Source organism: Flavobacterium sp. LC2016-12, assembly GCF_015351595.1.
In the GTDB taxonomy this organism is placed as follows: Bacteria; Bacteroidota; Bacteroidia; order Flavobacteriales; family Flavobacteriaceae; genus Flavobacterium.
This window is the reverse complement of record NZ_JADKPT010000007.1, coordinates 1-115343: the sequence shown is the minus strand read 5'-3', so window position 1 is coordinate 115343 and position 115343 is coordinate 1. Positions and strand designations below refer to the sequence as shown.

The following is a 115343-nucleotide window of genomic DNA, read 5'->3' as shown; positions in this document are numbered from 1 at the left end:
CACAAGAAAAATTGGCATCACTTTGCGAAGAAAAAAGTGATTTTATCAAAACACCTTGGTATGATTTTATATTATTTTGGCCAGTATAAAACATTAAATTTATGCCCGTCAGGATCCGAAAATCCAAAGAAATACCCTTTTTCAAAACTTTGAGGTTCAGCAAAAATTCTTCCACCGGCATTTTTAACCGCCAATAACCGCTGATGCACTTCATCTACACTTTCAGCAGAAAGCGAAAATATAATTTCGTTACCCTTTTGTAAATCGGCAGCTTCATCATTTACCGCCCATTTAAATCGTTCTTTTATAAAAAAGTGAATTATAAAATCATCATCTCCAAAACAAAAACTCGTCAATTCTTCGTTTGTACCATTTGGTTTAAAGCCCAATTCGCTATAAAATTTGGTAGTTCGTGCTAAGTCTTCTACTGCCAAATTAGCCCATATTTTTTTAGTTTTCATAAGATTCATTTTAAAAAATTAAAACTTAATTTCCACTATTAAATAATAGTCGTACAATAAATTTACGAATTTTAAATTAAACAGGAGCGTAGACGCACTGCTGTGCTTCTATACGGATTGTGATAGAGGACAATGTTTTACAAAAATGTTGTAGAGATGCACAGAAGTGCGTCTAAAGTACAGTGTGTATTCTAATTTTTATCTGATAAACAATTTCCCAAAATATAATCGAGAGAACGGCATTAGCCAATATCGCGGTTTTTACCTGATAAGGATCGTAATTTAAAAACAGATGTAAATTGGTAAATTTCAAAGCTAAGAATAAGGCTAAAACTGCAATAGCAAGAGAACAGATTATATTAAGTAAAACAGTCCATTTTAAAGCAAAGAAAGCATAAATAAGATTTAATAAAGCAAAACCACAGCCTAAAGTGATAAAGGGATCCGTCTTTAATTTTTCGCCCAACGTTAATAAAAGAGGCGTTGAAGAAAGGTATAAAAAGAAAAGTATAGAGTAGATTAAGATTCGGATTTGTGGTTTCATATGGAATTTTTTTAAGTTCTTTTATTTGGAATTGAATGCGATGAAATGATTATATAAATATACAAAACCTAAAATCAGAAAAAATAAACCCACAAAAAAGAAAAGATATTTTACTAAAAAATCTTTTTTCGAAAAGTAGAATTCAGTTTCAGGATTTTTAGGATCATAGTAAACAACAGTAGTCTCATTAATTTTACAAATAGAATTACTGACACCTTTTACCCGAATTTTATTGTTGAAACTGTCATTAAATTCGAAAACAGGCACGGTAACTTTTACACCATCTGAAGTTTCTTCATCACTAAAACCGACAACTTTTGCAATAGTTTTAATACCTATTTCATGAAGTTTTTTTTCTTTTTTATAAGTGTCAATTCCCAGAACCATAGCTAGAAAACCCATAATGACAAGAAAAAGATCCCAAAAAGAATCGCTGAGAAAGGAAAGGATTTCCAATTTTTGCTTTTTTTAAAATTGTACTAATTGTCTATAGTTTTTAACCATTGACTTTACTTTTCAAATCTCCATTTTTCTAAAACCAATGATATAATTACATCATTCCAGGTTTCATAGTTTACTAAATTTGGAAGTATTGGAATTATATTTGTTGAAAGCCATTTGTCATGTCCAACAATATACATCATTGCATTGTAATTCAATTTCCTGTCAAACGGATTTGTTACTTTCAACATCATTCCCTCAGATTTATTATCCTTGACATTCTGTACAAACTCAATTTGTATCGTTTTTTTGGGATCTACGATTTTTTCTACAACTTTCATTGCGAAGATCGTATCATTTTTAATTTCAACCTGAACATTAATTTTTTCGGTCGGATAAATTTGTAAAATATTTCCTTTTACAAAATATTTAGATTTATCAACATTCATTTGATAAAATTGCTCGTTATCAACTAAAAGTTTAAAGGTAAATGGTTCTCTTTCTCTGACTTCATTTTGTGAGTAAGAAAAACTTGTCGCAAATAGTAAGACTAGATATAATAATTTTTTCATATTTTTTTTGTTTTTCTGAAAGCACAAGCCAAAAGTTAATTCCAAATTGATTTTATTACTTACTGCAAAATCGCATCAATTTTAGCCTCAGATTTTTCTTTAATTGTGCTATCCGGATGAAAACTCCAAATGATCAGGAATTTCCCTTTTGCAAGATATTCTTCCGGATGCTCGTCTGTTGGCTGACCGTCTTTTCCCCATAACAATCCTTGCAGAAACTTATCACCTTTAAATCTGTTTTCAAATTCAATGTACATGATAGAACCGCTATCAGCTTTACTCTTAAAACTTTGAATTTCTTTGCTTTTTACAACACCAATAATATTGCTGTAAGTAGTAATATCAGTATAAAAATTGCAAGCCTGATTCGTCACACAAATCTGACCGTCGCTTAAGAAATAGCTTTTTGGAATTTCTTTGGGTTTTAGTTTTAAATCAGCAATAGTCTGGCTGAATAGAGTAGTAGTAAGTAAAAGAAATAATACCGACAGGGGAATCGTAATTTTCATTGGTTTTTGGTTTTTGATTGGCTAAGTTAAAATAGTTTTTTATTTCTTCTATATTTTGATGGCTCTATGTTAATAAAGTTAGTCCTGTCAGGTTCGCTTTTCCGTTTTTAAGGAATTCATAAGTTATTCGGTCAGCAGTACAGTCAATAAATTGAATGCCTTTTAACTTACCTTTAAAAAAAGTATTGATAAGGGTTGCATTCTTAAAAGTCACTTTTGAAAAAGAGCAGTTATCAAAAGAGCATTCTTCTATTGTACCATTAAAAACCACATTAGAAATACTGGATAATTTAAACGACGACAGGTTCCAAACCGCATTCTCCAGGATACAACTTTTAAAATCGGATGTCTTTAATTCAATTCCTGAAAAATTCGCCTTTGAAAAATTACAGTTTTTAATTTCACTCGACGAAAATTCCGTATCTATGAGTAAACATGCAACAAACTGATTGTTTTGTACGTTAGAAGTCTGAATTTTACTATTTCTCAAATCTGAATTAGAAAAATCGCAACCTACAATATTGTTGGATTTAAGTATTAAGTTCGACAAGTCGGAACCAATAAATTTACAGTTCTTCATATTTGAAGTACTAAATTTATCTTTAAGGTTATTGAGCCCCGAAAAGTCAGCGTCAACCCAGTTTCCTGATGACATATTCCAGCTTAAACCTGAATTAATCTTAACTTTTATTGTTGAAATTTCTTCAGCTTGTTTCTGGGTTGTTTCAAATTGGTTTTCAGAAACATTAGATTTGAATGTTTCCGAAAAATAATTTAGGTCTACACCCAGAATTTCTGCAAGTCGGTTTAATGTAGAAATATCTGGCATTGACTCGCCTCTTTCCCATTTCCCAACTGCTTGAGGACTAATTGATACTTGTTGCGCAAGGTCTGCTTGTGAAAGGTTAACTTTCTTTCTGGCTGTAGCAATTTTATTGCCTACTGATTTTGAATTTAGCATCATAATTATATTTTTTATTTGATACTGCAAAGCTATAGTGCCCCATAGCTTGTTCGCAAATAAAGTTAGCTACCATTAGTTGTTATTACGCTACTTAAAGTTGTTATTGGCAACCTGTGGTAGTTTTTAGTGTCAGGTTGAGGTTTTGCCAAGCTAAAATAAGTTTTTATTTTAAATGTTGTGGTGAATTTTTAGTAGCAGAAGTTTTCATTTTCAAAAGAACGATCCGTCCCGCTGTCCGCTAAATCTTTTTCTGGCTAAAGAAGCCAAAAAAAGGATATCGCTCCCATCGGGGCTAGATTAGAAGTTTATTTTTTCAGAAGTGTAGGCAGATCTTATTATTCTAAAGTGCAGTTTTGAGTATCAATTATCCACAATCTTGTCATTTCGACGAAGGAGAAATCCTCGCAAGAAACTCTACAAAGAGTAGAAATTTTGTACGGTAAAATCACGAAAATAAATCATTTAAAAAATCCAGATTCGGGTTGATAGTCTTTATCAATTCGATCTTCTTTCCCCTGCGCCAGTCTTTTATTTCTTTTTCACGAGCAATTGCTTCCTGAACCCAGGTAAATTTTTCGTAGTATAGTAAGTATGTAGCGTGATACTTTGATGCGAAAGTTTTGTTTCCAGTTGTGTTGTTTTCTTTATGTTGGCTTAAACGAATCTTTAAATTATTCGTAACTCCAGTGTAGAAAACGGTTTTATGTTTGTTTGCTATTATGTAGATGTAGTAAGTGTGATAGCCTTCGTGTAATTGCATTTTTATTTTTTGGCTAAAGTTAAATTTTTTTTAAGATTTTTCTTTCTTTTTTTGTTCTGAATTTGATATGCTTTGTAGAGCTTCTTGCGAGGATTTCTCCTTCGTCGAAATGACAAGATTGCGCAAAAAAAAAATCCCATCTCAATTAAGAAACGGGATTCAATAGATATTCTCTTTTTTTTTATTTTAAACTGTTGCAGCAATTTCTTGTGGCAACGGAATTTGATTTTTAAGCAAATCTTCAAAAGTTTCGTGTTGACGAATTAAGATTCCTTTTCCGTCTTTCCATAAAACTTCAGCTGGTTTGTATCTTGAATTGTAGTTCGAAGACATTGAGAAACAGTAAGCTCCGGCGTTTCTGAAAGCTAGAATATCACCTTCTGTAATTTCCGAAATTTTGCGGTTGTTGGCAAAAGTATCGGTTTCGCAAATGTATCCTACAACAGAGTAAAAACGTTCTTTTCCTTTTGGATTTGATATGTTTTCAATATGGTGTGAAGATCCGTACAACATTGGACGAATTAAGTGGTTGAAACCACTATCAACTCCAGCAAAAACGGTTGAAGTTGTTTGTTTTACTACGTTTACTTTTACCAAGAAATGACCGGCTTCGCTCACCAAAAATTTTCCTGGTTCGAAAATCAACGTTAAATCTCTGCCATATTCTGCACAGAAAGCATTGAATCTTTTTGATAATTTTTTACCTAATTCTTCAATATCTGTTTCGATATCGTCTTTTTTGTAAGGTACTTTAAATCCGCTTCCGAAATCTAGAAATTCTAGATCTTTAAAGTGTTTAGCGGTATCAAACAAGATTTCAGCTGCGTACAAGAATACTTCGATATCTAAAATATCAGATCCTGTGTGCATGTGAATTCCAACAATACTCATTTTTGTATTCTCAACAATTCGCAAAATGTGCGGTATCTGATGTACCGAGATTCCGAATTTACTATCGATATGTCCCACAGAAATATTAGCATTTCCACCCGCCATTACGTGCGGATTGATACGGATACATACCGGAATTTGAGGATATTTTGTCCCGAATTGCTCCAGGATAGATAAGTTATCAATATTGATTTGAACACCCATTGCGGCAACTTCTTCGATTTCTTCTAAAGAAACTCCATTTGGCGTAAAGAAAATTTTGTCAGGATCATAGCCAGCATGAAGTCCTAATAAAACTTCCTGAATTGATACAGTATCTAAGCCAGACCCCATGTTCTTTAATAACTGAAGAATCGCAACGTTAGACAATGCCTTCATGGCGTAATTAACTCTTAAGTTTTCTACCTTAGAGAAAGCTTTAGTTAACCTATTGTACTGTGATTGGATTTTTTCGGCATCATAAACATATAATGGACTTCCAAATTGGTCTGCTAACTGCAGTAAATCTTTTGCTTGCATTTTTATAAACTATTTTGGGCAAAGTTATTACACTTTTGAGTAACGACAAATTTTTTGCAGAAAAATAACAAATTGTAACAAATTGTTTGTTTTTGAACAAAAAGTGCTTTATTTCGAATTTTTATAAATTCTTTTAAGGTTCTGAGGAGCTAAGATTCTAAGGTACTAAGTTTTTGCCACAGATTAAAGGATTAGAGCAGATTTTTTTGCCACTAAGTACACGAATTTTTGCGAATTTTATTTTCAATTTCCGTAAAATGCATAAAACATAACCCGTGGTTGAAACCACGGGTTATGTTTTGAAATAGAAAACAGCCAGAAAAGAAATTAGAATAACTCGTGTACTTCGTGGCGAAAAAAATAATCTGTGGCAAAAAAACAAAACCCCTGAATGTTAATTCAAGGGTTTGTTAGTAGTTATGTTGTTTATGGTAATAAAGACTTTTTAGTTTTAATCTTTAAGTTCTTAAGATGTAGGGTAGAAAGAAATCTTAGTACCTCGGAACCTTAAAAAAATTACAAGCTCGGTAAATCTCCGTTTCCTTTGGTTGGCAAGTTAGTAGAGCCCATTAAGAACAAATCTACTTCTCTTGCTGCTTCGCGACCTTCTGAAATAGCCCATACAATTAACGATTGTCCTCTTCTCATATCACCAGCAGTGAAAATGTGAGGAACATTCGTTTGATAATTTTTTGCTTTATAGTTGCTTCTCATGTCAACTTCAAGACCTAATTGCTCGCTTAAAGTTTTCTCAGGACCTGTAAATCCTAAAGCCAATAAAGCTAAATCGCACGGCCAGATTTTTTCTGAACCTTCTTTTTCGATTAATTCAGGACGTTGACCCGGAGTCATTTTCCATTGTACTTCAACTGTTTTTAATCCAACTAATTCTCCTTTTTCGTTCGCCAGGAATTCTTTAGTATTGATTAACCAGTTTCTGTCGCAGCCTTCTTCGTGAGAAGATGACGTTTTCAACTGTAAAGGCCAGAAAGGCCATGGTGTTGTTTCACTTCTTCCAACTGGAGGTTTTGGTAAAATCTCAAAGTTAGTTACTGATTTTGCACCGTGTCTGTTTGATGTTCCGATACAATCTGAACCTGTATCTCCACCACCAATTACAATTACGTCTTTTCCAGTTGCCATAACCTGGTCTGGAATTGACTCTCCGTATAAAACTTTAGTTTGTTGTGTCAAGAAATCCATTGCCTGAACAACGCCTTTGCTTTCGATTCCTTTCGTTGGCAAACTTCTTCTTTCTGTTGCTCCACCGCATAATACGATAGAATCAAAAGAATTTAGTTCTTCAACGCTAAAGTTAACCCCAACATTTACGTTGGTTTTGAAAGTGATTCCTTCTGCTTCAAGTATTGCTACACGTCTGTCGATGATTCCTTTTTCTAATTTGAAATTCGGAATTCCGTAACGTAATAAACCTCCAATAGCATTGTCTCTTTCAAAAACAGTTACAGTGTGACCCGCTCTGTTTAATTGTTGAGCTGCTGCTAAACCTGCAGGACCAGAACCAATAACGGCAACCGTTTTTCCAGTTCTTGTTTTTGGTGCTTGTGGTTTGATCCATCCTTCAGCAAAACCTCTTTCGATGATATTTTTCTCGATGTTTTCGATAGCAACCGGTTCTTTGATGATTCCTAATACACATGATTTCTCACATGGAGCAGGGCATAAGCGACCTGTAAATTCAGGAAAGTTGTTAGTAGATTGTAAAATCTCTAAAGCACCTTGCCATTCTTCCTGATGCACCATGTCGTTGAAGTCAGGAATTAAATTTCCTAACGGACAAGCACTGTGGCAAAAAGGAATACCACAATCCATACATCTTGAACCTTGTTCTTTTTTCTTTTCTTCAGATAACGGAATAGTAAATTCGTTGTAGTTCGAAACACGTTCTGCAACTGCTACATTACTTTCGTCGGCTCTGTTATATTCTTTAAATCCGCCTATTTTACCCATGACATTTTTAATTAAAATTAAATGATGTGTTTAAATTCCAATTTTAAAAATTCCAAATTTCAATTTTTTAACCGCAAAGAGCGCGAGGCTTTATTTTTGCTTTGCGAGTTTTAAGTTCGCAAAGCTTTGAGGTTAAATTCAGCAATCTAAAATCTAAAATCTGAATTCTAAAATCATTTATCCAGCTATTAATTCTTCTATTTTTTTCTCTTCTGCAATTCGTTGTAATGCTTTTTTGTAATCAGTTGGCATCACTTTTACGAAATGTTTCTGTTCATTTTCCCAGTCTGCTAAAATCCTTTTTGCTAATGGACTGCTGGTGTACAATGAATGGTTTTTGATCAATCGTCTTAGTTTTGTAACATCCTCTTCTTCGATTGGGTCAAATGCAACCATTTCCATGTTACATACAGTTGAATCGAATTTTTTAGCTGGATCATAAACATAAGCAACACCACCGCTCATACCAGCTGCGAAGTTTCTTCCTGTTTTTCCTAAAACAACCACGGTACCACCAGTCATATACTCGCATCCGTGATCTCCAATTCCTTCAACAACTGCAGTTGCTCCAGAATTTCTCACACAAAAACGCTCTCCGGCCATTCCATTAATATAAGCCTCTCCGGTAATAGCTCCGTAAAGGGCAACGTTTCCAATAATGATATTGTCTTCAGGTTTGAAGGTTGCAGTAGGAGGGACTTTTACAATTAGTTTTCCTCCAGAAAGACCTTTTCCTAAATAATCATTACAGTTTCCGTGAATTTTAAATGACAATCCGTTTGTTGCAAAAGCACCAAAACTTTGTCCGGCAGAACCTTCAAAATCAACTAAAATAGTGTCTTCAGGTAAACCTTGTGCGCCATAGATTTTTGAGATTTCATTACTCAAAATAGCACCTACAGAACGGTCTGTATTTTTAATTTTAAAGGTTACTCTTGTTTTTTCTTTTCTATAAATAGACGGAATTGCTTCTTTGATGATATCAAAATCCAATACATTTTCAAGTTGGTGATCCTGTGTAGTTGTATTATGATTTGGCTCTGTTTTCGCTTTTTCCGGTTTGTATAGAATTGATGACAAGTCTAAACCATTTGCTTTATAATGTTTGATGGCTTTGTTCACATTTAATTTTTGTGACTGACCTACCATTTCTTTTAAAGTTCTGAAACCTAACTGCGCCATGATTTCTCTTAACTCTTCAGCAATGAAATACATGAAGTTGATAACGTGCTCTGGAGTTCCTTTGAAATTTTTTCTCAATTCAGGATCCTGAGTTGCAATACCAACCGGACAAGTATTCAAGTGACAAGCTCTCATCATAATACATCCTGAAGCCACAAGCGGAGCAGTAGCGAAACCAAATTCTTCAGCTCCTAACAATGCAGCGATAGCTACGTCACGACCTGTTTTCAATTGTCCGTCGCACTCTAAAACTACACGGCTTCTTAAATCATTTAAGATCAAAGTTTGTTGTGCTTCAGCTAAACCAAGTTCCCACGGAATTCCAGTGTGTTGTAAGGATGTTAATGGTGCAGCACCAGTTCCTCCGTCATAACCTGAAATCAGGATAACGTCAGCTTTTGCTTTGGCAACACCGGCAGCAATTGTTCCAACTCCAACTTCAGAAACTAATTTTACGTTTACACGCGCTTCACGATTCGCATTTTTTAAGTCGAAAATCAATTGAGATAAATCCTCAATAGAGTAAATATCGTGGTGAGGAGGAGGCGAAATCAAACCTACATAAGGTGTAGAGTTTCTTGTTTCAGCAATCCAAGGCACTACTTTTTCTCCAGGAAGCTGACCACCTTCACCAGGTTTTGCTCCTTGAGCCATTTTAATCTGAATCTCTTTAGCGTTTGTTAAATAGTTGATCGAAACACCAAACCGTCCCGAAGCAACTTGTTTGATAGCACTGTTTCTTGAATCTCCGTTAATTTCTTTCTGGAAACGTTTTGGATCTTCTCCACCTTCTCCGGAATTACTTTTTCCGCCAATTCTGTTCATTGCAATCGCTAAATTCTCGTGTGCTTCTCTACTGATAGATCCGTAAGACATTGCACCTGTTTTGAATTTCTTCACAATTTCTGTCCAAGGCTCTACTTCATCAATAGAAATTGGATCTAAATTATTGAATTCAAACATACCTCTAATCGTCATTAGGTTTGAGCTTTGCTCGTTAACCATATTAGAGTATTCTTTATAACTTTCAGGACTGTTTAAACGAACCGCCTGTTGTAATTTAGAAATTGTAGTTGGATTGAACATGTGTTTTTCTCCACCACGTCTCCATCTGTAAATACCTCCAATTTCTAAAGAAAGCAAGTTGGCTACTTTTGAATTTGGAAAGGCTTTTTGGAAACGTTTTTTAACCTCTTTTTCAACTTCCATTAAACCAATTCCTTCAATTCTTGAAGGTGTGTAAGGGAAATATTTAGAAGTAAATGTTTTGTTTAAACCTAAAATCTCGAAAATTTGAGCAGCTCTGTATGAGTGTAAAGTAGAGATACCAATTTTATTCATGATTTTAACGATTCCTTTTGCAATCGCTTTATTGTAGTTTACAACAGCGTAATCTGCTTTTACACCTGTAATAAATCCTTGTGCAACCTGATCATGAATGATTTCATTTACCATGTATGGATTGATCGCACTTGCACCGTATCCGAATAATAAAGCAAAATGATGCGGTTCACGAGGCTCCGCAGACTCGATTATGATTCCGAATTTAGAACGAACCTGTAAAATGTTCAAAGAGTGGTGAATGTAAGAACAAGCCAATAACATAGGAATTGGCGCTAATTCTTCGCTTACACCTCTATCTGATAAGATAATAATGTTGCATCCTTCAGAAACAGCTTTAAAAGTTGCCTGAACACATTTTTCAAGAGCGCGCTCTAAACCGTTAACTCCTTTTTCTATTTTATATAAAGTAGAAATAGTAGCCGATTTGAAATCTGCGTGATCAATATTTCTGATTTTATCCAAATCCTCGTTAGAGATAACCGGATTTTGAATTTTTAGTTTTTTACATTGTTTAGATTCAATTTCAAAAATATTGAAATCTCCACCAACTGCTAAACTGATATCAGTAATGATTTCCTCACGAATACCATCCAAAGGAGGGTTGGTAACCTGAGCAAATAATTGTTTGAAATAGTTATACAACAATTGAGGCTGATCTGACAATACGGCCAAAGGCGTATCGTTACCCATAGAACTGATTGCTTCAGCTCCCTGACCTCCCATTGGGTTGATGATTGTTTTTAAATCTTCAATAGTATAACCAAATAATTTTTGTCTTGTTACGAAATCTAATTTCTCAACCGGAGTTGGATTATTTGTGTAAGGAACTTTAGATAAAGGCAATAAGTTTGCGTCTAACCATTCCTGATAAGGACGTTTTGTAACTATCGCTTTTTTAACTTCTTCGTCTTCGATAATACGACCTTCGTTCATATCAACCAGGAACATTTTTCCTGGCTCTAAACGACCGTGCTGAATTACATCTTCCGGATCGATATCCAATACACCAATTTCTGATGACATGATTACGAAACCGCTTTTTGTTAAGGTATAACGAGAAGGACGTAAACCGTTTCTGTCTAGTAATGCACCAATTACGTTACCATCTGTAAACGGAATAGAAGCAGGACCATCCCAAGGCTCCATGATACAAGCATTAAACTCGTAGAAAGCTCTCTTTTCAGGAGACATTGTCTGGTGTTTTTCCCAAGCTTCAGGAACAACCATCATCATCGCTTCAGGCAATGAACGGCCTGTCATTAATAAAAGTTCAACCACCATATCCATAGAAGCAGAATCTGATTTTCCTTCTAAGATAATTGGGAATAATTTTTTGATATCATCGCCAAAAACTTTGCTTTGCATAAGCTCTTCACGAGCACGCATACGGCTTACGTTTCCACGAAGTGTGTTGATCTCACCATTATGACACATGTATCTAAATGGTTGAGCTAATTCCCAAGAAGGGAAAGTATTGGTAGAGAAACGTTGGTGAACTAACGCCAAACGAGTCACTAAATCTGGATCTTTTAAGTCAACATAATAACGGCTGATGTCTTCCGGCATCAATAGACCTTTATATATTATGGTAGTTGTCGATAAACTAGAGAAATAGAACATATGACTTTCAGAGGTTTTAGATCCTCTAATAGCGTGTTCAGCAATTTTTCTAGCTGCAAAAAGTTTTGCATTAAATTCATTTTCAGTTAAATCATGACCGTTTTTGCTAACAAAAACCTGTTTAACTGTTGGTTCTTTTTCTGCGGCAATCTGCCCTAAATTTTCTACTTCAACAGGTACATCTCTCCAACCTAAGATCTTTAAGTTCTGATCTTTAATAGTTGCTTCAAAAGTGTTAATACAAAAAGAAACCTGGTTTTTGCTTTTTGGTAAAAAAACCATTCCTACTGCATACTCACGTGTTTCAGGGATTTCAAAGTCACATACCTTTTTGAAAAAGTTATGTGGGATGTCGAATAAAATTCCAGCTCCGTCTCCAGTTCTTCCATCAGAACTAACTGCACCACGATGTTCCAATTTTATTAAGATGTCCAATGCTTTGTGAATAATATCGTTAGATTTAATACCATTCAAATTACAAATAAATCCTGCACCACAATTGTCGTGTTCAAATTCAGGCAAATAAAGCCCTTGTTCTTTAACTTTCATTCTTGATATTTTTTCTACAAAAATAAAGATTTCGTTAAACATAATGTAGTGAAATTGTAATTTGGCTTACATTTTTGTTGTAATATTAGAAAAACGATTCTTAAATGATAATAATTTTATTTAAACCATTGCTAAATGATAAAATGGCAATATGTTTTAAATTATATTAGGAAAAATCCGCGGTAAGGTATTGTATTCGTTGGTATTTTTGTTAAATATCAAACGATATAGTGATTTTCTGTTAACATTAACAAAGCAATTGTTTAACTATTTATTTGCTTTCGAAAATAAATATATAGGAATCTCAAATAGACTCATTTTTAATTGAAAAAGATTTTACTATTAAGTTGAATTTTGCTACTTTTGTCGCACTTTTATTCTGAAATAAATTCAGAACCAGACAAATTCTATATTATGAACATACACGAATATCAAGGAAAAGAAATTTTAGCTAGCTACGGAGTACGCATTCAACGCGGAATTGTGGCTAATAATGCGGTTGAAGCTGTGGCTGCTGCAAAACAATTAACTGCCGAAACTGGTACAGGATGGCACGTAATAAAAGCACAAATTCACGCAGGTGGACGTGGAAAAGGTGGTGGAGTTAAGTTGGCTAAAAATCTTCAACAAGTTGAAGAAATTGCAGGACAAATTATCGGAATGCAATTGATCACACCTCAAACTTCTGCTGAAGGTAAAAAAGTAAACAAAGTTTTAGTTGCTGAAGATGTTTACTATCCAGGTGAAAGTGAAACTTCTGAATTTTATGTTTCTGTTTTATTGAATAGAGCTACAGGACGCAACATGATTATGTATTCTACTGAAGGTGGAATGGATATTGAAGAAGTTGCTGAGCACACGCCACACTTAATCTTTACTGAAGAAGTTGATCCAACTGTTGGATTGCAAGGTTTTCAAGCTAGAAGAATTGCCTTTAACTTAGGTCTTTCTGGAAATGCTTTCAAAGAAATGGTTAAATTCATCGATTCATTATACAATGCTTACATTGGTTCTGATGCTTCTATGTTTGAAATCAACCCGGTTTTGAAAACATCTGATAACAAAATTATGGCTGTTGATGCTAAAGTAAATATCGATGATAATGCTTTATACAGACAACCAAAATATGCTGAAATGAGAGATATCCGTGAGGAGAATCCAATCGAAGTTGAAGCTAAAGAAGTAGGTTTGAACTATGTAGATCTTGACGGTACTGTAGGATGTATGGTAAACGGAGCTGGTCTTGCAATGGCAACTATGGATTTAATTAAATATGCTGGTTTTGAGCCTGCTAACTTCTTAGACGTTGGTGGAACTGCTGATGCAAAACGTGTTGAAACTGCTTTCCGTATTATCTTAAAAGATCCTAACGTAAAAGCAATTTTGATCAATATTTTTGGTGGAATCGTTCGTTGTGACCGTGTAGCGCAAGGAGTTGTTGATGCTTACAAAAATATGGGTGATGCTATTAAAGTGCCAATTATCGTTCGTTTGCAAGGAACAAATGCTGAAATTGCAAAAGAATTAATTGACAATTCTGGTATGCCAATTTTATCAGCTGTTCAATTTCAAGAAGCTGCTGATCAAGTTAAAGCTGCACTTTCTTAATTAAATAAGAAATCAAATATATAGAAATCCCTCCGAGAAATTGGAGGGATTTTTTTAGTTTTTAACAGTAAAGAATTTAGATATGAAATCAGTACAAATCAGCCAAATAAATAAAATAATTAGAAATTGTTTTTTCAAATTATTACTCATTGATTTATTTTTATCATTTTTATATTGGTATTTTAGGCCTTTCTGTGAACCTTGCCAAGATATAAATGACTGCCCTCCCTGTATTTCGAAAGAGCAATACTTTATAATTTATTTTGGTTTAGCATTGAATGTGGTCTTTATTATTTATTATCTTTTTAAAAATAAGAAGTAGATGCACTGATGTGCAGTTAAATTCTTCTATTTCAAAACAGTAGACAATTCTACAATTTCGTATTCAGGATTATGCACGACGAATTCTCTAATCATTTCAGTATGGCCAGCACCTAATAAAACCATTATTTTATCGTCTTTACTTTCTGTAAGTTTCAGTATTAAAGCATACATATAAAGATTTCTTCTGTACCATTCCGAAACTAAAAAAGCGCCCACAAAATTGTCTGTTTTACCGCCTTTGATTGCAGTTTGAAGATACCAGCTAAGATCTGGCTTGTTAACGTCTAAAAGTAATTGGGTCAAAGTATACTTTGTGATTTTTGTGTTGAAATCTGTTTCGTAATTTTTCATGATTTCTTCATTTTTCTTGATTAAATCAAACTGATTAGCCTTTTTCATTTCTTTTACCAAGCTATCATATGGAAAATCAGTTTGGTTGTAATCAATTGCATATAACTTTTTATGACCCAATTTTTTCGCCGATCTTAAAGCTACCTGTACTCTTTCGTCTGAATCATTCTTAAGCAAACTATCAGTGTTTTTAGCAAAAAACGTATCTAATTTGGCTTGTTTTTGATAATTCCATTCAACAAAAATTTTATCTGGGCCAAACTTTTTAATTTTATTGGTAATGTTTTCAAGTTCTTTCTGGCTTTTGTCTGTCATAACATCAAACGTATTTACTTTGGCAACGTCAAGTCCTGGATTTTCAAAGTGGAAACTCCCAAATAATAATATTTGTTTCTTTTTGGTTTGACTAGATGTAAGATTAAATGTAATTAGTACTAATAATAGGATAATTTTTTGCATGATGATTTTTTGTTTTAAATTCATTGCAAATGTATCGGATGAATTGAAGTGCTTTTTCGATTTTTGACAAACAGCAAATTCCCTATTATAAATACTCAAAATTCCTGATTGAAAAATTTCATGTATCATTTTTGATACTTCATCACTTAAAACAACTGTTTTATATAAATAAAGCTTTCATGTAAAGTCATAGTTGTATTTTTGAAATAACAACGATATAATTATGAAGCTGAAAATTCCTTTCTACTATCACATTCTTCTTTTTCTAGCCTTATCACTTACCTTTTATTTATGGGATATTGGGGTTAATAATAAAGACCTCAAATTTGTTTTTAGCAGTCGGTATTTTATGTTTAGTACGAGTTTTGTACTCTCTGTTTTTGTTGTTTATCTTTTGAATTTTTATACTTTTTGCGCTTGGTTTTTAAACAATAAGAGACTTGTGTTTTTCTTATTAAGTATTCCAATTTCATTATTTGTATTTGCCGGAGTTCGGTATTTTTTACAGGAAATTATTATTTTCAAAATTACCGGAATTCATAATTATGCTGAAAAAACCCGTGAAGTAGAATATTACATTCGAGATAATTTTTTCTTCGGATTACCTGCTATTACTTTAAGTGTTATAAGTTATTTATTCTGGCAATTTCAGGAAACATTCAAACAGAATCAACAATTACTTTTGGAGAACAAAAAAGCCGAATTTCAAATGCTGAAAGCGCAGGTTAGCCCGCATTTTTTATTCAATACTTTAAATTCTTTTTACAGTCAGTTGATCGTAAAAGAAGATGAAATGGCCGCCGACGTTTTGGTACTATCAGATTTGCTTCGTTATGTGATTACCGAAACAGATAAAGATGAAGCAATACTTTCAAAAGAAATTCAGTTCATTCAAAACTATATCTATTTACAGAAAAAAAGGTTTGAAGATCAGCTGTATTTAGATTTTGTAATCGAGGGGAATTATGGTGCTGAGAAAATGCTATCATCGGTTTTAATTCATTTTATTGAAAATGTTTTTAAACACGGAAAATTGAATAATCCGGAAGAAAAGGCAATTATTAGGATAAATAAGGAAGAGGATTTTTTAGAAATAACAACTTTCAATTTTATCGCCCATGGAGAGAATTATTCGTCAACCGGAATTGGCTATGAAAATTTGACAAAGCGTTTAGAATATACCTATAAAGGCCGATATATTCTTGAAAAAACAGCAGAAAACAATACCTTTAAAACCTACTTACGAATACCACTAAATAAATAATATGAAGTTTAAATGTATCATTGTTGATGATGAACCGCCAGCAACGCGAATTTTAGAAAACTATATCGGGAAAGTTTCTTTTTTAGAAAAAGTGGGTGTTTTTAATGATTCCTTAAAAGCATTGGAATTTTTAAACACACAAGCTGTTGATGTTATTTTTTTAGATATCCAGATGCCGCAATTAACAGGTTTGCAGATTTCAAAAATTATTTCAAAAGATATAAAAGTTATCTTTACAACAGCATATCCGGATTTTGCTTTGGAGGGATTTGAGTTAAATGCGGTTGATTATTTATTAAAACCCATTTCGTTTGAACGTTTTTATCAGGCAGTTTCTAAATTGAATACAGAACCAAAAATAGAGGTTTCATCCAATAGAAATTCGTCTGATTTTATATTCGTTAAAACAGATGGTAAAAATAAATTTCAGAAGTTGGTTTTAGATGAAATACTATATATCGAAAGCCTTCAGAATTACGTTTGTATTCATACTTTAAAACAGCAGATTATAACTCATTCATCCTTAAAAAATGTTGTTGAATCACTGCCTTCAGCAGATTTTATTCAAATACATAAATCGTATGTTATTTCTTTGAAGCATATTGAATCAACAGATAATTTTTCTGTTTTTATAAATGAAAAAGAACTGCCAATTGGAGCTACTTTTAAAAATTATTTCTTTGAAAAAATAGAAGAAAATAAAATTTAGGAGTTTAGTTTAACCGCAAAGTTCGCAATGTTTTTTACTTATAGGATTTTATATCAACGCAAAGTTCGCAAAGCTTTATCGATAGCCTTGCGATTTTTTTTTAGAATATAGCCTGCGATTTCAACCGCAGGAACACAATGTTATATCATATAATATTCTGTGCGTTCCCGTGGTTGAAACCGCGGGCTATATTGAAATTAGATATGTAATTATAATCTTTTTTAAACGCAAAAGTTCGCAAAGCTTTATCAATATAGCCTTGCGAACTTTGCGTAAATCTTAGCGCCTTTTGCGGTTAAACTTTCGAGCTATTAATTATTTCTTATTCTTACCGTTTTTGTACACAACCTTTTCTACAACCTGAATTTTAGGTGTAGCCGGTTTTTTCTTGAAAGGTTTTTTAGCTGCCGGACCCGTTTTAGAAGGTGCTTTATCGCCTCTTCCTCTTTCAGCATCTTTTGGACTTGCTTTAAATTCAGGTCTTTCTTTAGTGCTGTCTTTCTTTGGGATTTCTGCTTTATGTTTCGCTAAAACATCATTAGGGTTTTTAGGATTTTCTTTCGTTCCTCTTAAATGAATTACTAATCCGTTTAGGAAGTTACGCAAAACCTGATCACCGCATTCCATATAATTTTCATGATCTTCGGCTCTGAAAAAAGCTCCTAATTCTGATTTTGAAATTCTAAAATCTACTAATTCTAAAATCTCAACTATTTGATCATCACGGAGCATCAAAGCCACGCGCAGTTTTTTTAGGATATCGTTGTTCGTCATCGTTTAATTTTTTACAAAGGTACGTTTTAAAAGCAATTAGATCGCAATTTAGATTTAGAATTATAATCATTTAAAACAGTTGTTAATTTATCTAAATCTTCCGGCAGATGATTGGCTGTGACTACAATTCTATTTAGATTATCTGCGTTTTGCTTGTATTTAAAACTGGCTATAATGATTTTGTTTTTCTTTAATATATCGATGATATTTTTATCTTTCAAATAAATTAAAGGATAGCTTTTGTCAAAGTTGATAGAATCATGTTTGATAAGTTTTTGGTCAATATAAGCAAGATTTTCAACTAATTTGTGATGTTGTTTTGGATATAATTCAGCAGCATCGGCCAAAGTTTGTACAAACGCGGGATTCATTCCGGCGGCAGAACTGAAGATTTCTGATTTTGTTATTTGATTGATAAAAGAGGCATCACTTGCAATTACGCCTCCCGTTAAGCCAAAAGCTTTTCCTAATGAAGAAACCATGATTTTTCTTTTTATAGGATGATTAATATCAGAATAAATTCCGCAGCCATTTTTGCCTAAAATTCCGAGAGAATGAGATTCATCAATTAGCAATGTAATTTCTTTGTTCTTTAGAATTTCTTTCAAAACATTAAAATCAATAGCATTGGTTTCAAAAGAAGGAACTGCATCGCTCAGGATTGTAATTTTTTCTTGTTTATTATCCAATAATCTGGGATTTATTTTGCCATCAATAAAAATGGGTAAACTATTATCTGCCTGAATCGCTGTGTGAACATCTTCAAAATGAAAAAAGGTATCAGTTTGCTTTTTCAACTCCTCAATTACCAGTTTTCCTGCCAACATTCCAGAAGAAACTGTGACTACGGCTTCTGCTTTAATATAATGGGCTAAAAAAGTTTCGCCGTTTTCATATGCTGTAACTTTTACATTTGCGTTTCTGGAGCTTCCGTATGTAGTTCCCCATTTCAGAATATTTTTTACAATCAATTCCTGAAAAGCTTTGTTTGTTGATAAACCCAAATAAGCCGTTCCGCCAAAATACAAATACTGTTCTTGGTCGATTTCGATAATTCGATCTGGAAATTGATTGACATTCATTTTGATTACAGTAAAGTTACGCCAGTTCCGTTAAGTTCAGAATAGGAGATAACACCATTTTTTATAGTTACACCAGTCGCAATATCTTCGGCTAAAAGTAAAGCGCCGTCCATATCAACATAATCCAATTGTGGTAATAAATGTGCAATGGCGGAAATCCCCACAGTAGATTCAGTCATACAACCAACCATTGTTTTTAAACCTAATTTTTTGGCTTCCTCAATCATACGTTTTCCAGGAGTTAATCCACCGCATTTTACTAATTTCACGTTTACACCATGAAAATGATTGTGGCATCTGGAAACATCTTCTTCAATAATACAGCTTTCATCTGCAATTATAGGTAAAACAGAATGTTTGAAAACTTCTTTATGAGCTTCCCAATTATCGGCTTTCATAGGCTGCTCCAGAAATTCAACGCCTAGTTTCTTTAGTTCAACTGCATTATTGATCGTTTCTTCAACGCCCCAACCACAATTGGCATCAATTCTAAAAATAGCATCAGTGTGTTTGCGAAGTTCTTTTACGATCGCAATGTCTTCTTTGGTTCCTAATTTAATTTTATAGATCGGCCACGGCAGTTCCTGCATTTTTGAAACCATTTTTTCAATGGAAGCAATTCCGATGGTGTAATCAGTAAGCGGATTTCTTTCCGTGGTATAATTCCATAATTCGTATAATTTTTTGCCTTTTTTACGTGCATACAAATCGTTATAAGCCAAATCCAGAGCGCACAAAGCAAACATATCGTGTTTTAAAAACGGGTAAATTTTTCCCCAAAAAACGTCAGGAGTTTCATTTTCAGAAGCTTCAATAGTACTTCTGAATCTTTCCAAATCTTCTATCATCATCGGAACAGTAGTTTTGTAGTACGGATTTGAAGTAGCTTCACCAAAACCCGATAATCCGTCACTTTGTAATTCTACAATCAGTGAAGGCTGAAAATCAATTGATTCTCTTGATATGGTAAAAGTATGTTTGAGTTTTAAATTATACTCTCTTAAGATTAGTTTCATGATTGAATGATGTTTTAATTTTATTCTAATAGCCAAGCCAAAGAACTGCGTTTACAAAATTATCGCGCCAGAGTTTTTCATTATGTTCACCGCCTTTTACAACCTTCGATTTCGTCAGATGCAGACAATAACAGCGATTACGATCTAAAAGTGTTTCCATTTTTTTCATTTCTGCAACCATATCTTCACTTTCTTTGTCTCCACATAAAAAGTAGATTCGGGTTTTGTTTTTTGGAGCTTGTTCGGTATAAGTATAAATATCATTTGAAAACCAAAAAGAAGGCGAAAAAACGCCTGCATTTCCAAAAACTTCCGGATATTTCAGAATGGCGTAGTAAGAAACCAAACCTCCAAGTGAGCTCCCCATTATGGTTGTGTTTTTGGCTTTTGTTTTGGTTCTATAATTTGTGTCGATATAGGGTTTTAATGTTTTTACAATAAAATCAAGGTAATTGTCTGCATTTCCACCGCCATATTTTTCATTTTTAAAAGGCGTCAATTCATCAATTCTTTTGTCATTTCCGTGTTCAATTCCTATGACAATAACAGGAGCTTTTAGACTGTCCAGTTTTTCATCAACATTCCATTCACCAACATAAGAGGTTTTGGCGTCAAATAAATTTTGAGCATCGTGCATATAAATGACGCTGTATTTTTTCTTGGCTGAAGCCGAATATCCTTCTGGTAAATAAACCCAGATTTTCCTGGTGGTTTTGAGTTGAGGAGCTTCTATCGTAAAAGTCGATACATTTTTTGAAGCGGTGCTCTGCGCATTTCCTACAGAGATCATCCACAGAAAAATAAAAAAGAATAATCCTCGAATCATTAGCATTTTTGTGTTTAAATTTGACAGCAATATTTTAGCTAAAAATAATAAATTGATGAATACAGAAGCAGAAAAGAGAAGTTTACTTTTAGAAATGATAACTTTTTCTACCGTTGATGGAAAATTGCACAAAAGAGAGTATGATTTTTTGTGGCTTGTCGCACAGGAATTAAATATTGATTTTGATGTTTTTAATGATTTGTTTCATCAGGATCATACAAAACAAATTATAAAATCAGAATTTCAGCGCATTCAGCAGTTTTACAGACTGGCTTTGATTATGCATTGCGATGGAATTTTGCATGAAAAAGAAGCAAAAGGAATACAACAAATTGCCATTGAAATGGGATTGAATCCCGGTGCGGTAAAACGTGTTTTAGATTTGATGAAAAAAGCACCTAATGCTATGATTGACCCTAAGCTTTTATTGAGAGTTTTTCAGGAACAACATAATTAAGATAATTGTTCCTGTAGTTTTTTAATATCATCACGTAATTTTGCCGCTTGTAAAAAGTCCAATTCTTTGGCAGCTTTTTCCATTGATTTTCGTTTCTCACGAATCATTTTTTCCAATTCCCCTTTAGATAAATACGCTGTTTCCGGTTCTGCAGCAATTGATAAAGTGTGACCTAACTCATATTCCACCAACGGATTTTTGGTAAATGCACTGTCGATTTTCTTGTTTAAAGCTTGAGGGGTAATATTGTTTTCGACGTTGAAATTGATCTGTTTCGTTCTGCGATAATTGGTCTCATCAATCGTTTTCTGCATGCTGCCTGTCATTTTATCAGCGTATAAAATTGCTTTTCCATTAAGATTCCTTGCAGCACGACCAATAGTTTGGGTTAACGATTTGTGATTACGTAAAAAACCTTCTTTATCAGCATCTAAAATAGCCACTAGCGAAACTTCCGGTAAATCCAAACCTTCACGAAGTAAGTTTACCCCAATTAAAACATCAAAAATACCTTTACGCAAATCCTGCATAATTTCTATACGTTCTAATGTATCAACCTCGGAGTGAATATAACGGCAACGAATATTTACTTTGGTTAAATATTTAGCCAGTTCTTCGGCCATTCTTTTGGTTAAAGTCGTTACTAAAACTCTTTCATCTAGTTCACAACGAACCTGAATTTCTTCAATTAAATCATCAATCTGATTTAAACTCGGTCTTACTTCAATAACGGGATCTAATAATCCTGTTGGGCGAATAATTTGTTCCACATAAATACCGTCTGATTTTTGCAATTCATAATCGGCCGGAGTTGCAGATACGTAAATAACCTGATTTTGTAAAGCCTCAAACTCTTCAAACTTTAAAGGTCTATTGTCCATGGCTGCCGGTAAACGGAAACCGTATTCAACCAGATTTTCTTTACGGCTGCGATCACCTCCGTACATAGCGTGAACTTGTGAAACGGTTACGTGACTTTCATCCACAACCATTAAAAAATCGTCTGGAAAATAATCTAATAAACAGAAAGGTCTTGTGCCGGCTTGTCGTCCGTCAAGATAACGCGAATAATTTTCAATTCCGGAGCAGTAACCTAATTCGCGAATCATTTCTAAATCAAAATTAGTACGCTCTTCCAAACGTTTTGCTTCCAGATGTTTTCCTATTTCTTTAAAGTAATCAACTTGCTTAACCAAATCCTGTTGGATTTCCCAAATAGCACCTTGCAGTACTTCAGGAGAAGTTACAAACATGTTGGCAGGATAAATGGTCAGTCTTTTGAATTTTTCAATGACATGCGAAGTCTTGGCATCGAAAGATTCTATTTCTTCAATTTCATCTCCAAAAAAGTGAATTCTAAAAGCATCATCGGCATAACTTGGATATACTTCTACCGTATCGCCTTTAATTCTAAAAGTTCCAGGATTAAAATCAGCCTCCGTTCTGGCGTACAAACTTTGTACTAAACTATGCAATAACTTAGTTCGCGAAATAACTTGATCTCTATATATTTCAATTACGTTTTTCTTAAATTCCACTGGATTTCCAATACCATATAAACAAGAAACTGAAGCTACAACTAAAATATCTCGTCGACCTGAAAGCAGGGAAGAAGTCGTGCTCAAACGCATCTTTTCAAGCTCTTCGTTGATAGATAAATCTTTTTCGATGAAAACACCCGTTACAGGCATAAAAGCTTCAGGCTGATAGTAATCGTAGTAAGAAACAAAATACTCAACCGCATTATTCGGAAAAAACTGTTTGAATTCAGAGTACAATTGTGCTGCCAAAGTTTTATTATGAGCTAAGACCAAAGTAGGTCTTTGAACTTCCTCAATAACATTAGCAACTGTAAATGTTTTTCCGGATCCTGTAACTCCTAATAAAGTTTGATATTTTTCGCCATCCCGAACACCTTGTGCTAGTTTTTCAATTGCTTGTGGCTGATCACCTTTCGGACTATATTCTGAGGATACCTGGAAATTCATTTTTGACTGATGAAAAGTTTAGTTTTGTAAAGATACAAAGATTGAATTCGATTTAAAAGATAAAATAGTTCGTTGCCATTTGCATAAAATTTTATTAATTAATCTAAGAAATCAACCATTGCATTGTTCACGATTTTAGACTGATCAATACTTAAAAAATGACCTGCATCGGTTATTTTTTTAGTTTTACTTTTGATTAAATATTTCTGTGCTCTTTCTAAGCTTTCATCAGAATTGATGACGTCGTGATCTCCAATTAAAACCAAAACAGGATTTGTAATAGATTGCAGTTCGTTATCGGAAAAAGGCATCATTTTCAGCATGCTTGAATTTGATTTTGCATATTTGTTGGCCAGATAAAATTGTCTTTTATAAATTGGGCTAATTTTTTCTGAATGTGTTGAAAATGTTGTTAAGGTTTTAGTGAATTTCTTTTCACTAGGGAAAAGTTTCAGCATTAAGGCATTACTTGTTTTTCCGACCTTATCGATAAATTTAAAGGTTTGCGCCGGACTTAATAATACTATTTTATCAATATTGTTTTCTTTTTGAGTTGCCAGTAAAGTTGCAATCCAGCCTCCTCGGGATGCCCCGACAATGTCAAATTTTTTTAATTTATAATGTTGGAAGATTTCATTGTACCAAATTACCATTTCCTCACGCGAAAGTGGTTTTGCTGTTAAATTAGATTTTCCCGGTTCCATCAAAAAGTCTATGGCGTAAATACGATGATTTTTGGCCAAGGCCTTAATGTTTGGATACCACATTGTAGAACTGGCATCCATTCCGTGAAGTAAAACAAGATCTTTTCCATTTTTTGGACCGGCCATAATAATATGGGCAGTTCCAAAGGAGGTTTTAATATTTTCTTCTGTATACGGAATTTCCCAAAGTTTTAAAGCTTTATCGTAGGAAGTTATGTAAGCTTGTTTTTCTGTTTTTGTTTCAAAAACGTAATCTTCAAATTTTATTTTTTTAGAAGAAGCACAACTTGCAAGTAATAAAAATAGGATAATTCTGAAGCATATTTTTGGTGTATTCATAAAATTCAATTTACTTTAAAGGTACTGAGAATAATACAGATAAAGTATTAGAATTTTATTTTAATGTATCAGAATTACAATCTCTTACTGTCTCTAACTGTTAAATGATAAATCTGCACAACGGCTAAAATCGCATTAGGAATAATAACCGGCAGTAGCCATTGACTAACATCTCGATAATCTTTTAAAAAGATGCCATAAATGACAAAACAAATACATCCAAAGAGATTAATAAATCGGATTGTTCTAAGGTCTTTCAGTAAAAAACCTCCCACAATAAAAACGGAAGCCAGGTAACCAATATAATCTGCCATGTTTTTGATATTAAATGATTTACCATCAAATCTACCAAAAGCAAATAAAAATATCAAGTTTTATGGCTGAAAATCAGTGTTTTGAATTTTCCAGGATTTTTGCTGTGCTTCACTTAAAAAAGTCCACGCTACAATTCGGCTTGTTTTTTGGCCTTGAGCCATATCGATAGTTTTAATTGAAGCGGCATTTACTTTGTTTAATATTTTGTAAATGCTGGCAAGATTTTCTCTTTTAGAAACCAAAGTAGTAAACCATTGGCATTGCATAGCATATTTGGCACTTTCATAAATCATTTGAGTTACAAAACCAATTTCACCACCGTTGCACCATAATTCGTCGCCTTGTCCTCCAAAGTTTAAAACAGGATTGGTGTTTTTCTTTTCCTTTGGATTTAAATTAGAAACTTTTCTCGATGTACTTTTATTCGCTTCTTCAGCTGATGCATGAAAAGGAGGATTGCACATTGTGAAAGTAAAACGATCTTCAGGAGTAATTATGTTTTTGAAAATAAAACGAGATTCTATTTGTAATTGTAAACTTATTGAATCGATTAGTTTTGGATTTCTTTCAATAATCTTACTGCAGTTTTCGATAGCTTTCTTATCGATATCAGTTCCAACAAAACTCCAGTCGTATATTGCATTTCCTAAAATTGGATAAATACAGTTGGAACCGGTTCCAACATCTAAACCCAAAACTTCTGAACCCAAAGGAATTATTCCGTTATTGGTTTCCGCTAATAAGTCAGCTAAATAATGTATGTAGTCAGCTCTTCCAGGAATTGGAGGGCAAAGATAATTTCTGGGAATATCCCAATTTTGAATGTCATAATACGTTTGCAATAAAGCTTTATTAAGAACTTTTACAGAAATAGGATTACTGAAATCAACAGTTTCGATTCCATGCAGATTAATAGCAACATGTGCTTTTAATTCAGGACAATTTGAAATAAGAAGTTTGAAATCATAACGTGAACGATGAAGATTTCGAGGATGTAAATTGGTTTTTTCAGAATTGTCTGTTGCTTTCATTTTGTAAATTTGGTGCAAAGATAGTCATTCCTTTTTTAGAAAAGATTTTGTGAAACTTTCAATTAAACCAAATGCTCAAATCCTTGGAGTAGCTGTTGGGTGATCGTTTTTTTTTATTGCTACCAATCCGGTTTCCAATTTTCTAAATATGCTATAGGGATATTACGTTTTACATAAATTGTTCCTGAATGTCCCGATTGAAGTGTTGTTATGGAGTCTTTATTTATGGTTGCTTTTTTCCTTAATATTTGATGACTACATTGAAAAACTATTGAAAATTTTATTTTCATTTTGTTTCCCTCTATAAAATAATAACCCATTGTAGCTTTGCTTGGGTTAAAATACTCTCTGGTTAATTTCAAAGTGTCAGATTTGGCAATTGAAAATATTCCAACTTTATTATTAGAATAAAATTTTAAGTAGCTTACATATGGATAACTATTGTCATCATTTTTTTCAAAGAAAACATATTCTTTTGTAATACTATTTATAGCAAAATTTATTTTTTCTTTATAGACAGCTAAAGTATCGATGTTATCTATTTTTGTGTTTTTAAGTTTATAGTCATGTATTTTTTTTCTGCAATGACCATTTTTTGAATACAATCCATTATAACAACAACTTGTGAATAAGAAAGACAAAGTAAATAATAAGAAAATGTTTTTATATAATTTGTACTTCATTTGTTGGTATTTATAAGGTCATTATTTTTGCAACCTGTCGCCCAATGTTCTACTACTTAAAAATTGGGTTGGGACTAAATTAAGCCCATTCTTATGATCTGCCAAATCATCCCAATTACAAAACCATCTTTCCATTAAGCCCATCGCCCAAATCCGTTGAGTAGCTTTTAGCAGATGTAGTTTTTACCATTTTCGTTTTTCAACAACTTCTTTGCACAATAAATCCAATTCTTCAGACTTTTCCATTTCTGTTGGATTTTCAGCAATTCTTTTTATTATAGCAATGCTTTTTTCATCTTCAATTAAATTCTTGAAAATATTTATAACATTCCATTTCCAAATATCATCTTTAGTATTTAGTATTGGATATATTTCGTTTTCTATTTCACGAAAATTATCGACTAAATATTCAGCTACTATACCTGAAATCGGCCAATTCATATCTTGAATCCATTCCAACAATTTTGGTATGATTGATTTTAATTCCGCAACAGTATATTTTTTTAGATTTTGTGCAGTTTTATAATCTCCTTTATCTTTAGGAATTAATTCTAATATGTTTTGATTTTCGTTTTTCATACTATATCTGCTAACGTTCTGGCGCTTGTTGAGGTTGGAGAATAAAGATGCGAGATTTTTCGGTTAAAAACTATTTTTCAAATACAAAACCATCTTCAAATTAAGCCAAATACCCAAATTGCTTTGCAGCGTGTGTTAGCGGATGCCTTTTTTTTCGTTTATTATTCTTCTTAATGTGAAAAATACCATAAGAATATAAGTAATGACAGATGGATAGTATTTTTTACAAATTTCTATTATTTCTTGCCAAAATATTTTTGTTTTTTGCCATGTTATTTTCGGTTCATTTTGTTGAGTTTGTTGTGCAAGTGCCCCAGTCTCACAACGAATAATTCGCCCTGAATATTTACTTGTTTTTATGGGTTTTGGATTTGTAACCCAAATATCATTTTTATAAATGAAATAAGCAGTTGCTCCCTCAATTTTCATTATGTCAAGGACGTTAATAAAAGCCCAATATTCAGATTTTTGACCAAAATGAAATTTAATACCTCTTATCGAATCTTTTGAGCTAACTAATTTTTTAATATCACTTTGAGCTTTTTCTATTTTAATTTTATCTGAAACATTGTCACCTGTTAAAGTAACTGTTGTGATTTTTTTTTTATTTAAATATTGTACCGCATCTTTAAAGAAATCCGTTTTTTCCCTTCCGTCCCAAATTTGGCAATCTATAGAATAATAAATTTTATATGCATCATTATATTTTAAAGTTATCAAGCACAAAATGGGAAGCATTATTATGCTAATTAGTCCTGCAGAATAATATATTTTCTTGTGTTTCCTCATTTTTTTCAAGGTATCCGCTAACGTTCTAGCACTACAGCGGGTTTGGGACTAAATTAAGCCCTGTTTTCGGATTTGCCAAATCATCCCAGTAGAAAACCATCTTTCCATTAAGCCAAATGCCCAAATTCGTTGTAGTGGCTGTTAGCGCTCATGCTCTTTGTTAGTACTTAATAGTAAATGTATTCAAAAAAATCTGATGTATATCCCTCGGTCTTTAGTAAAAGTCCTTTTTTGTTATAAAAGTATTTGACAGTTTCCTTTTCCATTTCTGCTTCATATCTCGTGTAACTTTTAACACAACCATTGTCAAATTCATACTTGAATTTATAATCCCATTCACTTTTTATCCCATTCCTGATTTCCCAACCGTAAAATCTCTCTTTGTGAAATTCAGTCAAATACTCCGTAGTACTTTGTTCGGCAAGTTTTCCATTTCTATACCAGTCACGTATTTTTGTCTTTCCATTGTTTTTGATATTGTCCACAATGTAAAGTGAGCCGTCTGGATTGTATTGAATTATTTTAACTAATTGGTCATTGGAATAAGTTAATTCGTATTTTGCTACTTGAACGGATGGTCTATTTTTGTCGCTCTTCATCAACATATTTGGGTCAAGTCCCATTTTTTTCAATTTCTCAATTTGTTTTTCATCAGGCACACCATTTTTTGTTGTGTCGGCTATGGCTATTAGTCGTCCGCTTAAGTCATATAAGTAGTGTGTTGTTCGTTGAGAACCATTCATGAAAGGTTCTAATTGGTACTTTATTAGTCTTCCTTTTTTATCGTAAAATGTTGTTATTCCCAATTTTTTATTTGTACCCGAATACCATAATCTCGCTTTAACGCTGTTCACTTTATAAATGCTGTCATTTTGATATGTACCAGTTTCTTGTCCGAAAGTCAGATTTGTTATAATTGTCATTGCAATTAGAATGATTCTCTTCATTGTAAATTGTAAATATTTTATTGCTTTAGATTCTGTCAGCTTGCATGTGCGCTAACGTTCCCGCGCTACAAGCAGTTTGGGGCTAAATCAGCGTTATCTTTCGGATTTGCCAAACCTTCCAAATACAAAACCATTTAAATTAAGCCTAATACCCAAATTGTTTGTAGCGTGTGTTAGCGGATGTTTTTTATTTATACAGTTTTTCTGTCTTTTATGAACAAACTTAATAAAAAGAAAGTTATAAAAAACATTATTAATTGGATTAAGAAAACGGGATATAATAGATTTGATTCAACATATCTAAAGCCAAAACTCAACAATGATACAGGGAAAGTTATTAATAAACCATAAAGTGACCAATCTCCATAAAATAAATCTTTTGGATATACTGAACAAACAGATAAAGTACCAAGTCCAACGTAAAATAAGGATATTTTAAAAGCTAATTTTCGGTCTTCAATGATTTTTATAAACTTATTCATCTTTCTTATTTGTGTTTATTTTCGTTTTTATTTGATAAGTAGTTTCCCAAAATATTATAGAAAGTAAAGCATTGGTAATTATTGAAGTTAAAATTCCATATGGGTCAAAACTTGGAAACAATCCTAAATTTCCAATTTCTAAAGCCAAAAAAAGGCTTAATGATGCAATAAGAATTGAGCAAAATATATTTAGTAAGGTAGTCCATTTTAATATTAAAAACGAGTAAGCAATATTTATTAATGCAAATCCAAAACCTAATGTTATAAATACTTTATCAATTTTCAAGATTTCGTCTAACGAGATTAAAAAAGAAGTTGAAAACCAATAAATTACTAACATTATTAAATAACTAATAATTCTATTTTCTGATTTCATCTTTATAAATTACTGTTTTTCTGTTGGTTCCGACAAAATATCCGCTAACGTTCTGGTACTACAGCGGGTTTGGGACTAAATTAAGCCCATTCTTCGGATTTGCCAAATCATCCCAAATACAAAACCATTTTTCAATTAAGCCAATTGCCCAAATCCGTTGTAGTAGCTGTTGGGCGTTCGGTGTTTTTTAGAGGTTAGTTTCTTTAATTTTGAAATAACATTTTTCGCAAACTACTTTAAACTTACCTTGTTCCCAACATTTTCCTGCTAAACTATCTTCTTCAGCTCTTATTTTTTCGCATTCGTTACACCAAGCTACAAAGTCATCATCTTCAAATTCAAACTCCATATCTTCAACTGTTTCAAAAGATTCTTCAAATCCATTTTTGGTGCCTTCGTTTAAATGCTGGCAAATAAAGGCTCTTCTTCTTCTGTTATGATTTTCACAATCAACATACTTAGTCTTTTCTCTTTCTGCTAATTCATTATCTATCAATTCAGTTAGTACAATATGAATCTTTAAATGGTCATAAAAAGGTCTGTAAACTCCGATTCCACCAATTAAATTAATGCAAATAGAAGATAATTCCCAACCTATTTCTTCGTAAGAATCAAATTCGCCATTGATTAAATTCTCATACTTATTTGCAATTCCAAAACCTTTAATTATTTCAGCATCGACGACTACATTTTTTGTCGTGTTTTCATTATCCCAAGACCATTTCCAAGTTTTTGATTTGGTTGAATATGTTCCAACTTGATAGTATCTAAAATTAATAATTTTGCCAGGTTTAGAAAGAGTTATTATTCCACTTGCTTGGTCATAATTCCATTTTGTAAATGAATTAATATCATAAATCTTATTTAAATTATCTTGTAACTTTTCTAATTCTTCAAAACAGTTTGTTAAGAAATCTTTATATGTCATATTTTATTATGTTGTGAAGTACTGAATTTCCTCTTCTGCGGTACACTGACGCCCAACGTTTCGGGGCTTTGCGATGGTGGGGCAATCGAAGCACAAAACCTCAATTTTGCACAAAAGTTCAATCGAAGAACTACCGTTGAACTTTGCAGTTTCGCCCCACTATTGCAAAACCCTTGTTGTGCGTTCGTTTTTTTATTCTTTTTTAAACATATTTTCATAGTGTTCAACGTGATGAGGAAATTCCTCCTCGTAAAATGGGTAACTTATTCCAAAAATTGAGATTTCGTATCCTTCATCTTTCATACCCGTAATTGCATTTCCAGCAACTCCTTTTATTTCAAGTCCATCCGGTCTGAATACTTTTAATTCTGATATCACTTGAGTATCAATAAATTCAAATTCTGGGTCGTCAGTATTTATTACAATATTATTTTTCAAGCAGTATTCTTTGAAGAATTCGTATGGCGTTTTAATTCCATTGAATTCAATTAGTCCAAATGCAACTCCCATTGGTGCGTCTGCTTTTTCGAGTTTTGAAGTTCCAATTTCTTTGTCTCCTAATACTACTTTATAGGTTTTACAGTACTTTAGTACCTTTTCGTTGTAAAAATCTAAATAGTAGTCAGAAGCAAGGCATTCGAATGTCTCATCTTTAAAAAAGAATATGAAATGTTTTCTGTCCGAATTATCGTTTTGAATTTTCTTAATTGGATTCGGTAATTTTCTATCTAATCCACTTTTAATTTCATAGAATTCGCCCCATTCTAATTCCGTTGGTTTAATTCTATACTGACCATAGTAAAATCCTTCGTGATTACAGGTATTCAGAGAATATTCAGCACAGTTTTTAAATCGGATTTTAACTTTGTCGCCTTCTTGATATTTGTCGAATTGGAAATGATTGAGATAAATATCCATTATTAAGTCAATTCCGTCCACTTTTAATTCAATTTCAGGTGAAACTGGGTCAGCGTTCCAATCTTTCGTTATTTGGATATAGTCAATTTTTCGAGTTGGTATTTTCTCTACCTTTTTTGTTCCAAATATTTTATTTATCCAACTCAATTTCTTTTGTTTTCGGGTTTTGTTTAAAATGACGTACAACGTTCTGGTACTACAGCGGGTTTGGTACTAAATTAAACTCATTCTTCGGATTTGCCAAATCTTCCAAATACAAAACCAACTTCCCATTAAGCCTATTACCCAAATCCGTTGTAGTAGCTGTTATGTGCAGTATTATTTTGCCGTTTTTATTTTTCTAAATATTCCTCTTTCAGACAATTCTTTTGCAAATATTTTATTTTTTGGAGTTAGAAAACAAGTTCTTCCGTCAATAAGTTCTTTTGTTTTTGGATTTAAACTTCGTTGTTCCACAATAATTTTCTTTATTTCTCCATTATCGTTTTGTTGAAGATAAATTTCGCCTTTTTTAACTTTTAGTTCATCAAGATGAATTCCATCCATACTCTCTACATCATTTAAATTATAGAAAAATAAACTGTCTTTTGTCTCTACGATTTTTTCAAAGACATATCTTTCTAATCCACCATCTTTTTCAGAATAGCCACGATATTGATAAATTATAGTTTCAATATTGATACCATTCGATTCAGATTTTTTAATTTTCATCGGTTTAAAGATCGGTTGAGATTTATAATAATCATCCCCACAAGAATTGTAGCATTCATGTGTTATCCCTTCTATTTTTGTTTTGTTTGGAATATCTGAAAGATTATAGAAAGGCAAATTATTTTGTAAATCAATTTTAAAAGTTTCTGAAGAGTCTAAAATAATAAAACCGTTAGCATTTGAATCGCGCCCTCCCCAAGCATCATATTTATATAATATTTTTGAAGTTCCTTCAATCTTTTGAGCATATAATTCTGAGATTGTCCATTCACCTACTCCTGTTCCACATCCATAAGTAGAAAACATTAAGATTAAAAACAATAATTTAAAAATTCTAATATTCATTTAGTGAACTTGTTTTGAAATATTGCACATAACGTTCTCGTGCTACAGCGGGTTTGGGACTAAATTAAGCCCTATTTTCGGATTTGCCAAATCATCCCAAATACAAAACCAACTTTCCATTAAACCAATTGCCCAAATCCGTTGTAGCGTGTGTTAGCTGACGTACATATTAGTGGTATGTGATTTTTCGGGTTACTATATATTTTGGATGATTGTCAAAGTACTGAATCCGTTCAATATAGTTTTTGCAATCATCGTATTTATATAAATATTTTATTGTTTGGTCTTGCTTTCCATTAACATATATTTTTTCTAAAGAAACATCACCAAAATTATTGTATGAATAAATTATTTTTTTATAATAATTATCATTTTGAGCATACTTTTTATATTCATACCTTACTCTTAATTTGTTTTTATAAGTAATTTTTGTTGATGTTTCTATTTCATTATTTTTGAAGTAATTAGTTTCTACATAATTTTTAGTTTTTGTTTCTTGCCATAATAATTCGTTGATTGAATTATAATAATTCCGTATTTCTCTATCATTAATATGAGTCACAGTTTCATAGTTTAATAATTTTCCATTTTCATATTCATCAATTCTTACCAATTTGCTTTGAGAATCATATTTATATTTTCTTTCAGTTTTCGATTGATTGTTGTTTGATATATGAATCCAATTTTCGAGTTTATTATTTTTATTAAATATTTTGTCATTTATCAAATCTATAGTGTTGTCAGAATTTGAAGAGGTACTTTTAATTTCATTAAAATTTGAATCATAATAATATTTTGATGTTATTATTCTATCAGGATTAAAGTATATTTTTTGCTCTACTACAATTAATCCTTTATTGTTAAAAGTCGACTTTAAGTTAAAATCTGCATAGCTATTTCTGGAGTATTCTCCTTTAATTAATTTATCGTTAGAATCTAAAAGGACTCCAAATGAAATGTCTTCTATTTCCTTAATTATCATTTTTTGTTGATTTTTTTTCTGTGCGCAACTTAACAAAGGAATTAATAAAAATAGTATTTTAAATATTTTCAAAATTGTAAGTTTTTTTTGTTTTCTGGGTTTGTATGTCAGCTAACGTTCTGGCGCTTGGCGAGGTTGGGGAATAAAATTGCGAGATTTTTCGGTTAAACACAAATTTTCCAAATACAAAACCAACTTTCCATTAAGCCTAAAAACCCCAATCTTGCCAAACGTCTGTTAGCGGTCGTACATTTATATTTTAATTTCACTTTCAAAAAAGTCTTTAATGATAATTTCGTATTTATTTTTGCTGTATTCAATTATTTCTTCTCTCATTATCTGATAATCTATGATATGTTTTTTTAGTATGTCGGATTGATTATAAATTTTCCCGTATTTCAGTTTTGCTAATTCCGTCAATTCATCAATTCTATTTACTTTCAAATATATAATCTCTGTCAAATTATAATTTTTTAATTTAAGACACTTTTCAAATTCTTTAAATTGGTCTATATTACCAATCATTGAAGTGAAAACATTAACCTGTCCTTCAATAATTTGAGCAGTCCAAAAGGGATACCAATATTCAATAGGAATTAATTTTCCTTCATTCATAAAATTATTAATTTCATTTGCAATGGCACTTTCTCCCTTTAGAAATTCCTCTCTAATTCTGTCGCCTGTTATGATATTTAGGTGTTTATCAGAAATAATAGTTTGTTCAATAGATTTGAATACAATCTCAGAAATGTTAAAACGGAAAATTACTTTAATCTCTGTCATGCTTTCGTGGTGGTGTTGTATGACCGCTAACGTTCTCGCGCCTCTAGCTGTTTGCAACTTATGGAAACGAGTCTTTTCGGCTAAACGAAAATAGGAATTAAAAACGATAATTCCACTAAACTTGCAAATAGCTAGAGACGTGTGTTGTGCGAGGTTGCGACACGCAAAGTGAGCAAGTTCTGAAAATCGCCAACAGTTCGGTTATGCAGTTTCAATATTATTTTCTGCTTTTAGATTTCGATTTTCCAGGTTCCGATTTTCCGATTTTAGTTTGTCAAAATCCAGCTTTCAAGTTTCTGCTTTTCAGATTTTAAATTTTCAAGTTTCGGTTTATCGAAATCCAATTTTCAAGTTTCTGCTTTTTAGATTCCAATTTTCCTCCTTCCAATTAGTTTTCGGCTTTTTGATTTCCAATTTGGGAGCAATCACGCACAACGTTCTGGCGCTTGGCGAGGTTGGGGAATAAAGATGCGGGATTTTTCGGTTAAACACAAATTTTCCAAATACAAAACCAACTTTAAATTCAACCTAAAACCCCAATCTCGCCAAACGGCTGTTAGCTGTAGTGGCTTTTGTGCGTTCAGTTCTGTATTCACTTTATTATTTCGTCTACATGCGCTTTAACATACTTAATTCTTAATTCACCGTAATGATTCAATTCATAAAACCTGTCATCGAGAATATCAAAATGAGGATTTCGGTCATGTGCATAAAGCTCTTTGTCCCTTAAGTAAATTTCTTTTGATTTAATCGCAAGTTCAAGAAATTCGGTTGCTCCAAATTCACGTAATCCATCAATTGCGTCGTCAATATATTCATCTTCGTTATTCAAGTAAAATTGGTCAAAACCGCCATTGAAAACTTCATTATCAAGAATGTTAGTAGATACAACTCGCTTCTGCATTTGATTAAGAATCTTTTCGTCAAATTTGATTGTCAACAAATAGTCTGCTACTTCAAAGTCAAAATCGTCGCCAGATAGAGTTTTAAGTTTTTCCTTTAGTTGTAATAAATTAATCTTCATATGTTGGTTTTTCTGCGGTGCCATTACAGCTAACTTATTTATATGTGTGACATAATCACACAAAGCCACCAAAATTCAGTTAGATATGTGTGATAATTATTACATATTATTTATTTCAAATATATACATTTTTAGTTATAAATTATCGAAAGGACTTTTAATTTGTTGAATGTTTTTGGTGCTTACATGAGTATATATTTCGGTCGTTTTACTACTGGTGTGTCCTAGTAATTCTTGAATATAACGCAAATCAGTACCGGTTTCCAGTAAATGGGTAGCATAGCTGTGACGCAGCCAATGAAGGGTGACTTGCTTCTTAATACCTGCTTTTTTAAGAGCTTGTTTTAAAACGTTTTGCAAGCTATATTCAGAATATTGTTCTCCTAAATTCTGTCCTTCAAAGAGCCAGGTTTTTGGCCTGCAAATAGTATAATAATCCCGAAGCATTTCTAATATTTTAAGAGACAAAGGCGCAATTCGGTCTTTTTTGCCCTTACCTTGTTTAATAATGACAATTCCTCTTTTAGAGTCAATATCGGCAGGTTTTAAATTTAGAAGCTCGCTTCGACGCAACCCACAACTGTAAATCAACGAAAGCATTGTTTTGTGCTTGATGTTAGAATGTGCGTTCAAAATCAATTTTATTTCTTCTTTACTCAAAACATTAGGCAAAATTTTTGACCGTTTGGGGCGATGAATTTTGTCAATTTCAATTTTGGTTGCTCGTATAGTAGTAAAAAATAATTTTATGGCATTGACAATTTGATTTTGATAAGAAGAAGAAAGATTGTTTTTAAGGATATATTCATTGTTGTAAATAACTACATCTTCATTGGTAATTTCGACAATCTTTTTTTCTCTATAGAATACCAAAAAAGATTTTAAAGCTTCAGAATACGTTTTGATAGTGTTTGGGCTGTATCTCCTAGAAGAAAGCCATTCGATATATCTTCTTATCTGCTCAATACCTTCTTCTGACGGAAAAGAATAAGAAAGGGGAGCCAAATGAAATCGCGCCCTATTTTCAATTGTGTCAGGGAGATGCCAAACTCCTAAAGATTGACTCCACCGAGAGCCTTCCAGTTTTTTTATTCGAACTATTAATTCGGCATTTTTTTCAAAATATACTGCAATTCTTTTTTCTTTTTTATAAGTAATAATTTTGGCTTCCCATCTCATAGCGATACAATTTAATTGCTAAAAATAAGAAAAAAGCCACATATTTTAAATAAAAACAACTATGTCAGCCATTTTGTCTTATTGGAATTAAATTATCAAAAGTATATTGGATTGTCATATTTCCAAAAAAAGACTTCTCTTCAGGCAATTAGAATGCTCATTAAAACAAGTTAATCAAAACATTCCATCAGCAAAAGATCACCTTCACGATGTACTATTGTTACAATCCCATCTTGTTCAACAGCGTTGCTGCTTCCGGTTCTGTACCCCATTGTGAGTGTATCGTTTTGCAGTTCGTATTTTAAGTTATTGGAATAAATTCCATTTACAACGCCAATTGGAATTAAGGAAATTGGTGTTTTTGCAGTGTACCATTTTTCGAATTTTGTTGGTAATAGAAATATTTTGGAGTGATCGTCCAGAATTACAATTTTAAGTAAATCACGATAACGCACAATATTGGTAAGATTGGTAATAGTATGATCGGCGCGTCTTCCTGTGGCCCAAACTACGTTGACGGCAGGGATTTTTCGGTCTATTAAATAATCGAAAGCTTTTTCTAAATCCGTTTTGTCCTGGTCCGGTGTGTGTACAATTTCGATTGGATATTGCGAAGTTTTATAGATTTCGGGGTCAAAGCCACGATCAAAATCGCCCAATAGAACATCGACTTTTATACCTAATTCAATAACGCGTTCGATAGCCGAATCTAAAACAACAACCAGCGGAGACCATTCCAGCAATTGTCCCAATAATTCAGGATTGCAGGCGGCTCCATTGGCAATGATTAAAGCAGGTTCCTGATCGTCGCGAACTATATGATGTGATGACATGCTGTTTTTTTTTGTGATGCAAATGTACGAAGTAAAGATTTAAGATTTTATACTTCAGATTTTGGATTTTGAAGAATCTAAAATCCAAAATTAAATAAGACGTCTGTGATAATTGATTTGACCTAAATGATAGGCTAAATGTGTCGAAAGATGAACTAAAAAGAATTCGGTTGTCATTTCTTTTTCAAAAACGATTTGGGGGTAAATAGCTTGTAAGTCAGATTCAGTCAAAGAATCAAGTGTATTATTTACTACTAAAATTGTCTCGTCAATTTTGCTGATTAATTCTGATCTTGGAATATCTTTTAAAGAAAATTCTAATGGACGATTTCGAACATAACCTGTTTTTCCTAATTCGGTTCCTATATAAGTATTAATATTTCCAATGAGATGTAAACAAAGATTTCCGGCCGAATTAGAGATGTTTTTGTCAATTACCCAAATTTGACTTTCATTTTGATAAGATTCTATTTCGACCTTTAGCTTGTTCAGATCCCGATTAAAAAGTAATTTTAGAGTTTCGGTTAGCATGATGTTTTTTGTTTTTAAGGCCTGTTTTTTATAGGAATCCAAATTTCTTCTTCAGAATCAGGATCGTCTTTTTTATATCTTTCATCCATTACAGCAAAATGCGGTCTGTCATCTACTGTATATTCAGAATTGGGAAGCCATTCTGCAAAAATACAGTGATATGTTTGATGCGCTTCAGTAGCAGGCCCTCTATGTATAAAAACAGCATATACTCCGGTTGGAATTATTAAAGTTTCCATTTCAGATGGAATTGTATCTAAGCTTTTGACTTCAACTGCTGCCCATTTTTGGAATGTTCTATTAGCATCAAAATTATCGAAATAATCTTGTGGGAAAATTTCAAGCGAATATAAATTAGAATCGACCGTATTTTTTATTTCCTTTCGTGTTGGCATAAAACTGTTCCATAATTGAAAGGTTTTATTTTCCATAAACGACATAATGATATGTTTGCCGATTAATTTTTTTTCGGTTAAGATTTTAATTTGGGCCTCCATTTTCGCTGGTTTATTTGATAGTGTATTTTGCTAAATCGGTTTCGCAAAGTGAGAAATAGCCTAAAGGATAATTCTCTTTTTGAGTTACATTGACGATATTGCCTTTTACAGTTGCGGGAGGAGATTGAAAGGGACCTCCAACATTACTACCTGCAATGCTTACCAAAATATTCATATAATTATAATACTGCTTTGAAATTCCGTAATGCGTTATTTCGATTTCATTTCCAACTTTTAATTCGTCATCATCTGAAAGACTAAAAAATTCATTACCATTAAAAAACTTATCCTCGTCTGCATAATAGCTTGATTTGACTTTATTAGAGTACACATATTTGTATAAGTAAAAATTATCTGCATCAGCCGGATCATTATAAAATGCCTTTATTTCGATATCTTTTCCTGTAAAACCACCTTCGTTATTTTGCTCTATTCGGGTAATAGGCGCTACCGATTTTAAAGTTTCATTTGCGATGTATCTATTTCCCCTACTGATTACGGTCAATTTGTATTGTTCGTCGATTACAGGTGTGAAATTACTACATACATATTGGCCAGTTTTTTTAATTTCAATAAAATTAAATTTTTCGTTATGACTGTTTTCGATATAAATAGTTGCACCGGAAACAGTTGGAATTACGTTTTCAAAATAACCAGTTGTCGTAGTTAATTTTATTGTCTGCTCATTTCCTGTTGTTCCTTTTTGCCAGTTTATTGCAGCTTCGATTACTAGTTTTGGTGGTGCAGTGTCCAGATCAACATCAACTACTTCTTCACAACTTGTGAAGAAAATTGATATAAAAAATACGATTAGTAAAGTTACTTTTTTCATGCTATATTTTTTTACTTCTTAGGCAGAAATGATTTTTAAAATTTAAAATTATAACTCACAGCAGGTACAATTCCAAATATGGATGTTTTTACCGCTTCGTTTTGACCAGTGTCTACATTCTGACGAAAATTAATAGAAGCTGCATTTTTGCGATTGTATAAGTTGTAGATACTAAAAACCCATTCGCCTTTCCAGTTTCTGTCTTTGTTTTTTCTTGGTATTAGGGTCGCCGAAACATCTAAATGATGATAAGCAGGAAGACGATTCTCGTTTCTTAAACCGTAACTTGGGACAGTTATTCCTAAATATTCATATTGTCCGTTTGGGTAAGTTACCGGTTGTCCGGACTGTAAAGCAAAGTTAGCACCAAAAGACCATTTTTCGTTAAGATTATAAGCAGAAGTTATAGCTAAATTATGTGTTTTGTCGTACGCAGAACTATACCATTGCCCGTTATTAATTCCTATTTCTTCAGGAGTTCTTCCCGGTGTTTGTTGTTCTGATTTGGATAGAGTGTAGGAAATCCAACCATTGAATCGACCTTCATTTTTTTTGAACATCAATTCTAAGCCATATGCCCGCATTTGTCCATTTAGAATTACTTGTTCGATCGCATTGTTTGCAATCAGATCGGCGCCATCAATATAATCAAGACGATTTTGAATTTCTTTATAATACGTTTCGACTTCTAAAGAATAAGCACCGTTTTTAATATTTCTAAAATAACCCAAAGCAACCTGATCCGCAATTTGTGGTTTAATATAAGTATCACTAGGCATCCAGACATCAAGAGGAGTAGGAGATGAGGTATTTGAAATTAACTGAAGATATTGTGCCATTCGGTTATAACTCGCTTTAATAGCCTGATCATCGTTTAATTGATAAGAAGCTGAAAAACGGGGTTCAAAATTATTATAGCTTTTGATAACCTTATTTTTTCCGTAATATTTAGTGTCTATTGGAGTTCCTTTTTCGTAAATCTGTAAATCAGAGTTGAAGACAACTGCATTGTTATTTTCGTATAAATTAACTGTTGATTCTCCCAAACGATAAAATAAGCTATAGCGTAATCCGTAGGCAATAGTAATTTTTTTTGAAAGCTGATTTTCAGCATCAATATAAAAAGAAGGCTCAAAAGCATATTTTTTGTCTAATTGATCGGGGTTAATTCCAGATTCCGGATCACTAGGTTTAATTGTTCCGGGATTAAATTCGTAATAGATTCCGTTTAAGCCATAATTCAGTTTGAATTTATCCGAAATATAATGTTTGAAATCGTATTTGATATTATAATTTCTGATGCCTGAATCCCATTTGAAACCCACAAAATCCAAATCTAATCCATAGTAATAATCACTGTAAATCAAGGAAAGGTTTGAAAATAATTTTTCAGAAAATAAATGATTCCAACGAAGATTTAAAGTTGAGTTTCCATAGATATTGGTAAAGCTTTTGTTTAAGCTGAAAACATCGCGCCCAAAATATCCTGATAAATACAAATTGTTATTATCGTTTAGTTTGTAGCTCAGTTTAGTATTTAAATCATAAAAGTAAGCTGAATTATCTTTCTGGTCTTCTGATAGTTTAAGGAATAAATGTGCATAAGAAGCTCTTCCCCCAATTAAAAACGAGCCACGATCTTTTACGATAGGACCTTCGGCTAGAATTCGACTTGAAATTAAGCCTATTCCTCCATTTACATGGAAATCTTTGCTGCTGCCATCTTTTTGATAAATATCCAGAACAGAAGAAGCTCTTCCGCCGTAACGTGCCGGAATTCCTCCTTTATATAGTTTTAAATCCTTAATAGCATCCGGATTAAAAACAGAGAAGAAACCAAAAACATGTGAAGAATTAAATATTGTAGCTTCGTCTAATAAAATTAAATTCTGATCAGCGCCACCACCACGAACGTTGAATCCGGAAGCACCTTCACCCGCATTAGTTACACCTGGAAGTAATAAAATTGATTTTAAAACATCGACTTCTCCCAAAACAACCGGCATTTTTTTGATAGTGGTGATTGAGAGTTTGTTCGCACTCATTTCTGGCGACTTGATATTGATTTTTCCTTTATTATCTTTAATAATAACTTCCTGAAGTTCTTCGCCGCCTTCATTCAGTCCGAAATTCATTTTGGTATTCTGATTTAAGTTAACAGTTTTCTCAACCGTTTGGAATCCAATATAGGTAATCTCTATTTGATGTTCACCAGCGGGAGCGGTAAGCGAATAAAAACCGTATTCATTAGTGGTAGTTCCTATCTTTAATGAAGGGATATAAATATTGACACCAATTAAGGTTTCGTTATTTTTAAAGTCAGTAATAGTACCACTTAAAGTGAATTTTTCCTGCGAAAATGAAGTAAAAGCCGTTAAAATTATAATTATAAAAATACTGATTTTTTTTGTAATCATCTTCGTAATTTTGATTTACATAGTTAGGAATTCTTACTAAATATTAGCGGGTTACAATTGTTAAACATTAGTTAAGATAAAAAAAAGACAACCTAATGGTTGTCTTTTAAATATAATTATAACAATATGTTACTTATTTTATTTTAGCAATAATTGCATTGAATGTTTCGCTAGGACGCATCGCTTTACTTACTAAAGCCGGAGTTGGCTGGTAGTAACCACCAAGTGTTTGAGGCTTTCCTTGCGCACCAATTAATTCTGCATCGATTTTAGCTTCGTTAGCTTCAAATTCAGCAGCAATAGGGATGAAGATTGCTTTCAATTCTGCGTCCTTATTTTGAGCAGCCAAAGCCTGAGCCCAATAAAATGCAAGGTAGAAATGAGATCCACGGTTGTCAATCTGACCAACTTTACGAGCTGGAGATTTATCATTTGCTAAGAATTTATCATTAGCTTCATCAAGTGTTTCAGCTAAGATCATAGCTTTAGAATTGTCTAAAGTTTGGCCTAAATGCTCTAATGAAGCACCAAGGGCTAAAAACTCTCCTAATGAATCCCAACGTAAATAACCTTCTTCAGTAAATTGCTCAACGTGTTTAGGAGCAGAACCTCCAGCACCAGTTTCGAACAATCCACCACCATTCATTAATGGAACGATAGATAACATTTTAGCTGAAGTACCTAATTCTAAAATTGGGAATAAGTCAGTTAAATAATCACGTAAAACGTTTCCAGTTACAGAGATAGTGTCTAAACCTTTGATGATTCTGTCTAAAGTAAATTCAGTTGCAGCAATCGGATTTAAGATACGGATATCTAAGTTAACTGTATTGTGATCTTTTAAATATTTTTGAACTTTTGCAATTAATTCTCTGTCGTGTGCTCTGTTTTCGTCTAACCAGAAAACAGCAGGAGTATCAGATAAACGAGCTCTGTTTACAGCCAATTTAACCCAGTCCTGAATAGGAGCGTCTTTTGCCTGACACATTCTGAAAATGTCATTTGTTTCAACGTTTTGTTCCATTAAAACATTTCCGTTTGTATCAACAACACGAACAACTCCGTCTCCTTTCATTTGGAAAGTTTTGTCGTGAGATCCGTATTCTTCCGCTTTTTGAGCCATTAAACCTACGTTAGGAACACTTCCCATTGTTTTAGGATCAAAAGCACCGTGTTTTTTACAGAAATCAATTGTAGCAGTATAAAGTCCAGCGTAAGAACGATCTGGAATGATAGCGATAGTGTCTTGTTGTTTTCCTTCTTTATTGTACATCTGTCCAGAAGTACGGATCATTGCCGGCATAGAAGCATCAACAATTACATCAGAAGGAACGTGTAAGTTTGTAATTCCTTTATCAGAATTAACCATTGCCAAAGCTGGTCCGTTTTCGATCGCTTTAGTAATGTCAGTTTCAACTTCAGCTTGCTCAGGTCTTCCTGCAATTTTTGCATAGATATCGCCTAAACCATTTCTGGTATCAATGTTTAATTCATTGAATAAAGCTTCGTATTTTTTGAAAAGATCAGCAAAATAAACTTCAACGATAGCGCCAAAGATAATTGGATCTGAAACTTTCATCATTGTTGCTTTTAAGTGAACAGAAAGTAATAAACCTTCTTTTTTAGCATCAGCAATTGCTTCAGCAGCAAAAGATTTCAATTTGTTCACACTTAAAACAGAACTGTCGATTATTTCTCCTGCTTTTAAAGGAGTACTTGCTTTAAGAACGGTAGTTGTACCATCTTTAGCAACGAATTCAATTTTTACATCATTAGCTTCAGCAACAGTAAGTGATTTTTCACTTCCGTAGAAATCACCATTTGGCATTGAAGCTACCTTAGTTTTTGAGTCAGCAGACCAGGCACCCATAGAGTGTGGATTTGCTTTTGCAAAGTTTTTAACGGCTCTTGGTGCTCTACGGTCAGAGTTTCCTTCGCGTAAAACAGGGTTTACAGCAGAACCTAAAACTTTAGAATATTTTGCTTTAATTTCCTTTTCTGCATCATTTTGAGGCTCTTCGGGAAAATCAGGAATTTTGTAACCGTGAGACTGTAATTCTGCAATAGCCGCTTTTAATTGCGGTACTGATGCAGATACGTTTGGTAATTTGATGATGTTAGCTTCAGGTTGTGTTGCTAATTGACCAAGTTCAGCTAATGCATCTCCCGTTTTTTGAGCATCTGTTAAAACCTCAGGAAAATTAGATAAAATTCTACCTGCTAACGAAATGTCTCTGGTTTCAATAGCAATCCCAGCCGTAGCAGTAAATGCCTGAACAATTGGTAACAAAGAATAAGTCGCTAATAGAGGCGCCTCATCAGTTAAGGTGTAAAAAATTTTTGAATTCTGTGTCATTTTTTTTTTTTTTTTATAATCGTATCGTCAAAGGATGGCGATGGAAAAGGTATAGTCGGCTCAAAATGAGCGGAGCAAATATAATAAAATCAGTCCGAAAACGGTGTAGTTTTAGAGAGAAATACAGGATTTATCAGATTGTTATTTTGTAATCTTTAAATTGTCAAATCGATGATTTTGATATTAAAATTTTACGGTTTTGATATTTTAAAAATTTGGCATAAAAAAAAACTCGTTTCAAATGATATGAAACGAGTTTTTTATAACAAAGAGATAAATGATTATCTTCTTTTATCTTTAATCTTAGCTTTTTTACCAGTAAGTTCTCTGAAGTAGAAAATTCTAGCTCTACGTACAGCACCTTTCTTGTTGATTTCAATTTTTTGTAAAGCTGGCAAGTTTACTGGGAAGATACGCTCAACTCCAACTGCTCCTGACATTTTACGAATAGTAAAAGTTTCTGTGTTACCAGAACCTCTTCTTTGAATAACAACTCCTTTAAAAAACTGAGTTCTTGTTTTTTCACCCTCTTTAATTTCGTAGAAAACTGTGATAGTATCTCCAGCTCCAAAAACAGGGAAATCTTTTTTAGCAACTAATTCGTTTTGAACGAATTTCATTAAATCTGCCATGATATCTTATAATTATGGTTTTATAATAGAGCAACATTCACGGATCTCGCCAGAGGTTAGTCTAATTCGGGTGCAAATGTAGAAAATAATTATGAATTATAAATTGTAAATTGTAAATTATTTTTTTAAAGTTTGAAATCACTGTAATTTTCTAGTTTTTAATTACATAACTAGTTTTGCGAGCTTTATTTTTCGTTGAATTTGCTTGATATTCTTGTCTGTCTTTTTCTTCACATCAGTGTATTTGTCTATCCCTAAAGAAGATTTCAAATCTTTATCTCTTTTATTAAATAAACCGTCAATTTTGCTGTCGCGGTCATTTTTTGGTAGTGATTTTTTATCCAGATTAAGCACACCGGTTACCAGATTATTGTTGGCTTTTTCGTAGCTGCTTTTTTGTTTAGCATCTAGCGAAACACCTTCAGTTTTGTTTAATTCAGAAACCAAAGATTTTTTACTTAAACCTTGTCCGGCAGCTGCTGTAGAAATTAAAAAGGCAAGACAGAAACTTAATTTTACTATTACTTCTTTCATGAGTTTATTTTTTAAAATTAATATATAAATAAATGAATTTCAATAGTTTAAATATAATAAAAAAAAGATAAATCGAAAAGGGGTAAGTTATTTAGTAGATTTTATACCAGCCTAAAAAAAAATTAATGCCCTTCAAGCAAATCAGGGCGTCTGTTTTTAGTATGCTCGTAGGCCATATCTTCGCGCCATTTGTCGATTTTTGCAAAATGCCCGCTTGTCAAAACTTCTGGTACTTTCCATCCTTTGTAATCAGCAGGTCTTGTATAGATTGGTCCTGAAAGCAAATTGTCCTGAAAACTATCTGTCAAAGCCGAAGTTTCATCACTTAAAACACCCGGAATCAATCGGATCAAAGCATCTGATAAAACCAAAGCACCTAATTCTCCTCCAGATAGAACATAATCTCCAATCGAAATTTCTTTGGTAATAAAATGATCACGAACACGCTGGTCTACACCTTTATAATGTCCGCATAAAATTATAATATTTTCATACATAGACATGGTGTTGGCCATTTTTTGATTTAACGTTTCTCCATCAGGTGACATATATATGATTTCATCATATTCGCGTTGACTTTTCAAATGCGTAATGCAGTCGTCAATTGGTTGCACGGTCATTACCATTCCGGCACCACCTCCAAACGGGTAATCATCGACACTTTTTTGTTTATTGGTAGTGTAATCACGTAAATTATGAAAATGTACTTCGACTAAACCTTTGTCTATTGCACGTTTCATAATCGAAGCCTCAAAAGGACTTCTTAATAATTCTGGTAAAATTGTTATAATGTCAATTCGCATTGTTTTTCTTCAAAAGTTCAAGGTTGCAAAGATACAAAGTAAATAATTGAGAATTTGAAAAAAACAAATGTCAAATGTTTGACCCAATTATTTGTATAAATAGCATGTTATTTAAAATAATATTTTTGCCATTGCAAAGATTTAATTTCAATTTCTTATAGAAATTTCTTTCAGTTTTTACTATATTTAAACTCTTTAATTGTTGATTTGTAGTAATTTAAAAGTAAAGACTAATGAGAAAAGTAAGCGCACTAATAGTTATGGCTTTCATAATTATTTCCTGTAACAATCAAAAGGAGCCAAAAAACCTTGATACTTCAAAAAACGAAAAAATAGTAAAACAATATTTTGAGTATTTCAATAGTCATAATTGGAAAAAAATGGCTGAAATGTATACGGAAACAGCTGATTTTAAAGATCCTTCTTTAGGAAAAGGAATCGTAAAACAAACTCGTAAACAAACAGAAGATAAATATGCCGAGTTAAATGAAATTTTCCCTGATTTGCACGATAAAATTATTCAAATTTATCCTTCCGGAGAAAATCATATCATTGTAGAATTTATTTCAACCGGAACAGCACCAGATAATTCAAAATTAGAATTGCCTATTTGTACTGTTTTTACAATTGAAAATGGATTGATTACCAAAGATTTTACTTATTTCGACAACTTTCAGGCAGATACTACGAAGAAATAAATAATGATGTTATGTATTATATGTCGTCCCTACGGGACATTGTGGGCGAGGCGTCTTTTTTTTTCTAACAACATATAATTCCTAACGGAATATTCTCTTTTAAATTTGTTATTTCTCAATATAGAGAAAGAGCACTTATTAAAATATATAAAAATAAGTTTATTCTTATAAAAATAACAATATCTTTGTTTGTGAAAATCAACTATTAAAAATATCAAAAATGATAATTTGGATGTTTTTACAATGTTCCGCTATGAACAAAATGTTGATAGAAAAAAGAATATTTTTACACGAAATTGTCCCGTAGGGACTACATATTATGGCAAATACATACACTCAAATACATATTCATTTTGTTTTTGCAGTAAAATTTAGACAGGCAATCATAGACAAGGAATGGAGAGAAGAACTCTACAAATATATTGCAGGAATTATTAAAAATAACAATCATAAACTTTTAGCCATAAATGGTGTTTCGGACCATGTCCATATTTTAATTGGAATTAGACCAGCACAATCAATTTCTGATTTGATGAAAAATATCAAACAAGATTCTTCAAAGTGGATTAATATGAGTAAGTTTTCTAAAAGTCATTTTGAATGGCAAGAAGGATATGGAGCATTTTCATATAGTAAATCACAATTAAATGCAGTAGTTAATTATATTCAAAGTCAGGAATTGCATCATAAGAAGAAAACTTTTAAAGAAGAGTATATTGATTTTCTTGAAAAATTTGAAGTTGATTATGATGAAAAGTTTATTTTTAAGGAATTAGTTTAAAAGTTATTTAACAAAAAAAGATAATGCCGAAACTAATAAGAATTTTCGTCACAGATTGGCAGCGCAAGAAAATCAATTTTTTATTGAAATGTAATAGCATTTCAATAAAAAGAGTAGATTTACTTTCGGATTTTTTAAGATAAAAAATGATCACAAGACGAAACTTTATTATAAATACGAGTCTGACTGCAACAGCAGTTTTAGCTTAGCTATCATTTGCCTTTACCATGGATAAAAAAGAAATAGGTTTACAGTTATATACTTTGTGTTATGAACTTCCAGAAGATGTAAAGTCAACTTTAGAGAAAGTTGCAAAAGCAGGATAAAAAAATAATCTAATTTATGAAGAAACTTCTTTTGCTGTTTTTGGTGGTTCTTTGTTCGTGTCAATCAGATAAAAAAGAAAATTCAAGTCCAAAGGCACAACCAAATCCGGAAGAAAATTTACCACCGCAACCTTATTTTACAGACATTCAAATTAATGATGTTAAACTTGAGGAGCCTACTTTTGGTGAATGGCTGGATACTCATATAGAAAAAGGACAGAGTTTTAAGCAGTTCATAAAAACACCACATATTGTTCCATCTAAAGAAGAAAATATTATCTATTTAAAACCTATTGGAAAATTTAATTCGGTGCAATTAAAACAAATTGAATTAGTACGTCAGTATTTGCAGATTTTCTTTCAATTAGAAACAAAGGTTTTAGAAAATGTTTCAAACGATATTATTCCTAATAACGCCAGACGAATTGGCGATGTAGGACAAGAACAATTTTTGGCAGGTTATATTTTAACCGATGTTCTGAAAGAAGAAGAAACGCATAATGGAATTGCTTTAATGGCAATAACAGAAAAGGATTTATATCCCAAACCCGAATGGAATTATGTTTTTGGATTGGCCTCCTACAGAGATAAAATTGCAGTAAGTTCTATTTATAGAATGCAACAAGAAGCTGATTTTAATTTATGTTTAGATCGATTGTTGAAAATTTGTTCACATGAAATCGGACATATGTTTGGGCTACATCATTGTATTAATGCTAATTGCGTGATGAATGGCACCAATAGCATGCCGGAAACAGACAGACACTTTATCAGATTGTGTTCTCTCTGTCAAAGAAAGTTAAATTCAGGATTTAAATACGATAATAAAAAACGATTAGTAGAATTAGAAAAGTTTTTTAAGGAAAACAATTTAGCTGAAGGAATAGAGTTAATGAAGAAAGACCTAAAAAGGATTCAATAAAATAAATAAGGTAATTAAATAGAGTTAATATGCAAAGTTTCGGAACAAGTAAAGAATTTATAAAAGGAGATGATATAGAGTGGGAAGTTGTTGGTGAAGGAATCAAACGTAAAATCCTGGCCTACGATGATCGCGTTATGCTGGTTAATGTTCATTTTGAAAAAGGTGGAATTGGTACTTTACACGAACATTACCACACGCAGGTAACTTATGTTTCAAGTGGTAAATTTGATGTAACGATTTCCGGAGTTACGCAGACATTAAAAGAAGGCGATAGCTTCTATATTCCGCCTCACGCAATTCATGGTGTAGTTTGTTTAGAAGAAGGAATGTTAACCGATGTATTTAGTCCGATTCGTGAAGATTTTATGAAAAAATAAAAGTTTAAAAGGCCATATAATTTCTAAAATACCAGTCTGATTTGATCTTAACCTTGAAAAATTTATACTTTTTTTAAAGTTTTGATTACAATTAGATTGGTATTTTTGCAAAATGAATTTATCCAAAACGAATGTCTTATTTATGGCAGCTTGCACTGGACTTATAGTTGCAAATCTTTATTACTGCCAGCCTTTAATTGTTTTAATTGCCAACGAATTTAAAATTCCTGAAGCCAGCGCGGGAACAATAACCTATCTGACACAAGCCGGATATGCGATTGGATTGTTTTTTATGGTGCCGCTTGGTGATAAACTGGAGCGTAAAAAGCAAATTTTAATAACCACTTTTGCTTCTGTAATTGCTTTAATCTTAGCAGCCACGGCAAAAAGTTTCTTTCTTTTGCAAATTGCTTCTTTATTAATCGGAATTACTTCGATTGTGCCGCAGCTTATTTTGCCTTTAGCTGCTTCCTTAAGTTCTGTTGAACAGCGAGGGAAAGTTATCGGAACAATTATGAGCGGTTTATTGGTTGGGATTTTACTTTCCAGAACTTTAAGTGGTTTTATTGGTCAGGTTTTAGGCTGGAGATCAATGTTTTATATCGCTGCCGGAATTTGTCTTTTGATCTTTTTTGTGATTCAGAATAAATTTCCTGTAAATAAACCTCAGTTTCAGGGAACTTATGGACAATTAATTCAATCTCTTTTTACACTTATAAAAACGCAACCCATATTACGTGAAGCAACAATAATCAACGTATTTAGTTTTGCACAATTTGGTGCTTTCTGGACTACGATGGTTTTATTGCTTTCAGGAAAACCTTTTGATTTTAATAGTGCAACAATTGGTTTATTTGGAATTGTAGGAGCTTCCGGAGCTTTAGCCGCGCCATTAGTTGGAAGATTAGGAGATAAAGGCGGTTCCAGAGTTGCCGTTGGGTATGGCTGTTTATTGATATTATTAAGTTTTATCATTTTCTATTTTTCAATAGAAAGCGTCATCGGAATTGCGATTGGAATTGTTTTTATTGACATAGGAATTCAGGGTGTTCACATTTCAAACCAAACAAGAGTATATTCATTGTTGCCAGAAGCCCGAAACAGATTAAATACGGTATTTATGTCGTTTAGCTTTTTAGGAACAGCTGCAGGATCTGCGTATGGATTATTTTTGTGGAAATTAGGTGGATGGCATGCCGTAGCAATAGGTTGCGTGGTTTTATCATTATTATCATTAACAGTTTACGGATTCACATATAAATCAAAATCTAAAAAAGAGATAAAAAATTAATTCGTAAATTTGCAATCAAAATTAAAAATAACAACATGGAAAACGGAATATACGCTAAATTCAACACAAGCAAAGGTTCGATTTTAGTAAAACTAACACACGATTTAACACCAGGAACCGTAGGGAATTTTGTAGCTCTTGCAGAAGGAAATATGGAAAATAAAGTAAAACCTCAAGGACAAAAATTCTATGATGGATTAAATTTTCACAGAGTTATTCCTGATTTTATGATCCAGGGAGGATGTCCAAAAGGAACAGGAACAGGAGATCCAGGATACAAATTTGATGATGAATTTCACCCAAGTTTGAAACACGATCGTCCGGGAGTTTTAGCAATGGCTAACTCAGGACCTGCAACTAATGGTTCTCAATTTTACATTACACACGTTCCAACTTCTTGGTTAGATGGAAAACATACTGTTTTTGGTCATGTGATCGAAGGTCAGGATGTAGTTGATGCTGTTGCTCAAGGTGATGCTCTTGAAACATTAGAAATCATCAGAGTTGGAGAAGAAGCTCAAAAATGGAATGCAATTGAAGCTTTCGTTGGTTTGAAAGGTGCTCGTCTAAAAAGAGATGCAGCTTTGAAAGCAGAATCTGAAGCAAAAATGGAGCAATTGGCTGCTGGTTTTGATAAAACAGAAAGTGGTTTACGTTACAAAATGATTCAAAAAGGAGACGGTAAAAAAGCGGAAGCTGGAAAAACTGTTGCTGTTCATTACGAAGGGTCATTAGAAAACGGAAAAGTTTTTGATTCTTCTTACCCAAGAAAAAAACCAATCGAATTTAGATTAGGTCAAGGTCAGGTTATCGAAGGATGGGATGAAGGTATCGCTTTATTGCAAGTTGGAGACAAAGCTCGTTTTGTAATTCCATCTGATTTAGCATACGGACCATCAGGTGCTGGAGGAGTTATTCCACCACACGCAACTTTGATTTTCGATGTTGAATTAATGGAAGTAAAATAAGTTTTATAAACAATTTTTATTGTTTTAAATAATATCCCATATGCCCACGGCATGTGGGATTTTTTTATTTTCAAAAGGAAATAAAAAAAAACACCTTCATGATGAGGTGTTTAAAAAATTATGAATTGTCTGAAGTACTATTGTCAACAGCGATTATTTTTAAAGTTTTTATTCCGGCAGGTAATTCCCAATCAACCTGATCGTTTTCTTTAAATCCAATTATAGCAACGCTTAATGGTGCTAAAATGGATATTTTTTTCTCCGTTACATTAGATAGTGAGGGTAAAACAATCTGAATTTTCATTTGCTTGTTTGCCTTTACATCTTCAATGGTAACCTGGGAACCGATTCGGATAACTGAACGGTCTAAAGTATTTTCTTTACTGATAATGGCGCGATCCAATTCTTGCGAAAGCTGACCGACTTCTTTAGCATTTGTTTCGTTCTTACTTTTTAAAATTAGCTCTCTTAAAAGCTGATAATCTGTTTTACAGAAAATAGGCGTTGGTTTCATATTCTAAATATTAATTTATTAAACGTTGATTATAAGTGTGTGTTTTGGTATTCTCAATTTGTGCCGGTGTAAAAATTGAAATTTTAAAATGGTTTGTTTTTGGAAAAATGGGATAAATACAAGTAATTATTTATTTGAAGAAAATGAATCTTTCAAATAGAATAAATAGTAAAATTTGGTAAAAAAATCCTCCGCCTTAAAGAAGAAATGAAATAGACGGAGGCCTAATTAATAAAGGCCTTATTGTGTGAAATAATTATAACAGCAATTGGTTCTCTTTTTAAAGAAAACAACAACAACGGAGCTGTAAATAATATAATAGTCACCACCATGAAAATGTAATAGAATTGTAAAGATAAAGGAAACTAGATTGAAATGCTAGTTTATTTCCATTTGATACTGCATCCAACACTTGGTTTTTGCTGTTCATTCAAACTTCTGTTGTAAATCAAAGCATCAATGGCACTTCGCAGATCGCTTCCGCTTAACGGAATTCCATTGTTGGGTCTGGAATCATCTAATTGGCCGTGATAAAATAAACGATCCTGATTGTCATAGAGAAAAAAATCAGGTGTACAGGCTGCCTCATAAGCTTTAGCAACTTCTTGTGTTTTATCAAACAAATAAGGAAAATCTATCTTGTTTTCAAAAGCAAACTCAGTCATCAATTCTGGAGAATCTTCAGGATATTTGTCAATGTCGTTACTCGAAATAGCAACTACCCCCAATCCCTGAACACGGTAATCATTGGCGATCATTATTATTTCTGGCAGTACATGAAGTACAAAAGGGCAATGGTTGCACATAAAAATGACAAGTGTTCCTTTTAATCCTTTTACATCTTCAAACGAGTATTCATTATTAGAATTGGTGTCTTTTAGATGAAAGTTCGGAGCAATTGTTCCAAGCGGAATAATATTTGAGGGAGTTCGTGCCATTTTTCTTAAAGAATTAGTTATTCAAAAATAACTTTTAATTCTGTAAAAGAAAGACCACAAGGGTAAAAATATATCCAAAGAAGTTTTTCTAGAAAAGTAAACCTCTTTGGATATAAATTAATTTTTTTATGAGTTTAGAAAATTCAATAAATCTTCATTCAAACGATCTTTTGCTGTGTAAAATAAGCCGTGTGGTGCACCTTCATACACAATAAAAGTATTATTGGCTATAGCTTCTGCAGTCTTTTTCGAACTTATTTCAATAGGAACATTTTTGTCCTCATCTCCGTGAATAATTAAGGTAGGAACCTTTATAGTATGAAGCTCATCTCTAAAATCTGTACTGTTTAAAGATTCAGCACATTTTAGTGTTGCTCTTGGCGAAGCAGCCGAACAGAGCTTTGTAAAATATTCAAGTAATGGCGTGCTCAAAGGTTTGTTGATTATAGTAACGCCAAAAAATATTTTGCCAAAATTTTCAAGAAATCCTATTCTGTCCTCTCTAATAGCAGCTGCTGTAGCTTCTCCCTTTTCTTTTGGACGCCCTTCCGGATTGTCATCTGTTTTTGCTAAAAATGGAATTATCGATGAAATTAAAGCGGCTTTTGTGACACCTTTTCCACCATGACGGCTGAAATAACGAACTACCTCTCCACCTCCCATAGAAAAACCTACAAGTGTTGCATTTTCTAATTGAAGTTGCTCAATAATTTCACTCAAATCATCAGCTAAGGTGTCGTAGTCATAACCATCCCAAGGTTGTGATGACTTACCGAAACCACGGCGGTCGTATGCAATAACTCTGTAATTATTTTGAACCAGGAACTCAATTTGATATTCCCACATTTCATTAGAGAGTGGCCAGCCGTGAATTAAAATTACAGGTTTTCCTTTTCCGTAATCTTTCACATAAAGCTGTACATTTTTGGCCGTTCTTATGTATTTATCAGTATTTTGTTCGTGAATATCAAAATCAAAATCTTTTAGAGAGTGGTCGCTATTAAGTATCGTATTTTCCATTTCTGCTTTTTTTAATAGTTAGCTTACAATTTGTTACTCGTAAATTTAAAAGCGCAGTCAAAAAAAACGGTTACAGAATTAACGATATTAATTACAAAATTAATAGGTTTGTAAATCAACTATATTAAAGCAAAATGGATTTAACCTGGAGTGAATTTGAAAGAACTGAAATGCGAGTATGAACCATAATCGATGTGAATGATTTTCCGGAAGCAAGAAAACCGGCTTATCAGCTAACAATTGATTTTGGTAACGAGATTGGTATCCGAAAATCATCGGCACAAATAACGGTTCATTATAAAAAAGAAGATTTAGTACACCGACAAATTATAGCTGTAGTTAATTTCCCTAAGAAACAAATTGGAAAATTCATGAGCGAATGTCTGGTTTTGGGTGCAATAGGCAAGGAGGGAGACGTAATTTTATTGGCTCCTGATTTTAAGATTGAAAATGGGTTGAGAATTGGCTAGTTTCTACTCAATAAATTTTACCGCAAAGTTCGCAAAGTTTTTTTTTCAAATGATATTTTAGAAAAAAGTATAAAGTTCGCAAAGCGTTGTGTTATTATGCTTTGCGAACTTTTGCGTAAAACCTTTGCGAACTTTGCGGTTAAATTATATGTCTATTTTTTCAATTAATTGATGCAATATCAATTGTCCTTCTTCCCAATATTTTAAATCAGAATCAGAGTTAATATGCCCTTTTTGACCAACGTTTACAAAATCACTTCCCCATTTTTCAGCTAAATATTGTTTTCTTTCAAATGAAGCGTAAGGATCATTTTCGCTTGCAACAACAATGGAGGGAAAAGGTAATTTTGAAGTTGGAATTGGAGAAAAATTTCGTGTGCATTCAGGTGTATGTTGAGGTGAGTCAACATCAGCAGGTGCGACTAATAAGGCACCAACAATGTTTTTGTTTGTATTAGTTTCTGCCCAATGCAATACTAATGAAACGGCTAAGCTATGTGCCACAAGAATGGTGGGTTGATTGAGTTTAGCGATTTCCTCATTTAATCTTGCCAGCCATTCTTCGCGAACAGGTTCATCCCAATTGTCCTGAACTAAACGAATTGAGTTTTCGAATTTTTTATGCCAAAAGGTCTGCCAGTGCTTGTCACCGGAATTTCCCAGTCCGGGTAGTATTAATAAGTTTGTTTCCATTGCCGTGGATTTTATTTAAATTATTTTTTAGTTTGTTTTTCTTTTATAATTCGGTTTACTTCGTTTACCAGTAGCGGAAAACCAGGTTCTGTCATTCCGTGACCATAACCGTCTAGTTCATAAAGTTTGGTTTCTTTGTGTCCAACCAACTTCATCATACGTTCCATATAAGCGTTTTCTTCATAGCGGCCTAACATTTCTAATTCGCGATCTCCTGTAATTAATAATAGAGGAGGAGCATCGGCACGAACATGATAAAGAGGTGCAAAAGCATCGATTGTGGGTTGTTTTTCCGGAATTCCATTTTCTCTTCTAATTTCAAAATGCGTAATGCATTGTGAACTAAGCGGAATAAGACCAGCAATTTTATTAGCATCAATTCCTTCTTTTTGAAGCCATTTCTTATCTAAGCCATTCATCAAAGCCAAATAGGCACCTGCAGAATGTCCGGAAACAAAAATTTGAGAAGTGTCACCACCATAACCTGCAATATTATTGAAAGCCCAGGCTATTGCTGCGGCCGCATCTTCAATACATTTTACAGCTTTAACTTTTGGTGATAATCTATAGTTTACTCCAATTATGGCAAAACCTTTATTTTTTAAAGCTTCCGGAATTTCTTTGCTTCCACCTGTCAATCCGCCGCCGTGAAACCAAACTATTGTTGCGAAATTTTTAGTGTTTTTTGGATAATAAATATCCAAAACACATCTTTCGTTTATGTAAGAGTCAGATTTATTGGTTGCTGCGTTGTAATATTGAATGTTGGTTTTAGTTTCATATTCTGCTTTTTGGGCAAAAGACGAAATTCCAATAAAAAGAATACTAAGTAAAAAGAATATCTTTTTCATTTTTTTTGGAAGTTAAGAGTTAGAAGTAATAGGTTAAGAGTTTTGAGTAAAAAATCTAAAATCTGCAATCTAAAATAAAAAAAAGTCCAAAATGCAGGACAAATTGGACTCGTACTTTTTAAAAAGTTTATTGGGGACTAAATATCATCAAAATCAATATCAGTAAAGCTAGATCTTTGTCCTTCAGGTTTGTCAGAACCGTATTCTTTTTTAAAATCTTTTTGGTGTCTTTCAGAGATTACTTCCTCGCCTTTGTGGTTCAAGACGTATGAAGTCATTTCTTCTAGTATTTCGGCAAAAGCTCCAAAATCTTCTTTGTACAAGTAAATTTTGTGTTTTTTAAAATGAAAAGAACCATCTTCTTCAGTAAATTTTTTACTTTCAGTAATTGTGATATAATAATCGTCAGCTTTAGTAGCTCTTACATCAAAGAAATAAGTTCTTCTCCCTGCTCGTAATACTTTAGAAAAGATCTCTTCTTTTTCTAACATGTCATTTTCTCTCATAATACGTTCTATCATTTTTGGAATTAATAGTACTCAAAAATCATAAAAAATTATCTATTACACAACAATTAAAGTAATTCTTTTTCCGAAAGTTGTTTTAAATATAAAGATGCGTAATAACCTTCCTGATTTATTAATTGATTATGAGAACCTTGTTGAATAATTTTACCATCTTCCAGAATGATAATTTTGTCCGCATTTTTAGCAGATGAAACCCTGTGGCTGACAATAATTGTGGTTTTATCTTTGCAAATTTCGAACAGATTATTCAAAATAGTTTCTTCAGTTTCGGTATCGACTGCAGACAGACAATCATCAAAAAGTAAAATAGCCGGATTCTTAATAATGGCTCTCGCAATAGATACACGCTGCTTTTGCCCGCCCGAAAGTGTGATTCCTCTTTCTCCTAAAACAGTGTCATATTGTTTATTAAACGCAATAATATTATCGTGAACCACAGCACTTTTTGCTGCTTCCATAACTTCTTCATCAGTCGCATTCTGATTACCAAATTTGATGTTATTTTTAATGGTATCTGAGAATAAAAAAGCATCCTGCGGTACAATTCCGATGTTGTTTCGAAGATCATTTAAGTTCAAAGTACTGATTTCATTTTGATCAATTGTGATTCTTCCTTCGGTAACATCATACAAACGGGAAATCAAAGATAAAATAGTTGATTTTCCAGAACCGGTTTTCCCTAAAATGGCTAATGTTTCTCCTTTTTTAACCGTGAAAGTTACATTTTTCAGCGCTTCAATATTAGTGTCTTCATAAGTATAACTCACATTTTCAAAAGCTATTGAACCCTGAATATCGGATGAATTTTCATTATTGTTTTTGATTTCCGGTTCAATTTTTAAAAATTCGTTCAAACGTTTCTGAGAAGCTTCTGCCTCCTGAACCATTGATGAAACCCATCCTAAAGAAGCTACCGGCCAGGTTAACATATTTACGTATAATATGAATTCGGCAATCGTACCAATATTTGGGATTGTTCCGTTAATGTACATTACACCTCCAAAATAAATCACAACCAAATTACTAATTCCGATCAGGGCAATCATCAAAGGACCAAATAGTGATTGTACTTTGGCTAAATCCAAACTTTTCTTTTTGCTTTCGTCAGCAAGGGCCACCATATTATTTTGGTGTTGATTTTCTAATGAATAGGCTTTAATAACGCGAATTCCGGAGAATATCTCCTGAGAGAAACTGGAAACTTTAGATAAATATTGTTGAAAAGTGGTACTTCTTTTGTTGATTTCTGAACTCAGTTTAAAAATACAATACGAAAGTATCGGTAATGGCAAAATAGTATAAAGTGTCAACAAAGGCGAAACATTATACATATATATAATAACGATGGCAAAACGAATAAAGGTATTGATTGTATACATTACAGCCGGGCCAACGTACATACGAACTTTTGAAACATCTTCGCTAATACGATTCATTAAATCTCCGGTACGGTTTTGCTTGTAGAAATTCTGAGAAAGATTTTCATACTGCTTAAAAACTTCATTTTTCAGATCAAATTCAATATGACGCGACATTACGATTAAAGTTTGGCGCATTAGGAAAGTTAGAAAACCTGCGACAATTGTAGTGGCTATGATTAGCAGTACGTTATGAATTAAATCCTGACGATAAGAATCGATTATTACCTGCGAAGCTTGTTGTGTTTCAGGCAATTTATCAAACTTTTCAATTGCGTTTAAAGACTTGCTAATAAGCTTTGGAGTAAACAGGGAAAAAATTTGTGCGATTATGGTGATTAAAATTCCTAGCGAAAAACTGTATTTATATTTGATGAAATATTTGTTTAAATAGCTTAATTCTTTCATTTTTTTAAGAGATTCAATGTTGAAATGTTTTGGAATTGTAAATTATATTCAATAAAAAGTAATTAAAGATATCATTTATTCAAAGCAAATCTATTGTAAAATTGTTATTTTAAAGATAAAAAATTAGCACATGTGTATTTTTTAATTATGTTTGAGATGTCTTTTTGACAAATTCATAATTTTAACTAATAAACAACTAGCGCTATGGATGCAACTTTCGCAACTGGAAAGGAACTTCAAAAAATGGATCCTGTTTTTGGTCAATTATCTTTTGACGATCACGAACAAATTGTATTTTGCAATGACAAAGATACAGGTTTAAAAGCAATTATTGGTATTCATAACTCAGTTATGGGGCCAGCTTTGGGAGGTACCAGAATGTGGAATTATAATACTGAATGGGAAGCTCTGAATGATGTTTTACGTCTTTCAAGAGGGATGACATATAAATCTGCTATCACCGGACTAAATATTGGTGGTGGTAAAGCAGTAATTATTGGTGATGCTAAAACGCAAAAAACACCAGAATTGATGCGTAAGTTTGGTGAATTTGTTCACTCTTTAAGCGGAAGATATATTACTGCTGAGGATGTTGGAATGGAAACTAAAGACATGGATACTGTTAGAGACGTAACGCCTTATGTTACTGGAATCTCTGAAGAAAGAGGTGGTTCTGGAAACCCTTCTCCTGTAACAGCTTACGGTGTTTATTTAGGAATGAAAGCGGCTGCAAAAAGCCAGTTTGGTTCTGACGTTTTAGACGGTAAGAAAGTTTTGGTTCAGGGAATTGGTCACGTTGGAGAAGCTTTGGTTGAATATTTGACTAAAGAAGGAGCAATCGTAACTATTGCTGATATCAACGAAGAAAAATTATACGAAGTAGCACAAAAATACAACGCTACCATTTATACTGGTGAAGATTTGTATAGTGCTGATGTTGATATCTACGCGCCATGTGCAATGGGAGCTACTATCAACGATAAAACAGTAAACAAAATTAAAGCTAAAGTTATTGCTGGTGCAGCCAACAATCAGTTAGCTGATGAGAATGTTCACGGTGCAAGATTACAGGAAAGAGGCATTTTATATGCTCCGGATTTCTTAATCAATGCTGGTGGAATCATCAATGTTTATGCTGAATTAGCAAACTACGGTAAAGCGGAAATCATGACTAAAACTGAAAATATCTATAACACTACTTTAGAAATTATCGATTATGCTGTGAAAAACGGAATTACAACGCATAAAGCGGCCCTTACAATTGCTCAAAATCGTATTGATTTGAGAAAAATTGAAAACGCTTCTAAATAATTAGTATTCAGTGTTCATTTTTTTAGTGTTCACTCTTAAGTTTAAAGTCTCAGTCTACAAGTCAAATTGTATTCTGAGATTTTTTTATGTGTATGCTGAAACGGATCACTTAAAAACTGACCATTGAATACTAAAAATAAAGACTTTTTCACGAATTAATTTTATTATGAACTGTGAAATTCTTATTTTTGCAAACTAATTTTTAAATGTTCTTACAAGGTGGTAAATAGAAGACACATACGCGTTAAAGTAATGCAATCCATTTATGCAATGCATCAAAGCGGTTCTGATAATATGGAAAAAGAAGAGAAGTTTCTTTTTTATAGCATTGATAATATTCAGGACTTATATCTTATAATGCTTTCTTCATTGATTGAAATTTGCAAAAAAGAATCTGTTTTTTTACATCTTTCAAGCAAAAAACATCTTGCAACTGCTGCAGAACGTAACCCGAATGAAAAATTCATCAAAAACAAAATTTTTCAACTACTAGCTGAAAGTAATTCCCTTAGCATCGCTTTAGAAAATCGTAAAATCAATAACTGGTCATTGAATGATGATTATATTTTGTTGCTTTTAAATGATATCAAATCAAGTGAAGTGTATGCAAAATACATGTCAAACACTACAAATACTTTTGAAGAAGACAGACAGTTTATAATTGATTTGTTTGCCGATGTAATTGTTCCGAATGAAAAATTATATGAGTATTTAGAAGATGATAAGTTAACTTGGGTTGATGATATTCCGGTTGTAAATACACATATCGTAAAACAATTAAAAGCAATCAAAACAGAAGATCCGGACGATTTTAGAGTACCAAAATTGTACAAAGATGTTGAAGATAAAGATTTTGCTAAAGATTTGTTCAGAAGAACAGTTTTAAACGAATCGATTTTAGCAAAAGAATACGATGATAAAACGCCAAACTGGGATAGTGAAAGAATTGCTGAAATCGATACTATTATTTTAAAAATGGCTATTTGCGAATTTTTGAAATTCCCATCAATTCCAGTAAAAGTTACGCTTAACGAATATTTAGAAATTGCTAAAGAATATTCTACTCCAAAAAGTAGTATTTTTATCAACGGAATTTTAGATAACCTTGTTAAAGAGTTAACTGCTAATAAGAAGATGGTAAAAGTGGGTAGAGGTTTGATGTAAAATTTTAAAAGAAATTCCAATCTAATAAAATTCCAAATTCCAATTGAGATGTCACTCTGAGCGGAGTCGAAGAGCCAAATTCCAAGAATAAATTAAATATTAATAACAAAAATAAAACCTGAATACTATGCAAGATTTAATGAAATTTGCTCCTTATTTACTAATGTTTGTAGTGTTGTATTTCTTCATGATTAGACCACAACAAAAAAGAGCAAAAAACGAAAAAGAATTTGAAAGCGGCCTAAAAGTAGGTGATAAAATAATTACTAAAAGTGGTTTTCACGGTAAAATTGTTGACCTTGCTGAAACAAGTGCCATTATCGAAACTATGTCTGGAAAATTAAAAATTGAGCGTTCAGCAATTTCTATGGAAATGAGTGCTGCTTTGAAAAAAGCTTAACGCTTTTTAAATTCCAATAAAATTTAAATCCCAAATTCCAATTATGGAATTTGGGATTTTTTTTGCCCAATACTTACGTAAAGAAAAAAACCTTTGTCAAAGTTTTAAACTTTGACAAAGGTCATATAAGGTTGGTATTTGGAATTTAAAATATTGGAATTTAATTCTTTACCTGTATTTATCATTCAATCCAACATTCCCTAATATCATCGGAATCACTTTCTCGATTCTCGTTAATTTAGTTTTCTCTTGTTTGGCAGTTTCAATATATTCTAAAAACTCATATTGTTTATACGGGCTGAATTTTTGGAAAGCTTCCGCTAAAGCCGGATTTTGATCCATTTCCTTTAGCAATAATTCAGAAACGATTGTTTCTTTCTTTGAAGGTTTTATGATTTTTCCTTGCTTTTCGTTCTCAATAGCTTCTAAAATATATTCCAGTACTTCTTTCTCATTTACTTCTTCTTTTGAAGTAAATCGCCATTGGCGCAGTGATTTAGTTTTGTCTTCCTGAGCGTTGATTAATTTCTTTTTTTCATCTTTCAGAAAAACACCATTGAAAAACCAAATCGTAAAATACTCTTTAAAACCTCCAATTCCGATAACATTTTTCTTGTTGTAAACATAAACGGGGCCTCCCCATTTTATAGTTTCTTCCAGTTCAGTTTTGTCAATAATAGATTTAAGAAGAAGTAACTCTTCTTCCCATAAATGGTTACTGTTCCAAATGTTTTTTTTATCAGAAGTCGGTTCCAATTATTTTTTTTCTTTTAGATTTTTCAGCTACATCAAAAATGCCAGGAATCGCCGTTAATTCTGCAATTTTTACAATTACATCTGTCGCTTTCTGGATACTTTCTGCTGGAACATATTCGTATTTTCCATGAAAGTTATGACCGCCGGCAAAAATATTCGGACAAGGTAATCCCATAAATGATAATTGAGATCCGTCCGTTCCGCCACGAATAGGTTTAATGATTGGTTTGATGTCTAATTCTCTCATTGCTTTTTCGGCAATATCAACAATATGTTTTACCGGAAGTACTTTTTCCTTCATATTGTAATATTGATCCTTTACTTGGGCAATTACAATATCTTCTCCAAATTGTTTCGCGTATTTTTTATTGATTTTTTTGGCAATTTTCCCAATTAAATCTTTTCTTTTTTCAAATTTTATTTTGTTATGATCGCGGATAATCAATTCCAAAACGGTTTCTTCAATACTTCCAGTTAAATGGTGAACGTGGAAAAATCCTTCGTAGCCTTTCGTTTCCTGCGGAGTTTCTCCTTTCGGAAGTTCATTGATAAAGTCATTAGCAATTAACATCGAGTTGATCATTTTTCCTTTGGCATAACCAGGATGAACGCTTTTTCCTTTGAAAGTAATTTTGGCACCAGCTGCATTAAAATTTTCATATTCTAATTCGCCAATCTGGCTCCCATCCATGGTATAAGCCCATTGAGCACCAAATTTCTCCACATCAAAATGATGCGCACCGCGTCCGATTTCCTCATCTGGGGTAAATCCAATTCTGATTTTCCCGTGTTTGATTTCAGGATGCTGCACAAGATATTCCATTGCCGAAACAATCTCTGTAATTCCGGCTTTATCATCGGCACCAAGCAAAGTTGTTCCGTCAGTAGTAATGATGGTTTGACCTTTATATTGTAATAAATCTTTGAAGTAATTTGGAGAAAGAACGATGTTTTTCTCTGCGTTTAAGATGATGTCTTTTCCGTCGTAATTCTCAATAATTTGAGGTTTTACATTCGCTCCGCTAAAATCCGGCGAAGTATCAAAATGTGAAACAAAACCAATAGTTGGTACTTCATGATCAACATTACTTGGTAAAGTAGCCATGATATAGGCTTTGTTATCTATAGTGACGTCTTCAAGACCAATTGTTTTTAGTTCTTCGACTAATTTATTGGCAAGATTCCATTGTTTTTCAGTACTAGGTGTAGTTTGCGAATTTGGGTCCGATTCTGTATCAATCGTTACATAACTGATAAATCGATCTATGATATGCTGCATTTGTTTGTTTTTTTAGCAAATATAAACAATTATTTAGGCGTTTTAAAGATAAAAGAGTTTGCCTCGAATTGCTTCGCCTGTCGCTATTGCTCGAGTCACGAATTGATACTAGCTAATTTAAATAGAAAATCCAATTTCACGAATTACATTTTTCATGAAATTGGATTTTTTTAAGCTTAATTAGTTAAATTCGTGTAATTTGTGCTGAAAAAATTATTGGACACATCTAAAACCAATATGATTTGCTGGTGATTTATAATCTCCTTTTCCTCTTGTTCCTACCATATATCGTGTACAATATTGGTCTGTACATAAAAATGATCCTCCACGTTGTACTTTTTTAGGTAAATCTGGTTCTCCCGGATCATAAGGCGTTTCAGCACCTTTTGGGTTTTTAGTTACTTTACCGCTTTCGCTTAAAATGGAATAATAGTCGGCTGTATACCAATCATTTGTCCATTCCCAAACATTTCCTCCAATATCATACAAGCCATATCCATTTGGTTCAAATTGAGCCGTTGGTGCTATACCAATGTAACCATCTTCTCCTGTATCACCTTTTTCGATAGGGAAATGTCCCTGATAAATATTGGCCTGAAATTTTCCTTTAGGTTTTAAGTTATTTCCCCAGGCATAAAGTTCTCCGGTTTTTCCACCGCGAGCAGCAAATTCCCATTCGGCTTCGGTTGGTAATCTTTTGCCTGCCCATTTTGCGTAGGCAGCTGCATCATCATATGAAACCTGAACAACAGGATAATTTCCTCTTCCTTTTATAGAACTTCCGGCTCCTTCCGGATGTCTCCAGTCGGCACCTTTTGCATAGCTCCACCATTGCATATAATTGTTCAGATCTACTTTTGCCGGAGTAGGAGTAAAGACTGCTGATCCCGCAACTAAATTTTCTAATGGAGCATCAGGATATTCTTCATGTGTTGGTGCTTTTTCGGCCAATGTTACATAACCCGTTGCTTTAACAAAAGCTTCAAATTGGTCATTGGTAACTTCGGTTTGATCCATATAATAACCATCAACATAAACTCTGTGTATTGGTGCTGCATCTTTAGTTACACCTTTTATGCTGCATAAACTTTCGTCTTCAACATTACTTCCCATAGAAAATTCACCACCAGGAATCCAAACCATTCCTTTAGGGGCTTTGCCGGTAGGTTTGTTTTTGTTTTCAATGGTAGGTTTAAACAAGGAAGCAGTATCTGCATTTGGAGTTTCGGCACAATCCATTGCAGCCAATTTTTGTTTTGGAACAACTAGCTTCGTATAGCCATAGGCGATTGAAATAATGGAGATTGTTAGTATCGCAAAAATCCAGTAGGTCTTATTTTTCATTATAATAGTTTTAATCTGGTTGTCAGTAATAAAAAGTAAAGTTAAAAAAATAACCTTATCAAACTCTATTTATTTGATAAGGTTAGTGTGATTTTAACTATCTTTCTCAACATTAACCACTTCGTATTTGTCTTTACCATCAACCTGGACAGGTTGGTAGTATGTTTCTCCAAATTTTACGTATTTGGCATCTCCTATTGTAACTTCTTCACCACCTTCGGGTAAATTATCTACTAATGTTCCTGCTGTTGGAGCGACTACTTTATAAGAGCCTCCATCTTTTTCATAATATGTTCCTCCGTAATAATAATTATTGACGGTTCCTGTATTAACGGTTTCAGCACCACTCGGAATGTTATTTACTGTTCCGCCAACTGGTGCCGGTACTGCAGTATAACCTCCGCTTGTTCCGGTATACCAAACTCCCTGATCGTAATGATATTGAGTGCTTTCTACACTTACCACGATAGCTGTCACTGCTAAAGTAGCAACAAAGAATCCCCATGGATGCCAAACTGGTCCCCAATAAAACGGTCTGTAAGGGCGAGGATAATACGGATGATAACAATTGTATCTGTAACCTCCATATCTGTAAGGAGGGCGAACGTAAGGTCTTGGGCCGGGTCTTACAATGGTATTTCTGTTATTACGAACATGCACACTGTTGTTCACATTAATATTTACGTTATTTCTGTTTCTATTAACCGTGTTGCCGCTAATGTTGGTGTTTTTATTACCAACTCTGTTATTGTTGTTCGAATTTCTATTGTTAGTTGTTTTGTTACCAGCAATTTTAGAGTTTGAGGTTGATGGTCTGGTAACTTTATTATTGTTATTCCCAGGTCTGCTAACTCCTGAGCCGCTAGATCCGGGTCTGGTTGTTGCGCTTGGTTTTTTAATGCCAGAATTGTGCGTCGCAGGTCTGGATACAGATGGGCTAGAATGAGTTGCAGGTCTGGCTGGTCTTGCTTGTGCTCCACCGCCTCTATGCGCGCCGCCACCACCACCACGATGTTGCGCCATACTATCAATTGAAATCAAAAAAAATGATCCCACTAAGCACATAAGTGCCGTTTTTCTAAGAGTCTTTTTTATACTTTTCATTTTCAGTGTTTTATGAATATTAAAATTATTAAAAAAAAACAAGAATAATTAAGTAAAATTAAAAATCATTTTTGTTTTTATTGTCTAAATTGTTGATTACAAATGTTGTAACTCTTTTGAGTAGTGCTTTTTTACTGTTATAATGAAATATCCCATTGAATTCTAAAACGCCAACCTTCTTCTAAGGGCAGGGTTTTATCCTGGAAACTGAAATAACTAAACTCTGATGTGAGCTTGTTTTTATGGCCTTTAAAAAACCAGTTAAAAGCAACAGTTGTTTCATCTTGTAAATTTTGTCTGATCGAATTGTCAGGACGATAGGCGGCATGTCTACCAGCCATTTCTAAATGTTTTGGCCACCAATCAAAGGCATTATGAAAAAAATAACCCGCCTGAACGTAATAACCTTTCAAAGTAGTGGTTTCATTATTGTTTAATTTATCAATGATTTCTTTAGTATGCCATTCACTTTGCCAGGAAAAACCTCGATACATAAATGCACTTTCTAGATTCCATTGATTTACTCGATATTGACCTGGTAAACCATTTTCATAACCGTCTAAAGATCCTCCGCCTGCTTGTGAAAAGCGCGTATACGGACTTCGGTTAGTAACTGCAGAAAAGGCAATAATTGGAGTTGGTTTTTTATGAAATTCTAAATCGCTTCCTTCAAATTCAAGAAACCTTCCTAAAAAGTTCCATTGTGCTCTTCCAAAGTACATTAAATTATTATCGTCATTTGCCGTGCTTCCTCGTCCTGTTCCTGTTAGAGCAGCTGCCCAATAATTAAAATCGGCGATCCCTTTTCCTTTTAAATGGCCGTAAACTTCAACTCCCAGCTGACGATCAACGGTAAATGGCCGGTTAATTAAAGAACGTTCTACCATTTGTTGTTCTCCACTACTGATAAAGCGTTCACGGGTAAATTCCGTTTTCCATTGGCCTACTTTAAAACTCATCCAATCCCATTTTTCGATCATAATTCTAAAATCAAGCAAATTGGACTGACTTAATTCATATTCCCAATAATATTTAAGCCAGGGTTCAAAAGCATGACCGCCAATTTTTAATCTGGCACGGTTTATCTTGAAAGTGGTCTGAGCATCCTGACTATAATCATCATAGGTTAGTGGGTCGGAATCATAGGGAGTAGAAAAACGAAATTGGAGTCTGCTTTGTAATTGAAAAAGAAATTTGTCATCTTTGGTTCTTAATTCTATTCCCTTATTACCATAGCTGACGTTTATCAGTTTGGTTGTGTCTTTTATTTGTTGTGTCCATCCTGAACTACTAATTAGTATTAGAAAGACAGTTGAAATAAAGATTTTATTTAGGGAAATAGTTTTTTTGATACGAGACATACTTTGAATTTGTTTTGTAATTCGAAAAATTATTTTTTGATATTAAACTCCGATTTATCTTCCTCCAAAATTTTTTGCAATTCCCAGTCCAATTCCCCAACTGTCATAAGCACTCCATTTTATATCATAACTAAAAGTTCCGAAAATTTCCCATCCTTTTGGTAATTCATATCCATATTCGGCTCCTGCACGAGTGAGCAGGTAATCTTCTTCTTTGGCAAATTCACCTCCCATTCCCAATAAAAAGCTCCAGTGCTCATTTAATTTGTAAATACCCATTACAGCGGGTGCAATAGGGTAGCTTCGTTCGACGGTTTCTTTATCTTCACCACTTTCCAGATCTTTTTCAACTTTAAATTTTTCGATTATAAAGTCTGTATGGAGTCCAATTGCCCATTTTTGACTGAGATGGTATGTATAATCAATTCCCCAGGCTGGTAATGCCAGAACTTCTTTATTGCCATCATCATCTATTCCTTCAAAAACATGAACATGATTAATAGATATTCCAATTTGATGATGTGGTTTGAAAATTTCTTTTTCTTCACTTTCCTGAGCCGTAATTTTATTGGAAAGAAGAATTGAAAAGCATAAAAGAAAGGTCAACTCAAGATTTTTTTTTAAATAAATATTTTTAGCAAACATTTTGATTTTCTATTAGTGACACATTTATTTATCTTAAATTAAGCTTTCATCATTAAATATCTCAAAATTAAGTAATAAATAACCTTTAAAAGTCGGTTGGAAGACTTGAGGTTGTTTCATTTTATAACTTGCAACGTTAAAATTAATTTTGACTCATGATATTTTGGTTTGTGATTTGACTTGAAAACGCTTATTAATTTGTTTTATATAAAAATAGCCTCTTTCAAGTATTATAATTAAATTTGCATCCGAAAAATAACACAACAACTCTTATGTATAAATTGATAATTCGCCCGATACTTTTTTGTTTTGATCCTGAAGAAGTACATTATTTTACTTTTTCATTTGTTAAATTCATTTCAAAAATCCCAGGAGTTTCATCAATTATAAAAGCAATTTACGAAGTAAAAGACAGCCGTTTAGAACGTGAAGTTTTCGGAATTAAATTCAAAAACCCAGTTGGATTGGCTGCAGGATTTGATAAAGATGCTAAATTATATAAAGAACTTTCAGACTTTGGTTTTGGTTTTATTGAAATTGGAACTGTAACTCCGGTTGGTCAGGAAGGAAATCCAAAAAAACGTTTGTTTCGTTTAAAAGAAGATCAGGCGATTATTAACCGAATGGGGTTTAATAATGGAGGAGTTCTGGAAGCTGTAGAACGTTTGAAAAAGAACTCAGGTGTTTTGATTGGTGGAAACATCGGAAAAAACAAAGTGACTCCAAACGAAAATGCCGTTGACGATTATATCATTTGTTTTGATGCGTTGTTTGATCATGTAGATTATTTTGTAGTGAACGTGAGTTCTCCAAATACACCAAACTTAAGGGCTTTACAGGATAAAGAACCGCTTACGGCTTTATTGCAAACCCTTCAAAATAGAAATGTAGAAAAGCAAAAAACAAGCACTCAAAAAATAAAACCAATTCTTTTAAAAATCGCTCCGGACTTAACAGACGAACAATTATTAGATATCATTGACATTGTAAAAACAACACAGATTGCGGGTGTAATTGCAACAAATACGACGATTTCAAGAGATGGTTTGCAGTCTCAAAATCAATCTGAAATGGGAGGTTTGTCAGGAAAACCATTAACGAAACGCTCTACTGAAGTAATTCGTTTTCTTTCTGAAAAAAGCAATAAAGCATTCCCAATTATTGGAGTAGGAGGAATACATTCTGCCGATGATGCGATTGAGAAATTAAATGCAGGTGCAAGCTTAATACAATTGTATACTGGTTTTATTTATGAAGGTCCGGCTTTGATCAAAGCAATCAATAAAAAGGTTTTAAAGGGATTGTAAAATTAGTGCCTGAACAACAAGACCTGTTACTATCGCAATTCCAAAACTGATTAGAGTACCAATTAAAACGTATTCAGTCAATTTTCGGTCTTTGGCCTCTTTTAAATCACCAAATCTAAAAATAGATTTGGCAGCCAATAAAAAACCGATTGCTTCAAAATGTCCTGTTAGGATAAAACAGAACACAAATAATCGTTCTAAAATGCCAATGTAATTTCCTGCATTGGCAAGTGAATTGTCTGCGTGTGTATTTTCATTTTCAGGACTCCAGATTGATATGATGGTTTTGATGATAATGGAAGAGGGTTTGGTAACAAATAAAATTCCGGTCAATAAAATCCAAAACTCATTATTCTGCCAGAAATAAATAATGGCTTTGTTTTCATACAGAAGTACGATCCCAATTAAAATTAAAACATGCGCAATTTGATCTGCAACAAACCAGCTGCGTTTTGTTTTTGGTTGCTGAAAATTTAATTTGATGAGATCAATAATTCCGTGTGTAACGGCTATTAAAACGGCATAAGGTATAAAGTTGATTTCCCAAACCAAAATTGCAGCCAACACGCCATGAATTAATATGTGAAGGTATAAGAAAACACTTTTATGCTTTTTAATTTCTTTATCGGTTACCCACGAAGTTGGCTGCCAGATAAAATCGCCTAATAAATGGGCTAACAGTAGTTTTATAAATAAAATCATGGGGCTGTAAGTTGTTTTATTTGTGTTCTAAAATAACGATCTAAATTCATAACTAAATCAAATTGGGCACGTTTTTGTCTACGGCTCACGGCAGCTTGGTTAATGCCTAGTTTTTGTCCTAATTCTTCCTGAGAAAAGGTTGGGTTTTCTATAGCCGCAGCAACAAATTCAGCAGATTGTACCAGCCAACTATCCATAAAGGTCAAAGCCAGCTGTAGCATCAAATTCACTTTTTCATCCAGAATAGTATCACCGGTTCGCATTGCTAAAGTTACTTTTTGTTTTTTTAAAGTTTCAAAAAGTTCCCCGGAATGTATAAAAGCAGATCCATTGCTTTCTGATATTTTTTCAGCATTATGTGTTTTGTTTCCAAAACCAATGCTCATTCGCGCATCTAATTTTATAGAACGTAAATGTGCTTTTATGAGAATAGCAGATAATAAGGCTTCTTCAGGATTTTGTATTTCAATTTGAAATTCATCTCCCCGATAGACTTCCCATTGGCTTGGTGTTTCGCCAAACGGAGATAAGATTTTTTTCAAACCTTCTACCCAGTCTTTTGATTTTTGCTTTCTTGAATCAATTATATCACCTGTAATTACACTAGTCATAATTCAAATATAATTAAAAATAAATAAAGTTTTATATTACAAATATATAGTATATTTTTTAATTATTACACTTTTTGGTAATATTATTAATTATTACGATTATCCGTAATATTTCAATTTATTACAGTATTGAGTAATATTTCAATTAATGAAAATTATAACTTTTATTTCTTTAAAAAAGAAGCTAACTTAGCCTTCACAAAAGAATAAGCTTTGAATAAAGAAATCAAGATTATCGAATGTCCGCGAGATGCCATGCAAGGTATCAAAACTTTTATTCCGACAAAAAATAAGGTTTCGTACATACAGTCGCTGCTTCGAGTAGGCTTTGATACCATTGATTTTGGAAGTTTTGTTTCTCCAAAAGCAATTCCGCAAATGCAGGATACTGCTGAGGTTTTGGCGCAGCTTGATCTTTCTAAAACTACAAGCAAATTACTGGCGATAATTGCCAATACACAAGGAGCGGCAGCAGCTTCAGAACACGAAGCTATTCAGTATTTGGGATTTCCTTTTTCTATTTCAGAGAATTTTCAAATGCGAAACACCCATAAAACGATTGCTGAATCATTAATTACACTGGAAGAAATTCTTGAAATTGCCGATAAGAAAAACAAAGCAGTTGTAACCTATCTTTCAATGGGATTTGGAAACCCGTACGGAGATCCGTGGAATGTTGAAATAGTAGGAGAGTGGACCGAAAAACTTTCAAAAATGGGCGTGAAAATACTATCACTTTCTGATACCGTAGGAAGTTCTACTCCGGAAGTGATAACTTATCTTTTTTCTAATTTAATTCCTAAATACCCTCAAATCGAATTTGGGGCACATTTACATACAACACCAGACAGTTGGTTCGAAAAAATAGATGCCGCTTCAAAAGCAGGTTGTACACGTTTTGACGGAGCTATTCAGGGATTTGGAGGCTGTCCAATGGCAACCGATAAACTGACAGGAAATATGCCTACAGAAAAACTAATATCTTATTTTACAGCCAATAAAAAAACAACCGGCCTTAATTCTTTAAGTTTTGAAAGTGCTTATAATGAAGCGTCAAAATTGTTCGGTAAATTTCATTAAAAAGTAGTACATTTATTATTTATATGTAATAACCATTTGCAAAACAGTGTTATTACGGACTATCTAATAGAGTAGTTATGAAAGCAAACATCCTAAATAGAATTCCTAAAATTTTAGTTTTTGCATTCCTGTTTTTTTCGTGCTCAAGTGATTTAGATTTTGATCAGACCAAAGATCTTAAGCTGGAACCTGTATTTGTAGCTAATCTGGCTTATTTTAATGTTCGGGCAACTCAATTGGTAAATGATGGATCGCCACAGGTAATATCTGATGTTCAGGGTTTTGATGCTTTTAAGGATGAGTTTTTTAGAGATAATCTCGTAAAAACCGAATTCGATTTTGAAGTTGATAATACTATAGTTAGAGCTTTTAGAATCGAGCTGCAGCTTTTAGATGCTAATGATCAAACACTTGAAACCAATTTCTATTCGGTTCCGGCTTATTCAGGTGGTTCTAATGTTATAAAAATTCCGACAGAAGTTTATGAAAATGAAAGATTAGATCTTTTAAAACAGACGGTCAAATTGAAGTTTATTATCGGAATGCAGTCTGGACCGCCATTAGACGAAAACAGTACTGGAAATTTGAAATTTCGCTCAAGTGCAAACGTTTATATGGTGATCGAATGAGGAAAGCGTACCTAATTTTAATGCTGTCACTACAGTTTGTTTGTTTTAGTCAAAACAGACAACTCTTGTATAATTTTACATCGATTCCACAATCCTCATTGGTCAATCCTGGTGCTGATGTTTCGTATAAATACTATTTCGGTATTCCTGTTTTATCTGGAATTTCGGCTAACGTTGGTTCAAGCAGTTTTTCGGCTTATGATTTATTTGCCAATAATGGGGTAGATTTTAATGATAAAGTCCGAAATATTGTAAACAACTCATCTAACAAAGACAAAGCTCAGGTCAATGAACAACTAGAATTATTTTCAGGAGGATTTAGAGTTGGAGGAGAAGACAGTCAGTCTTATATTTCATTTGGAGCCTATCAGGAATTTGATTTTTTGATGTACGTTCCAAAGGATCCTGCGATATTTTCCTTATACGGAAACAAAGATTATGTCGGTAAATCATTTGATTTGGCTGATATCAATGTAAGGGCCGAAGTACTTTCAGTTCTTCATGTTGGTTTTCATAAAAAACTAAATGAAAAATTTGTTTTAGGAGGTCGTGCCAAGTTGTATTCAAGTGGTGCAAATGCGACGTCTACACGAAATTCAGGATTTATTTATACAACTCAAATTCCGGGTACTCCTAATCTTTATACACAAGTAATCTCGTCAAATCTGGAACTTAAAACATCTGGAATTGCTAAATTTACCAAAGATGAATATGATGGAAATGTTGCTAAAGATATTGCACATAACACCTTTTTTAATGGTAGTTTAGGTTTGGGGCTTGATGTAGGATTTACATATTACTTCAGAGAAAATCTACAGTTTACAGCAAGTATTATCGATCTCGGATTTGTAAATCAATCTAAAGACATTGAAACTATTACCTACAAAGGAAATTACAGATACGAGGGTGCAAATCCTATTTTTGAATTTACAAATGATCCTGAAGATGTTTTTGATGATTTCGAAAAAGCAATTCCACGTGATACGCTTTATAACAAATACACTACCTGGCGCCCGACCAAATTGTATTCATCTGTTCAATATTCTTTTGGAGAGTCCAGATCAGACGAGGAGTGCAACTGCAAACCATCCGACAAAAGAAGATATGCTAATGCAATTGGAGGCCAACTATTTGCTATGACTATGCCAAATGAGCCTTTTATAGCTTTTACGGCTTTTTATAGAAGAAGCATTTTTGAAAAATTAGATTTCAAGACTACTTATACATTAGATTCTTATTCAAGCAAAAACATTGGTCTGGGACTTTCCGGAACGATCGGGAAGGTCAATATTTATGCTCTCGTCGACAATGTTCTGGAATATCGAGATGTCTCAAAGGCGAATAGCCTGGCGTTTCAATTCGGAATCAATTTTATTGTCCCTGAATCACAAGATTAGTTTTTTCTTTTTCACCATATACGTAATATAAGTTCATTTTATTTTGTTGCGTGATAAGATAGCGATCATATAATATAAGAGACATCATTTCTTATATGATTTTAAAAAAAACGCGGATTAAATTATGCGCAAAAACTTATAACTTATATGGTTAAGAAAACATCCAGGAAGCCCTATTTCTTATATGATTTAAAAAAATACGCCGATATGAATTATACGCAAAAACTTATATAACTTCGATGAACTTATATGGTTCAAAAAAATTAAGAATAAGTTAGTATTCTTGTTTCCAATTTATTCACTATATTTGCACGCAATTCAACTAGAAATTGCAACATGATAGCACACAACTCCAAGATCATCGGCGAAGGTTTAACTTACGATGATGTATTATTAGTACCTAACTACTCGAATGTGCTTCCCCGCGAAGTGAGTATCAAATCAAAATTTTCAAGAAACATAACACTAAACGTTCCAATTGTATCTGCAGCTATGGATACAGTAACCGAAAGTGCAATGGCAATCGCTATGGCGCAGGAAGGCGGAATTGGTGTTTTACATAAAAACATGACCATCGAGCAACAAGCTGGAAAGGTTAGAAAAGTAAAGCGTGCAGAGTCCGGAATGATTATCGATCCGGTAACATTACCAATGACTTCGACAATTGCAGATGCAAAAAATGCAATGAAAGAATTCGGAATAGGTGGTATTCCAATCGTTGACGAAAACAAAATCCTAAAAGGTATTGTTACGAATCGTGACTTGCGTTTCGAGAAAAACGGTGCAAGACCAATTGCTGAGGTAATGACAAGTACTAACTTAGTTACTGTTGCCGAAGGAACTTCATTAGAACAGGCAGAAGTAGTTTTACAAGGTCACAAAATCGAAAAACTACCAGTTGTAAATGCTAAAAATGAATTGGTTGGTTTAATTACTTTCAGAGATATCACAAAATTGACTCAAAAACCAATCGCAAACAAAGACGTTTACGGACGTTTAAGAGTTGCTGCTGCAATTGGAGTTACTGGTGATGCTGTCGAAAGAGCTGCTGCACTAGTTGCTGCAGGTGTTGATGCTATTATTATTGATACTGCTCACGGACATACTGAAGGCGTTGTAAATACATTAAAAGAAGTAAAATCAAAATTCCCACAAATAGATGTAATTGTTGGAAACATTGCAACTCCTGAAGCAGCTAAATATTTAGTAGCCAATGGTGCTGACGGTGTTAAAGTTGGAATCGGACCTGGTTCTATTTGTACAACCCGTATTGTTGCCGGTGTAGGTTTTCCTCAATTTTCAGCAGTATTAGAAGTTGCTGCCGCGATTAAAGGAACCGGAGTTCCAGTTATTGCTGATGGTGGAATTCGTTACACAGGAGATATTCCTAAAGCGATCGCTGCAGGTGCTGACTGTGTGATGTTAGGTTCATTATTAGCAGGAACAAAAGAATCTCCAGGTGAAACTATCATTTTTGAAGGAAGAAAATTCAAATCATACCGTGGAATGGGTTCTGTTGAAGCAATGCAAACAGGTTCAAAAGACCGTTATTTCCAGGACGTTGAAGACGATGTTAAAAAATTAGTTCCGGAAGGAATTGTGGGTCGTGTTCCTTACAAAGGTGAATTAAACGAAAGTATGCTACAATTCATTGGTGGTCTTCGTGCCGGAATGGGATACTGTGGTTCAAAAGATATTCCAACTTTACAAGAAACAGGACGTTTTGTTAGAATCACGTCAAGCGGAATTACGGAAAGTCACCCACACAACGTAACTATTACAAAAGAAGCTCCAAATTATTCAAGATAATTTTTAGTTTTCATTATAAACAAAAGGCATAAGGTTTAAACTCTTATGCCTTTTTTTATTTAATTTTTGATGATTTGAACGGCCTGATTAAACCCACTATTAGATTTTAACTTGAGAGTAAACAAATCTTGTTTTACTTCAAAATTAAGTCCAATATCTAAAACAAATTTCGTAGCAAAATGGTTGGGAATATCATAAACTAACTTTCCGTTTCCGTTTCCATCGGCATTTATATTAAATTTTCCTTCATCAAAGGCTATTTTTGCAACGTACTTTTGATCAATATCAAAATTGGCAATTTGATTTGTCATATTGACTAATTTGTAAATTGTGGTAATTTCCATATCAATAGAATTTCCAGGAAGCGGAATCGTAAGAGGAGTTACTTGCGTAAATGATTCTCCAATCTTCATTTTTTTCTCCGGCAATGCAATCTGCGAAAACATACTTTGAACTGTTTGAAGCAGATTTTTTTTGAATGTTTCGTCCAATTCTTTTGAAACAACTGAGTCTAATTTTGGCATTGTTGAAACTGACGCCCTACCATAAATAAGAGTTCCATTGGGGATAATAACTTTATTTTCTGAATTAGTAGTTTTAAGAAATTCTATAACCACAGGAAAATTTCCGTCTTTTTCTATTTTGCCCGTTTTAAAAGCAGATTCTATTATAGTTATACTTTTTGCTAAAGTCGGATTTTCGATACCATTACTTTTTAGTTTTTCCAGTAGTTCATCAGAAGCTATATAAAGTAATTCTGTGTCTGAAGATTGTTCAACAACTTGTTTGTAAGATGTTTGAGGAGAATATCCAATTTTAAAATCAAGTATTTCTTTTGATGATTGTGCGTAATTAAAAACAGGAAATGAAATAAGAAAAAGTAGAAGTATATTCTTCATGGTTTTTAACCTTAAAACTATTTTGGTTTTTAGATGTTTTAAGAGAGACGAAAATAGGAAAATAAAAGTGACCAGAAGTAAAAAAAAATACATTTTGAAGTTTAATCTTCTCGAAAGTTTAGGCTATGCTTTTTCAATTCTTCCAATAGTTTTGGAATTGAGCTTGGTCCAATTCCGTGTAATGATATGATTTCTTTTTTTGAATATTTTGATAAATCCTGTACAGTTTTGATTCCTTTATTTTCTAAAGCTCGTCTTGCCGGGGCTGACAATACAGATAAAAGCCCCGATTGTGGTTTACGCTCCTGTTCGCAAATTGGACAAGTAGGGCAATCGCTCGTTTTAAAATAGTGATGCCCTTTTTTACAAGTTCTGTTATTTTTAGAAGAGGAGATCATTTTTGTTTTAGATTGGAATATAAAATTACCTAAAAAAAACAGCTGATGCAATATTTTAAAATTGCATCAGCTGTTTTATATAAAATATAATATTCTAAAGAGCAGCAGTTTGCTTTTCTGTTTCTCTAATTTTCTGATTTTCTAAAATCTTTTGAACAAAAGGTTGAACCTGAGTTTCAATTTCCGACTCTGAGATATTTAATGCTTCTGGATCTTTTACTAATTCCAGCCATGGTTTAGGTCCGTCAAAATTATAGCTTCCAAAAACGATTACAGGTGTTCCTTTAACTTTTACATTTTCACTGTCTTTCAGAACCCATTCGTCTGCCCATTTATAAAGGTATTTTGCATCTTTTTCTAATAAACGCAAACAAGAATGCGATGCAGGATAACCGGGTAATTCATATTGATGAAAACCAACTCCCAGTTTATTTTCAATATTGAAATTCCATTTTAAGTCCCATTCGTCATTAAAAGTACTTGTTGTTTTTTCAGCTTTCCAGTTGGTAAAAAACAATCCGGTTGGTGTTGGATCTTTTTTTCTTCCCATATTCGTTGGTCCGGTATAAACAAGTTCTCCATTTTCATAAGCGGCAAAAGTCTGCGTGGGATAGGAGAAAATCAATACTTTAGAAACATCTTCTAAAGCTGATACGTGTATTGGAAATGGTAAATAATAAACCAAATCGCCACTAAAATCATTCGGAATTACAACCGAATCCATTTTGGCAATATTTGCTTTATCCGTTCTATTTATAGCGTAAGCAATATAAAGTTTGGTTGAATCACCTTTGATGGAATCAAGCCATTGTTTTGTTTTTTCAAATTTAAAAGCAATAGTTGATTCTGGTTTTTTGTATTCAACGGTTTTGCGAATCTTTACTTCACTTTGTCTTATAGTCTTCTTTTGTTCACAAGAACCTAACAATACTAAAACAATCAGAAACAAAACATTTGATGTGTAATATAACTTTTTCATAAAAACTGGTTTTTTATATGATGTAAAGTTATTTTACTAATTGCCCAAATTAATTACACAATTTGCTGAATAGTTTATTTGATTATCATTCTAAGAAATTAAATTCATCTGGTGTAAGTGGTCTAAAATTAGTTTGAAAAGTTGCAATAATGATTTCAAAGTCTCAAAGTCATGAATTTTGCCATCGATGAAATAGGATAATTCGTATTCACTCTCAGGAAGTTTCTCTTCCCAGATTCCTTTCTGGTCTGAAATCATTAGATTTACTTCTTCCTGAGATTCAAGAAGAGTTCTAATTTCTTTGTTTTGTAATAATGTTTTTATTTTAAATTCATTATTACTCTTAATGGTAAAAGCTTTGTCAAATTCAGGATATCCAATTTCTACATCTTGTGCCCCAAATATTTTCTCTATTTTTCGAATAAAGCCTTCGCGATATATTTCGAATCTAAAGTTGTTTGATAAAGTAAGCGGAACGATAATTCTTGTGGTTTCGCTGCTATATTTTCCTGACCAAACCGTAAAATTATCAAAAGTTATTTTCCATTTTTTGTATTCAATTTCAGTTGAGTCAGATCGCCAGGAATAGCCTTCTTTAAAAGTTCCGTCAGTTTCTTTTGCAAATTCTTGCCAGATGTTAATTTGATTTTTCATAAAACTTTAAGTCGATTGCTCTTTCCATGTTTCTAAAAACCATTTACCACCAATTTTTTCAAAATAGAAATCTGAATATATTCCATTATCAACTCCTCTGATTTCTACAACCGTTATGTTTTTTTTAATTTTTATTTTTTGTGTATAGCGATCTAATTCACGAGTCAAAGCATCTTTCGGATAGGTGAAATCTAGTTTTGTGTAATCAGATTTTAAGATAGTTCGCTCTTTAAATTCGGACTTGTTTTCATCTAATTCTGCCATAGATTCCAAGTCAATTTCTTTTACTTTTAAGGGGAATTTTACTCGGCTAATTTGAAAAACCGAATCACGATTAAATTTAGCTAAAAATGTTTCAAAGTTTTCGTCAGTAACATTTGGAATTTGTTTTTCAGTCTTTTTGCTTTTTTGTTTTGTAATTTCCGGTTTTGTGATTTCATTTTTACAATTGAAAAAAAGAAATGAAATAAGCAAAAGAAGAATAGTCGATATTAGGCGCATAAGCATTAGAATAAAGTAAGATAAAGTAAGGTAAAGTAACTAATTAAATGTACAAAATATCTTTAAATCAACCCTTTTATCTTAGCATGTTGCAACAAAATAATAGTTTTCGCATCTACAATTTCGCCAGATTCGATCATAGCATACGCTTCTTCAAAAGTATACTCTAAAACTTCAATATTTTCTTGTTCAGAAGCTAATCCGCCACCTTCGCTTACTTTCATACTTTCATCGTATTCGCCTGTAAACAAATATAAGATCTCGGTTACGGCTCCTGGAGACATATAGGTTTGGGTAACTTTTTCTACTTTTTTAATGCGATAGCCAGTTTCTTCTTCAGTTTCACGAATGATACATTCTTCAGGATTATCTTCGTCTAAAAGTCCCGCACAAACTTCAATCATCATTCCTGTTTTATTTCCGTTAAGGAAAGTTGGTAGACGAAATTGTCTTGTTAAGATAACTGTTTTTTTAGTCGAGTTGTATAATAAAATTCCAGCTCCATTTCCGCGATCGTAAATTTCGCGAACGTGAGTCTGAATTTTTTCATTTTCTTTTTGATAACTAAAAGTAACCTTATTCAGGATATACCAATTGTCTGATAATAATTTGGTTTCTGTAACTTTAATTTCCGGGTTTTTCATGGCGTAAATATTTGTATAAAAAAACGCCCTGATTATCAGAGCGTTTAGTAATTGTTATTTTGTTATTGTTTGCTTTCTGTCAGGCCCAACCGATACAATTTTGATTGGCACTCCAACTTCTGCTTCAATAAATTCAATATATTCTTTTAGCTCAATTGGCAATTGCTCATAAGTCGTTAAACCAGTTAAGTCTGCTTGCCATCCTTTAAATTCTTTATAAACAGGAGTTACATTCTCTGGCTCAATGTTATAAGGAAAGTGAGAAATGATTTGACCTTTATAGTTGTACTCCGTACAAACTTTTAAAGTTTCGAATCCTGAAAGAACATCACCTTTCATCATCATTAACTGAGTTACTCCGTTTACCTGAACAGCATATTTTAAAGCTACTAAGTCTAACCATCCACAACGTCTTTGTCTTCCTGTAACAGATCCAAATTCGTTTCCAACTCTTGCCATTGTAGCACCAACTTCGTCAAAAAGTTCAGTTGGGAAAGGTCCGCTACCAACACGAGTAACATAAGCTTTAAAAATTCCGTAAACTTCTTTGATTTTGTTAGGAGCAATTCCTAAACCAGTACAAGCTCCGGCAGCAGTAGTATTTGATGAAGTAACGAAAGGATAAGTTCCGAAATCAACATCTAATAAAGATCCCTGAGCACCTTCGCATAGAATAGACTTACCTGCTTTTTGAGCCTGGTACATATATTCTTCACTGTCAATGAAATCTAATTTTTTTAATTCTTCGATAGCTTCAAAAAACTCTTTTTCAAGTTCAGCTAAATTATATTGAATAGCAACATCATAAAAAGCAATCATTGCTTCATGTTTGTCTGCTAATGCTCTGTAACGTTCTTTGAAATCTTCTAATTCAACATCTCCAACACGTAATCCGTTTCTACCAGTTTTGTCCATGTAAGTTGGACCAATTCCTTTTAATGTAGAACCAATTTTTGCTTTTCCTTTTGATGCTTCTGAAGCTGCATCTAATAAACGGTGTGTTGGCAAAATTAAATGCGCTTTTCTTGAAATGATCAATTTACTTTTGATGTCAAGGTTAAATTTCTCTAAACCTTCAATTTCTTTTTGAAAAACTACCGGGTCAATTACAACACCATTTCCGATGATATTAATAGAATTTTTATGAAAAATTCCAGAAGGAATGGTTCTAAGTACGTGTTTAATTCCGTCAAATTCTAATGTATGTCCTGCATTTGGTCCTCCTTGAAAACGTGCAATAATATCATAATTTGAGGTAAGAACGTCAACAATTTTTCCTTTACCTTCATCTCCCCATTGTAATCCTAGTAATAAATCTACGGTCATTCTGTTTTAATTTGCGTTGAGGCAATTTAAGTTGCCCTACTGATTAATGTAGTTAATTTTCTTTTTTTTATTTTTTGAATAATTCCCTTTCCGGATTATTGTTTTTGCTTTTTGTTTCCGTAGAAATAAAGTGAGTGATTCGTAATTTCGATATCAAATATTTCTTCGATTGTTTTTTTGATGGTTTGAATTCTTGGATCGCAAAATTCAATTACTTCGCCAGAATCGGTCATAATAATATGATCGTGCTGCTTGTCGAAATACGATTTTTCGTAGTAAGCCTGATTTTGTCCAAATTGATGTTTTCTAACCAAAGCGCAGTCTAACAATAACTCGATCGTGTTGTATAAGGTTGCTCTACTCACACGATAGTTTTTGTTTTTCATTTTAATATAAAGGTTCTCTATATCAAAATGCTCTTCGCTATCGTAAATTTCCTGAAGTATAGCATAACGCTCAGGAGTTTTGCGATGCCCTTTTTGTTCAAGATACATTGTAAAAACATTTTTTACAATTTCTTGATTCTTAGTGTTGTCAGTTGAAATGAGTGTCATATCCGGCAAAGATAATTTTTTATTTTTAATGAATAAAAGTTTCGGGTTTAAAGTTTAACGTTCGAATATCAATTTGATTAATAATAATGCAATAAATACAGGCTTTTGCCCCAATTATTTTTACGAAGTTCAAACAAACTTAATTAACATAATTATTTTTATTTATGATAAAACTAACAAATTTTTATTTGGTTTTTGACATGTACATATACCAGTTCCATTCCCAAGTTTTTCCCTTATCATCAGACATGGCCTGGCTCCAAACCGGATTATCTCCATCTCTGGCATCCCAGCGAAATACCTGGAATACTTGTTTTCCTTCAAAAATATCTTCTGAGAAAAAATGACCTACTTTGTTTTCAAATGAGCCAACGACTGGTCTGTCTAAAGTTCCTGTAGTGGAATCAGCCCAATAAATACTCCACAGTTTTGTTTTAGGATTAAATAATCGAACTGTCATTCCTTCAAAAGGTTCGCCATCAAAAGTGGCAAGGAAATTATCGATATTTCCAATGCCATTTAAAATCTTGTACATTTCCTGAGTGGATGGGAATTCAATCCATTCTGTACAATTCGAAAATCTTGTTTTTAATTTTTTGTTTTTGATAATAGATTTCCCCTGAAAAAAATCGAAATCATCTTTTGAAGAAGTTTGAGAAGCAACAATTAAAAGTGCTCCATTTTCATCAAATTGTATTTTCGGAATTTCTAAGGATTCTGATTTCATAAATTCTACTAATTAAAAGAATTAGGTTCTATACTCTCGAGTTACTTTATCGACCCCATCAATTTTTTTGATAGCATTGATCATTTTTTTCAAAATGGTATTATTCTTTACAATAACCGCAATCTGTCCGTGAAAAATTCCGGCATCTGTACTCAAAGAAATACTTTGAATATTGACACTCATATTGTTCGAAATAACTCTTGTTAATTGGTTGGTAAGTCCTAAAACATCCATTCCTGTAATGTTGATAATGGCTTTGAATTCTTCCTGAGATGAATCAATCCATTTCGCACTCATGATGCGATAGGCATAATTTGATTGCATTCCGATGGCGTTTGGACAATCTTTTTTATGCACTTTAATTCCTTCGTTGATGGTTACGAAACCAAAAACATCGTCACCCGGAATTGGGTTACAGCATTGCGAAAGTTTATAATCAAGCTTATCATGTTCTGTTCCAAAAACCAGCATGTCATAATTACTGCTGATGACGGGTTTATGAATATCTTCATCGGCAGTATCTTTATTTCTTTTAATTTTATTTTTAAAGAAATTGATAATCGTGTTGCTCTTTTGAGCTGCATAATCTTTTAACTGCTGATTTTCAATGGCACCAATTCCAACTCTGTAAAATAAATCCAGACTGGTTTTTAGTTTGAAGAAGTTTACCAACTCGTTGATAACCTGTTCGCTGATGGTTATTTTAAGATGCTTTAATTTTCTTGTAAGTAGTTCTTTTCCTTCTTCAGCAATTTTTTTAGTGTTCTCGTTAAGAACGTTTTTGATTTTATTTTTGGCACGTGATGTCGTTACATATTCCAACCAGTTTACCGTTGGCTTTTGGTTGGCTGATGTAATCACTTCAACCTGATCACCACTTTTTAATTCGTAATTTAACGGAACTAAACGTCCATTTACACGAGTTCCTCTCGTTCTAATTCCAATTTCTGAGTGAATGCTAAACGCAAAATCCAGCGAAGTCGCGCCTTTTGGCAACGATTTGATTTCTCCTTTTGGCGTAAAGACGAAGATTTCTTTTGAATATAAATTCATTTTAAAATCTTCCACAAAATCCACCGCATTGGTTTCCTGATTCTCTAATGCTTCGCGAAGAAGATTTAGCCAAACATCCAATCCGCTTTCTTCCGTTGCGCCGTTTTTATATTTGTAATGTGCTGCGTAACCTTTTTCGGCAATTTCGTCCATACGCTCGCTTCGCACCTGCACTTCAACCCAACGGCCTTTCGGTCCCATCACGGTAATATGCAAAGCTTCATAACCGGTTGATTTCGGTGATGAAATCCAATCGCGCAAACGACTCGGACTCGGTCTGTAGTGATCTGTTACAATCGAATAGATTTTCCAGGCCACAAATTTCTCATCATGCGGATCTGCTTTGTAAACGATTCTAAGCGCGAATTTGTCGTATACTTCATCAAAACTTACGTTTTGCGCACGCATTTTTCGGCGGATCGAATAAATAGATTTCGGACGCCCTTTTATGATATAATCGATTTCTTCTTTATCCAGAGAATTTTTCAAAACATCCGAAATATCTTTGATATAAGCATCTTGCTCTTCTTTCGTTTCCCTGATTTTGCTTACAATATCATTGTAAACATTGGGTTCGGTGTATTTTAAACCTAAATCTTCGAGTTTGGTTTTGATGTTATAAAGTCCCAAACGATGGGCGAGTGGAGCATAAATATATAAAGTTTCTGAAGCGATTTTGGTCTGTTTGTATTCTACCATTGAATCCATTGTCTGCATATTATGAAGACGATCGGCCAATTTGATCAGAATAACACGAACATCATCGTTCAGTGTCAGGATCATTTTTCTAAAATTCTCAGCCTGCATAGAGGCATTTAAGTCTTTTTGAACCAGCGAAATTTTAGTTAAACCTTCAACTAATTGTGCCACTTTTGGGTTGAATAAACGCTCAATATCTTCAACAGTTATGGGAGTATCTTCAACAACATCGTGCAATAAGGCCGCAGCAATAGAGGTCGCTCCCAAACCAATTTCGGAAGCAACAATTTTCGCAACTGCAATAGGATGAAAGATATACGCTTCTCCAGATTTGCGTCTTTGCTCTTTGTGGGCGTCAACAGCCACATCAAAAGCTTTCCGGATTAGTTTTTTATCAGCGGGTGTTAAAGTCTGGTAACTTATTCGAAGTAATTCTTTGTATTCCTGCGCAATCGCTTTGTTTTCTTTTTCAATATCTATTTCTATCATAACGGCATAGTTCAAGTACTAAAAATAAGCATTAGTTTGAATATACGCAAGGGAATTGATTGCTGATTTTAGAGTTTAGATTTTAGATTTTTCGAACGTGAAATTGCTTAGAATTTATATTCTTTTACATTAAAAACGGACTTAAACTTCGCTTAGTCTGACATGGAATAAAACCTGTCTGTTTCAAAATTAAATTCGCAGAATTTAATCTAAAATCTAAAATCTAAAATCTAAAATTTTGAAAAGTCCAAATCCTGAAAATCGTAACTGAAATCAGTTAATTCAGAAATTGGGAGCATTTTTAGGTTTATCACTTTTCCGCTTTCATCATATTTGAAAAGCAAATGAGCATCAGCATGGAAAAAAGCATTGTTCCACTTTACCACATAATTGCCATCTTTGTAGAAAAAAACTTCTCCAACTAGTTGAGAAGATCGTTTTGAAGCAAAATAGAGTTTTCCTTTTTTCTCTGTTATGGTAATTTCTCCAAACCAATTGTCTTTGTAAGTTCCTGTGATTTTAGAAAAATCAGTTTTTATTTTGTTTTTTTTGTTTTTGGCAACAGTTGCCCAAACTTCATCAGTTACTTTATCGGCAGACGCTTCACTAGCTTTCACTCGGTTGCTGTAAACCGTCACGTAATCGTCCGATTTAACGCCTAAATAACTGTCTTTAATTGTATTGGTTATTGCGCTAAAAGCCGCTCCGGATTGTTGATTGGTTAATACAATAATTCCCAAACCAATTTCCGGAATCAAGGTAGTTTGCGTTACATTTCCTTCTAAACCTCCGGTATGCGAAACTTGTTTGTATCCTTTCACATCACTTAAAAACCAGCCTAAACCATATCCTGAAAAATGAGTATTGTAAGGTGGTCTTGTTTTGGCTGGAATAATGGTTTGTAATTGCCACATTTCATCGTGTTCTTTCTCTGAAAACAGCTGTTTATTATCCCCGTATTTTCCGTTGTTGATTTGTAAAATCGCCCATTCACTCAAATCATTTACACTGGAGTAAATTCCGGCAGCTCCATCAAAAAGGTTATTTTCATAACGTTTGATTGTTTTTAATTTCCCATCAGTCGGAACGTGAGGCGTAATAACATTGGAAGTATCCTTCAAGCGTTTTAAAGAAGCTACACTTTTGTCCATTTCTAATGGCTTCATGATGCGTGTTTCTACAAAATCAGCCCAGGTTTGGCCGCTTACAACGTGAACAATTTCACCTGCAATGATGTACATTAAATTGTCATAATCGTATTTGGTTCTAAAACTTGAAACAGGTTTTAAGTATCTTAAATTATGAACAATATCTGCTCCTTTAAAATCGCTTCCGTCAGGCCATATCATCAAATCTCCTGCTCCAAGTCCTAATCCGCTTCGATGCGTTAGTAAGTCACGAATCGTGAATTCTTTGGTAACATAATCATCGTACATTTTGAAATCCGGGAGATATTGGATCACTTTATCATCCCATTTTATTTTTTTCTCATCCACTAACATGGCAAGTGCCGCACTTGTAAAAGCTTTACTGTTTGATGCAATTCCAAAAAGGGTGTTTGCATCGACTTTTTCCTGCGTTGTTATAGATTTTACACCATATCCTTTTGCTAAAATTACTTTTCCGTCTTTGACAATGGCAACAGCGATTCCAGGAACATCAAAAGCTTTTATGGTGCGATTGACCAATTCGTCTACTTCAGTATTGGTTATTTGTGCCGAAAGTGAAAAACTAAATAATAATGCTAAAAAAGATAATTTGTAGTTCATGAGTAGGTGGTGTTTAGTTAAATCCTCTTTGACGTTTAGCTTCAAAAATTAAAATCGCCGCCGCAACCGAAACGTTCATACTGTCGATTTCGCCCTGCATTGGAATAATGATATTTTGGGTAGCTGCATCGCGCCATTCCTGTGTTAATCCGGTGGCTTCTGTACCGACAACCAAAGCTGTTGGAGTAGTGAAATCCTGAGTATGATAAGAGGTTGAATTTTGAAGTGTAGCGCAATAAAAGTCAATCTTTTTTTCTTTCAAAAAAGTAATGATTTCATCCGTGGTTCCGGTTGCGATTTGGTTGGTAAACAAACAGCCTACGCTTGAACGCACAATATTTGGATTGTATAAATCACTTTTTGGATTGGCAATTAAAACCGCATCGAGATTGGCAGCATCGGCAGTGCGCAAAAGTGCTCCTATATTTCCTGGTTTTTCAGGTGCTTCAGCTACTAAAATTAGTGGATTATCAGATAATTTTAAATCTGATAACTGCATTGATTTGGTTTTGGCTACAGCCAAAATTCCTTCCGTTGTATCTCGGTAAGCTAGTTTTTGATACACTTCTTTGTTAATTTCTATTAATTGAACGGCTGAATTCACCAGTTTATTAATTTCATTTTCAGTAACCAATTCCGGTAAAAATAAAACGGTTTCTAATTCATATCCTCCTTTTAAGGCGATTGAAATTTCACGTAAACCTTCAATCAAAAATGTTCCTGTTTGTTTGCGGGCTTTTGCTTTTTCCTGCAGTAAAACAAGTGATTTTATAAACGGATTTTGAATGGAAGTGATTTGTTTCATTTTTTTAAAGGCTCAAAGTTGCAATGGTTCAAAGGTACAGAGTTTTTTTCTTCCTGCAAGGTTTTCGAAACCTTGTAGGTTTCAGTAAATGAAACAAAAAAGTTTGCCACGAATTACACTAATTTTTACGAATTAGTATTGCTTTAATGCGAATAACAAATTAGTGAAAATTAGTGTAATTTGTGGCAAAAAGATAATAATTTATTCCTCAGTAGATGCTGTTTCCTCTATAAGTTCTTCCTCTTCTTTGGGTCTTGTCATAACCTGCTCTTTTTTCCCAAAAAGGAATTTCTTTACAGCTGCAAATGCCGCAATAAGACCAATGACAATCACTTTTCCGAATTTTGCCAAAATAGCAAAGAAGCCCACTTTTGCCAAAACTTTTCCAGCAACTAAACCTCCAATAGTCCATGCTGCAACGGTATCAGTATCTGCGTCAAAGTCTAAGTATTTATGGCCGTCGTTGAATTCGACGCTTTTTAGGATTCCCGGAATACTGGCTTTAACTTCAGCAAGTTCGCCCATATTAGAAACGGCTGAAATATTGTACATTCCTTTTCTTCCTAAAACTCTTAAATCGTAGTTCAAGGTATTGACTTCGTCTTTCCCAAATTTTAATTCTTTTGCCCAATGCAATACTTTCAAATTAGTATCATAATAAGGTTTTGATGCCCAGCCAATTAATTGAACTTCTGCATAACCACCTTTTTTTCTTTCTTCATTTTCAGCTTTCATGTCTTCCTGCATCGTCTTAAGAAGATCATCATAGTCAATGTCGTTTGCATCATCATCTTTTACAAAACCATCGCCTTGGTAGCTTATTACAAACAACCAGCTGTTGCTGTGTGTAACGCCTTTTCCATCCGGAACAAGTGAACCTAAAACGGATTCATCTTTCGGATTTCCCCATAAATCACTTAAAACATGTTGGGTTTGTGCTCCGTTTAAGAATTTAAATCCTTTAGGAACGTTTACTATTCCTTCTCCTTCAGTTAACGTGATTTTCCCTGTTTCATATTTCAGAGATTGCTCAATTTTGTCATAATAGGCTGCAGTCGTATCGGCCTGCGCCATCATTTTCGGAATAAAAATATGGCATAGAAAAATACTTAGTAGAATTTTTTTCATTGGTTTTGGTTGGTTTTAATTGGTTGATTATTGGCGTTGTTGAATTTATTTTTGAAGTATTTGCGGAATTTCACTAGCTACAGGATGTGAAGTAGTAAAATTATATCCCATAATTTTAGCGATGGTTTGAGCAAATTGTTTTTGATACAATTGCGATTCCGTTTTGATTTCGCCTTTTGGTGCAATTTCTGGTCCCATAGCTGCAAACCAAATTTCAGAGGCTCCCGGAACATCAGAACCATGATCTGTCCATTGGGCTTTTGTTTTGTCACCACGGCCGTGATCTACTGTGATCAACAAAGTAGTTTTGTTTTTGTATTGTGGGTCGTTTTGCACAAAATCCCAGATTTCTTTAATCCATTTATCAACCTGGTTGGCAGCATCAAGGTAGGATCTATAATGTCCGTGATGCGCCCATTCATCTGTTTCGCCATATCCGATATAAAGTACTTTTGGTTTATTGGTTTTAAGCTCATTTAGAGCTTGATAATGTGTAAAAACATCCAGACATTCGTCTTCATGAAAAGGTTTATATGAATTATTTCGTATGTCATTTAGTAATTTTTGAGTTGCTGTAGGTTTGTTTCCTCCAACATTATCATAAGCCGAAATAACAGGAAAACCACTTCTTTCTTCATTCAAAATTCGGTCAAAAGCATCCCAGGCACCAAAAGCGGCTGTTTTTCCTTTAAGCTTTGGCTGTTGATTTAGAAATTCTAAAATATTCACATTTGGATTAGCCTTGTAACCATTTGAATTAATAGCTACGTCAACGTTTCCGGTCATAATTTCACTATATCCCGGATAACTAAACCAATAAGGATTGGCTACATCTACTTTACTGCCAAGATCACGATTACCATAAATTTGCCCTTTCAAAGCAATCTCCGACCATAAAAAAGGCATTAGTTTTTTACGGCTTTCTTTGGAATCAATACTTGAATATTTTTTATAAATATAAGTGCTGTCTCCCTGATTGAATCTTTTATCATTGGCAATTGCAGAATCCATTCCTTTAAAAACTTCTTGCCATCTAAAACCATCTGTGGTAATGATGATGATGTTTTCTGTTTTTTGTGCTGAGGACAAAAAGCTTGTGAAAACAAGAACAATTAAAATTAGTTTTTTCATGTTTTTTGAATTTAAAAGTTGTGAAACAAGATCTTAAAATCCTATTTATTTGATATAAACTTTATTCTACGTCATTAAATGAATTTACTTTATATATTAATCGAAGTTTAACAGGGTCTTTTTTCGAATTAGGGTATTCCTCACTATTAACCCTTTGTTCAAATACTTTCATTATATCTAAATCCAAATCATCTTTAACAGCATAAGTTATTTCGTTTTTTTTCTTTTTTAACTCAAATTCTACCATTAATTTGCCGGATTTCATTGAATTTTTAAATAATTCATCGAATATTTTATCTGTTTTTTTTATCAGCAATTCAATATCTTCAAAGGAGCTATTTTTATTTAATTCGTCATCAGAACTTAAAACAATTACCTTTTCCAGAATTGTTTCTTTTATTCCTTTAGAAACAGAATCAATTTCTTTTCCATTTTGATATTGTTTGGAAGCAACGTAATTGGTGTTTGTAGGGTTTGGAGCCTCATCTAACCATAATAGTTTTAAATCTTTTTTTAGCAGATTTAAAATATAATTATGCTCTTTTGTTTCTACAATTAATAAGGGTTCCTCAATATCAAATGATATTACGGACCAATAATATTTTACCTCATTTTCGTTGGCTTTTCGAATGGTGTATTTATTTGAAACTTCATTTTTAAATTCATCCCAAATTATTTTGGAGTCAAACATATCCTGGCTCATTTTACCATCTAATATTATATTGTCTACATGAAATTGAATTTCTCCACCTTCTATTTTTTGTATTTTTTCATTGCCTTTAAATCTTTTCCAGAGTGCAGGGCCAATGATAAGATTGTTTTGTAGTATTTTATAATCGTTGTTTTCTGATAAATTATCGCTAATTAGTTTTTTAGCTTTTTCAACGGTTTTCGCATCAGCATATTTATAAACGACACCTTTTGGAATTGAGATCGTTTCATTCTTTTGCGCATGCGATAAAAAGCTTGTGAAAACCAATAAAATTACAATTACTTTTTTCATTTTTTATTAGTTTGAAAATGCATGGATTGATTTTAATTTTTTTTCAAAACTAATTAATTTAATTAATCGATTTTTACGTGATAACGTAATGTAACCATAAATTAATAAAAGATAAAAGAAAGTCTTTAATGATTATCGTTTAAGGAATCAACTTTGAGAATTAGGTGAAGTTTAATTTTTTTTTGAGTTATATAGGTTGATGAGTAAAGGTTCAAAGTTTTTTTTCACCTCGAATTAAAGAATCTTTAATCTAAACGTAAAAAAAATAATTCGTGAATTCTCGGCTAATTTTCGTAATGAGCATTTTACATTTCACAAAAGACATCTCACACTCTATAAAATTCCTCGCGCTTTAATTTCCAAATATTTATTAATTGCATCCAAAGTCAAATTCTCTGGTTGCGTCAAAACCGAATGTATTCCATATTTCTTGAGTTCGTTGGCGATTAAGCGTTTTTCGAACATGAATTTTTCGGCTATTACTTTATCGTAAATTTCCTGAACAGTATCTGTTTTTTTGTTGATGATAGCATTCAATTCGGTATTACTAAAGAAAACGACAACTAATAAATGGTTTTTCGCAATTCCTTTTAAATAAGGTAATTGTCGGTTTAAGCCATCCATGGTTTCGAAATTCGTATACAAAATAATCAAACTTCTCTGATTGATGTTTTTCTTTATATCGACATACAATCGGCTGTAATCACTTTCAAAAAAATCGGTTTTGATATTATATAAAGTCTCCAGAATTTTTTGCATTTGCGAAGATCTTCTTTCGGCAAAAACTCTGTTTTCTACTTTTTTAGAGAAAGCAAAAATCCCAGCTTTGTCTTGTTTTTTCAGAATAACATTGGATAAAACCAAAGTCGAATTTATGGCATAATCCAATAAACTCAAACCGTCAAAAGGCATTTGCATAACACGGCCTTTATCGATCGCCATATAAACCGATTGCGATTTTTCATCCTGAAACTGATTCACCATCAACGAATTTTTTTTTGCCGTCGCTTTCCAGTTTATTGTTCTCAAATCATCACCCTGAACATACTCCTTGATTTGCTCAAATTCCATCGTATGACCAATACGGCGAATTTTCTTGATTCCGTATTGATACAAATTATTAGAAAAAGCCAATAAATCGTATTTCTTCAATTGAATGTACGAAGGATAAGTCGGCACCATTTGATCTTTATCGAAAGTAAATCTGCGGGAAATTAATTTTAAAGGAGAAGAAACATAGATGTTTAAATTTCCAAAGTAATATTCACCTCTTTCTGTTGGACGCAAATCATAACCCAATTCTTTTTGTGTTGAAGCAGGAATCGTTTTTTTTATTTTGAAATCACGCACCTGAAATTGAAACGGAATTTCATCAATAATTTTAATCGAAATCGGAAAAGTATAACTGTTTTTAATCGTAATCTGAATAGGATTTAAGTCTCCGTTTGAAAGCTTTTCAGGTGTTTTTCTTGAAGCTTCAATTCCTTTTGATAAATATAAAAGCAATATATCAAGACCCAAAAATGTGCTTAAAACTAAAATAATAAACCAAACGCTGTTGTATAAATTCGGAAAAATAAAAGCACAAACGAACATTCCTATAATTCCTAGAAGGATATAGAAAAAGAAGTTGTTTAGGTATAGACTTTTGATGAATTTCAATTTAAAAGTGTTTTAAAGTTTCAGGTTTCAGGTTACGCCGTAGTAGTCAATTCATATTTAACAATTCACAATTATCTAGGTATTTCTACTGTTTCAAGAATTTGCCTGATAATTTCAGAGCTTGTAATGCCTTCCATTTCACGTTCAGGAGTTACAATAACACGGTGTTGTAAAACCGGAATTGCCGCTTCTTTGACATCTTCGGGAGTTACAAAATCACGACCGCGAATTGCTGCAAAACCTTTGGCAGCATTTAAAATTGCGATTGAGGCACGTGGTGAAGCGCCTAAATATAAAAAAGCATTTTCTCTAGTGTTAACTACAATTCTTGCGATATATTCTAAAAGATTTTGCTCGACTCTAATTTGTTTCACTAAAGCCTGATATCCTTTTATTTCCTCCGCAGAAAGTATCGTTTTAATCGCTTCCAGTTTTCCGTGATCCTGCAATAAATGTTCTCTCTGGATGATCAGAATTTCTTCATCTAATTTTGGATAATCTATTGTTATTTTGAATAAAAAACGATCTAATTGCGCTTCAGGCAAACGGTACGTTCCTTCCTGTTCAATTGGGTTTTGCGTGGCAATAACCAGGAACGGAGTTTCCAATTGAAAGGCTGATCCATCAATTGTAATCTGGCGCTCTTCCATAACTTCAAAAAGTGCTGCCTGTGTTTTGGCCGGAGCACGATTTATCTCATCAATTAAAATTAGATTAGAGAAAATAGGACCTTGTTTGAATTCAAATTCAGAGCTTTTTAAATTAAAAATTGAAGTTCCCAATATATCTGATGGCATCAAATCTGGCGTAAACTGAATTCGGCTAAAGCCAATATTCAACGTTTTGGATAATAGTTTTGCCGTAATCGTTTTGGCAACTCCCGGAACACCTTCAAGCAAAACATGTCCGTTTGATAAAATCGCAACTAAAAGCTGATCAATCATTTTTTGCTGACCTACAATAACAGTTTCTAATTCTGTTTTAATAGCATTTACATGCTCTAAAAGTGGTGCTAAATTTATTCTGGTTTCAAAATTCACATTTTCATTTGTGATTTCGGTTTCTGGGGTATTGATATCGTCCATGGTTTGGTATGTTTTCTTTTGAATGAATTTCGGTTAAAAATATTAATGTAAAATTTTCTCGATCGCGTTATTAATTCTGATTAAATCTTCTTCGAGACTTCCGTGATAACTATTTCGATGTTCGTTAATCAGGAAAACCAATTCCCGAATATCGGCTAAATTTTTTCCTGTTTTATGATGTAGTTTTTGAATAAAAACATCATCCAATTTTGTTGTATCAATTAAATATTCATTTCTGATTTTCTCCAGAAAATAAATGATTTTTTTATCAATTAGATTTTCATGATCGCCTTCCTGATAATATAAATTCCCGATCGTTTTGGTAAAATCAACAGTTAAATTAGGCAAAGGCTTTAATATCGGAACAATTCTTTGTTTTCGCTTGGCATTAAAAATAATAAAAATCAAAATTCCGAGTAAGCTCAGATACCAGGCCCATTTTAAAGCAGGCTGACTGTGGATAAAACGTAAAGGGGAATGTGAAATCGATTTATCATTCTGCAATTTTGTATACCAAAAAACATCGCCTTTTGGTATGTAGGAAAATACATCTTCAGCATATTGAAAATGATCTTTTTTTAACAAATGGAAGTTCGTAAAAGCCGCTGGCTGCGTATGAAGGTAAAAATTACCATACTTATAAGGAACTTTTATAAAATTGATGTGTCTCTCTTTTTTCTCATTGCTTTGGTATCCCAAAACCGTTGTATTTGCGGTATCAATTTTAGAAAAATAATCCTCTACAGATTGCTGGAAAATATATTTTTTAGAACTAACGTTCTTATTTGCCATCCAGATTAGATTGTTTTTTGGCTCGTGAAATTCAAATTTTGTATCAATTTTCAAACTATCCATTAAGGCTTCCGGAAATGTTCTCATGCTTAAAAAAACATTATTTCCGTGAGAAACAAAATAAAAAAGTTCTTTAACCGATTGTTCATCAATATTTTCAAGATCTGAAATACTTAAAAAAGTACCTTCGATTTTGTAATTTTCTACCAAAGTATCAGCGTCGTATTTTGAATCCAAATATTCATACGGCGTTACATCTGCAATTTTTTCAATTTTCTGATTTTTTAAGAGAGGTTTAATTTCCTTGTTCAGAATATATAATCCGTACGGAATTTTATCGTGTACAGAAAATGTCGGGCGCCAGTCAATAGGCTTTTTCTCGTTGCGATCTGATATTAGAATTAATGTTAAAACAAAAACCAGAATAGCGATATAAATTTTGATCGATTTATTCATTGCTAAAGGTTTTTATAGATTTCTTAAAGCGGTTTTCGGCTTTTGTAAAAGTTGTTTCGTCAATTTCAAATTCGCCATACCAAATGTAATTATACAAGTAGGAGAGATAGGTGAAATCTTCTCTGAAAACAGGACTTTTTAGTTCGTATAAATAATCAGAATTGGTTTTTTCGATATCCCATTCGATGTAATTGTTCTGCGCCATTACTTTTAATAACCAAAGATAATAGTACCTAATAGCAAGTCTTTTTTCTCCGTTTTGAATACTTTCCTGTATTAATTTTTTAAAATCCAGTAAATGAATGTTTTTTTCGATATCAGAATATTGAATGGCTCTTTTATTAGCATTTTTTCCAAAAATCCATTGTCCTTCTTTATTTATTAAAGCTTTTACGATTAAATAAATTACCGCAATAATCACCAAAACGGCCAATATTCGCAATATAATAATGGTAGCGGTGATAGAAGTTTTAGCGTCACTAAAAGAGAAAATTTTTCTCAACAAGTTGGCAATCCACTCTTTAATATTATCCCAAATACCTCTTTCTGGTGCTTTTGGTTCATAATCAAATTCCGGATCGCTATATTTTTTTTTGAAGTTTTTTGAAAATGTTCTGGCTTCAATCGTATCTGAATCAATCTGAATATCCTTTTCAGTATATTTTATAGTGGCCACTTTTGGAGGTTCGGCTTCCGCCAAAGTATCCTGAGCATGTGAGATACTAAAGCAAAAAAAGAAAGATAAAATAAGAAAAAATCTCTTCATTATTGGATTCGGTTAAGTCAATTTGGCTGATAATTGTTGTGCTTTTTTGTGTACTATAAAAGGATAAACTAAATAATAATAGGAGATTAAACTCAATGTTGATAATATTATAAGAATGCTTAACCAAATAGGCATGTCAATAGAATATCGGGTAATAAAACCTTCCAGAAAACCGGCCATAAAAGTAAATGGAAGTGTGCTTAGGTAGATTTTGAAACTGTTTTTGAATCCAATTTTAAAAGAATTTAATCTCGAAAAAGTCTTAGGAAAAAGGATAGAAGCGCCAAAAATAAACCCGGCTGCCGACTCAATTACAATAGCAAAAATTTCCATAGAACCGTGAATCCAGATACCGCGAACACTTTTCCAGAAAACGCCATGCTCAAAGAAAAAATATTGAAAGGAACCCAGCATAATACAGTTTTGCAAGAGATAATAGAAAGTACCAAGTCCGCCAAAAATGCCATAAAAATAGCATGCTGCTCCAACCTGAATATTGTTTACCGTAATACCAATAAAAGTTCCCCAGTTGGCAGAAGAACCGTAAACGGCCATTGGATTTCCTTTTTTGATATTTTCTAAAGTCATATTTACATAATCATCACCCATAATTAGCCGGGTGAAATCAGGATCATAACGGGCAGAAATTGCACCAATAGCAACGAAAGCAAAAAAGAAAACAAAAGCATACACTAAATATCTTTTGTATTCATAAACAAGCAACGGAACTTCGGTTGCAAAGAACTCGACAACTTTGTTTTTTTCGGTTCTTTTCGTTTTATATATTTTTTGATAAATCTGAGATGCAAGATGATTTAAGTAAATGACCGTTTTACTTTTTGGATAATAAGTTTGCGCATAGGCGAGGTCATTCATCATTTGAATGTACAAATTAGCTAACTCATCAGGATTTTTTTTAGCTTTACCAAAAATAGCGAGTTCAAACTCCAGCCATTTTTCTTTATTTTGTTTTATGAAGGCAACTTCTCTCATTGTAGGCTAAAATATAAAATATGTCAGAATTATCTATTAACACAACACAAAATGTTAAAATAAATTTTATCGCTGCCTCTGTTGGCGAGCGATTGGGGTCTTATTTTATTGATTTAATCATTAAAGGATCATATTTACTGGTTGTTGGTTTGGTACTTTTTTACTTTTTTCATTTTGAAAGAGTGCTCGATTCATTGGATACCTGGTCGATCAGAGCCGTTGTTTTTATTATCAGTTTTCCTATTTTGATCTATACTATTACCTTAGAAAGTGTTTTTGAAGGACAAACTTTTGGTAAAAAACTATTAAAAATAAAAGTGGTTAAAATTGATGGTTATCAGGCTGGCTTTGGAGATTATTTTATCCGTTGGTTTTTTAGATTGGTTGATTTTTCGGTTATGGGCGGAATGGTCGCCTTGATATCTATAGTTACAAGTAAAAAGTCACAACGATTAGGCGATATGGCAGCCGGAACGGCTGTTATTACTTTAAAAAACAGAATTAATATCAGTCATACAATTCTTGAAGAAATTGGAACTTCTTATGTGCCTACCTATCCTCTGGTTATTAAATTATCTGATAATGATATGCGAATCATAAAGGAAACGTTTCAAAAAGCGGTGAAGAAGAATGATCATGAAATTATTTATAAGCTGGTTGCGAAAATTGAAAGCGTAACCGGAATTAAAAATCAATCTGGCGATAACAGCGATTTTATTCGGGTGGTTTTGAAAGACTATAATTATTATACTCAGAATATGTAATTCTGAGGTGCTAAGATTCTGAGGGACTAAGGTTTTTTATCCTGATTTATATAAATCTTCTTTCGAAAATGAATGCCCTAGCCCTGATGGGAGCGGCATCCTTTTATGGTGGTGTTCACCATAAAAGATACAGCGGACAGCAGGAATTAGCTCCTGAAAAATCTTATTCTTATTTGTACTCTATAATAGTTTTTGTAAGATGATTTCTTAACTTTGTTAAGAACGTTAATTTTTTTAATTTAATTTAATCTAAATACCATGAAAATAAAGAAAGTTATTGCTGTAATTTTGATGCTGTTTGTATCTGTTTTTGGTTTCGCTCAAGGCGGAAAAAAACTGGATAAAATTATTAAAAGAGATTATACTATTATAGAAGGAACAATCTCAAAAATATCTGACCAAACGGTTGAATATTCTTTACCGGGAGAAGCGATTCAAATTTCATTGGATGTTTCGCAAATTGCCAGAATTGATTTTGCGAGCGGAAGATCACAGACTTTTGATGTTTCTGCTGGAAGTACATCACAACCTGTTTCAAATCAAAATGTTGCCTCGGCAGAAATGAAGCCAAATACAATTGCAGTTTTGCCGGTTCCCTATATAAATTCAGATACTCAGGTAAGCTCTGAAGATATGGCGAAATTTGCACAAAACGATATGTATAACAAATTGTTAGATAAATCGGCTAATATCTTTCCGTTAACAGTTCAGGATTTAAGAACAACTAATAGCTTGCTGCACAAGGCGGGAATTGATCATACAAATATCGATGAAACGCCAATTGCAGATCTCGAAAAAATTCTGGGAGTTGATAATATCATTGCGGCAAAAATTTCATACACGATGTCAACAAGTTCAACCGCATCAACTTACGGAAGCGGAAGTACAACATGGAGCAACAATGATAAAAAGGTAAAATCGAACGATTATTCCACCACAACTGCCAATACACAAATGTATTACTATTACAATGTTTATTTTGATATGTATAAAAGCACCACTAAAATTTATTCGCAAACCCGTAAACCCTTCCTTAATTTAAAAGACAGCTGGATCGATTCGATTACTTATTTGTTGAAAAGAAGTCCGATTTATACTAAGAAATAGATTTTAAGAATAAAGAATAAAGAGAATATAATAAAGAATAAAGAATAAAGAGGAAAGAAGCAAGAATATAACCTTTGCACCTCTGCATCTTTGAGCCTTTGAACCTAAAAAAAAGAAATGTTCCACTTACTAGATATTATCGGTACAATGGCTTTTGCTATGTCGGGCGCTTTAACGGCAATGCATAAAAAACTGGATCCGTTTGGGGTTTTTATTATTGCTTTTGTAACGGCAGTGGGTGGCGGAACACTTCGCGATGTTTTAATTGGGAGAACCCCGGTGGGCTGGATGAAAGATTTGCAATACGTTTATGTGATTATTTTAGGTTTTTTTCTTGCGATTCTTTTCCGTAAAAAGTTTGAAAAACTGAGAACTTCATTGTTTTTGTTTGATACAATCGGATTAGGAGTTTTTACCTTAATTGGATTAGAAAAAGGTATCTCAAAAGGATTGCATCCTGTAATTTGTATTGCTTTAGGAACTATGACAGCTTGTTTTGGTGGTGTAATTCGGGATATTTTATGTACCGAGATTCCGACAATTTTTAGAAGAGAAATCTATGCTACGATTTGCATTTTTGGCGGAATCGTGTTTTTCGCATTAAGAAGTCTGAATCTGGATAACGATGTTTTGTATTTACTGACCTCAGTTGTGATTATTACCGTACGTTTGCTGGCAGTAAAATTCAAATGGTATTTACCGGCATTTAGTCATAAATAAGATTTTATAAAATAATAATTGAAGATTTTTAGCCACGAATTCACGAATTTTATTGTTTTTTGTTAATGATAATTCTTGAATTGCTTCGCCTGTTCGCTATCGCTCGGGTCGTGGTTATTTTTTCACTTGAAGAAATAATTAACCGGATTTGAAAATGAGTGAATTCTTTATAAAAAAATACGATCAAAACGATTATGCCATCTGGAATGATTTTGTTGCTCTGGCCAAAAATGCTACGTTTTTGTTTCATCGTGATTTTATGGAGTATCACCAGGATCGTTTTGAAGATTTTTCGCTTTTGGTTTTTGAAAATGAAAAACTAAAGGCAGTTTTGCCCGCCAATATAAAAGGAAAATCGGTGCACTCTCATCAGGGATTAACTTATGGAGGTTTATTGTTTTCGTCTAAATTGAAGGCAGAAAAAGTCGAGTCAATTTTAGATGAAATTTTATCTTTTTTTAAAGAAAATTCAATTGAAGCTTTTCATTATAAACCCATTCCTGGTTTTTATTTTTCGAAGGGAAATCAGGAAATTGATTTCTTTTTGCATCAAAGAGGTGCTTTGCCAGAACGAAAAGAAATGAATTTGGCTGTAAATCTACAATTGCCTTTGCATATTTCTAAAAGCAAAATGAAGCATTTTAGAAGGATTGAGAACCTTGATTTGGATATTATAGAAGAAAAGGATTTTGAACCTTTTTGGGAAACGATTCTGGAGCCAAGATTATTGGAGAAATTCAACGCAAAACCTGTTCACAGTAAAGAAGAAATAACTTCACTTAAACAAAAATTCCCTGAAAAGATTAGGCAGTATTCCGTTTATCAGAATGATGAAATTATCGCCGGAATAACTATTTTTGAAACGGAGAATGTAGTCAAATCGCAATACGGCGCCACTTCTGAAAAAGGCGAGGAAGTAAGAGCACTAGACTTTTTATTCATTAATTTGATGCATAAATACAAACGCAAAGGCAAAAAGTTTTTTGACATGGGAATTGTAAATTCTGAGGATGAAAAAGGGTACCATTCTGGGCTTTTGCAACAAAAAGAAGAATTGGGTTGTGCTGTTTACAATCAGGATTTTTATAAAATCGCTATTAAATGATACCATTTCTGGATCTAAAAAGAATAAACGAACCCTATGAAACTGCTTTTCAGGAAAAACTGAAACTGGTTTTAGATAATGGTTGGTATATTTTAGGAAAAGAATTGGAGACGTTTGAAAAGGCTTTCGCCGAATATAACCAAACGAAATATTGTATTGGAGTAGGGAATGGATTTGATGCTTTAGTTTTAATTTTTAAAGGCTACATTCAGTTGGGAAAACTCCAGAAAGGCGACGAAGTTATAGTTCCGGCAAACACTTATATTGCCAGTATCTTGGCTATTTTACAAGCCGATTTAATTCCGGTTTTAGTCGAGCCAAAATTAGAAACCTACAACATCAATCCCGATTTGATTCAGGAGAAAATCACAACAAAAACAAAAGCCATTTTAGCTGTTCATTTATACGGACAATTAGCTGAAATGGATCAAATAAACGAAATTGCAATTGAAAATAATTTAATTGTTGTTGAAGATTCAGCGCAGTCACATGGTGCTGTCGCAAATTCCAAAAAAGAAGTACCAAATTCCAAACTTGACGGCAATTTAAAATCAGCGCAGGCGCATAGCTTTTATCCAGGGAAAAATCTAGGATGTTTGGGCGACGGTGGAGCGATCACGACAAACGATTCAGAACTCGCGAAAGTACTTTTCTCACTTCGAAACTATGGATCTGAACAGAAGTATTACAACGAATATATTGGCCTAAATTCTCGTTTAGATGAGCTTCAGGCTTCATTTTTAAATTTAAAATTACCGAATTTAGATGATGATAATAATAAACGTCGTGCGATTGCAAAACGTTATTTAGCTGAAATCAAAAACGATAAAATAACCCTTCCGTTTTGGGATTTATCCAATAATCATGTGTTTCATTTGTTTGTCATAAGAACTGAAAACAGGGAAGGTTTACAGGAATATTTGTTTCAGAATAATATTCAAATCGTAATTCATTATCCAGTTCCGCCACACAAACAAAAAGCATTGCAGGAATGGAATAATTTGTCATTTCCCATCACAGAGAAAATTCATAATGAGGTTTTGAGTCTACCAATGAGTCCAGTTTTAACTGACGCTGAAGTTGATTTTATTATTGAAATTTTAAATCAATACTAATTAGTGTCTGATAGCAAATCTTCATATCAGCAAATTCTAAAAACGACTTCACTTTTTGGAGGTGTTCAGTTTTTTAGTATTTTAATTTCAATTATCCGAACCAAATTAATTGCGGTTTTTATCGGCCCGGCGGGAATGGGAATTATCGCTTTGCTGAATTCAACTTTGAGTGTCATAAGTAGCATTTCAGGATTCGGAATCGAAACTAGCGCTGTAAAAAATATCTCGGAAGATTATAAAAATAACGATTTAAAAACCGTTTCAAAGACTATTCAAATCGTAAAAAGAATTGTTTTTTTTACTGGTATTTTCGGAATGTTGCTGACGATTCTTTTTTCAAAAGCATTGAGCATCATTACTTTTGGAGATTCGGATCAGACTTATTCCTTTGTATTCATTGCAATAACCGTTTTATTTAAGCAATTATCGTCAGGTCAATTAGCCGTTTTGCAAGGTTTGCGACAGATGAAATTGTTGGCCAAAGCCAATTTATATGGCAATTTATTTGGCTTACTTTTTTCGATTCCGCTGTATTACTTTTTAAGAGTTGATGCCATAATTCCAACCATAATAATTGCTTCATTATCAGCTTTAATTTTCTCTTTTTATTATTCGAATAAAATCAAAACTGAAAAAGAAATCGTTTCTAATCGGGGACTTTTATCAGAAGGAAAAGCAATTGTGAAATTGGGCTTTATGCTGACGATAAGTAGTGTTTTGACACTTTTGTCAACTTATTTGGTTCAGATTTATATTGGGAAAAACGGTGGTTTAGAACAAGTCGGATTTTATAACGCCGGTTTTACTTTGCTAAACTCTTATGTCGGAATAATTTTTATCGTTATGAGTACCGATTACTTTCCGAAACTTGCATCTATTAACTTTGATAATGCAAAAGTTAGAGAAAGTGTAATTCAGCAAGCATTCATTTCAATTATTATTATCACACCAATCATTGTTTTGTTTTTGACTTTTGTCTCAATTATAATTCCTGTCATTTACAGTGCAAATTTCAATGCTATTATTCCGATGGTTTGTTTTGGTATTTTAGGAATGTTGTTTCGTGCGGTTTCCTGGGCGATGGGATTTATTTTGATTGCAAAAGGAGATTCGAAAATGTTTATTAAGACAGCTATAGGTTTTAATATTCTATCGTTAGTAATGAATATTTTAGGCTATTATTTTTACGGTTTGGAAGGTTTAGGATTTAGTTTCTGCCTCTATTTTTTATTCCACTTTATTGGATTAAAAATCATTACCAAAAAACGTTACAATTTCTATTTTAATCCTGATTTTTACAAAGCTTATTTCATTTGTTTTGCAATTTGTATTAGCACATTTTTGCTTCGATATATCGAAATTCCAGTTTTAAAATATAGCTTAATGACTTTGATGATTTTAATTTCGTTTGTTTTCAGTTTTTATCAATTGAATAAAAAGATGAATATAAACGAAATATTTACGTCATTTGTTCAGCGAAAAAAAGATAAAAATGATTGAGAAAAGCTATAGAAAATGCCGCTCGTTTTATCATAAATGCCGGTTTTACTGCAAAGTAAACTGGATCAAAACACTGTACTTTAATTTTAAAAAATTCCCTTTTGAAACCGCTAAAAAACTTCCGGTTTTCTTTTATGGAAGAGTGAAATTTACTTCTATAAAAGGAGAAATCCAGATTGAAGGAAATATTCAAAAAGGAATGATTGGTTTTGGACAGCCTTATGAACTTAATTCGGCTCACAAAGGTATTGCTGAAATCTTCATTTTGGGAAAACTGACTTTCAAAGGAAAGTTTCAATTTGGAAAAGACTGTTTTGTTTTTGTGGGAGAAAATGCTTCTTGCGAATTAGGAAATATGGCCTCAATAGCATCAGGCGGAAAAATAATTTGCACCGAAAAAATTATTCTCGGAGATTATGCAAGATTTGGTTCTGAAGCTCAAATTATAGATACCAATTTCCATGATTTAATTGATACTCAAACAGGCGAAAAATTGCAAAAATCAGCGCCTATTTTTATTGGGAATTATAACTTCGGAAGCAACAGGGTTTCAATTATGAAAGGAACGCAAACACCAAATTTCTGTACCATTGCATCGAATAGTTTGTGTACAAAAGATTATAAAAGTTTAGGAGAAAATATTTTGATTGGAGGAATTTCTGCAAAATTAATAAGAAATAATATTTCTAGAGATTGGGAAGGCGAAAAACAACAATTAGATGATTTCTTGATGGTTTAATAAATAAGAAAACCCGTTTTTATCAGCGTCTTCGCTTTAGCGAATCCGTTTTATCCGCGTTCTTTATGCAACGCGGATAAAACGGATTTACTTCGTAAAAACGCGGATAAAAACGGATTTTTTATTTTGATAGAACTTAATTATTATCCAAAAATTATTCTGACACGTTGTTGGACCTCGAGCGATAAATACTTCAATAATAATTTATAATCTCTTGTTTTAAAAGCCAAAATCATTTCAAAATGCATTCTTTTCAGGATCGCTCTATGTTCAATTTTAGATTGATTTAATCGAATTGCTTTCTGAATTATTAAATAGGTCGAATAATTTATTTTCTTAGATCTCGCATCATTTTTAATGAAAAAATGAGTTCCGAAAGAAGTCGTAGAAATTCTTTTTTTAATTAATACTTCATCAATATAATCAAAATCATAAACTCTGGAAGCGCGAATCCAAAGATCTAAATCTTCATAAGCTAGATTCTCGTCGTAACCATTTAAAGCGTCAAAAACTGATTTTTTAACCATGGATGAAACAGAGCAAATACTATTTCCGCCAGTAATAACACTCAAATAAATATCTCCGGTTGCTCTTTTTTCGATTGTTTTTTTATGGGAATCAACAGGGAAATAATAAAAATAGAAATCACCTTTTTCGTTAATTAATTTGGCATTTCCATAAACAACGCCTAAGTTTTTAAACAGACTTACCTCAAACGCTTTTAGCTGTAAGGAAACGCACTTTGGAAGTAAAATATCGTCGCAAGCCAAATCAATAATATATTCACCTTTTGCTAATTTTAATGCCTTATTGAAGGATTTTGTACTTCCTAAATTGGTTTCATTGGCGATAAACTGAATTTCAGGATAATCAATAAGCCATTTTTGAATTACTTCTTTAGAATTATCGGTGCTAAAATCATCTACAACAATCACTTCAATAAAAGGATAATCCTGATGTATTGCCGAAAATAAACTCTTCACAACATACTTTTCCTGATTGTAACACAAGCAAATAATGGTCACTAATGATTTATGTTGCATATTGTTTTAACTTTCTGATATTATAAGCAGGTTTGGGACTAAATTAAGCCCATTATCTGAATTTGCCAAATCATGCCAAATTCAAAATCAACTTCGATTAAGTTGATTACCCAAATCTGTTGAGTAGCTGTTAGTGGCAGGATATTTATTAATTAATTTTATAAAATAATTACGTTTAGCATATTGGATTTATATTCTATAGATTCTCCATTGCCATTAGTTCTGAATATTCTTGGTGAGGAATACACATTAGCATAAGTGGAAAAAATTTTAGGAATCACATCTTGCATTTTTAAAGCTTCGCTTTCAGTGGAAAAAAAATATTCAGCGAAACAATAATTATAATCTGTTTTATTGAAGTAAATTGATTCCAATGTCTCAATATTTAGGTTTTTTTTAGCCCATTTTTCTAAATTTTCTAATTCTGTAAATTCCCCTTCTAAAATTATTGAATGTTTATATTTAGATAACAAATATTCTCTCTCATTTCTGTAAGAGTCTAATTCATTTCCATATTTAATCAATATTTCTTGATAAGAACTATTTCTCATTGTTATTTTTATCTTGAGATTAAAGAGTTATATATTTGATACGAAAATAAGAAATCACGAATGATAATGTCTCACAAAAAAAAGAAAATTGCTTTAATTGGATATCGCTTAAGCGGAGGCGGGAGCGATAAAGTGATGGCGAATTTGTCTGTTTTTTTTGAAAAACAAGGTTTTGAAGTGGATATTATTATTGTTTTGGATGAAGTTAGTTTTCCCTACTCAGGAAAATTAGTAAATCTCGGATTACTCAAAAACAAAAGCAACGGATTATTCAATAAAATCAAAAGATTATGGGCCTTACGAGCGTATCTGAATAATAATGAATTTGACTTTATTATCGATTTTCGTTTTCGAACTAAAGTGATTCAGGAACTTATTTTAGCAAGGTTTATTTACAATACACAGACCATTTTTACCGTTCATAGTTTTTTGATCGACCATTATATGCCGAATAATTCATGGTTAACGAGATTGATGTACAATCATTGTTTAGCTAACGTAGCGATCACGGATGAAATGAAAACATTGATCGAAAATAAACATCAATTACAAAATGTCTCCACGATTCATAATCCGGTTTATTTAGAGGAAATTCTGGAAAAGCAAAAAGAAAATGTCAAAATTAGATTCGATTTTATTGTGGCAGTTGGGCAATATGAAAACGAAATAAAACAGTTTGATAAACTGATTTCAAGTTATGCGAAATCTAATTTGCCACAAAAGCAAATTCATCTGATTATTGTGGGAGATGGAAACGGCATAAAACTCAGAAAAAGAGCATTTGAGAATGATATTGAACAATTTGTTCATCTTGTAGGATATCAAACCAATCCTTTTCAATTTATGGTTAAAGCTAAATTCTTAGTTTTATGCAGTAAAAATGAAGGGTTTCCGAATGTTATTTTGGAATCTTTGGCCTGTAAAACTCCGGTTGTTTCTTTCGATTGTGATTTTGGACCAAGAGATATGATTTCAAATTTAGAAAATGGAATTTTGGTCGAAAATCAGAATTGGGAAAAATTAACAGAAGCAATGAATTTATTGGTTTCAGATGAAGTTTTATATGAACATTGCAAAGAAAATACACTTGAAAGTATTCAATCCTTTTTACTGGATAAAATTGGACAAGAATGGCTATATTTACTCAAAGCCAATTAAAATATGACGACAATACAGGACATAGCGTTGTTAAAAATTCCGGTAGTAGAAGACTTAAGCGGGAATTTGGCTTTTATTCAAAATGATATATTACCGTTTGAGTTCAAACGCGTTTATTATCTTTTTGATGTGCCGAGCAGTGCTTTTCGTGGCGGACATTCGCATATTGAGCAGCATGAAGTTTTAATCGCTTTAAGTGGAAGTTTCGAAGTCACTTTAAACGACGGAACCAATAAAAAAAGCTATTTGCTGAACAAGCCTAATATAGGTTTGCATCTTCCAAAAGGAATATGGAGGGAACTGGAAAATTTCTCTTCCGGCGCTGTTTGTTTGGTTTTGGCTTCTGATGTTTTTGAAGAAACCGATTATATTCGGGATTATGATCTTTTTTTGAAATCTAAAAAATGAGACTGCTTTATATAGTTCCAAAAATAAAAACGGCTGGCGGAGTCGCCAGAGTTCTGGCTATTAAAGCCAATTACTTTGTGGAGCATTTTGGTTATGAAATTCATATTTTGTCTCAAAATGAAGAGGATATTCAACCCTTTTATGATTTTGATTACGATGTTACTTTTCATAATATGATTTTGAAAGGGAATGTTTTTAAGTTTTTCAATTCTTTTCAAAAACAAATAAATCAAAAGATAAATCAAATAAAACCAGATGTTATTTTGGTTGCCGATAATGGATTAAAAGCATTTGTTTTTCCTTTTATAGCCAAAACAAAAACTCCAATTGTATTTGAATGTCATGGTTCTAAATTTGTTGAAGAAGAAGTTCAGAAGACGAATTTCGTGTCTAAATCACTTCAGAAAATAAAATATCGATTCAAAGATTTTGGCGTCCAAAAATTTACCAAAATAGTTGCTCTTTCAGAAGAAAATTTAAAAGAATGGAATGTCGAAAACGGCATTATAATTCCAAATCCGTGCTGGATAAAAACTAAAAAAAATGCTGATTTAAGACAGAAAAAAGTAATTGCAATTGCACGAAATTCTTATGAAAAAGGTTTAGATCGATTTTTGTTGATTTGGAAGGAAATTGGCGAAAAATATCCGGAATGGACTTTGGATATTTATACAGATGACGTCGATACTTTAGAGCAAGAAGCTTTAAAATTAGAGATAGAATCGGGAATTAATTATCTGCATTTTGTAAAAAATATTCAGAAGAAATATCTGAAAGCTTCTATTTGTGCGATGACTTCCAGAACAGAAGGTTTTCCTATGGTTTTATTAGAAGCATTAGCTTGTGGTTTGCCTTGTATAGCTTATGATTGCCCGACTGGCCCACGAGCGATCATTACAAATGCAGAAAATGGTTTCTTGATTCCGGATAATAATATTGAAATGTATGTTGAAAAACTTTCTTTTTTAATTGAAAATGAAGAAGTAAGATTGAAATTTGGTTTGGATGCTAAAGAAACTTCTAAACAATATTCAGTCAAAAAAATAATGGAGCAGTGGAGGGAATTTTTGGAGAGTTTAGTTTCTACATGAGTTTTTAAACACATAGAATCATAGATTTTTGATTCCTGTAAAAGGCATTTCATTTGCTTTAAAACACATAGCTATGTGTTAGAAACTAGTTTCTTTTTGTCTCCTTTTTCAACGCATAGAATCTATGTTTCTATGTGTTAATTTTTTTTGCATAATTATTTTAATCTACAGAAATATCCCAATTTATAAAGATCAAACAAAAGCAAAGAAGGATTTTGAGAAAGCAAATTCCGTTCAATTTTGATTTGATTTTTTTTGAAGAGGAAAGATGAAAATTTTGCTAGTTTTAGCTTTTTTAGGAATTCAAATGCCTTAATAATTTTACTGTCTTCTCTAGAAATTTTATCTGAATTATAAAGAAAAAAAAGATTTTCTAAAGCAATTTTAGTTTTATTCAAAAACACTTCTGACGTTTCTAAATTCAAATGAAAAGTAGGATTTTCAATTCGGGAAATCTCAAAATTATTTTTCTTCAAAAGAGAGAAAAAACTCAAATCTTCATAACCGTATTTTGTAATAGAATTGTCGAAAGAATATTGTAGAAAAACGTCTTTTTTAATTAATAAATTAGAAGTTAGAATTGAAGAAGTTTCTCTTTTTTGCCCATAAATCCAACGCAAAAGCTGTTCTTTTTCAGGTTTTTTATCTTCATAAATAATGCCACCAAAAGTGATTTTTTTTGATGAATTTGAAATTACGTCAACGTAGTTTTGGATGAAAGTAGCATCAGCCGGAAAAGTATCACAATCCAGAATTAACAGCCAATCATAAACTGCTTTTTGAGCTAAGGAATTGATGTTTTTTCCTCTTCCCAAATTAACTTCATTTATAAAAAATGAACAATTTTGAAGAAGATTAACTTCTTGATTTAAAATGTTTTTTGGTGAATTTGATGCGTCGTCCTGACAAAGAATTTCAAAAGTGATTCCACTAGCCTTACATTGCTTTACTAACTCATTTACAAGCGATAAAACAGTATAATTATAAACCGGAATTAAGATGGAAAACATTACACAGAGCGTTGCACCACTTCGAAGATTCTTTCATCTTCGCACTTCAATGTTTTAGATGGGAATTTCATCAGCAAAGCATAATCGTGTGTTGCCATGATAACCGTTTTGCCAAGAGCATTGATGTTTTTCAATACTTCAAGAACTTCAGAACTCGTTTGTGGATCAAGGTTTCCGGTTGGTTCATCGGCAAGGATAAATTCAGGATCGTTTAATAAAGCACGGGCGATTGCTACACGTTGTTGCTCACCACCAGAAAGCTGATGTGGCATTTTATTAACGAAATCTTTCATACCAACTTTATCCAGAACTTCATCAATTTTGTGTTCCATTGCTTCTTTTTCAGTCCATCCCGTTGCTTTCAAAACAAATAACATATTGTCTTTTATCGAACGGTCCGGAAGCAATTTGAAATCCTGAAATACAATCCCGATTTTACGTCTCAAATAAGGGATGTCACTTTCCTTTAAAGTCGCCAAATCAAATTCAACTATATGACCTTCTCCTTCTGATAAAGGTAAATCTGCGTATAAAGTTTTTAAGAAACTACTTTTTCCGGAACCCGTTTTTCCAATGATGTAGATGAATTCGCCATGCTGAACATCTAAATTAATATGAGATAAAATTTTTCTTCCTTCCTGATATATAGTGACTTCTTTAAGAGATAGTACGGTTTGTGACATAATAAAATTGATTTGATTGGTAAAAGTAAGAAGTTAACGGTTGGATTCAAAATAAATTTCAATCATTTCTGATAAAATATTGAAATGGAAATTTTTCACCATATAAGTCGTATAAGGTCATTTTAGCTGATTGTGAAAAACATTTTATTGCGAAAAAAATTAATCATATAAGAGATGTAACTGCTTTTTAATGGATTGTGGTTAAAGTTTTTTATTTCGAAAAACTTATATGATCTCCAGAGTTGTATACGTTGCTAAAAACCCCTAGCTTATAATTACTTATATGACTTATATGGTGAAAAAACACCACTACAGAAGCTGTTAAATAAGGCATGTTTAAATTTTTGTTCATAATAAATGCGCGAAACGTTTCGTTATAGACGGTATAAAATGATACATTTGAATACTAAACATAATTACAATGCGTAAACTTTTCTGGTTCTTTATACTCTCAATAATCCTTCTTTCGACCACAGTTTCGGCACAAAAATCAGCAATATATACCTACGATTTAAAGGATTTTGATAAAGCAGTAGCTTTATACAATGATAAACAATATGCCTCAGCACAACATATTTTTGAATATATAAAAGATAATGCGCAAACAGAGGAAGTAAAATCTGATTGTGCTTATTACATCGCCAATTGCGCCATTAGAACCAATCAGCCAAATGCTGATGGGTTGATGGAAAAATTTGTGAGTGATTATCCAACAAGTACGAAACAAAATCAGGCTTATATTGAAGTGGCACAATTTTTCTTTGAACAGGGAAATTATCCAAAAGCCTTGCTTTGGTTTGATAAAGTGGATGAAAGTTATATGAGCAAAGCCGATTCGGATAAGTTTAATTTTCAGAAAGGATACAGTTACTTCAATGCCAAAAAGAAAAAAGAAGCCACAACTTATTTTAACAAAGTAGTAAATTCTCCTGAATTTGGTTCTCAGGCGAAATATTACTTAGGGTTTATGGCTTATGAAGGTGATGATTATAAAGAAGCAACTAAATATTTTGATGAAGTTTCAGGCGAAGAAAAATACAAAGAAAAGCTATCGTACTATCAGGCTGATATGAATTTCAAGCTTGGAAATTTCCAAAAAGCAATTGATTTAGGCCAGAAAGCAATGGCAAAATCAAATGAAATAGAAAAGTCAGAACTGAATAAAATTATTGGAGAAAGTTATTTCAATCTAAAACAATACGGCAAGGCGATTCCGTTTTTAGAGCAATATGCAGGTAAAAAAGGAAAATGGAATAATACCGATTTCTATCAGTTAGGTTACGCTTATTATGAGCAAAAAGAATACGAAAAAGCAATTTCTCAATTCAATAAAATCATTGAAGGAAAAGATTTCGTAGCGCAAAATGCTTATTATCATTTAGGTTTAAGTTATTTGAATACAGGCAAAAAACAAGAAGCTTTAAATGCTTTTAAAAACGCTTCTGAAATGGAATTCAACGCGCAAATTCAGGAAGATGCAGCTTTGAATTATGCTAAATTGAGTTATGAAATAGGAAATGCGTACCAAACCGTTCCCGGAATTCTACTTGATTTCTTAAAAAAATATCCAAATAATTCAAGCAAAGCTGAAGTAGAAAAACTTTTGGTTGATTCTTATATTTCGTCTAAAAACTATAAAGAAGCTTTGATTTTATTGGAGAAAAATAGATCTGCAGAGAATAAAGCAGCTTATCAAAAAGTACTTTTTTACAGAGGATTGGAATTGTATAACGAATCTAATTATGCAGAAGCCGGAAAAATGTTTAAAAGTGCCGTGAGCGAACAAAAAACACCTGAGTTTACAGCACGTGCAACTTTCTGGAAAGCAGAAACAGAATATCTTTCAGAGGATTTTCAGAATGCGTTGTTGACCTACAAACAGTTTGCGGGTCAGGCGGCAGCAAAATCGACAGAAGAATATAAAAACATCAATTATAATATTGGATACACCTATTTTAAATTGAAAGAATACGATCAGGCGGCGAATTCATTTCTGGCTCAAATTGATAATGCTCCAGCTGATAAATCACGTTTGAATGATTCCTATTTGCGTTTGGGAGATTGCCGATTTGTAACTTCAAAATATAGTGCCGCAAATGAAGCATACGCAAAAGCAATTGCAGCAAAAGGTGTTGATGCCGATTACGCTCAATTTCAAAAAGCAATTTCATACGGTTTCATGTCTAAAAATGACAAGAAAGTAGAAGAGTTGAATAATTTTCTTCAGATGTACAAAAAGTCAGAGTATCGTGATGATGCTTTGTATGAATTAGGAAATACGTATGTGACCGAGAAAAAGAACGATCAGGCAATCAAAACCTATGATCAGTTGATCTCAGAATATAAAAATGGTTCGTTCACTTCAAAATCAATTTTAAAACAAGGTTTGATTTATTACAACTCAGATCGTGATGAACAGGCTTTGGTGAAATTCAAAAAAGTAGCGGCTGAATTCCCAAAAACTCCGGAAGCTCTAGAGGCCGTTTCTACAGCAAGATTGATTTATGTTGATTCAGGAAAAGTGGATGAATACGCAACTTGGGTACGAACATTAGATTTTGTTTCAGTTACAGATGCTGAACTTGATAATGATACTTATGATGCCGCTTTCAAACAGTACAGTCAAAATAACAGCAAACAAGCAATCACTGGTTTTACTAGTTATGTAAATAAATTTCCATCAGGTTTACATGCGGGAGAAGCTAACTTTTACTTGGCACAATTGCTTTATGCGGAAGGATCAGAAGTTAAATCAGTTGCCGGTTATCAATATGTGATTGATCAGCCAAGAAGCGAATTTACTGAGCAATCTTTAAATAAATTAGCTCAGATTTACCTGAAAGCAAAAGACTGTGACAAAGCGATTCCGGTATTAGTTCGTTTAGATAATGAATCCGATTCTCCTCAGAATAGAAACTTCGCACAAGCTAATTTGATGAAATGTTATTATGACAAAAAAGATTATGATAACTCGGTAATTTCAGCGGACAAAGTATTACAGAATCCAAAAGCCGATGCGAATGTAAAAGCCGATGCTCAAATTATTGTAGCACGCGCGGCAATGCAGACAGGAGATGAAGATAAAGCTAAAACCGCTTATGCAAAATTATCTACGACTTCTAAAGGAGAATTAGCGGCAGAAGCATTGTATTATGATGCATACTTTAAAACGAAGGAAGGAAAATTTGACGCTTCGAATGTTTCAGTTCAAAAGTTAGCTAAAAATTATTTTGGTTATAAATATTATGGAGCTAAAAGTTTGGTTTTGATGGCAAAAAACTTCTACGGATTAAAAGACAGTTATCAGGCAACATATATCTTGGACAACGTAATCAACAATTTCACAGATTTCCCGGATGTAGTTGAAGAAGCTAAAAAAGAATTAAGTGCAATTAAATTAGAAGAATCTAAAACGAATTCTTCAATTACTAAATAGTTAAAAGTTAGATGTAAAATGTGAAAGGTATTCGCTTTACATTTTACATCTCACAAAACACATTTTACAAGATTATGAGTTTACCTTTTTATATAGTTGATGTTTTTACCGATAAAAAATATGCCGGAAATCAATTGGCAGTTTTTTTGGATGCAGGGAATTTAAGTTCAGAAGAAATGCAAAAGATAGCGCGCGAAATTAATTTTGCGGAAAGCACTTTTATTACGAAACTGGATCTGGAAAACAATAAGGCCGATATTAAAATTTTTACACCAGAGCACGAAATGCAGTTCGCTGGTCATCCTATAATTGGAACTTCGTGGGTTTTGATGAATAAAGTATTTGAGAATTCGCCTGAGAATATAAAGTTAAATGTGCCAATCGGGCCAATTGCAATTCATAAAACAGAAGAACTGATTTGGTTAAAAGCGGCGCAGCCAAAATTTTGGGATATTTTTTCGAAAGAAGATATTACTGTATTTAGTAACCTGAACAATCATGATTTTGAGAACCAATTTCCAATTCAGGAAGTTACAACCGGAAGTGCTTTTATAATGGTCGGATTAAGTAGCAAAAGAGCACTGGAAAATTTGGTTTTAGATAAAGATAAAACAGATCAATGGCTGAAAAATAATTGCAAAACAGCGCACAGAGGTTTGTATTTCTATTATTTAGAAGGCTCAAAACTGTTTAGCAGAATGTTATGTGTTGAAAATAATCAATTGGTTGAAGACGCAGCAACAGGAAGTGCGAGTACGTGTTTGCAGGCGTTTTTATTGAAATATCATAAGCCTGAATTTGAATTGATTAACTATCAGGGAGATTATATTGGTCGTCCTTCCCAGATTTACTTTAAAGGAAAATTAACCGATAATCAATTTGATATTCAGATTGGTGGAAAAGCGCAGTTTGTAGCAAAAGGGGAATGGGAAGCCTAGTTTAAGAGTATAGAAAATAGAGTCAAGAGCCAAGAGTAAAGAAGAAAGATATTAGAAAATTGAAAATAGAGGATAGAAAATAGAACATAGATTGGAAAGCAAAGATTGGAAGTCTTTTTTCTTTATTCTTTGTTCTTTTCTCTAAAATTTTCTCTAAAAAAAATAAAGTATGAAAATTAAATGCCAAAATAAAACCATCATTTTACTGCTGTTGTTTGTTGTTCAGCTTTCGTTTGCTCAAAAGAAAAATGAAAGCATCGGAACAGAAACAGTGAATGTGGTAAAACCTTATTCGCCAACTATTTCAGATGCTTTTAAAGTGAAAGAAACTCCTTCGCTTGACGATAGCGGAAATCAGCCAAAAGAAACTATTAAATATAGTATTTTGTCGGTTCCGGTGGCATCAACTTTTACGCCTTCAAAAGGAAAGGCAGAGGGGGTTGAAAAATCAAAAAAAGAAAGATTGTTTAGTAATTATGCGACTCTTGGAGTTGGAAATTATGGGACTTTGAATGCTGAATTATTTGTAACACAAGAGCTAGGAAACAACGATTATTTGGCAGGAATGTTCCGTCATCATTCTTCGCAAGGCGGAATCAAAGATGTGAATTTGAACGATGAATTTTATGATACGGCTTTGAATGTTGGTTATGGTGTAAATAATCGCGATATGTCATGGGCAGTAGATTTAGGATATCAAAATCAAGTGTACAATTGGTATGGTTTGCCAACTGATTTTGGAATGACTTTGCCACCGGAAACACAAGAAGATTTAATTAGAGGAATTAACCCAAATCACTCTTATAACACAATTTCGTTAGGTGGAAATATAGAGTTCAACGAAGGGATTTTTAATAAAATTGATACAAGATTTACACATTTTTCAGATAGTTTCTCTTCTTCAGAAAATAGATTTTATCTGAAACCTTCTTTCAAGGTGGATGTAATGGATCAATCGATCAATACAAATATTATTGTGGATCACGTCAGTGGATCTTTCGAGAATAATTATGAGCGTACTAATTTAGAACCTGTAAAATACAGCTTAACTAATTTTGGAATCGAGCCAAGTTTTGTAGTTCATGAAAATGATTGGACATTAGAATTAGGTGCTGGATTGTATTATGGGCTAGATTCTGAAAACAGCGGAAACAAGTTTTATATCTATCCAAAAGTAAATGCTTCTTATAAATTAGTAGGCGATCTAATGATTTTCTACACCGGAGTAAATGGTAGTTTGAATCAAAATTCTTATGCTGATTTTGTGACTCAAAATCCATTTTTATCTCCAACTTTAAACATGAGACCAACAAGTAATCAGTATAATGTTTTTGCTGGTTTGAAAGGAAAATTGGCAAACAATATTAATTATAATCTGACAGGTTCTTATTTAAACGAAAAAGACAAAGTTTTGTTTAAAAGCAATGATTATACAGAGAATTTTGATAATCAGAATTATGCTTTCGGAAACTCATTTGGAGTAGTTTATGATGATGTTAGAACATTGCGTTTTTATGCGGAATTGAAAGCTGATTTTTCTAAAAATGTTTCTTTCGGAATCAACGGGACTTTCAACAGTTACAAACAAGATGGTCTAGAGGCATGGAATTTACCTTCAATGAAATTAAGCTCTAATCTTGATGTTAATATTACCAAACAATGGTACGCTGGTTTAAATGTTTTTTATGTGGGAGAACGTAAAGACATGCAGACTAATCTGGATGTTACAACTCTTGGTGTTCCCGTGACTTTAAAAAGCTATTTTGATGCGAATGCACATTTAGGATATAAATACAGCGAGCGTTTGACTTTCTTCTTAAAACTAAATAATATAGGAAATCAGGCTTACGAAAGATGGCTGAATTACCCGGTTCAGGGATTCCAGGTTTTAGTAGGCGGAAATTATAAATTCGATTTTTAACTAAATTTGCCACGAAGGCACTAAGACACAAAGTTTATTGTAAGTTTTAAAGCCACGAATTCACGAATTAAATTAATATTTTATTCGTGAATTCGTGGCTAACTTTTTTTTACGATCTTTGCGGCTTAGCGCCTTCGTGGCAAAATGCGTATGAACTTCAAACAAAAAATACACTCCTATTATTTACAAATGGTTCAGGACCGAATAGATGTTTTTAGAGACATGATTTCGGCTTTGACCGAAGATTCTAAAAACGATGCCAAAGGTTCTGCCGGTGATAAGCATGAAACGGCTTTGTCTATGATGCATATCGAACAGGAAAAACTGACCAATAAACTAAAAGAAGCGATAACTCAAAAAGCAATTTTAGATAAAATCGATGCCTCAAAAACAACAGAAAATATTATTTCAGGAAGTTTGGTAAAAGCCAATGGAATTCATTTGTATTTGAGTGTAGCGCTTCCTAAAATCACCATTGATGGAATTAATGTTATAGCCCTTTCTCCACAATCTCCCTTAGGTTCACATTTAATGGGGAATAAAGTTGGGTTTCAATTTGAAATTAATAAAACACATTATACTATTGAGAGTGTTGAATAGTCTCAATTTTGTATGTAGGGACTTTATCAGAGGTAAATAATCACAAAGTATGTCATTCCGAGGAACGAGGAATCCCCGCAAGTAACTCCGCAACTGGAATCC

At 33.0% G+C, this 115343-nt stretch carries 114 protein-coding genes; 34 read left to right on the top strand and 80 right to left on the bottom strand.

The window, feature by feature from the left end; translation table 11 throughout:
- Positions 1–71: 71 nt before the first annotated feature.
- The 10 genes from IRZ99_RS13140 to gltB form a co-directional block, all read right to left on the bottom strand.
- Entirely contained in the window at positions 72–461 is a 390-nt protein-coding gene (locus tag IRZ99_RS13140; RefSeq protein ID WP_194657698.1) for a VOC family protein, read from the bottom strand.
- A gap of 172 nt (positions 462–633) precedes the next feature.
- Positions 634–1005, bottom strand: a complete 372-nt coding sequence (locus tag IRZ99_RS13135) for a hypothetical protein (protein WP_194657697.1) — start codon at positions 1003–1005, stop codon at positions 634–636.
- 21 nt (positions 1006–1026) lie between these two features.
- Positions 1027–1461 carry a DUF3592 domain-containing protein gene (locus IRZ99_RS13130; RefSeq protein ID WP_194657696.1) on the bottom strand — a complete coding sequence of 145 codons (435 nt, stop codon included), beginning with the start codon at positions 1459–1461 and terminating at the stop codon, positions 1027–1029.
- 53 nt (positions 1462–1514) lie between these two features.
- Positions 1515–2018, bottom strand: coding sequence for a hypothetical protein (locus IRZ99_RS13125; RefSeq protein WP_194657695.1), 504 nt, complete (start codon positions 2016–2018; stop codon positions 1515–1517).
- A 59-nt stretch (positions 2019–2077) separates the two neighbouring features.
- Entirely contained in the window at positions 2078–2527 is a 450-nt protein-coding gene (locus IRZ99_RS13120) for a hypothetical protein (protein WP_194657694.1), read from the bottom strand.
- Between the two features lie 64 nt (positions 2528–2591).
- The gene (locus IRZ99_RS13115) at positions 2592–3491 is read right to left on the bottom strand and encodes a pentapeptide repeat-containing protein (RefSeq protein ID WP_228519084.1); all 900 of its coding nucleotides are present in this window, start codon (positions 3489–3491) and stop codon (positions 2592–2594) included.
- A 445-nt stretch (positions 3492–3936) separates the two neighbouring features.
- Positions 3937–4251 carry a GIY-YIG nuclease family protein gene (locus tag IRZ99_RS13110; protein ID WP_194657693.1) on the bottom strand — a complete coding sequence of 105 codons (315 nt, stop codon included), beginning with the start codon at positions 4249–4251 and terminating at the stop codon, positions 3937–3939.
- A gap of 186 nt (positions 4252–4437) precedes the next feature.
- On the bottom strand, positions 4438–5661 hold the full coding sequence (gene lysA, locus IRZ99_RS13105; protein WP_194657692.1) for a diaminopimelate decarboxylase: 1224 nt from the start codon (positions 5659–5661) through the stop codon (positions 4438–4440).
- A gap of 516 nt (positions 5662–6177) precedes the next feature.
- Complete coding sequence (locus IRZ99_RS13100) at positions 6178–7632, bottom strand: glutamate synthase subunit beta (protein WP_194657691.1); 1455 nt, start codon at positions 7630–7632, stop codon at positions 6178–6180.
- A gap of 177 nt (positions 7633–7809) precedes the next feature.
- Positions 7810–12327 carry a glutamate synthase large subunit gene (gene gltB, locus IRZ99_RS13095; RefSeq protein ID WP_194657690.1) on the bottom strand — a complete coding sequence of 1506 codons (4518 nt, stop codon included), beginning with the start codon at positions 12325–12327 and terminating at the stop codon, positions 7810–7812.
- 414 nt (positions 12328–12741) lie between these two features.
- Here gltB and sucC point away from each other — a divergent pair, with 414 nt between their 5' ends.
- Entirely contained in the window at positions 12742–13935 is a 1194-nt protein-coding gene (sucC, locus tag IRZ99_RS13090; protein WP_026986007.1) for an ADP-forming succinate--CoA ligase subunit beta, read from the top strand.
- 348 nt (positions 13936–14283) lie between these two features.
- On the opposite strand, the gene IRZ99_RS13085 is transcribed toward sucC, so the two are convergent.
- Positions 14284–15198: a DUF5694 domain-containing protein gene (locus tag IRZ99_RS13085; RefSeq protein WP_228519083.1), complete on the bottom strand. Its 915-nt coding sequence runs from the start codon at positions 15196–15198 to the stop codon at positions 14284–14286.
- Between the two features lie 313 nt (positions 15199–15511).
- Here IRZ99_RS13085 and IRZ99_RS21265 point away from each other — a divergent pair, with 313 nt between their 5' ends.
- Positions 15512–16333 (top strand): sensor histidine kinase, encoded by an 822-nt coding sequence (locus IRZ99_RS21265; protein WP_370527664.1) that lies wholly within the window; start codon positions 15512–15514, stop codon positions 16331–16333.
- Between the two features lies 1 nt (position 16334).
- Positions 16335–17042, top strand: coding sequence for a LytTR family DNA-binding domain-containing protein (locus IRZ99_RS13075; RefSeq protein WP_194657688.1), 708 nt, complete (start codon positions 16335–16337; stop codon positions 17040–17042).
- A 315-nt stretch (positions 17043–17357) separates the two neighbouring features.
- Here IRZ99_RS13075 and IRZ99_RS13070 read toward each other — a convergent pair whose 3' ends face one another.
- From IRZ99_RS13070 to IRZ99_RS13055, 4 genes are read right to left on the bottom strand one after another with little or no spacing between them, the layout of a single operon-like run.
- Positions 17358–17816, bottom strand: a complete 459-nt coding sequence (locus IRZ99_RS13070; protein WP_194657687.1) for a DUF1456 family protein — start codon at positions 17814–17816, stop codon at positions 17358–17360.
- Positions 17817–17842: 26 nt separating this feature from the next.
- Positions 17843–18898 (bottom strand): aminotransferase class I/II-fold pyridoxal phosphate-dependent enzyme, encoded by a 1056-nt coding sequence (locus IRZ99_RS13065; protein WP_194657686.1) that lies wholly within the window; start codon positions 18896–18898, stop codon positions 17843–17845.
- 5 nt (positions 18899–18903) lie between these two features.
- Positions 18904–19914, bottom strand: a complete 1011-nt coding sequence (locus tag IRZ99_RS13060; protein WP_194657685.1) for a dipeptide epimerase — start codon at positions 19912–19914, stop codon at positions 18904–18906.
- 25 nt (positions 19915–19939) lie between these two features.
- Positions 19940–20740 (bottom strand): alpha/beta hydrolase, encoded by an 801-nt coding sequence (locus tag IRZ99_RS13055; RefSeq protein WP_194657684.1) that lies wholly within the window; start codon positions 20738–20740, stop codon positions 19940–19942.
- Between the two features lie 55 nt (positions 20741–20795).
- On the opposite strand from IRZ99_RS13055, the gene IRZ99_RS13050 reads away from it, so the two are divergent.
- Entirely contained in the window at positions 20796–21197 is a 402-nt protein-coding gene (locus IRZ99_RS13050; RefSeq protein ID WP_194657683.1) for an excinuclease ABC subunit B, read from the top strand.
- Here the strand turns inward: IRZ99_RS13050 and uvrB are convergent.
- The 26 genes from uvrB to trmD all read right to left on the bottom strand — a co-directional run bounded on the left by uvrB (position 21194) and on the right by trmD (position 45735).
- Entirely contained in the window at positions 21194–23185 is a 1992-nt protein-coding gene (uvrB, locus tag IRZ99_RS13045) for an excinuclease ABC subunit UvrB (RefSeq protein ID WP_194657682.1), read from the bottom strand. The two genes, IRZ99_RS13050 and uvrB, sit on opposite strands and share 4 nt — an antisense overlap.
- A 98-nt stretch (positions 23186–23283) precedes the next feature.
- On the bottom strand, positions 23284–24228 hold the full coding sequence (locus IRZ99_RS13040; protein WP_194657681.1) for an alpha/beta fold hydrolase: 945 nt from the start codon (positions 24226–24228) through the stop codon (positions 23284–23286).
- Between the two features lie 74 nt (positions 24229–24302).
- A complete protein-coding gene (locus IRZ99_RS13035; RefSeq protein ID WP_194657680.1) occupies positions 24303–24542 on the bottom strand; it encodes a uroporphyrinogen decarboxylase in 240 nt (79 codons plus the stop codon).
- 60 nt (positions 24543–24602) lie between these two features.
- Positions 24603–25574 carry a 23S rRNA (adenine(1618)-N(6))-methyltransferase RlmF gene (gene rlmF / locus IRZ99_RS13030; RefSeq protein ID WP_194657679.1) on the bottom strand — a complete coding sequence of 324 codons (972 nt, stop codon included), beginning with the start codon at positions 25572–25574 and terminating at the stop codon, positions 24603–24605.
- Positions 25575–25693: 119 nt separating this feature from the next.
- Positions 25694–26257 carry a hypothetical protein gene (locus IRZ99_RS13025; protein WP_194657678.1) on the bottom strand — a complete coding sequence of 188 codons (564 nt, stop codon included), beginning with the start codon at positions 26255–26257 and terminating at the stop codon, positions 25694–25696.
- A 183-nt stretch (positions 26258–26440) separates the two neighbouring features.
- Positions 26441–26836, bottom strand: coding sequence for a DUF5071 domain-containing protein (locus IRZ99_RS13020; protein ID WP_194657677.1), 396 nt, complete (start codon positions 26834–26836; stop codon positions 26441–26443).
- Between the two features lie 135 nt (positions 26837–26971).
- Positions 26972–27625 carry a hypothetical protein gene (locus IRZ99_RS13015; RefSeq protein ID WP_194657676.1) on the bottom strand — a complete coding sequence of 218 codons (654 nt, stop codon included), beginning with the start codon at positions 27623–27625 and terminating at the stop codon, positions 26972–26974.
- Between the two features lie 167 nt (positions 27626–27792).
- The gene (locus IRZ99_RS13010; RefSeq protein WP_194657675.1) at positions 27793–28572 is read right to left on the bottom strand and encodes a hypothetical protein; all 780 of its coding nucleotides are present in this window, start codon (positions 28570–28572) and stop codon (positions 27793–27795) included.
- A gap of 191 nt (positions 28573–28763) precedes the next feature.
- Positions 28764–29054 (bottom strand): hypothetical protein, encoded by a 291-nt coding sequence (locus tag IRZ99_RS13005; RefSeq protein ID WP_194657674.1) that lies wholly within the window; start codon positions 29052–29054, stop codon positions 28764–28766.
- Positions 29047–29430 (bottom strand): hypothetical protein, encoded by a 384-nt coding sequence (locus IRZ99_RS13000; protein ID WP_194657673.1) that lies wholly within the window; start codon positions 29428–29430, stop codon positions 29047–29049. Before IRZ99_RS13000 ends, IRZ99_RS13005 begins: the two co-directional genes overlap by 8 nt.
- Before the next feature lie 187 nt (positions 29431–29617).
- Positions 29618–30358: a DUF6882 domain-containing protein gene (locus tag IRZ99_RS12995; protein WP_194657672.1), complete on the bottom strand. Its 741-nt coding sequence runs from the start codon at positions 30356–30358 to the stop codon at positions 29618–29620.
- A 192-nt stretch (positions 30359–30550) separates the two neighbouring features.
- A complete protein-coding gene (locus tag IRZ99_RS12990; RefSeq protein ID WP_194657671.1) occupies positions 30551–31423 on the bottom strand; it encodes a hypothetical protein in 873 nt (290 codons plus the stop codon).
- A gap of 171 nt (positions 31424–31594) precedes the next feature.
- Positions 31595–32332: a hypothetical protein gene (locus IRZ99_RS12985; protein WP_194657670.1), complete on the bottom strand. Its 738-nt coding sequence runs from the start codon at positions 32330–32332 to the stop codon at positions 31595–31597.
- Between the two features lie 169 nt (positions 32333–32501).
- Positions 32502–33314: a hypothetical protein gene (locus IRZ99_RS12980; protein ID WP_194657669.1), complete on the bottom strand. Its 813-nt coding sequence runs from the start codon at positions 33312–33314 to the stop codon at positions 32502–32504.
- A gap of 252 nt (positions 33315–33566) precedes the next feature.
- Positions 33567–34097: a nucleoside monophosphate kinase gene (locus IRZ99_RS12975; protein WP_194657668.1), complete on the bottom strand. Its 531-nt coding sequence runs from the start codon at positions 34095–34097 to the stop codon at positions 33567–33569.
- A 592-nt stretch (positions 34098–34689) separates the two neighbouring features.
- Positions 34690–35121, bottom strand: coding sequence for a DUF4375 domain-containing protein (locus IRZ99_RS12970; RefSeq protein ID WP_194657667.1), 432 nt, complete (start codon positions 35119–35121; stop codon positions 34690–34692).
- Positions 35122–35256: 135 nt separating this feature from the next.
- Positions 35257–36300, bottom strand: a complete 1044-nt coding sequence (xerA, locus tag IRZ99_RS12965) for a site-specific tyrosine recombinase/integron integrase (protein WP_194657666.1) — start codon at positions 36298–36300, stop codon at positions 35257–35259.
- A 170-nt stretch (positions 36301–36470) separates the two neighbouring features.
- Complete coding sequence (locus IRZ99_RS12960) at positions 36471–37133, bottom strand: thiamine diphosphokinase (protein WP_194657665.1); 663 nt, start codon at positions 37131–37133, stop codon at positions 36471–36473.
- A 90-nt stretch (positions 37134–37223) separates the two neighbouring features.
- Positions 37224–37664: a DinB family protein gene (locus tag IRZ99_RS12955; RefSeq protein ID WP_194657664.1), complete on the bottom strand. Its 441-nt coding sequence runs from the start codon at positions 37662–37664 to the stop codon at positions 37224–37226.
- Between the two features lie 14 nt (positions 37665–37678).
- A complete protein-coding gene (locus IRZ99_RS12950; RefSeq protein WP_194657663.1) occupies positions 37679–38161 on the bottom strand; it encodes a GyrI-like domain-containing protein in 483 nt (160 codons plus the stop codon).
- A gap of 10 nt (positions 38162–38171) precedes the next feature.
- On the bottom strand, positions 38172–38993 hold the full coding sequence (locus tag IRZ99_RS12945) for a DUF4249 domain-containing protein (protein ID WP_194657662.1): 822 nt from the start codon (positions 38991–38993) through the stop codon (positions 38172–38174).
- Positions 38994–39028: 35 nt separating this feature from the next.
- The gene (locus tag IRZ99_RS12940) at positions 39029–41410 is read right to left on the bottom strand and encodes a TonB-dependent receptor (protein WP_194657661.1); all 2382 of its coding nucleotides are present in this window, start codon (positions 41408–41410) and stop codon (positions 39029–39031) included.
- A 133-nt stretch (positions 41411–41543) separates the two neighbouring features.
- Entirely contained in the window at positions 41544–43766 is a 2223-nt protein-coding gene (locus tag IRZ99_RS12935) for an NADP-dependent isocitrate dehydrogenase (RefSeq protein ID WP_194657660.1), read from the bottom strand.
- Between the two features lie 281 nt (positions 43767–44047).
- Positions 44048–44398, bottom strand: a complete 351-nt coding sequence (gene rplS, locus IRZ99_RS12930) for a 50S ribosomal protein L19 (protein ID WP_194657659.1) — start codon at positions 44396–44398, stop codon at positions 44048–44050.
- A gap of 162 nt (positions 44399–44560) precedes the next feature.
- Positions 44561–44932: a hypothetical protein gene (locus IRZ99_RS12925; protein ID WP_194657658.1), complete on the bottom strand. Its 372-nt coding sequence runs from the start codon at positions 44930–44932 to the stop codon at positions 44561–44563.
- A gap of 122 nt (positions 44933–45054) precedes the next feature.
- Positions 45055–45735 (bottom strand): tRNA (guanosine(37)-N1)-methyltransferase TrmD, encoded by a 681-nt coding sequence (gene trmD, locus IRZ99_RS12920; protein WP_194657657.1) that lies wholly within the window; start codon positions 45733–45735, stop codon positions 45055–45057.
- A gap of 233 nt (positions 45736–45968) precedes the next feature.
- Here trmD and IRZ99_RS12915 point away from each other — a divergent pair, with 233 nt between their 5' ends.
- The 6 genes from IRZ99_RS12915 to IRZ99_RS12890 all read left to right on the top strand — a co-directional run bounded on the left by IRZ99_RS12915 (position 45969) and on the right by IRZ99_RS12890 (position 51101).
- Positions 45969–46433, top strand: coding sequence for a nuclear transport factor 2 family protein (locus tag IRZ99_RS12915; RefSeq protein WP_194657656.1), 465 nt, complete (start codon positions 45969–45971; stop codon positions 46431–46433).
- A gap of 319 nt (positions 46434–46752) precedes the next feature.
- A complete protein-coding gene (gene tnpA / locus IRZ99_RS12910) occupies positions 46753–47214 on the top strand; it encodes an IS200/IS605 family transposase (protein WP_194657655.1) in 462 nt (153 codons plus the stop codon).
- A gap of 342 nt (positions 47215–47556) precedes the next feature.
- A complete protein-coding gene (locus IRZ99_RS12905) occupies positions 47557–48462 on the top strand; it encodes a Zn-dependent protease (protein ID WP_194657654.1) in 906 nt (301 codons plus the stop codon).
- A 29-nt stretch (positions 48463–48491) separates the two neighbouring features.
- On the top strand, positions 48492–48842 hold the full coding sequence (locus tag IRZ99_RS12900) for a cupin domain-containing protein (RefSeq protein ID WP_194657653.1): 351 nt from the start codon (positions 48492–48494) through the stop codon (positions 48840–48842).
- A 142-nt stretch (positions 48843–48984) separates the two neighbouring features.
- Positions 48985–50133, top strand: a complete 1149-nt coding sequence (locus tag IRZ99_RS12895) for an MFS transporter (RefSeq protein ID WP_228519082.1) — start codon at positions 48985–48987, stop codon at positions 50131–50133.
- 35 nt (positions 50134–50168) lie between these two features.
- Positions 50169–51101, top strand: a complete 933-nt coding sequence (locus tag IRZ99_RS12890) for a peptidylprolyl isomerase (protein ID WP_194657651.1) — start codon at positions 50169–50171, stop codon at positions 51099–51101.
- Positions 51102–51219: 118 nt separating this feature from the next.
- Here the strand turns inward: IRZ99_RS12890 and IRZ99_RS12885 are convergent, their stop codons facing one another.
- The 3 genes from IRZ99_RS12885 to IRZ99_RS12875 all read right to left on the bottom strand — a co-directional run bounded on the left by IRZ99_RS12885 (position 51220) and on the right by IRZ99_RS12875 (position 53573).
- Positions 51220–51615 carry a GreA/GreB family elongation factor gene (locus IRZ99_RS12885; RefSeq protein ID WP_194657650.1) on the bottom strand — a complete coding sequence of 132 codons (396 nt, stop codon included), beginning with the start codon at positions 51613–51615 and terminating at the stop codon, positions 51220–51222.
- A gap of 383 nt (positions 51616–51998) precedes the next feature.
- Positions 51999–52553 carry a thioredoxin family protein gene (locus tag IRZ99_RS12880; RefSeq protein ID WP_194657649.1) on the bottom strand — a complete coding sequence of 185 codons (555 nt, stop codon included), beginning with the start codon at positions 52551–52553 and terminating at the stop codon, positions 51999–52001.
- 126 nt (positions 52554–52679) lie between these two features.
- Positions 52680–53573: an alpha/beta fold hydrolase gene (locus tag IRZ99_RS12875; RefSeq protein ID WP_194657648.1), complete on the bottom strand. Its 894-nt coding sequence runs from the start codon at positions 53571–53573 to the stop codon at positions 52680–52682.
- 185 nt (positions 53574–53758) lie between these two features.
- Here IRZ99_RS12875 and IRZ99_RS12870 point away from each other — a divergent pair, with 185 nt between their 5' ends.
- On the top strand, positions 53759–54043 hold the full coding sequence (locus IRZ99_RS12870; protein ID WP_370527666.1) for a tRNA-binding protein: 285 nt from the start codon (positions 53759–53761) through the stop codon (positions 54041–54043).
- Positions 54044–54187: 144 nt separating this feature from the next.
- On the opposite strand, the gene IRZ99_RS12865 is transcribed toward IRZ99_RS12870, so the two are convergent.
- The 4 genes from IRZ99_RS12865 to IRZ99_RS12850 form a co-directional block, all read right to left on the bottom strand.
- Positions 54188–54736, bottom strand: coding sequence for an alpha/beta hydrolase (locus IRZ99_RS12865; protein ID WP_194657647.1), 549 nt, complete (start codon positions 54734–54736; stop codon positions 54188–54190).
- 20 nt (positions 54737–54756) lie between these two features.
- Positions 54757–55587, bottom strand: a complete 831-nt coding sequence (locus tag IRZ99_RS12860; RefSeq protein WP_194657646.1) for an alpha/beta hydrolase — start codon at positions 55585–55587, stop codon at positions 54757–54759.
- A gap of 137 nt (positions 55588–55724) precedes the next feature.
- A complete protein-coding gene (locus tag IRZ99_RS12855) occupies positions 55725–56093 on the bottom strand; it encodes a PUR family DNA/RNA-binding protein (RefSeq protein WP_026981839.1) in 369 nt (122 codons plus the stop codon).
- A 68-nt stretch (positions 56094–56161) separates the two neighbouring features.
- Positions 56162–57940, bottom strand: coding sequence for an ABC transporter ATP-binding protein (locus tag IRZ99_RS12850; RefSeq protein ID WP_194657645.1), 1779 nt, complete (start codon positions 57938–57940; stop codon positions 56162–56164).
- 204 nt (positions 57941–58144) lie between these two features.
- Here IRZ99_RS12850 and IRZ99_RS12845 point away from each other — a divergent pair, with 204 nt between their 5' ends.
- The 3 genes from IRZ99_RS12845 to yajC all read left to right on the top strand — a co-directional run bounded on the left by IRZ99_RS12845 (position 58145) and on the right by yajC (position 60815).
- Positions 58145–59251, top strand: coding sequence for a Glu/Leu/Phe/Val dehydrogenase (locus tag IRZ99_RS12845; RefSeq protein WP_305069333.1), 1107 nt, complete (start codon positions 58145–58147; stop codon positions 59249–59251).
- A 252-nt stretch (positions 59252–59503) separates the two neighbouring features.
- Complete coding sequence (nusB, locus tag IRZ99_RS12840) at positions 59504–60415, top strand: transcription antitermination factor NusB (RefSeq protein ID WP_194657644.1); 912 nt, start codon at positions 59504–59506, stop codon at positions 60413–60415.
- Between the two features lie 127 nt (positions 60416–60542).
- A complete protein-coding gene (gene yajC, locus IRZ99_RS12835; protein ID WP_194657643.1) occupies positions 60543–60815 on the top strand; it encodes a preprotein translocase subunit YajC in 273 nt (90 codons plus the stop codon).
- Positions 60816–60983: 168 nt separating this feature from the next.
- On the opposite strand, the gene IRZ99_RS12830 is transcribed toward yajC, so the two are convergent.
- From IRZ99_RS12830 to IRZ99_RS12805, 6 genes are all read right to left on the bottom strand, one after another.
- Positions 60984–61571 (bottom strand): YdeI family protein, encoded by a 588-nt coding sequence (locus tag IRZ99_RS12830; protein ID WP_194657642.1) that lies wholly within the window; start codon positions 61569–61571, stop codon positions 60984–60986.
- Positions 61555–62850, bottom strand: coding sequence for a peptidase T (gene pepT, locus IRZ99_RS12825; RefSeq protein ID WP_194657641.1), 1296 nt, complete (start codon positions 62848–62850; stop codon positions 61555–61557). The genes IRZ99_RS12830 and pepT overlap by 17 nt, the downstream gene beginning before the upstream one ends.
- Before the next feature lie 213 nt (positions 62851–63063).
- A complete protein-coding gene (locus tag IRZ99_RS12820) occupies positions 63064–64194 on the bottom strand; it encodes a formylglycine-generating enzyme family protein (RefSeq protein ID WP_194657640.1) in 1131 nt (376 codons plus the stop codon).
- 93 nt (positions 64195–64287) lie between these two features.
- Positions 64288–65298, bottom strand: a complete 1011-nt coding sequence (locus IRZ99_RS12815; protein WP_194657639.1) for a DUF6515 family protein — start codon at positions 65296–65298, stop codon at positions 64288–64290.
- A 137-nt stretch (positions 65299–65435) separates the two neighbouring features.
- Positions 65436–66659: an OprO/OprP family phosphate-selective porin gene (locus IRZ99_RS12810; protein WP_194657638.1), complete on the bottom strand. Its 1224-nt coding sequence runs from the start codon at positions 66657–66659 to the stop codon at positions 65436–65438.
- A gap of 54 nt (positions 66660–66713) precedes the next feature.
- A complete protein-coding gene (locus IRZ99_RS12805; RefSeq protein ID WP_194657637.1) occupies positions 66714–67304 on the bottom strand; it encodes a hypothetical protein in 591 nt (196 codons plus the stop codon).
- Positions 67305–67576: 272 nt separating this feature from the next.
- Here IRZ99_RS12805 and IRZ99_RS12800 point away from each other — a divergent pair, with 272 nt between their 5' ends.
- Positions 67577–68611: a quinone-dependent dihydroorotate dehydrogenase gene (locus IRZ99_RS12800; protein ID WP_194657636.1), complete on the top strand. Its 1035-nt coding sequence runs from the start codon at positions 67577–67579 to the stop codon at positions 68609–68611.
- On the opposite strand, the gene IRZ99_RS12795 is transcribed toward IRZ99_RS12800, so the two are convergent.
- Positions 68597–69313: a DUF3307 domain-containing protein gene (locus tag IRZ99_RS12795; protein WP_194657635.1), complete on the bottom strand. Its 717-nt coding sequence runs from the start codon at positions 69311–69313 to the stop codon at positions 68597–68599. The genes IRZ99_RS12800 and IRZ99_RS12795 overlap by 15 nt on opposite strands.
- Positions 69310–69924: a SatD family protein gene (locus IRZ99_RS12790; RefSeq protein ID WP_194657634.1), complete on the bottom strand. Its 615-nt coding sequence runs from the start codon at positions 69922–69924 to the stop codon at positions 69310–69312. Before IRZ99_RS12790 ends, IRZ99_RS12795 begins: the two co-directional genes overlap by 4 nt.
- A gap of 213 nt (positions 69925–70137) precedes the next feature.
- Here IRZ99_RS12790 and IRZ99_RS12785 point away from each other — a divergent pair, with 213 nt between their 5' ends.
- The 4 genes from IRZ99_RS12785 (at position 70138) to guaB (ending at position 74839) form a co-directional block, all read left to right on the top strand.
- Entirely contained in the window at positions 70138–71004 is an 867-nt protein-coding gene (locus IRZ99_RS12785; protein ID WP_194657633.1) for a hydroxymethylglutaryl-CoA lyase, read from the top strand.
- 77 nt (positions 71005–71081) lie between these two features.
- Positions 71082–71633 (top strand): hypothetical protein, encoded by a 552-nt coding sequence (locus tag IRZ99_RS12780; RefSeq protein WP_194657632.1) that lies wholly within the window; start codon positions 71082–71084, stop codon positions 71631–71633.
- A 65-nt stretch (positions 71634–71698) separates the two neighbouring features.
- Entirely contained in the window at positions 71699–73030 is a 1332-nt protein-coding gene (locus IRZ99_RS12775; RefSeq protein WP_370527663.1) for a DUF5723 family protein, read from the top strand.
- Positions 73031–73366: 336 nt separating this feature from the next.
- Positions 73367–74839 carry an IMP dehydrogenase gene (gene guaB, locus IRZ99_RS12770; protein WP_072975780.1) on the top strand — a complete coding sequence of 491 codons (1473 nt, stop codon included), beginning with the start codon at positions 73367–73369 and terminating at the stop codon, positions 74837–74839.
- A gap of 59 nt (positions 74840–74898) precedes the next feature.
- Here guaB and IRZ99_RS12765 read toward each other — a convergent pair whose 3' ends face one another.
- From IRZ99_RS12765 to IRZ99_RS12670, 20 genes are all read right to left on the bottom strand, one after another.
- A complete protein-coding gene (locus tag IRZ99_RS12765; protein ID WP_194657630.1) occupies positions 74899–75738 on the bottom strand; it encodes a hypothetical protein in 840 nt (279 codons plus the stop codon).
- A gap of 101 nt (positions 75739–75839) precedes the next feature.
- Positions 75840–76136, bottom strand: coding sequence for an RNA polymerase alpha subunit C-terminal domain-containing protein (locus IRZ99_RS12760; RefSeq protein WP_228519081.1), 297 nt, complete (start codon positions 76134–76136; stop codon positions 75840–75842).
- A 94-nt stretch (positions 76137–76230) separates the two neighbouring features.
- Complete coding sequence (locus IRZ99_RS12755) at positions 76231–77115, bottom strand: L,D-transpeptidase (RefSeq protein ID WP_194657629.1); 885 nt, start codon at positions 77113–77115, stop codon at positions 76231–76233.
- Between the two features lie 90 nt (positions 77116–77205).
- Positions 77206–77769 carry a hypothetical protein gene (locus IRZ99_RS12750; RefSeq protein ID WP_194657628.1) on the bottom strand — a complete coding sequence of 188 codons (564 nt, stop codon included), beginning with the start codon at positions 77767–77769 and terminating at the stop codon, positions 77206–77208.
- Between the two features lie 6 nt (positions 77770–77775).
- On the bottom strand, positions 77776–78270 hold the full coding sequence (locus IRZ99_RS12745) for a hypothetical protein (RefSeq protein WP_194657627.1): 495 nt from the start codon (positions 78268–78270) through the stop codon (positions 77776–77778).
- A gap of 62 nt (positions 78271–78332) precedes the next feature.
- Entirely contained in the window at positions 78333–78914 is a 582-nt protein-coding gene (locus IRZ99_RS12740; RefSeq protein ID WP_194657626.1) for an NUDIX domain-containing protein, read from the bottom strand.
- Positions 78915–78968: 54 nt separating this feature from the next.
- Positions 78969–80240, bottom strand: coding sequence for an adenylosuccinate synthase (locus tag IRZ99_RS12735; protein WP_194657625.1), 1272 nt, complete (start codon positions 80238–80240; stop codon positions 78969–78971).
- A 95-nt stretch (positions 80241–80335) separates the two neighbouring features.
- A complete protein-coding gene (locus IRZ99_RS12730) occupies positions 80336–80794 on the bottom strand; it encodes a Fur family transcriptional regulator (RefSeq protein ID WP_026981862.1) in 459 nt (152 codons plus the stop codon).
- 184 nt (positions 80795–80978) lie between these two features.
- Positions 80979–81521: a hypothetical protein gene (locus tag IRZ99_RS12725; protein WP_194657624.1), complete on the bottom strand. Its 543-nt coding sequence runs from the start codon at positions 81519–81521 to the stop codon at positions 80979–80981.
- A gap of 21 nt (positions 81522–81542) precedes the next feature.
- A complete protein-coding gene (locus IRZ99_RS12720; protein ID WP_072975766.1) occupies positions 81543–83762 on the bottom strand; it encodes a bifunctional (p)ppGpp synthetase/guanosine-3',5'-bis(diphosphate) 3'-pyrophosphohydrolase in 2220 nt (739 codons plus the stop codon).
- 230 nt (positions 83763–83992) lie between these two features.
- Positions 83993–85531: a serine hydrolase gene (locus IRZ99_RS12715; RefSeq protein WP_194657623.1), complete on the bottom strand. Its 1539-nt coding sequence runs from the start codon at positions 85529–85531 to the stop codon at positions 83993–83995.
- A gap of 13 nt (positions 85532–85544) precedes the next feature.
- A complete protein-coding gene (locus tag IRZ99_RS12710) occupies positions 85545–86336 on the bottom strand; it encodes an RNA methyltransferase (RefSeq protein ID WP_194657622.1) in 792 nt (263 codons plus the stop codon).
- Between the two features lie 201 nt (positions 86337–86537).
- A complete protein-coding gene (locus IRZ99_RS12705; protein ID WP_194657621.1) occupies positions 86538–87464 on the bottom strand; it encodes a DUF2167 domain-containing protein in 927 nt (308 codons plus the stop codon).
- A gap of 45 nt (positions 87465–87509) precedes the next feature.
- Complete coding sequence (locus IRZ99_RS12700) at positions 87510–88595, bottom strand: phosphoglyceromutase (protein WP_194657620.1); 1086 nt, start codon at positions 88593–88595, stop codon at positions 87510–87512.
- A 61-nt stretch (positions 88596–88656) separates the two neighbouring features.
- Positions 88657–89598 (bottom strand): hypothetical protein, encoded by a 942-nt coding sequence (locus IRZ99_RS12695; protein WP_194657619.1) that lies wholly within the window; start codon positions 89596–89598, stop codon positions 88657–88659.
- 333 nt (positions 89599–89931) lie between these two features.
- Positions 89932–91260, bottom strand: coding sequence for a DUF58 domain-containing protein (locus IRZ99_RS12690; RefSeq protein WP_194657618.1), 1329 nt, complete (start codon positions 91258–91260; stop codon positions 89932–89934).
- A 71-nt stretch (positions 91261–91331) separates the two neighbouring features.
- Positions 91332–92345, bottom strand: a complete 1014-nt coding sequence (locus tag IRZ99_RS12685) for a MoxR family ATPase (RefSeq protein ID WP_194657617.1) — start codon at positions 92343–92345, stop codon at positions 91332–91334.
- Between the two features lie 42 nt (positions 92346–92387).
- Positions 92388–93593 carry a DUF4350 domain-containing protein gene (locus IRZ99_RS12680; RefSeq protein ID WP_194657616.1) on the bottom strand — a complete coding sequence of 402 codons (1206 nt, stop codon included), beginning with the start codon at positions 93591–93593 and terminating at the stop codon, positions 92388–92390.
- The gene (locus tag IRZ99_RS12675) at positions 93586–94359 is read right to left on the bottom strand and encodes a DUF4129 domain-containing protein (RefSeq protein ID WP_194657615.1); all 774 of its coding nucleotides are present in this window, start codon (positions 94357–94359) and stop codon (positions 93586–93588) included. Before IRZ99_RS12675 ends, IRZ99_RS12680 begins: the two co-directional genes overlap by 8 nt.
- 12 nt (positions 94360–94371) lie before the next feature.
- Entirely contained in the window at positions 94372–95352 is a 981-nt protein-coding gene (locus tag IRZ99_RS12670) for a stage II sporulation protein M (protein WP_194657614.1), read from the bottom strand.
- Between the two features lie 20 nt (positions 95353–95372).
- Here IRZ99_RS12670 and IRZ99_RS12665 point away from each other — a divergent pair, with 20 nt between their 5' ends.
- The 8 genes from IRZ99_RS12665 to IRZ99_RS12635 all read left to right on the top strand — a co-directional run bounded on the left by IRZ99_RS12665 (position 95373) and on the right by IRZ99_RS12635 (position 102402).
- Positions 95373–96116, top strand: coding sequence for an RDD family protein (locus IRZ99_RS12665; RefSeq protein ID WP_194657613.1), 744 nt, complete (start codon positions 95373–95375; stop codon positions 96114–96116).
- A 68-nt stretch (positions 96117–96184) separates the two neighbouring features.
- On the top strand, positions 96185–96319 hold the full coding sequence (locus tag IRZ99_RS21260; RefSeq protein WP_255545749.1) for a hypothetical protein: 135 nt from the start codon (positions 96185–96187) through the stop codon (positions 96317–96319).
- A 55-nt stretch (positions 96320–96374) separates the two neighbouring features.
- Positions 96375–97223, top strand: coding sequence for a hypothetical protein (locus IRZ99_RS12660; protein WP_194657612.1), 849 nt, complete (start codon positions 96375–96377; stop codon positions 97221–97223).
- A gap of 117 nt (positions 97224–97340) precedes the next feature.
- Positions 97341–97943 (top strand): trimeric intracellular cation channel family protein, encoded by a 603-nt coding sequence (locus IRZ99_RS12655; protein ID WP_194657611.1) that lies wholly within the window; start codon positions 97341–97343, stop codon positions 97941–97943.
- A 154-nt stretch (positions 97944–98097) separates the two neighbouring features.
- Complete coding sequence (locus IRZ99_RS12650) at positions 98098–99048, top strand: GNAT family N-acetyltransferase (RefSeq protein WP_194657610.1); 951 nt, start codon at positions 98098–98100, stop codon at positions 99046–99048.
- Entirely contained in the window at positions 99045–100163 is a 1119-nt protein-coding gene (locus IRZ99_RS12645) for a DegT/DnrJ/EryC1/StrS aminotransferase family protein (protein WP_194657609.1), read from the top strand. Before IRZ99_RS12650 ends, IRZ99_RS12645 begins: the two co-directional genes overlap by 4 nt.
- A 3-nt stretch (positions 100164–100166) precedes the next feature.
- Complete coding sequence (locus tag IRZ99_RS12640; protein WP_194657608.1) at positions 100167–101663, top strand: O-antigen translocase; 1497 nt, start codon at positions 100167–100169, stop codon at positions 101661–101663.
- The gene (locus IRZ99_RS12635) at positions 101656–102402 is read left to right on the top strand and encodes a transferase (RefSeq protein ID WP_194657607.1); all 747 of its coding nucleotides are present in this window, start codon (positions 101656–101658) and stop codon (positions 102400–102402) included. Before IRZ99_RS12640 ends, IRZ99_RS12635 begins: the two co-directional genes overlap by 8 nt.
- 143 nt (positions 102403–102545) lie before the next feature.
- Here IRZ99_RS12635 and IRZ99_RS12630 read toward each other — a convergent pair whose 3' ends face one another.
- Positions 102546–103445 (bottom strand): glycosyltransferase, encoded by a 900-nt coding sequence (locus IRZ99_RS12630; RefSeq protein WP_194657606.1) that lies wholly within the window; start codon positions 103443–103445, stop codon positions 102546–102548.
- A gap of 158 nt (positions 103446–103603) precedes the next feature.
- Positions 103604–103996, bottom strand: coding sequence for a hypothetical protein (locus IRZ99_RS12625; RefSeq protein WP_194657605.1), 393 nt, complete (start codon positions 103994–103996; stop codon positions 103604–103606).
- Positions 103997–104062: 66 nt separating this feature from the next.
- On the opposite strand from IRZ99_RS12625, the gene IRZ99_RS12620 reads away from it, so the two are divergent.
- From IRZ99_RS12620 to IRZ99_RS12610, 3 genes are read left to right on the top strand one after another with little or no spacing between them, the layout of a single operon-like run.
- Positions 104063–105154: a glycosyltransferase gene (locus IRZ99_RS12620; protein WP_194657604.1), complete on the top strand. Its 1092-nt coding sequence runs from the start codon at positions 104063–104065 to the stop codon at positions 105152–105154.
- Positions 105155–105157: 3 nt separating this feature from the next.
- Positions 105158–105562, top strand: a complete 405-nt coding sequence (locus tag IRZ99_RS12615) for an FdtA/QdtA family cupin domain-containing protein (RefSeq protein ID WP_194657603.1) — start codon at positions 105158–105160, stop codon at positions 105560–105562.
- Positions 105559–106653, top strand: coding sequence for a glycosyltransferase family 4 protein (locus IRZ99_RS12610; protein ID WP_194657602.1), 1095 nt, complete (start codon positions 105559–105561; stop codon positions 106651–106653). Before IRZ99_RS12615 ends, IRZ99_RS12610 begins: the two co-directional genes overlap by 4 nt.
- A 155-nt stretch (positions 106654–106808) precedes the next feature.
- On the opposite strand, the gene IRZ99_RS12605 is transcribed toward IRZ99_RS12610, so the two are convergent.
- The gene (locus tag IRZ99_RS12605) at positions 106809–107663 is read right to left on the bottom strand and encodes a glycosyltransferase family 2 protein (RefSeq protein ID WP_194657601.1); all 855 of its coding nucleotides are present in this window, start codon (positions 107661–107663) and stop codon (positions 106809–106811) included.
- Positions 107663–108346 (bottom strand): cell division ATP-binding protein FtsE, encoded by a 684-nt coding sequence (locus IRZ99_RS12600; RefSeq protein WP_074656568.1) that lies wholly within the window; start codon positions 108344–108346, stop codon positions 107663–107665. The genes IRZ99_RS12605 and IRZ99_RS12600 overlap by 1 nt, the downstream gene beginning before the upstream one ends.
- A gap of 421 nt (positions 108347–108767) precedes the next feature.
- Here IRZ99_RS12600 and IRZ99_RS12595 point away from each other — a divergent pair, with 421 nt between their 5' ends.
- The 4 genes from IRZ99_RS12595 (at position 108768) to IRZ99_RS12580 (ending at position 115241) form a co-directional block, all read left to right on the top strand.
- Complete coding sequence (locus IRZ99_RS12595) at positions 108768–111782, top strand: tetratricopeptide repeat protein (RefSeq protein WP_194657600.1); 3015 nt, start codon at positions 108768–108770, stop codon at positions 111780–111782.
- A 74-nt stretch (positions 111783–111856) separates the two neighbouring features.
- The gene (locus IRZ99_RS12590) at positions 111857–112720 is read left to right on the top strand and encodes a PhzF family phenazine biosynthesis protein (protein WP_194657599.1); all 864 of its coding nucleotides are present in this window, start codon (positions 111857–111859) and stop codon (positions 112718–112720) included.
- A 169-nt stretch (positions 112721–112889) separates the two neighbouring features.
- Complete coding sequence (locus IRZ99_RS12585; protein WP_194657598.1) at positions 112890–114641, top strand: TonB-dependent receptor; 1752 nt, start codon at positions 112890–112892, stop codon at positions 114639–114641.
- A 150-nt stretch (positions 114642–114791) separates the two neighbouring features.
- Positions 114792–115241, top strand: a complete 450-nt coding sequence (locus tag IRZ99_RS12580) for a hypothetical protein (RefSeq protein WP_026981888.1) — start codon at positions 114792–114794, stop codon at positions 115239–115241.
- Positions 115242–115343 lie beyond the last annotated feature (102 nt).

Bases quoted from the DNA above. Each gene is read 5' to 3' on its own strand.
- IRZ99_RS12675 (WP_194657615.1), bottom strand. From the start codon at position 94,359: ATGAAGAGATTTTTTCTTATTTTATCTTTCTTTTTTTGCTTTAGTATC.
- IRZ99_RS12950 (WP_194657663.1), bottom strand. From the start codon at position 38,161: ATGGAGGCCCAAATTAAAATCTTAACCGAAAAAAAATTAATCGGCAAA.
- IRZ99_RS12630 (WP_194657606.1), bottom strand. From the start codon at position 103,445: ATGCAACATAAATCATTAGTGACCATTATTTGCTTGTGTTACAATCAG.
- IRZ99_RS12875 (WP_194657648.1), bottom strand. From the start codon at position 53,573: ATGGAAAATACGATACTTAATAGCGACCACTCTCTAAAAGATTTTGAT.
- IRZ99_RS13055 (WP_194657684.1), bottom strand. From the start codon at position 20,740: ATGATTCGAGGATTATTCTTTTTTATTTTTCTGTGGATGATCTCTGTA.
- IRZ99_RS12810 (WP_194657638.1), bottom strand. From the start codon at position 66,659: ATGTCTCGTATCAAAAAAACTATTTCCCTAAATAAAATCTTTATTTCA.
- IRZ99_RS13025 (WP_194657678.1), bottom strand. From the start codon at position 26,257: ATGAAGTACAAATTATATAAAAACATTTTCTTATTATTTACTTTGTCT.
- IRZ99_RS12695 (WP_194657619.1), bottom strand. From the start codon at position 89,598: ATGAAAAAAGTAATTGTAATTTTATTGGTTTTCACAAGCTTTTTATCG.
- IRZ99_RS12655 (WP_194657611.1), top strand. From the start codon at position 97,341: ATGTTCCACTTACTAGATATTATCGGTACAATGGCTTTTGCTATGTCG.
- IRZ99_RS12680 (WP_194657616.1), bottom strand. From the start codon at position 93,593: ATGAATAAATCGATCAAAATTTATATCGCTATTCTGGTTTTTGTTTTA.
- IRZ99_RS13015 (WP_194657676.1), bottom strand. From the start codon at position 27,625: ATGAGGAAACACAAGAAAATATATTATTCTGCAGGACTAATTAGCATA.
- IRZ99_RS12595 (WP_194657600.1), top strand. From the start codon at position 108,768: ATGCGTAAACTTTTCTGGTTCTTTATACTCTCAATAATCCTTCTTTCG.
- IRZ99_RS13040 (WP_194657681.1), bottom strand. From the start codon at position 24,228: ATGAATACACCAAAAATATGCTTCAGAATTATCCTATTTTTATTACTT.
- IRZ99_RS12740 (WP_194657626.1), bottom strand. From the start codon at position 78,914: ATGAAAAACCCGGAAATTAAAGTTACAGAAACCAAATTATTATCAGAC.
- IRZ99_RS12760 (WP_228519081.1), bottom strand. From the start codon at position 76,136: ATGATCTCCTCTTCTAAAAATAACAGAACTTGTAAAAAAGGGCATCAC.
- IRZ99_RS12945 (WP_194657662.1), bottom strand. From the start codon at position 38,993: ATGAAAAAAGTAACTTTACTAATCGTATTTTTTATATCAATTTTCTTC.
- xerA (WP_194657666.1), bottom strand. From the start codon at position 36,300: ATGAGATGGGAAGCCAAAATTATTACTTATAAAAAAGAAAAAAGAATT.
- IRZ99_RS13140 (WP_194657698.1), bottom strand. From the start codon at position 461: ATGAAAACTAAAAAAATATGGGCTAATTTGGCAGTAGAAGACTTAGCA.
- IRZ99_RS12935 (WP_194657660.1), bottom strand. From the start codon at position 43,766: ATGACACAGAATTCAAAAATTTTTTACACCTTAACTGATGAGGCGCCT.
- IRZ99_RS12710 (WP_194657622.1), bottom strand. From the start codon at position 86,336: ATGAAACAAATCACTTCCATTCAAAATCCGTTTATAAAATCACTTGTT.
- IRZ99_RS12585 (WP_194657598.1), top strand. From the start codon at position 112,890: ATGAAAATTAAATGCCAAAATAAAACCATCATTTTACTGCTGTTGTTT.
- IRZ99_RS12590 (WP_194657599.1), top strand. From the start codon at position 111,857: ATGAGTTTACCTTTTTATATAGTTGATGTTTTTACCGATAAAAAATAT.
- IRZ99_RS12625 (WP_194657605.1), bottom strand. From the start codon at position 103,996: ATGAGAAATAGTTCTTATCAAGAAATATTGATTAAATATGGAAATGAA.
- IRZ99_RS12865 (WP_194657647.1), bottom strand. From the start codon at position 54,736: ATGGAAACAAACTTATTAATACTACCCGGACTGGGAAATTCCGGTGAC.
- IRZ99_RS21260 (WP_255545749.1), top strand. From the start codon at position 96,185: ATGAATGCCCTAGCCCTGATGGGAGCGGCATCCTTTTATGGTGGTGTT.
- IRZ99_RS12960 (WP_194657665.1), bottom strand. From the start codon at position 37,133: ATGTCATCACATCATATAGTTCGCGACGATCAGGAACCTGCTTTAATC.
- IRZ99_RS12670 (WP_194657614.1), bottom strand. From the start codon at position 95,352: ATGAGAGAAGTTGCCTTCATAAAACAAAATAAAGAAAAATGGCTGGAG.
- IRZ99_RS12880 (WP_194657649.1), bottom strand. From the start codon at position 52,553: ATGGCACGAACTCCCTCAAATATTATTCCGCTTGGAACAATTGCTCCG.
- sucC (WP_026986007.1), top strand. From the start codon at position 12,742: ATGAACATACACGAATATCAAGGAAAAGAAATTTTAGCTAGCTACGGA.
- IRZ99_RS12885 (WP_194657650.1), bottom strand. From the start codon at position 51,615: ATGAAACCAACGCCTATTTTCTGTAAAACAGATTATCAGCTTTTAAGA.
- IRZ99_RS13115 (WP_228519084.1), bottom strand. From the start codon at position 3,491: ATGATGCTAAATTCAAAATCAGTAGGCAATAAAATTGCTACAGCCAGA.
- gltB (WP_194657690.1), bottom strand. From the start codon at position 12,327: ATGAAAGTTAAAGAACAAGGGCTTTATTTGCCTGAATTTGAACACGAC.
- IRZ99_RS12780 (WP_194657632.1), top strand. From the start codon at position 71,082: ATGAAAGCAAACATCCTAAATAGAATTCCTAAAATTTTAGTTTTTGCA.
- IRZ99_RS12715 (WP_194657623.1), bottom strand. From the start codon at position 85,531: ATGAACTACAAATTATCTTTTTTAGCATTATTATTTAGTTTTTCACTT.
- IRZ99_RS12800 (WP_194657636.1), top strand. From the start codon at position 67,577: ATGTATAAATTGATAATTCGCCCGATACTTTTTTGTTTTGATCCTGAA.
- IRZ99_RS13075 (WP_194657688.1), top strand. From the start codon at position 16,335: ATGAAGTTTAAATGTATCATTGTTGATGATGAACCGCCAGCAACGCGA.
- IRZ99_RS12925 (WP_194657658.1), bottom strand. From the start codon at position 44,932: ATGAAAGAAGTAATAGTAAAATTAAGTTTCTGTCTTGCCTTTTTAATT.
- tnpA (WP_194657655.1), top strand. From the start codon at position 46,753: ATGGCAAATACATACACTCAAATACATATTCATTTTGTTTTTGCAGTA.
- IRZ99_RS12805 (WP_194657637.1), bottom strand. From the start codon at position 67,304: ATGTTTGCTAAAAATATTTATTTAAAAAAAAATCTTGAGTTGACCTTT.
- IRZ99_RS12665 (WP_194657613.1), top strand. From the start codon at position 95,373: ATGTCAGAATTATCTATTAACACAACACAAAATGTTAAAATAAATTTT.
- IRZ99_RS12635 (WP_194657607.1), top strand. From the start codon at position 101,656: ATGATTGAGAAAAGCTATAGAAAATGCCGCTCGTTTTATCATAAATGC.
- IRZ99_RS13070 (WP_194657687.1), bottom strand. From the start codon at position 17,816: ATGACGAACAACGATATCCTAAAAAAACTGCGCGTGGCTTTGATGCTC.
- IRZ99_RS12890 (WP_194657651.1), top strand. From the start codon at position 50,169: ATGGAAAACGGAATATACGCTAAATTCAACACAAGCAAAGGTTCGATT.
- IRZ99_RS13085 (WP_228519083.1), bottom strand. From the start codon at position 15,198: ATGATACATGAAATTTTTCAATCAGGAATTTTGAGTATTTATAATAGG.
- IRZ99_RS12720 (WP_072975766.1), bottom strand. From the start codon at position 83,762: ATGATAGAAATAGATATTGAAAAAGAAAACAAAGCGATTGCGCAGGAA.
- IRZ99_RS13000 (WP_194657673.1), bottom strand. From the start codon at position 29,430: ATGAAATCAGAAAATAGAATTATTAGTTATTTAATAATGTTAGTAATT.
- IRZ99_RS12750 (WP_194657628.1), bottom strand. From the start codon at position 77,769: ATGAAAAATCAAATTAACATCTGGCAAGAATTTGCAAAAGAAACTGAC.
- IRZ99_RS12855 (WP_026981839.1), bottom strand. From the start codon at position 56,093: ATGAGAGAAAATGACATGTTAGAAAAAGAAGAGATCTTTTCTAAAGTA.
- IRZ99_RS12975 (WP_194657668.1), bottom strand. From the start codon at position 34,097: ATGACAGAGATTAAAGTAATTTTCCGTTTTAACATTTCTGAGATTGTA.
- IRZ99_RS12940 (WP_194657661.1), bottom strand. From the start codon at position 41,410: ATGATTACAAAAAAAATCAGTATTTTTATAATTATAATTTTAACGGCT.
- IRZ99_RS12955 (WP_194657664.1), bottom strand. From the start codon at position 37,664: ATGCTAACCGAAACTCTAAAATTACTTTTTAATCGGGATCTGAACAAG.
- IRZ99_RS12650 (WP_194657610.1), top strand. From the start codon at position 98,098: ATGAGTGAATTCTTTATAAAAAAATACGATCAAAACGATTATGCCATC.
- IRZ99_RS12725 (WP_194657624.1), bottom strand. From the start codon at position 81,521: ATGAAATCAGAATCCTTAGAAATTCCGAAAATACAATTTGATGAAAAT.
- IRZ99_RS12735 (WP_194657625.1), bottom strand. From the start codon at position 80,240: ATGACCGTAGATTTATTACTAGGATTACAATGGGGAGATGAAGGTAAA.
- IRZ99_RS12980 (WP_194657669.1), bottom strand. From the start codon at position 33,314: ATGATAATTAAGGAAATAGAAGACATTTCATTTGGAGTCCTTTTAGAT.
- rlmF (WP_194657679.1), bottom strand. From the start codon at position 25,574: ATGAAAGCAACAGACAATTCTGAAAAAACCAATTTACATCCTCGAAAT.
- IRZ99_RS12790 (WP_194657634.1), bottom strand. From the start codon at position 69,924: ATGACTAGTGTAATTACAGGTGATATAATTGATTCAAGAAAGCAAAAA.
- IRZ99_RS13050 (WP_194657683.1), top strand. From the start codon at position 20,796: ATGAATACAGAAGCAGAAAAGAGAAGTTTACTTTTAGAAATGATAACT.
- IRZ99_RS13135 (WP_194657697.1), bottom strand. From the start codon at position 1,005: ATGAAACCACAAATCCGAATCTTAATCTACTCTATACTTTTCTTTTTA.
- IRZ99_RS12820 (WP_194657640.1), bottom strand. From the start codon at position 64,194: ATGAAAAATAAGACCTACTGGATTTTTGCGATACTAACAATCTCCATT.
- IRZ99_RS12730 (WP_026981862.1), bottom strand. From the start codon at position 80,794: ATGACACTCATTTCAACTGACAACACTAAGAATCAAGAAATTGTAAAA.
- IRZ99_RS12995 (WP_194657672.1), bottom strand. From the start codon at position 30,358: ATGACATATAAAGATTTCTTAACAAACTGTTTTGAAGAATTAGAAAAG.
- guaB (WP_072975780.1), top strand. From the start codon at position 73,367: ATGATAGCACACAACTCCAAGATCATCGGCGAAGGTTTAACTTACGAT.
- IRZ99_RS13100 (WP_194657691.1), bottom strand. From the start codon at position 7,632: ATGGGTAAAATAGGCGGATTTAAAGAATATAACAGAGCCGACGAAAGT.
- IRZ99_RS12705 (WP_194657621.1), bottom strand. From the start codon at position 87,464: ATGAAAAAAATTCTACTAAGTATTTTTCTATGCCATATTTTTATTCCG.
- IRZ99_RS12645 (WP_194657609.1), top strand. From the start codon at position 99,045: ATGATACCATTTCTGGATCTAAAAAGAATAAACGAACCCTATGAAACT.
- IRZ99_RS12660 (WP_194657612.1), top strand. From the start codon at position 96,375: ATGAAAATAAAGAAAGTTATTGCTGTAATTTTGATGCTGTTTGTATCT.
- IRZ99_RS12850 (WP_194657645.1), bottom strand. From the start codon at position 57,940: ATGAAAGAATTAAGCTATTTAAACAAATATTTCATCAAATATAAATAC.
- IRZ99_RS12970 (WP_194657667.1), bottom strand. From the start codon at position 35,121: ATGAAGATTAATTTATTACAACTAAAGGAAAAACTTAAAACTCTATCT.
- IRZ99_RS12600 (WP_074656568.1), bottom strand. From the start codon at position 108,346: ATGTCACAAACCGTACTATCTCTTAAAGAAGTCACTATATATCAGGAA.
- IRZ99_RS12700 (WP_194657620.1), bottom strand. From the start codon at position 88,595: ATGAAAAAACTAATTTTAATTGTTCTTGTTTTCACAAGCTTTTTGTCC.
- IRZ99_RS12815 (WP_194657639.1), bottom strand. From the start codon at position 65,298: ATGAAAAGTATAAAAAAGACTCTTAGAAAAACGGCACTTATGTGCTTA.
- IRZ99_RS13010 (WP_194657675.1), bottom strand. From the start codon at position 28,572: ATGAAGAGAATCATTCTAATTGCAATGACAATTATAACAAATCTGACT.
- IRZ99_RS13110 (WP_194657693.1), bottom strand. From the start codon at position 4,251: ATGCAATTACACGAAGGCTATCACACTTACTACATCTACATAATAGCA.
- IRZ99_RS12615 (WP_194657603.1), top strand. From the start codon at position 105,158: ATGACGACAATACAGGACATAGCGTTGTTAAAAATTCCGGTAGTAGAA.
- IRZ99_RS12620 (WP_194657604.1), top strand. From the start codon at position 104,063: ATGTCTCACAAAAAAAAGAAAATTGCTTTAATTGGATATCGCTTAAGC.
- rplS (WP_194657659.1), bottom strand. From the start codon at position 44,398: ATGGCAGATTTAATGAAATTCGTTCAAAACGAATTAGTTGCTAAAAAA.
- IRZ99_RS13035 (WP_194657680.1), bottom strand. From the start codon at position 24,542: ATGGCAGATTATATTGGTTACCTGGCTTCCGTTTTTATTGTGGGAGGT.
- IRZ99_RS12605 (WP_194657601.1), bottom strand. From the start codon at position 107,663: ATGTTTTCCATCTTAATTCCGGTTTATAATTATACTGTTTTATCGCTT.
- nusB (WP_194657644.1), top strand. From the start codon at position 59,504: ATGCAATCCATTTATGCAATGCATCAAAGCGGTTCTGATAATATGGAA.
- IRZ99_RS12915 (WP_194657656.1), top strand. From the start codon at position 45,969: ATGAGAAAAGTAAGCGCACTAATAGTTATGGCTTTCATAATTATTTCC.
- lysA (WP_194657692.1), bottom strand. From the start codon at position 5,661: ATGCAAGCAAAAGATTTACTGCAGTTAGCAGACCAATTTGGAAGTCCA.
- yajC (WP_194657643.1), top strand. From the start codon at position 60,543: ATGCAAGATTTAATGAAATTTGCTCCTTATTTACTAATGTTTGTAGTG.
- IRZ99_RS12985 (WP_194657670.1), bottom strand. From the start codon at position 32,332: ATGAATATTAGAATTTTTAAATTATTGTTTTTAATCTTAATGTTTTCT.
- IRZ99_RS12895 (WP_228519082.1), top strand. From the start codon at position 48,985: ATGGCAGCTTGCACTGGACTTATAGTTGCAAATCTTTATTACTGCCAG.
- IRZ99_RS12610 (WP_194657602.1), top strand. From the start codon at position 105,559: ATGAGACTGCTTTATATAGTTCCAAAAATAAAAACGGCTGGCGGAGTC.
- pepT (WP_194657641.1), bottom strand. From the start codon at position 62,850: ATGCAGCATATCATAGATCGATTTATCAGTTATGTAACGATTGATACA.
- IRZ99_RS13005 (WP_194657674.1), bottom strand. From the start codon at position 29,054: ATGAATAAGTTTATAAAAATCATTGAAGACCGAAAATTAGCTTTTAAA.
- IRZ99_RS12755 (WP_194657629.1), bottom strand. From the start codon at position 77,115: ATGAAAAAGTTATATTACACATCAAATGTTTTGTTTCTGATTGTTTTA.
- IRZ99_RS12765 (WP_194657630.1), bottom strand. From the start codon at position 75,738: ATGAAGAATATACTTCTACTTTTTCTTATTTCATTTCCTGTTTTTAAT.
- IRZ99_RS12745 (WP_194657627.1), bottom strand. From the start codon at position 78,270: ATGCGCCTAATATCGACTATTCTTCTTTTGCTTATTTCATTTCTTTTT.
- IRZ99_RS12685 (WP_194657617.1), bottom strand. From the start codon at position 92,345: ATGGACGATATCAATACCCCAGAAACCGAAATCACAAATGAAAATGTG.
- IRZ99_RS13125 (WP_194657695.1), bottom strand. From the start codon at position 2,018: ATGAAAAAATTATTATATCTAGTCTTACTATTTGCGACAAGTTTTTCT.
- IRZ99_RS12580 (WP_026981888.1), top strand. From the start codon at position 114,792: ATGAACTTCAAACAAAAAATACACTCCTATTATTTACAAATGGTTCAG.
- IRZ99_RS12845 (WP_305069333.1), top strand. From the start codon at position 58,145: ATGGATGCAACTTTCGCAACTGGAAAGGAACTTCAAAAAATGGATCCT.
- IRZ99_RS13020 (WP_194657677.1), bottom strand. From the start codon at position 26,836: ATGAAAAACGAAAATCAAAACATATTAGAATTAATTCCTAAAGATAAA.
- IRZ99_RS12860 (WP_194657646.1), bottom strand. From the start codon at position 55,587: ATGAAAAAGATATTCTTTTTACTTAGTATTCTTTTTATTGGAATTTCG.
- IRZ99_RS12900 (WP_194657653.1), top strand. From the start codon at position 48,492: ATGCAAAGTTTCGGAACAAGTAAAGAATTTATAAAAGGAGATGATATA.
- uvrB (WP_194657682.1), bottom strand. From the start codon at position 23,185: ATGAATTTCCAGGTATCCTCAGAATATAGTCCGAAAGGTGATCAGCCA.
- IRZ99_RS12795 (WP_194657635.1), bottom strand. From the start codon at position 69,313: ATGATTTTATTTATAAAACTACTGTTAGCCCATTTATTAGGCGATTTT.
- IRZ99_RS13060 (WP_194657685.1), bottom strand. From the start codon at position 19,914: ATGAAACTAATCTTAAGAGAGTATAATTTAAAACTCAAACATACTTTT.
- IRZ99_RS13120 (WP_194657694.1), bottom strand. From the start codon at position 2,527: ATGAAAATTACGATTCCCCTGTCGGTATTATTTCTTTTACTTACTACT.
- trmD (WP_194657657.1), bottom strand. From the start codon at position 45,735: ATGCGAATTGACATTATAACAATTTTACCAGAATTATTAAGAAGTCCT.
- IRZ99_RS12905 (WP_194657654.1), top strand. From the start codon at position 47,557: ATGAAGAAACTTCTTTTGCTGTTTTTGGTGGTTCTTTGTTCGTGTCAA.
- IRZ99_RS13065 (WP_194657686.1), bottom strand. From the start codon at position 18,898: ATGAATGTCAATCAATTTCCAGATCGAATTATCGAAATCGACCAAGAA.